Consider the following 98,409-nt stretch of genomic DNA (forward strand, 5'->3'; position numbering starts at 1 on the left):
GCAGCAGCGGCGCGAGCCGTTCCCATTCCACATCGGACAGATCACAGGCCACGCCACACAGTACCCGTTTCAAGATCCGTCAGATAGGCCCTAGCCGCACCCGGCCGGGTACGCTGGGGACTGCCGTCGGACGGACTTCCCGCCGTACTGCCTGCGGCACGGGCGGACCGGTACGACCCCGCGGTGTTCGACGCGCTGATTGCGGCGCTACCTCGTGTCAGTTGACCGGTGAACTCGCCGTCTGGCCATGCTGTCGTCGACGCATCCGGGGGGCTATGTCCCTGCATCTCGGCCATGACAGTGCACGTGATCATGCCGCTGGAGGCGGCGTCGCCGCAGCCGCCGCTGTCGCGCGCGATCCGGCAGCTGGAGCACCGCGTGGGTGTCGCGCTGTTGGAGCGCACGAGCCGCGGCAACCGGCTCACCGCGGCGGGTGAGGTGCTGCTCGGCGACGCGCGCGTGGCGCTGGATGCGGTGTCGGCGGCGGTACGCCGAGCGCGGCGGAGGCCTGCTGCCATGGATCCTGGCCGCGTACGAGTCGGAGCCGGACGCGCTGCCGGTGCAGTTCGCGTTCTCGCTGGGGGAGCGGGCAGCGGATGGTGCAGCAGGGCCACGTCGGCTCGCCCGCTGCGCAGCATCAAGCGCTTGACCCGATCCACTCGACGCCTCACGCAACGGTGTTGATACAGCTGTCCAGGGGTTTGTGGGGGCGGCGCGCTCGATCCGCCGGTTCTCGCTGGATCAGGGCCGGCACTTCTACGCGATAGCATGCCGATCATGGTTCGGACGGTGGTCTTCGACCTGTTCCACACCCTCGTGCACGGGGCCGATGAGGCGCGGGAGCGGGTGGTGGAGGAGATGGCGGTCATGGTCGGGGTGGCGCCCCGGGCGTTCGTGGCCGCCTACCGCGACAGCTGGCCCGAGCGGCTCGTGCGCTGGGACGTCGAGGAGACCGTGCGGATTCTCGCCGGGCGGCTGGGCACGACGCCGAGCGACGAGCAGGTGGCGCGGGCCGCGGAGCACCGGCGGGCGCTCGCGCGGCGCGTCGTCGGGGCCGTCTCGCCCGGCACGCTCGAGGCGCTCGACGCGCTGCGGGCCGACGGGTACCGCCTCGGCCTCGTCAGCAACGCCACCTCGGACAGCGCGCAGGCGTGGCGGGACGGGCCGCTCGCCGCCCGCTTCGACGCCGCCGTGTTCTCGTGCGAGGCCGGGCTGGCCAAGCCCGACCCGGCGATCTACCTGGCCGCGGCCGAGCGCCTGGGCACCGAACCGGCCGGCTGCGTGTTCGTCGGCGACGGCGCCGACGGTGAGCTGGCCGGGGCCGCCGCGGTCGGCATGACCGTGATCCGGACCCGGGAGCACCGCGACACCGACCCCGGCTGGCCGGGGCCGGTGCTGGACAAGCTCGCCGAGCTCCGGGACCGCCTACCGGCCTGAGCGGGTAGCGCCCGGGCCGAGCGCCGCCGCCCAGGCCCCGGCCATCTTCGCGTAGCCGGCGGCGCTCGGGTGCACGCCGTCGTCCAGGTCGGCCACGGTCAGGGCCGCGCGCATGTCGACGAGGTGGACCCGCGGGCCCTTCGCCGCCACCAGGTCCGGCAGGGCGGCGTTGAAGGCGTCGGCCCGGGCCTGCCACGCCGGGTCGGCCAGCGGGACGAGCGAGGCCACGTAGATGTCGGCGTCCGGCGCGGTGGCGGCGATGTGGTCGATCAGCCGGCCCAGCCGCTGCGGCGCTTCGGCCAGCCGCGCGTCCTGCACCACGTCGTTGGTGCCGAGGTGGACCAGCACGATCCGGGGGTCGGTGGCGTTGACCCACTTCGTGACGTCGGCGTCGATCTCGTCGATGCGCAGGCCGGGGTGGCCCTCGTGGTCGCGGTCGGGCAGGTCCCGCGGGCCGCCGCGGCGGGAGCCGACGAAGTCGACGCGCATCCCGGCGGCGGTGAGGCGGCGGTACAGCTCGGTGCGGTACGCCCCCGGCACGCCGAACCCGTCGGTGATCGAGTCGCCGAGCGGCAGGATCCGGATCGTGCCCGGATCGGGGTCGGCGCCGCAGCCGGCCAGCAGCGCGGCGGCCAGCAGGGCAGTGAGGGCACGCACGCCCCCGATTGTGCCGTAGGCGCGTTCCCAGGTCGCCCTGCCACAACGTCGTCGGCGACGACTCGGCGGCCGCCGCCGGGGGCCCCCCAGGCGGCCGGTAGGACCGGTTAGAACGGGCCCGGGTCCAGCACGCGGTGCAGCAGCCGGCCCTCCTGCAGCGCCCGGACCGCCGGGTGCTCCGGGCCCAGCGCGGCGGTCAGGTCGGCGAGCACTTCCGGGTCGGCGGCGCCCCGCTCGCTGCGCATGAGCCGGGCGTTGGCCAGCGCCCGCAGCGCGTCCGGGTGCTTGGCCCCGAGCACCTCGACGAGCGCGGCGGCCACCTCGTCGGCCAGCTGCCGGGCCTCGTCGGCGCGGTCCGCCTCGAAGAGGTACAGGGCCTGGTTGGCCCGCGCGGCGAGCAGGACCGGGTGGTCCGGGCGCAGGGCCAGGGCGAGCCCGTCGACGGCCCGCTCGGCCATCGCCAGGGCCGCCGGGACGTTGCCGAGGGCCCGCTCGATGGCGGAGAGGTTGTTCTCGCACACGAGGGTGTGGGGGTGCGCCGCGGTCAGGTTGCGCCGGTAGGCGTCGAGGACCCGGATCATCTCGTTCTTCGCCTCGGTCAGCCGGCCCACGGAGAGCAGGTTGGTGGCCCGGCTCAGCTGGCAGGCGAGGGTGTCCGGGTAGTCGGCGCCGTACTGCAGCAGCGCGGTGTAGCAGTCGTCGAGCTTCGTCTGGGCCAGCTCGGCCCGGCCCTGGCTGCGCAGCGACACGGCGAGGTGGGCGTGCGTCGAGAGGGTCTGGGCGGCGTCGGGCCCCGGGTCCTCGCTGTAGCCGTTGAAGGCGTCGGTGAGCATGGCGACCGAGCGCTCGTAGTCGCCCAGCTCGCGCAGGTCGCGGCCGAGCTGGGCCTGCGACCACAGGGTGTAGAAGGCGCGGCGGCCCAGGACCACCTCCCGCCGCTGCAGCGCGAACTCGTCCTGGGCGCGGGCCTCGGCGTAGTACCCGGCCAGGCGCAGCGACGTGGCGAGGTTGTTCAGCGCGGCCAGGGTGCGGCGGTAGGTGTCGCCGTACTCCGTCGACAGCGTCGCGTGGGTGGCCCGGTCGCGCTTGAGGGCCTCGTCGTACCGGCCGAGCGCGCGCAGGTCGCCGGCGAGGCCGCCGGCCGTCATGAGCGTGTCGAGGTGGGTCTCCCCGAGCAGCTTGCTCTGCTCGGCGTGGGTGGCGGTGTCCAGGTCGAAGGCCTCCTGGAAGCGGCCCAGCTGGCGCAGCGCGTTGGCGTGGTTGAACTGGGCCCGCAGCAGCGACACGCGCAGGGTGTCGCGCAGGACCGCGTCCCTGGTCGTCGCCAGGCGCTCCCGCCACGCGTCCTCGATCCGGGTGGCGAGGTGGTCGCACTGGTCGGCCGGGCCGCGCACCCACACGTAGCGGATGCGGTCGACCAGCAGCTCGAGCACGGCCGGCTGGTCGGAGGCGAGCGCCATGACGAACAGCGACCGGGTCCCGGCGGCGACCTCGGCCTGCTCGTACCCGATCTCCAGGTGCGGCCACAGCACGCGGTAGCCGTCCCAGGCGTCGCGGTCGTCGACGTCCTTCTCAGGCTTGGCCGCGGTGAGCACCGCGAGCACCGCCCGCTGGGTCGCCTCCCGGTGCTCGGCCCCCATCCGCAGGCGCATCGCGGCCTGGAGCATGCGGTGGACCTGGATGCGCCCGGTGGCGTGGTCGAGCTTGAGCAGGGCCAGGCGGCTGAGCTTCTGCACGGTCCGGGTCGCGCTGGGGCGGCGCCGGGCGGGGTCGCTCGCGCGGAGCAGGTCGACCATCGCGTTGTGGTGGACGAGGTCGAGCGCGATGTCCGGGGCGAGGACCGACATGACCTCCAGCAGCCGGTAGGCGACCGCATCGTTGTGCTGCAGCTCGTCCAGCGACAGGTCGTACACGGCCTGGACGGGGATCTCGGTCTCGCCGGCGGCGAGCTGTTCGAGGTACTGCGCCACCGGCGTCCCGCGCTCGGCCAGCGCCGCGCCGCCGGTGGCGATCGCGATCGGGAGGTCGCCGAGGGCGTGCGCGAGGTCGTTGGCGTCCGGGGCCGAGATGTCGGGCACCCGCTGGCGCAGGTGCTGCACGCTCTCGGCCCGGGCGAAGGTGTCGACCTCGATGGTCGTGGCCGCGTCGGTCAGGCTCTTGTCGCGGGTGGTCACCAGGACGTGGCCGTGGCCGCCCGGCAGGAACCGCTCGATGTCGCCGTACTGCCCGACGTTGTCGAACACGAGCAGCCAGCGGGCGTAGGGCACGCCGCGGCGCAGGGCCTCGCGCACGGCCCGGGTGCCCAGCGTCACGTTGGCGGGGCGCGGCAGCTCCAGCAGGTCGCCGAGGTCGGTGACGGCGGTGTCGATGAGGATCCGCGGCTCGGCGCTGATCCACCAGATGAGCTCGTAGGCGGCCCCGAAGCGGTGCACGTACTCCAGTGCCACCTGGGTCTTGCCGATGCCGGGGGAGCCGTGCAGCGCCACCAGCGCCGGCGGGCCGGAGCTGGGGCCGGTCAGCGCCGAGCGCACCGCGCGCAGGGTCTCGTCGCGGCCGGTGAAGAGGTGGTTGCGGATCGGGGCCTGCTGGATGGCCGGGGCCTCGCCGGGGTAGCGGGCGCCCGGCGCCCTGTCGATGTCGGCCGGCCCGCCGATCATGGCGATGACCCGCCGGGCCGCCTCGGCCGGCCCCATGCCCTTGAGGTAGACGGCGGAACGGAACTCGGGCTGTGGCGTCGAGTCGTCGACGAAGACCGCGAGCGACCCCATCGGCCGGGGCAGGCCGGCCGCGAGGTAGGAGGCCGAGACGATGGCCAGCGGCCGGCCGGTCTGCGCCGTCTTGTCGATCCGCGTGCCGTCCACGACGGTGACGTTGATCGCGCCGAAGAGCCGCTCGATCCACTCGTACCAGAGCTGGTCCTTCGCGGCGTAGTAGACCACCACCTCGGTGGTGAGCGGGACCCGCTTGCGCAGGAACCGGTCGCGCCACATGCTGCGCACCCCCGGGTCGATGCGTGGCATCTCGGTCACCTCGCCCTCGGTGACCGCGGCGGCGATCTTCTCGTACGCCGTCAGCAGCGAGTTCTTGGCGCCCTGCTCGTCGCCGAAGGTGGCCAGCGTCTCCTCGTAGGCGTAGTAGGCGAGGTAGGGCACCTCGACGTCCAGCCAGTACCGGCTCCGCTCGGCCGGGGTGAGCCCGGCCGGCAGTCCCTCCATCTTGGACATCGCGTGGTGGCGCCCGGCGTCGGCCTTGTCCTTCTCGGCCGGGTCGACCCGCATCGGCACCGGCAGCACCCGGATGCCGCGCTGCTTGTACTTCTGCCCGACGCTGCGGGCGACGTCGGCGGCGCCGTCGATGCCCTGCTCGCTGAGGGTGAAGCAGTCGACGAGGACGTCCGGCAGGTGGATGGTGCAGATGTCGGCGACGTCGCTCAGGCCCGTGCGGCTGTCGATGAACGTGTAGTCGAAGCGGCGCTTCATGTCGGCCCGCAGCGCGTCGAGGAACTCCTGGCCGCCGAGCCGGTTGTAGAACGTGTCCCAGTCCAGGCCGGTCACGCCGGCCTTGTAGTCCTGGTTCTGCATGCCGGCGGTGAGGAAGCTGATGCTGCCGCCGCCGGCGAACGGGTAGGCGATCGGGAACGCGAAGCGCTGGGTGCTGGCGTAGTACGCCTCCCAGCCGGGCTCGCGGGGCGTGCCGGGCGGGTTGATGGCCGCGTCCTCGAACTCGCGGATCATGTTGATGACCCCGCGCTGCTGCTGGACCTCGGCGGCGCCGATGAACGGGCTGAAGAACCGGTGCAGGCCCGGCGACTCCAGGTCCCAGTCGGCGACCAGCACGTGCTTGCCCTGCTCGGCGAGGATCCAGGCGACGTTGGCCAGCGCCATGGTCCGGCCGGTCCCACCCTTGAACGAGTAGAACGTGATCACCCGGCCGTTGCTGTCTTCGGTCATCGGCGCGCTCTCATCTGCTCGGTCCTGGAGCGTGGGCGGTGCCCAGGAGGACGGGGCGGTGCTCAGAAGGTCGGTTCCGGCGGCCGGTCCTCGGCCATGAGCCGCAGCCGGGGCGACGGGGCCCGGCCGGAGGGAATGCCGGGGGCGTCCTTGAAATAGCGCCGGCGGGCCTCGCTGATCAAGTCCCGCACGCCCGACCGGAACTCCTGCAGGCCGTGCAGCTGCTTCGGCCGGGGCCGATCCATTGCCTGCAGCATAGCCTCGACGCGCTCGGCCAGGGCGACGGCCCGCGCGTCGTCCTGGCCGAGCGCGTCCACGACGATGACCGGGATCGCCCAGCTGGGCAGCCGCCGCAGCGCGCCGCTCAGCGCATCCTCGCCCCCGCCGGCGGCGAGGACCCACGGATCGATCAGCACGATCGCCGGGCGGGTGTCGAGCAGGTCGTTCACCCCGTCGAGATCGGTCACGTAGGTGGCCAGGCGCAGCTGCTCCGCGATGCTGGCGGCGTAGTCCGCAGCCGGCAGCGGACCCTCCGCGCCGAAGGGCCGCCAGTGCGCGGCGTCCCACCCGTATGCGGCGTCCTCCCGCCCGGGCGGTGGTGCGTCGCGGGTCGGCGCGGCCACCACGACCACGAACTGGGCGACGTCGGGCGGGATCGGCTCCGGCGTGAGCGGCGGGGCCGGCGACGGGGGCAGCCGGTGGCCGTGTGCGACGCGGTTGATCGCCGTCGCGATGCGGCCGAGGACGTCGTCGTACTCCTTCTCGTACATCGGGAAGACCGACAGCACGCGCATGCCGTCCTCGCGGTAGGCGGCCGAGTCCGGCGCGATGGCGAGCGCGTCCTCGGTGCGCGGCGGGCTGTCCGGGCGCGGCGGCAGCGGATCCCACAGCACGGGCAGGACGTGCGGCCGGGCCTCCTCGGGCGGCAGGACCGCGAGCCGGTCGCGGAACCAGCGCAGCTCGCCCAGCGTGCCGGGGCTGTTGAAGTACGTCGGGGAGTACAGCGGCACGAACACCTGCGCGACGCTCAGCGCCCGCCCGCGGGCCCGGTCCCAGTCGGCGCCCGGGTCGAGCTCGGCGTCGAGGAACCCGACCCGCTGCCCCTCGCGCAGCGCGGCCACCGCCCGCAGCCGGCGGGAGAGGTCGGTGAAGAACTTCAGCACCTCGGCGTCGGGCTGCATCTCGAACCCGCGCAGCGGGGACGGGTGGGCGTAGCTGAGGAAGAAGTACATCCCCTCGTCGGTCGGCATGGTCCCTCCTGTCCCTACTTGATCGTGGTCGGCAGCGACTCGGGGTCGGTCACGATGCCCGGCTCGACGTGGTTGGCGAAGTGCAGCTCGGCGATGCGCTGGGCCAGCCGGAAGATGACCAGCTCGATCTCGTCCTGGTTGGCGCCCAGCAGCAGCCCGTACAGCCCGTCCTCCAGGTAGCGCTGGGTCAGCCGGGGCCGGTGCAGCCGTTCGGGCACGAACAGCTGGATGGCCTGGATGGACTCCGGCACCCGGTAGGAGCGCGTCGAGGTCCACAGCACGGGCACGATCGAGGTCGTGTGGGCGCTGCCCGGGCGGGGTCGCACCGTGCGGGCGGCGAAGGCGTTCCACTCGCGCGCGCACCAGGGCCGCTGCAGGTAGGTCGGCGACAGCAGGGCCACGAACACCTGGCAGGTGCCGACCGCCTCCATGAGCACCGGGCTCCACCGCTCGCCGCCGGCCATGGTGACGTCCATGAAGCCGGGGTCGGTGCCGGTCTCGCGGTACACCAGGTTGTTCAGGTGCATCGAGAGCCGGCCGAACAGCATCCGGACGTTGCGGTTGGGGTCGGGAAGCGACTCGACCGGCCGGTTCAGCGGCCGCATCCGCGCGTAGCTGAGGAAGAACAGCGGGGCACTGGGGTCCTCGGCCGAGCCCGACTCCGGCTCTTCGTCCGGCTTCGGCTCGGGCTGCGGCACTGCTCCTCCTGTTCGTCGCGGACGAGACGGTACGGTCCAGACCAGCACGATCCGGACCTGGAATACATTGACCGTCCGGGTGATCCTCACGGCCCTGCCGCGGCCCAGCCGTCCACCGTCGCCAGCACGCCGGCGACGAAGCGCTGCCCCTCGCCGTTCAACGCCCGGGTCCCGGTCACCGCGTCGATGGCCTCCAGGACCCAGCGCCGGGAGTCCTCGAAGCTCGCCCGGGCCGGCGCACCGGGCCGGCGGCGCCACAGGTCGGCCACGGCGAGGTGGGCGTAGATGCCCTGCAGGGCCGCCTCGACCGGCCGCGGGTCGGGCCGCCAGCCGACGGGCACCGTGCCGAGGTACGCCGGGTCGGCGAGGTCGCACAGGTCCAGCAGCGCGCCCAGCTTGACGTGCTGCAGCTCGTGGACGAGCAGGATCGCGGTCGCCGGGGCGTCGGTCGCGGCCACCCCGATGGCGGCGAAGGCGTCGCGGTGGGTGGCGCTGCGCCGGGCGCCGCCGGGGTTGACGGCCAGCGGGGCGACGGTGTGCACGCCCCAGCGCAGGGCCGGGCGGTACTCCGGCGCCTCCCGCCCCAGCACCGCCCACGCGTCGCGCAGCCGGGCGTCCCAGGCCAGCGCGGCGGCGGGGGTGAGCCGGTCGGCGGCGGGCCACTCGTGGCAGTCGCGCTGCTCGTCGAGGTCGTCGAGCAGGACCGGCCACTGCTCGGGGCCGGCCCGCAGGACCGGTCGCCAGCCGGGCCCGGCGCCGTCGCGCACCTCGACCGGGTCCGCGCCGGGCGCGCGCAGGGTGCAGCGGCCCGCCTCGACGGTCAGGGTGGCCAGCGCGGCCGTGGTGGCGAGGGTCGCGATGCCGAGGCCGGGCAGGTGGATCCGGCCGTCGCGGACGGGCAGCGGCAGCTCGGCCTCGACGCCGGCCCGCACCGCGGCCGCGCCGGCGAGCCGCGCGAGATAGTCGGGGCCGCTCTTGTCGACGCCGTCGAGGTAGCGCATCGTCCACACCCGCAGCCAGGGGTGGCGCCACACCGGCACGGCCGCCTCGGGCGCGGTCGCGTCGATGCGCCGCAGCAGCGCCCAGGCGCGGGCGGCCGGCTCGGGCAGGTCGGCCTCGGCCAGGGTGTCGATCAGCAGCGTGCGGTCGACCGCGGCGCGCGCGTCGAGCAGGGTGCGTACCGCCTCCGCCGAGCCGGCGCCGGTGGCGAGGTCGTCCAGGAGCGCGTCGAGCGCCGGTGCGGGGGCCACGATCGGTGCGGGCCGGCCGGTGTCCGGTTCGCGGCGCATCGACAGGATCAGCTCCTTCAGGTCGGCGCAGTAGACGGACGGGTTGTCGAAGCCGCCGCCGGTGCGGTAGCGGTGCGCCCGCAGCCCGCCGCCGCACTGGGCGAGCACCTCGCAGTCGCGGCACGTCGCGCTCAGCGCGGCCGCGCCCTGCCGCTGGACGGCGACGCCGGGGTGGGCGGCGACCTCGTCGAGGGAGTGCGTGCGCACGTGGAAGCCGGTGGCCGCGGCGCCGTGGAAGGCGGTCTTGAGCGAGTCGGCCTGCTCCCAGGCGCCGTCGGTCTCGATCGTGGCCAGGCCGATCGCGTCGAGCCCGACCGCCTCGGTCTGGCTGGGGCCGCCGGCGGCCGCCGAGCGCAGCGAGTCGAAGAGCCGGATCGGCACGGGCCGGCCGTCGGCGACCCAGCGCCGGTAGACGGCCAGCAGCCAGGCCGCGTACGGCGCGGCCGCGCCGCCGGGCCGGGGCGGCGGGTCGTCCCAGGTCGCGTGGGGCAGCAACAGGTCGATGCGCGGCGGCCGCTGCTCCAGCAGCGCCTCGTAGACCGCGATCGGGTCGTTGGCCAGGTCGATGGTGCACAGCAGCCCGCCGTAGGCGGGCCGGAACTCGGGTCGGCGCAGCAGCTCCAGGGCGCGCAGCACCTCGGCGTGGCTGCTCGCGCCGTTGCGGAAGCGGCGGTGCCGGTCGTTGGCGGCGGCGTCACCGTCCAGCGAGATGCCGACCAGGACGCCGTGCTCGACGAAGAGCCGGCACAGCTCCTCGTCGAGCAGGATCCCGTTGGACTGCAGGACGAGGTCGATCTCGGCGGCCGGCCGCACGGTGGCGCGCAGGTCGCTCAGCAGCGCCCGCAGCCGCTCGGCGCCGAGCAGCAGCGGCTCGCCGCCGTGCAGGATGACCCGGACCCGGTGCAGGCCGTGGTCGCGGGCGTGCTCGGCGATGCGCTGGGCGGCGAGGTGGGCGATGCCGGGGCTGATCGCCCGCGGCCGGTCCTTCCAGGTGCGGTCCCGGTGGACGTAGATGTAGCAGTGGTCGCAGCGCAGGTCGCACCGGCTGTGCACCTTGAGCACGAACTCGGTGATGGCGGCGGCCTGCGCGGACACGCGACGGGGCGGGATCGGGGTGGGGCTACGCGCCGGCAGAGTTGAACTTGCTGACGTCCAGCCGCCGGCGGCGCTTGGCCAGCAGTGACTCGGCAATCGGGCGGGTCTGGGCCGGGGTCAGTTGGTCGATCGGGGTGTTGCCGATCTCGGCGAGGGCGGCGAAAGTGTGGGCAGCGTTGGTCATGCGGTCCTCTCCCCCCGGAGGCGGCGCGCACCAGACTCGATGTTTGCGGGTTGGATGGCGGCGCCTTTTGGTCGTCGTAGCATAAGCACTACGTGCCGTCATGTCACCTTACATCACATTGACGCTGGTCAGAGCGTGCCGATCACGGCACCGGCACGGGGTCGGTCAGCCAGCTCAGAATGTCGGGCAGCACCTCGACCGCGGTGAAATGGCCGACGCCCGCTGCGATGTGCGCCTCGGCGCCGGGGATTCTCGTGGCCAGCCAGCGCGAGTGGGACGTGGGGGAGAAGCCGTCCTGGTCGCCGTGCCAGATCTTCACCGGCACCTTGATCGAGGCCGGGTCGAAGCCCCATTCCTTGTGGAAGGCCAGGCCGTCGTCGATCCAGCCGTGCGGGCTGGTCCGCACCGCCTCGGCGTAGCTCTCCCGCAGCAGGTTGCCCAGCACGATGTCGCTCACGACCGTGTGGTCCGTGCCGGTGAGCTCCGGCTCCAGCTGGTCGAGGATGCTCTGCGGGTTGGTCCGGGCCCGCTCGGCCCGGGCGGTGAGCAGGGCGACGAGCATCTGCTCGCTGGCCGAGTGGGCCCGGCGGTTCTGCACGTTCATGCCGCCGTGCCAGTCGAGGTCGGGCGCGTCCGGCGGCGCGAGCGTGACCAGCACCGCGATCCGGGTGACCAGGTCCCGGAGCAGGTCGGACGCCCCGCAGGCCAGGGCGTGCGGGCCCCCGCCGGAGCGGCCGACCACGGCCAGCCGCTCCAGGCGCAGGTGCCGGGCGATCGCGTGCACGTCGACGGCGGCGTCGGCCACCGAGCGGCCCTCGTGCCGGTCCGACTCGCCGTAGCCGGGCCGGTCGTAGGTGATCAGCTGCACGCCCATGCGGTAGAGCACGATCGGCCGGGGCTTCGGCCCGCGGCGGCTGCCCGGGGTGCCGTGCATCAAGATGATCGGAAAGCCGTCGCTGTCCCCGGCGATCTCGACCGCGAGTTTCCGGCCGTTCAGGTGGACGTGTTCGGGGCGCGATGCCACCAGTGCCAACGTAACCCCCCTGAGCCCGGATGTGCTCACTGTCCGCCCCGGGCGGACAGGGCTTCACATTAGTGCCAGGCCGCCTGGAGTTCACCTTCGACGTGCAAAACGTTGTAAATCAAGTAAGGGTTGATCGGGAATACCCCGGTGGTGATGAATTGTCGGGAAGCGGTCAGGCAACGAGCGCCGGCACCGCGGCCCGGCCGAGCACCCGGCGCCCGGCGAAGGCCACCGCCGCCAGCATCGGCAGGGTGCCCACGGCCGGCAGGACCGGGGTGTCGTACGGCATGAACAGCAGCCCCGCATACCCCAGCACCACGGCCGGCACCGTCCACCAGCCGACCACCCCGGCCCGGGCCAGCCCGACGAAGGTGAGCACCAGCGCGAGCGAGACCAGCGGCCCCGGGGTGAACGCCAGCTGCTGCGCCGGGTGGGCGAGCACCTGGTCGGAGATCGCCACGGCCTGCTCGACCGGGAGGTTGCGGCCCAGCTCCATGTGGAACCAGTCGGACAGCAGCGCGCCGGACATCTCCAGCAGCCCGAGCGCGCCCAGCAGCGCGCCGGCCGCGGTCAGCACCGCGCCCCGCCGGCCGCGGACCAGCAGCGGCACGGCCAGCAGGCCCGCCCCCATGAGCAGGTTGCCGTAGTGCAGCAACAGCGCGGACAGCTGGGTGGTGAACGGGTCGTCGGCGAGCGAGCGAAGGTAGGTGGCCTTGCTCTCGTCCGCCTGCGGCGGCGAGGTGGCGAGGCCCGCGAAGAAGGACACGGCGCCCACGACGAGGGCGACACCGGCGGCGATATACATGACCCGCTTGGCGGGGGAATTGGTGTTCGTCATGCCAGGAACGCTATGGCCGGGGAGGGGCGCGGCACTGCCCGCGCGCGTCTCGACTCCCGTCCGCCGCGCGGCGGACGCGGACCGGTCACGCTGTCCGTCGCGTGGGTGACCCGGGCGGCACCCGGGGCACTCTACGATCGCCGCCATGCCCCGCGCCGCACTCACCGTCCCTGCCAGCGCCGCGGCCGTCCTGGCCGTGGTCGGCGCCGCCGAGATCCTGCTCGACGCGCAGTTCTCCGCCGCCCCGGCCGCGCCCGCCGCGGCGCTGGCCGCCGTGGTCGGCGGGATGCTGCTCGCCGCCTGGCGGCCGGTCGCCGGGGCGGCGGTGGTGGGGCTCGCGTTCCCGGTCGCGGTCCTCGGCGGGCTGCACGGGCCGACCGGTGCGGCGGTGCTCGGGTTCTTCGCCGCGCCCGGCTGGGCCGGCTACCGGATCGCGCGGGCCCGCACGTCCCTGCTCGCCCCGCTCGCCGTGCAGGTGCTGGCCAGCCTCGGCACCTGGGTGGCCGGGCGGGCGTCCGGCTCGACCGTGTCCGGGCTGGGCAGCCAGGCCTGGGAGAACCTGTTCTTCGGGCTGATGGCCTGGGGCGCGTGGGGCGTCGGACGGCTGGCCCGCCGGCTGCGCGAGCGCGCCGAGCTGCTCGCCCGGCTCAACACCGCGCTGGACGCCGAGCGGGAGGCCCGCGAGCACGCCGCCGTCGCCCGGGAGCGCCAGCGCATCGCCCGCGACATGCACGACGCCGTCGCGCACTCGATCAGCGTGATGGTGCTGCAGGTCGGGGCCGTGCGCAGCACCCTGCCGGCGGGCACGGCGCAGGCCGAGATGATGGCCGGCATCGAGCGGCTCGGCCGTGAGTCGGTGCAGGAGCTGCGGGGGCTGGTCGGGCTGCTGCGGGAGGCGGCCGCGGGGGCGCCGGCGCCGCCACCGTCGCTGGCCCGGGCGGGGGACCTGGTGGCCGAGGTCCGGGCCGCGGGGCTGCCGGTCGAGCTGCTCGTCGACGGCGACCTCGAGGGCATTGCGCGGGCGCAGGACATCTCGGCGTACCGCGTGCTGCAGGAGGCCCTCACGAACGTCCTGCGCCACGCCGGGCCCGCCCGCACGACGGTGCGGGTGCGCCGCGACCCCGGGGCCGTGACGCTGACGGTCGACAACGATGCCGGCACCGGTACGGCGGGAGAGGCCCCCGGCGGATTCGGGCTGATCGGCATGCGGGAACGGGTGGCCGCCTGCTCCGGCACGCTCTCGGCGGGACCCCGGCCGGGCGGGTACACGGTGGAGGCGATCTTCCCGCTCGCGGCGGTGGCCGCATGACCGCCGCGGCGCGGCGGAGGCGGGCCTGCCGCGTTCGTGTCCTGGTGCTTGTTCCCGAAGGAAGGTCAGCATGATCCGGGTCGTGGTCGTCGACGACGAGGCGATGATCCGGGCCGGCCTGCGGATGCTGCTGGACCACCAGCCCGACATCGAGGTCGTCGGCGAGGCCGGCGACGGCGAGCGGGCCGTCGCCGAGGTCCGCCGCACCGCGCCCGACGTGGTCCTGCTCGACGTGCGGATGCCGCGCACCGACGGCATCGCCGCGGCCCGGCAGATCCTGGCGTCCTCGGCCACCCGGGTGATCATCCTGACCACGTTCGACGAGGACGAGGCGGTCCGCCAGGCGCTGCGGGCCGGGGTGAGCGGCTTCCTGCTCAAGGTCGCCCCGCCGGAGCAGCTCGTGCACGCCGTGCGCACGGTCGCGGCCGGCCAGGCGCTGCTCGACCCGGCGGTGACGCTGCGGGTCATCGAGTCCTACGCGAGCGCCGCGCTGGCCGACCCGCGGGCCGCGGCCCGGCTGGCCGACCTCACCGAGCGGGAGGCCGACGTGCTGCGGCTGGTCGCCCGCGGCCGGTCCAACGCCGAGATCGCCGCGGAGCTCTACCTCGGCGAGGCGACGGTGAAGACCTACGTGTCGCGGATGCTCACCAAGCTCGGGTTGCGCGACAGGGTCCAGGCGGTTGCCTTCGCGTACGAGAGCGGCCTGATCCGCCCCGGGTCGTGAGTCCGGGCCCGCCGGGCTTCAACGACCTGATGCGGCGCTGGCCATTTCGGCTGCTTCGGGGCGTTGCGGTCGGGTCGCCGCGGCGATCAGGACGGCGACGGCCTGCAGGGCGGCGACGACGAGCAGGGCCCGCAGCACCGTGACCCGGTCGCCGATCATCCCGATCAGCGGCGGCCCGGCGAAGGAGGCCAGCTTGCCCAGCGTGGAGATGACGGTGACCCGGGCGGCGGCATGGCGGGGGTCGTCGGCGCCGGCGCTCATGCCGACCGGGTACCCGAAGGCCGTGCCGACGCCCCACAGCAGCGCCCCGGTCAGGGCCACCGCCAGGTTGGGGCCGAAGACGAACAGCAGCAGCCCGGCGATGGTGACCAGGCCCAGCGCGCGCAGCACGGCGACCCGGCCGAACCGGTCGAGCAGGCCGCCGCCGAACCAGCGCAGGGCGGTCGTGGCGGCGAGGTAGAGGGCGTACCCGAGGCTGCCGACCGCCGCCGCCGCGCCGTGGCCGTCGATGAGCGCGACCCCGATCCAGTCACCGGCGGCGCCCTCGCCGAACGCGAACGTGAGCACGAACAGCCCGATGAGGATGGTCCGCGGCTCCCGCCAGGCCCGCAGCGCGGCCGGCGGTAGCGCGGCGCCCGGGGTGGCAGCCGCATCGGCGTCGGGCAGGTAGCCGCGGGCACCGAGGTACACGGCCGCCGCGACCAGCACCGCGGCCACGCACAGGTGGACCGGCACCGGCACCCGCAGCGAGACCAGGCCGGCGGCGAGCCCGGCGCCGGCGACCGTCCCGGCGGCGAACGCGGCGTGGAACCGCGGCATGATCGACCGCCCGAGGCGCCGCTCGACCTCGGCCCCCTGGACGTTCATGGCCACGTCCCACACCGAGGAGGCGAACCCGATGACCAGCAGCCCGGCGACCAGCACCCACAGCCCGCCCGCCCCGCCCAGCCCGGTGACGAACAGCCCGGCGCCGGCGACGACCCCGGCGATGCGGACCGTGCGGCGCTGCCCGAGCCGGGCGAGCACCGGCCCGGAGAACGGCCGGGACACCAGCGAGCCGGCGGCCGCCCCGAGCAGCACCCAGCCGAGCCGGGCCGGTTCGAGGTGGAGGTGGTCGCGCAGCTGCGGGATGCGGGCGACCCAGCTGGCGAGCATGAAGCCACAGGCGGCGAACACGACGTACGTGGCCCGGGTGGCGGCGCGGAGCGGCTCGGACATGGCCCGGGACGCTAGGCCCGAGAGCGCTCTCAGGTAAAGCGCCGCCGCGGCCGGTCGTGCGGCGTCCGTTGCCCGCCGGTTGCGGCGTCTGTTGCCCGCCGCGGCCAGGGCGTCAGGCGGCGGTGCTCTGCCGCAGCACCGGCGCGACCGGGAACAGCTCGCGGTGGCCGGCCGCGACGTCGCCGTCCAGCAGGAGCCGGGTGGCGGCGGCCGCCATGTCCTCCACCGGCACGCGCATGGTGCTCAGCGGCGGGTTGGCGCAGACCGCGGCCAGGCTGTCGTCGAAGCCCATGATGCTGACGTCCCCGGGCACGCCGCGCCCGGCGGCGGTGAGCGCCTGCACGGCCCCGGCGGCCATGAGGTCGCACGACACGAAGAGCGCGTCCAGGTCGGGGTACTCCCGCAGCAGCCGGGCGGCGGTGTCGCGGCCGTGCTCGCGCAGGAAGTCGCCGCCGGGGGTGCCGAGGTCGCGCAGGCCCAGGTCGCGCACGGCCCGCTCGTAGCCGGCCCGGCGGTCGGCGGCGCAGGTGCTGGCCTCGGGCCCGTGGATGGCGGCGATGCGCCGGCGGCCGAGGCGGTGCAGGTGCTCGACCGCCGCGTACGCCCCGGCGGCGTTGTCCACCTCGACCGACGGTACCGACGCGGCGGTGGCCACCACCGAGACCGCCCGCCGGCACCGGCGGTGGAACCGGGCGGCCTGCGCCGGCTCGAGATTGGTCAGCACCGCCCCGACGGTGGCCTGCGCCGCGATCGCGTCGAGCGCCTCAGCGGCGCCGGCGACCCCGACGGCGTGCAGCCGCAGGTGTACGTCGGTCCCCTCCAGCACCGACATGACCCCCGCGAGCACGCGGCTGTAGTAGGGGTGCACGCCCAGCCAGCCGAGCCCGGGCGTGTACGTCACGGCCACCACGTCCACCGCCCGCGGCCGCCCCGAGGCCAGCGCCCGGGCCGTCTGATTCGGCAGGTACCCCAGCTTGACCACCGCCGCCCGCACCCGGGCCCGCAGCAGCTCGGACGCGCCCGGCTCGTTGTTGATCACCCGGGACACGGTCGCGCGCGACACGCCGGCGGCCCGGGCGACGTCGTCGATGGTCGGCCTGGAGGTACTCATCCCCACATCACACCATGCCCGCCCGCTTCGCCCGGCCGCCCGTCGAGCCGCCGGCCGAGGTCGTGCCGGCACCGCTGGTCGGCCGGCCAGGTGGCGGCCGAGGTCGCGCCGGGCAGGGGGCGAGGCCTCGGTCGGCTGTCGAGCCGTCGGCCAGGGCGCCGCCGCGGTGGCCGGGGAGATCCGGGCCGAGGCTCGACGCATATCAGCCCATGCGGGGCGTCGGTAACCTGTGCATCGGCGCGCAGCGCGATACTCGCTACGACGCCCGCCGGCCTGCGTCGCCCGACCTGCGACAGGAGCCCGAACTGAACAGGAGGACGTCCATGCGCATCGCCGCGCGGTTCAACGGCCCGCCCGGGTCCGGCAACGGGGGGTACGCCTGCGGCCTGCTCGCCGCCGACCTCCGCCTCGCCCCGGCCGAGGTCACGCTGCGCCGCCCGCCGCCGCTGGAGACCGACCTGACCGTCGTGCGCGCCGAGACCGGCGGCCGCGCCCTGTCCGGCGACGAGCTGATCGCGGAGGCCCGGCAGGTCGCTGCGGACAACCCCGCAGTGGTACCGCCCGTGTCGCTCGACGCCGCCGCGGCGATCTCGAAGGAGTACCCCGGCCTGCGCGAGCACCCGTTCCCGACGTGTTACGTGTGCGGCCCCGACCGGGCCGACGGCCTCGCGCTGTTCCCGGGCATCCTGCCCGACGGCCGCACCGCCACCCCCTGGCACGTGCCCGGGGACGTCTCCGCGGTGACGATGTGGGCCGCGCTGGACTGCCCCGGCGGCTGGTCGGTCATCGGGCCGAACGGCGGCCGCCCGTACGTCCTCGGCCGCCTCGCCGCCTGGATCGAGGCCCTGCCGGAGCCCGGCGACACGTGCGTGGTGATGGGCGCACACCTCGGTGGCGCAGGGCGCAAGGCCGACGTGCTGTCCACTGTCTACAGTCCGAAGGGGACAGTGCTGGCGACGGCCAGGGCCACCTGGATCGCGCTACCGTAGCCGGCCGGCGAACGGCCGCAGCCACGCCCCGTGCAGCGCGGCGTAGGCCAGCGGCCGCTCGTCGAGCATCAGCGCGTAGGACACGGCGTCGGACGGCGGTGCCTCGGGCAGGCGCGGGGCGAGTTCGGGGAAGACCGAGGGCGGCTCCTGCCCGTCGAGCAGGCCCAGGATCTCCTCGTCCCCGGCCACACCCCGGGCCAGCCGTTCGTACAGCGGCGAGCTGCCCCGGGCCATCGAGTCGGCGAAGAACAGGTACTCCGCGGCAGTCGACATGCCGCCGAGTCTATGGCGGCCGGCTCGTTGGAGAATGGGCGCCATGGCATACGTGGCGATCGCCGCGCTGCTCGGGGCGCTGGTCGGGATCGCGGAGTTCTTCGGGACGTACGACCACCACGGGCTCGTGGCCCTCGGGGTGTCCGGGGTCGTGGCGGTGGCCGGGGTGGTGGTCGTGGTCGCGCGGGCGCGGCGCGAAGAGACAGGCCGGCGGGTCGTATCGGGGCTGCTCATGGCGGTGCTGCTGGTCGGGGGCGGGCTGAGCGGGCACGTCGCGGCCGGGTTCGCGGCGCGGCCCGGGCGGGCGGCCCCGCAGGCCGCGCCGCCCCTGGCCCCGGCCGGCCCGGTGGCCGAGCCGGCGCGGACGCCGACCGCCCCGGTGGCCACCGCGACCGCGCCGCTCGGGGACCCGCCGTCGCCGCGGCGGGCCGACGTGTACGAGCCGGGGCACGGCAACCTCGTGCTCGACGACCCGCTGACCAGCGACCGGGGGGTGTGGACCAACCCGGATGCGGACGGCGGGACCTGCCGGATCGCGGGGGACGGGCTGCACGTGACCGGGGCCCCGTTCCACGAGTGCTTCGGCGGGGTGCCCGTCGCGGACTTCACGTTCGAGGTGACGTTCCGCTACGCCACGGGCACGGCGGCCGCGGTGTGTTTCCGGCAGGGCGATGCCACGTCGCCGTACTGCGCCCAGTTCACCCGCGACGGCGCCGCCGTGATCGCCGGGCCGGGCGGGGTGATCGCCACCGGGAGCGGGCCGCCGTCCGGGATCGACGGCGTGCACACGCTCGCCGTGGTGGCGGCCGGGACCTCGCTGCGGTTCTACGTCGACCGCACGCTCGTCGCGTCCGGCGGCGACGGGCAGTTCACGTCGGGGCGCCTCGGCGTGATGGCGGTCGGCGGCGAGATCGTCTTCCGCGACGCGCGGGTCTGGCAGGCCGCCTGAGCCCTACCAGGCCAGGTCGCCGCGGAACTGCGAGCGGCCGCCGAGCTCCTCCTCGATCCTGATGAGCCGGTTGTACTTCGCGGTGCGGTCCGACCGCGACACCGAGCCGGTCTTGATCTGCCCGCAGCCGGTCGCCACCGCCAGGTCGGCGATCGTCGTGTCCTCGGTCTCGCCCGAGCGGTGCGACATCACCACCCGGTAGCCGGCCCGGCGGGCGGTGTCCACCGTGGACAGTGTTTCGGTGAGCGTGCCGACCTGGTTCACCTTGACGAGCACGGCGTTGGCGTACCCGTCGTCGATGCCCTTCGCGAGGCGGGCCGCGTCGGTGCAGAAGACGTCGTCGCCGACGAGCTGGGTGGAGGCGCCCGCGCGGGCGGTCAGGGCGCGCCAGCCGTCGAGGTCGTCCTGGGCCATGCCGTCCTCGATGGAGACGATGGGGTACCGCTGCAGCAGCCCGGCCAGGTAGTCCACGTGTTCGGCGGGGCGGCGCAGCACTGCCTCGCCGGCGTAGGCGTACGCGCCGTCGCGGTAGAACTCCGAGGCGGCCGGGTCGAGGCAGATGGCCACGTCGGTGCCGGGCGTGTAGCCGGTGGCCGCGATCGCGTCGGTGATAAACCGCAGGGCCTCGTCGGCGGTGGTGAACGCCGGGGCGAAGCCGCCCTCGTCGCCGACGTTGGTGTTGTGGCCCGCCTTGGCCAGGCTCCGCTTCAGCGTGTGGAAGACCTCGGAGCCCATGCGGACGGCGTCGAAGAAGGTCGTTGCCCGGATCGGCGCGATCATGAACTCCTGGAAGTCCAGCGGGTTGTCGGCGTGCGCGCCGCCGTTCACGATATTGATCATCGGCAGGGGCAGCCGGGTCGCGTCGGCGTTCAGGTAACGGTAGAGGGGCTTGCCGGCGGCGGCCGCGGCGGCCTTGGCCGTGGCCAGGGACACCCCGAGGATCGCGTTGGCGCCGAGGCGGCGCTTGTCCGCGGTACCGTCGGCGGCAATGAGGGCGGCGTCGACCGCCGCCTGATCCTCGGCGTCCAGGCCGCGCACGGCGTCGGCGAGCGGCCCGGCGACGTTGGCCACCGCCGTCGCCACCCCCTTGCCGTGGAAGCGCGCCGGGTCGCCGTCGCGCAGCTCCACCGCCTCGGCGTCGCCGGTCGACGCCCCGGACGGCACCGCCGCCCGTCCCCGTGCGTCGTTCGCGAGCCGCACGTCGACCTCGACGGTCGGGTTGCCGCGGCTGTCGAGGATCTGCCGGGCGCGCACCGCTTCGATTGCTGTCATGGCGCCGATCCTGGCAGCTCAGCGGCCATTTTTCGACGCGTCGACGGTCACCTTGACCCGCACCCTGGGGTGCGGGTTTAGGGTGTTCGTCATGCGTGTGGGCGAGCTGGCCCGGCGCTCGGGGAGCACTCTACGGGCGCTGCGGTACTACGAGGAGGTCGGCCTGGTCGTGCCGTGCCGCCGGTCGGGCAACGGCTACCGCGAGTACGACCCGATCGCCGTGCGGCTGGTCGTGCAGATCCGCGAGCTGACCGCGCTGGGCCTGAGCGTGGAGGAGACCCGCCCCTTCGTGGAGAGCCTGGCGGCGGGCGGCGACGAGGCCGAGGTCTGCGCCGCCGCGTTGGCCACGTACCGCAGCGCGATCGGCGGCCTGGAGTCGCGGATCGACCAGCTGACGGCGCAGCGCGACGCCCTGGAGGCCCGCCTTGCCGCGGTGGATGTCGCCGCGTCCTCGCCCCCGGTGGCCGTCGCCCCGTCCGCCCTGGTGGGCCTGGCCCTGCCGGCGCTGGAGGTGTTCGCGACCGACGGCGAGATGGTGTCCTTGCGCAATCTCGGGCCCGGGCGGACCGTGCTGTTCGTCTACCCGCTGACCGGGCGGCCGGGCGTGGACCTGCCGGACGGGCTGCTGGAGATCCCGGGGGCGCGCGGCGGCACCGAGCAGGCCCGCTGGTTCCGCGACCACCACGGCGAACTGCTGGGCGCCGGGGCCTCGCGGGTGTACGGGCTGTCGGCGCAGTCCGCGAGCTACCAGCGGGAGCTGGCGCATCGGCTGCGGTTGCCGTACCCGCTGATCCCGGACCCGCGGCTGGCGCTGGCGGGCGCCTTGGGCCTGCCGACGTTCACGGCCGGCGGCATGACCCTCTACGACCGCCTGACCCTGATCATCTCCGACGGCCGGATCGAGCACGTCTTCCACCCGATCCCGGCCCCGTCGACCCACGCCCACGACGTGCTGCGCTGGCTCAACCGGGCGCGAGCGCCCCGTTAGCCCGCGGCTGCAGGGTAACTGCGTCCTGTTCGGCCCGATGCTCCCAGCGTTGCTGCCCGCCGCCCGGCCGGCCGTGCCACCACGCCATCCGCCGCGGCCACACCGTCGAGCCCGGCGCCGACCCCCACCCGGCCGCTGCTGTCTGTCACCCCGGCCGAGGTCCTGCCCGCCGCCGTACGAACCTGAACCCGGCGCTCGTTTGGGTCGCCCTGGAACGGGCAGGCGGAATTGTGAGTCACGGGATCAATGTAGGGGGCCGTCATGTTCATCCTCGGCGTCATCCTGCTCCTGCTCGGCCTGTTCCTGAACATCACGATCCTGACGACCATCGGGATCATCCTGCTCGTGATCGGGGCGGTGCTGTTCCTGCTCGGCTCCCTCGGACGACCCGTTGCCGGGAGACGCCACTACTGGTAACGGTGCGAAGTTGCCAGGGCGACGACAGGTCGTGGACGTTAGCCGCCCAAGCCAGCGGGCACCATCTGCATGACAGCGGTATCGAGGAGGTTTGCTCATGAGTACCGTCACCGACACCATCGAAGTCCACGTCCCGGTACGCACAGCGTACGACCAGTGGACGCAGTTCGAGTCGTTCCCGCAGTTCATGAGCGGCGTCGAGTCGATCAGACAGCTCGACGACCGGCACACACACTGGGTGACCAAGATCGGTGGGGTCCGCCGCGAGTTCGACGCCGAGATCACCGAACAGCGCCCCGACCAGCGCATCGCGTGGCGCAGCACCGGCGGCGACTCCAAGCATGCCGGCGTCGTCAGCTTCCAGCCCCTCGACGAACAGAACACCCGCGTCACCGTCGAGCTGGACTGGCAGCCGGAGGGCATCGTCGAGAAGGCCGGCAGCGCCGTTGGCATCGACGAACGGCAGGTGAAGGCCGACACCAGGCGGTTCAAGGAATTCATCGAACAGCGCGGCGGCGCCACCGGCGAGTGGCGCGGCGAGGCCCCGGGCACGCCAGGCGCGACAGGTACCCCGGGCGCCACAGGTACTCCAGGCACTCCACGTCCTCCGGGTGCTCCGCGCACTCCGGACGTGGGCAGGTAGGCCCGCTCTCCCGCCGGCACGATCGACGACTGGCGGGGGCCTGCGCACGGAGGGGCCGGCGGATGCCACCGGCCCCTCCGTCGTCGTAAGTCCTGCTTGCCCGCGACAACGCGAGTCTGGAGCCGGAACTGCTCGTGCTGCGTCACGAGCATGCGATCCTGCGGCGGGCGAACCCGAGACCGAAGCTCAGTCTGCGTCCTGCGCACGGTCTTGAAGCGTTGCAGCAGCGGGGCGCCCAACGCCCGCCGGCGCCTTCAACCGCGGTCGGTGAGGGCGTTGGACAGCGCCGCGAGGATGGCGGGGGCGTGCAGCCGGTTGGCGGGGTCGGCTGCCTTGGCCATCGCGGTCCTGGCGGTGACCGCGCTGGTGGCGGGTGGCACGACGAGCAGGTTGACCTGATCGCCGGGCTCAGTGATGGCGACGAGGAGGCTCGGTTCGGCGGTGCTGAACCACCGGACCTGCACCGTGCCGGAGCCGACCACGAGGCGATCGAAGCCGGCGTCCCAGGCGTGGCTGTTGAGGATCAGCCGGCGGATCGGTCCGTAATGGTCGGTCATGGCGGCGAGCAACCCGGGCAGCTCCGCCGCGGGATCCCGGGAGCGTGGCCACCATCCACCGTTGAGGACCGCTCGGGACACCCGGTCCGAAGAGAGGGAGAGTCGAGGCTGTACGGAGGAGCCAGCGGGAATAAAGGTGGTGTGTCGAGCCGCGGCAGGCATGGCGGACCTTTCTGTCGACGTGCGTCGAAGGCGTCGGTGTCGGGCGCGTCATCACGTCGCAAAGGTTTGTGGAGACCCGGAACCGGAATGGCGGTCCTCTTGGGGGCTGTGCACGCAGCCGACGTACCAGTGGTCACTTGATGATACGCCTGGTCGTCGCCCGACAGGGATGAGCTGCGCTCGGGCGACCGGAGGGCCGCGCCGCTGACGACTTCCGAACGGCGCTAACCTCCGTAGCGCGACCAGCTGTGCCAGCACCGCTGGATCCTGATCACCCTCACTCCGGTGACCATCGCACCGATCACCTACGACCATGCGTGCTGCTCCACGAGGAGCCGGCCCTTGCAGCGGACCAACCGTGGCGGCCTCCCCACACAATGGCCGTGAGGGCCGGCGCCAAGTTCGTTCGGCTCTGGACGCAGTGACGGACGGAGGGGCCGCCGATGTCGGGTCGGCGTCAGCTGTGGATGGCAGTGACCTCGAGAATGAGGTTGAGGTAGCGGGCGGTGATGGCTTTGGATCTGGTGACGCCGAAGGCGTAACGGTCGATGAGAGCGGTGGCCTGCGCACGCAGCTCGTCGTCTCTGGTTTGGAGGTGCTCGATGGTGAGTTCGACCGGGCGGGTGGTGGCGCGGACGGTGAGGTCGCCGTACACCAGCCACTGGTTGCCGTAGCGGCGCGCGCCGTGCGATGTGAAGGTGATGTCAGGGTGATGGGCGGTGTCGAGGAACTTCGCCGAACGCACGGCCGCGTCGCGTCGACGGTTGCGGGTAGTGAAGCTCGCCGCGTCGATGGACACGGTCGCGGTCGACGCGGTTATCGGTGTGGCGATGACGATGTGGCCGGAGCGGACGGCGAACGTGCCGGCGACGTTCGTCAGGCCGAAGAGGTGGTTGGTCTGGAACCTGACGGCGGAGCGGGCAGCCATGATGTGGTACGTGCCCGTTGCGGGGGTGGTCGGCGTTGGCTGGGTCACGGTCGTCTCCGGATGAGGCCGGGGACTTCATGGAGTTGCCCGGGACCGAAATCGATCGTGGCTTGCCGTTCGACGTGGGTCACGGTAGGAGTGGGTGGGCGGGGACTCTGCCGACGGTGTCGAGGTGGCGTAGCGCTTGGGCGTAGGACGACAGCAGTCCCGTCTCGACGTAGCGCACGTGCTGGTCGCGGCAGAACGCTCTGACGATGTGCTGGGCGTGGCGCAGGTTCCCTCGGGGCATCGACGGGAACAGGTGGTGCTCGATCTGGTAGTTCAGGCCACCGAGCGCGAAATCGATGAGCCAGTGCCCGCGGACGTTCCGCGACGTCAGGACCTGGCGCCGCAGATAGTCGGCGGCGTCGGAGTCACTCAGGAGCGGCATGCCCTTGTGGTTCGGTGCGAATGCACAGCCCAGGTGCAACCCGAACAGGCCTTGGTGCACGGCGATGAAGACCAGCGCTTTCACCGGTGAGAGCGCCACGAACACGGCCGTCAAGTATGCGGCACCGTGCACACTCATCAGCAGGGCCTCGCGTATCCGTGGCCGGGTGCGGTTGACGAGGAGGTACCGCACGCTGGCGACCCGCAGGTTGACCGCCTCCAGCAATAGCAGCGGAAAGAACGTCCACGCCTGGTAGCGGTGGAAACGACGGGCGGCCGGGCCCCTGTTCCGTGCCTGTCCGGTGGTGAAGACCAGCGCGCCGGCGCCGATGTCGGGATCCCGGTCCTCGTCGTTCGGGTGGGCGTGGTGGCGGCTGTGTTTGTCGACCCACCAGTCGTAGCTGAATCCCACGCCGACGTTGGCGAGGAGCACGCCGAGGACGTAGTTGGCCCGGCCGGTCCGGAAGACCTGCCGGTGCCCGGCATCGTGACCGAGGAAGCCCAGCTGGGTGGAGACCACCGCAGCGTATGCTGCCACGGCCAGCTGCCACCAGGACTCGCCGACCACCACGAACGCTGCAATGCCGGCGGCGCACAACGCCGATGTGACGGCGATCTGCCCGGCGTAGTAGCCGGGCCGCCGGTCCAGTAGACCAGCTCGCTTGACCCGCCGGGAGAGCTCTGCGTACGCGCTTCCCCGGACACCCGTGCCCAACCATTTCCCGCTCTCAGGTCCTGTTATGGCTACCATTCTTGGCCGCATCACTGCTCCAGCCGCAGGTCGGTGACGATAAGCCGCCGGGATCCGGGGCGAACCAGGCCTGCATACCCCTGGCCGAACGGGCCAACCCGCCGCGGCGGCACGGCGGCCCCGGCCGCGGAATGAGGTGACGTGTCAACACGAATGCGCCAGAGATCGGTACTGTCCCCACTGCAGGGCTGCCCTGACCGAGCGCGGCGACCTGCGGACCCCGATCCTCGCCCTCGCCTCCATCCCGATCACCGCGCCGCCGGTCATGACCGCCACCGTCATGCGCCGCCTCGCCCAGCTGCTCCACGACGTCTGGTACACCCTGGAGCCGACCGGCGCCGGCAGCATCCGGGTGGCCGCCCACGCCGTGGCGATCCTGGCCCGTGACGCCGTGTGCGCCGCTGCGCCTCGAGCAGCGACGCAACAGGGCCAGGCAAGATCGAGCTGTACCTCACCTGTGCCGCGTGCGCCGCTGCGCCGCAACCCCTGGGGACAATATCCGTCGATGTGACACCGCCGGTGGTCCCAGCATCAGCAGCCTTGCCTGGGGGCCGGGTCCGGCATTCGCATGTCGTGCAGGGTGGACGCGCGGCGACCGTCGGGGTACTCGATGCCGTCCGAGCTATCGCGGCGGCTGGTCTTACGCAGCGCGGCGGGTACGGGTGGCCCAACATCAGGTCATCGGACAAGGATGTCCCAGTGAGCGACACACCACATCTCGGTCCCGCGCCCGAGCGCATTGCCGTCGACGCGGAACAGGCGCGCCGGCTCGTCGCCGGTCAGTTCCCTCAGTGGACCGGCCTCCCGGTCGAGCCGGTAGCCAGCGGTGGCTGGGACAACTGGACCTTCCACCTCGGCTCCCAGAAGTCGGTGCGATTGCCGAGCGCATCCGAGTACGCCGAGGCGGTCGACAAGGAACACCAGTGGCTTCCGGTGCTCGCGCCCCAACTCCCGCTGCCCATCCCCAGGCCGCTGGCGAAAGGCGAACCTGACGCGGGCTACCCCTACTCGTGGTCGATCTACCAGTGGCTCGACGGCGAGCCTGCGAGCCTGGACCGTATCGCCGACCCCGTCCGATTCGCGCTCGACCTGGCCGAGTTCCTGGCGGCCTTGCAGAGCGTCGACACCGCTGACGGTCCCCGCCCCGGACTGCACAACTGGTACCGGGGCGGCACGCTGCGCACCTACGACGGGTTAGCCCAGCGCGCGCTCGCGGCGCTCGGCGGCCACGTCAACGTCGACCTGGCTCGCGAGATCTGGAACAACGCACTGGACGCGCGCTGGGACGGTGTGGAGACCTGGTTGCACGGCGACATCGCGCAGGGGAATCTCCTGCTCAACGACGGCGAGCTGGCGGCCGTCATCGACTTCGGGACATGCGGCGTCGGCGATCCCTCCTGCGATCTGGCAGTCGCGTGGACATTGCTGAGCGCCGACGGCCGGCAGGCGTTTCGGGAGCGGCTGTCCCTCGATGATGCGACGTGGGCGCGTGGGCGCGGCTGGGCCCTGTGGAAGACGCTCGTCACCTGCTCCTCCACCCTGGGCGACGCCGACGAGCCGGCCGCGAACGCGCTGCGCGTCCTCGGCGAGATCTTCTCCGAGTACACGGCCGGCGCCGTCACCAGCCCCCAGCCATGAACAGCCACCACGCCCGGCGCCCGCTTCGCAGGATCAGGATCGTCTTGCGGCGAGCGCGGCGACGAGGTCGGCCACCTCGGGCACGCCGGCCAGGCCGGTTGGCGTGTGGTAGATCCGGCAGGCCAGGGTGCCCGCGGGCCGGCCCTCGCCGAACAGGTCGACGCCGTCGACCGTGAACGATGGGGAGCCGGCGAAGCCGACCGCGCCGGCCTCCTCCTCCGTCTCCACCGCCATCAATCGCACCTCGGCGTCGGTGTTCCCGGTCTCGTCCAGCGCCCGGCGCAACCGGTCGTCGGCGACACGCCAGTTCGGGCAGTCCGCGAAGTACCACAACGTCACCTGCATGCCGTCAATACTGCTCCTCCGCGCGGCGGCGGGTCGTCCCGGCCGAGCCTGAGCCCCGGCACAGCTGGGCTCAGGCTGGTCACAGTGCGTGCGCCGAGCACGGATCGGGTGCGAGCAGCGATCTTCACCGGGTACGGCCCGCCCGAGGTGTTGCAGGTCCGGCAGGTCCCCCGCCCCGAGCCGGGACCGGGGCAGGTGCTGGTCAGGGTGTACGCCACCACCGTCACCACCGCGGAGTGCCTGATGCGGCGCGGGCGGCCGATCTGGGGGCGGCCGGTCATCGGGGTGCTGCGGCCGCGGCGGCGGACCCGGGTGCTCGGGATGGAACTGGCCGGGGAGATCGCCGCCGTCGGCCGGGGTGTGACCACGTTCCGGCCGGGCGAGCAGGTCTACGGCTTCACCGCGTTCCGGCTGGGCGGGTACGCCGAGTACGCGTGCCTGCCGGCCGACGCCTCCCTGGTCTGAGCGGGCCGTCGCTGCCGTCGACGGGGGCAGCACCGCGCTGTACTTCCTGCGTGACCTCGCCGGCGTGCGGCCCGGCCAGCGGGTCCTGGTCAACGGGGCGGCCGGCAGCGTCGGCGGCTATGCGGTACAGCTGGCCAAACACCTCGGCGCCCACGTCACCGGCGTGTGCGGCGCGCGCAATGTGGAGCTGGTCGCGTCGCTCGGCGCCGACCGGGTCGTCGACTACGGTGCCGAGGACTTCACCGCGGGGTCGCGACGCTACGACGTGGTGTTCGACGCGGTCGGCAAGAGCTCGTTCCGCAAGGCCCGGCGGGTGCTCACCCCGACCGGCTGTTACCTGTCGACCACCGGGCTGTGGAACGTCGTGCTGGCCATCCTGACCAGACTTCGCCCCGGGCCGCGGGTTCGCGCCGGCATGTCGGTGCGCAAGCACGAGGCGCTGCGGTACCTGCGGGAGCTGCTCGAGCGGGACGGGCTGCGCATCGTGGTCGATCGCCAGTACAGCCTGGACGAGATCGTGGAGGCGCACCGATACGTCGAGACGGGACACAAGCGGGGCAACGTCGTCGTGACGGTGTGAGGGGGCCGGGCGAGCATCGATCCATAGCCGACGACGGCAAGGCCGGGCCCGCGGTTATGACCCTCGGCCGAACCGGCGGTGCGCCCGGGCGAAAAATGATCTCGCCGCGGCCCGGGACACGGGCAGAATGAGCGCGTGCTCGCCGCCACCCGTGAACTGCTGACGTCGCTGGATCCACTGTCGTACCGCCTGCGGATGCGCCGCATCGCCGAGTGGGCGCGGACCGCCACGGACCGGGCCGAGGTCTGCGCCGACCTGCGGGAGCACGGCCCGTACGAGCGGCACCTCGCCCTGGTCGCGGCCATGGTGGCCCAGGATGCCGAGGGCATCGCGGCCGGCGCGCGCGACCCGCAGCCCTCGATCCGTTTCGCCGCGCTGCGCGCCGGACAGGTGGTGGACGGTGTGGCTGACCGCCCGGCGGTGGAGCGCCGCCGCGTGTACCGCAGCCTGCGCCGCCGTCGCGTGCCGGGGGTCGCCGACGCGCTGGTCGCCGAGGTCCGGGCCGAGTTCGGCGACGAGGAGGCGGCCGAGCTGCTGCCCGCCTGCGCCGATGCCACGGTGCGCGCGCTGCTGCCCGAGCTGGAGCACGCGGCCGACCTCGGGCGCCTGGTGCGCCGCCACCCCGGCCCGCTGCTGGACCGCGTGCGGGAGCGGCTGGCCGCGACCCCGCCAGAGCGGTGGGCCGGCATCTGGGACGAGGCCGCCCGCGCCGTGCTGCACTGCGACCCGCCGCGGGCGCTCGAACTGCTGGAACAGTACGCGCCCGAGGACCGGCTGCCCGGGTGGATCGGCGCGTACGGGCCGCTCGCCAGGCACGATGCCGGGCGCGTCCTGCGGCTGCTGCTGGCGCCGGGCCGGGCCGTCTGGTTGCAGCGCACGAGGCTGGGCCCGGGCCTGCTGCGCCGCCTCGCCGGTCTGCCGGCGCGGGAGCTGGCGCCGCTCGCCGCCCGGTACCGTGAGCGCGAACAGGCCCTCGCGGACCTGCTCGGTGAGCTCGCCCCGGGCCGGCGGGCGGAGCTGTACGACCTGGCCTACGCGGAGTCCGACACCGCGACGCTGGTCCCGTCGGCCGAGATCATGGAGGTACTGCCGACCGCGATCCGCGTCCGCGAGGCCACCCGGGTGCTGGGCCTGGCGCGGACCCGCGAGCGGGAGTCCGACGTGCGCGTCTGGAGCTCCTACCTGGCGTGGCCGGACGCCGTCGCGGCGCTGGACGGGGCGCTGCGCTCCGGCGACGCCGACGAGCGGGCGCACGGCTACGCGCTGCTGGTCCTCGCCGCACACCGGTCCCGCGATCCGCGGGCGGTGGCCGAGGTCGTCGGTCGGCTCGGGCGGCTGCGCAACGAGCAGGACCCGGTGCGGGCGGCCGCGCTCACCCGGCTGGCCAAGGTGGCGCCGCTGCTGAGCGCCGAGACGGCGGACGGGCTCACCCGGCTGACCACCGACGCCGTCGAGGCCCGCGATGCCTCGGCCGCCACCACGGCCGCGCTCGGGGCGCTCGCCGCCGACGTGCTGCGCCACCACGTCGCCGTGCCGCCGCTACGCGCATGGGCGCTGCTCACGATCGACCTGGTGAGCACCGGGGCGAAGACGCCGGTGCTGCGCCGCTTTGACACGGTGCTGCGCCGCGGGCAGGAGACGGTGGTCTTCGAGCGGCTGCGGGACTGGGTGGAGGCGGGCATGGACCGGGGATGGTACGGCCCGTTGTTCGCGCTCACCCAAGCGCTCGGCCGCCGGGCGTGGGGGCTTCCCGGCCTGCAGGACCTGCTGCGCCGGGCGATCGGGCCGCAGACCCTGTCCTCGGTCGCGGCCGTGGCGATCGACCAGTGGCTCGCCGACCCGCGGACCCGCGCGGACCGGGTCGGCGAAGTACTCGCGATCGACGCGTCGGCGGCGGCGCTCCACCCGGTGTGGGCCACCCTGTGCGGCTCCCGCACCGACCTGCTCGACCGGGTGCTGGACCGTGCGCCGCAGGGCCGGTTCGTGCAGCCGGGGATCCGCTGGGTGCCGGGCTGGGCGCCGCACGTCGAGCGCTGGCTGCCGCGCCAGCAGGCCCGCTTCGTGCAGCTGCAGGCGGCGCTCGCCGGCGACGCGCAGTTGCCCGTGTGGGGGCGGGCGGCGGCGATCCGGGCCGCCGCGGTCGTTCCCGGCCTCGGGCGCTAGCTGGTACTGCGCCACCTCGACGACGCCGAGGTGCCGATCGCCGAGGCGGCGCTGGGCGCGCTGATCTGGACCGACCGGCCGGACGAGGCGCTGCCGGTGCTGCTGCGCTACGCCGGCGGGGACCGGGCCCGGGTCGCCCTCTACGCCGCCGCTCGGGCCTGTGCGCACGTCCGCCCGTCGCGGCTGGCAGGGGCGCTGGCCGAGACGCTCACGAGTCCGGGGAAGGTCACCAGCCGCAAGGAGGCGGCCCGGCTGCTGGCCCACTACGGCCCGCCGCGGGCGATGGAGACGCTGCTCGAGGTCTACTCGGGGCAGGACACGCACCGGGACGTGCGCGCGGCGATCGTCTCCGCCGCCCGCCAGCGGCTGCACACCGAGGCGAGCTGGGCCATTCTGCGGGCCGCGGCCGGCGGCAGCCGCGAAGAGCGCCGGGCGGTCCTGGCCGCCTACCCGCACACGGTGCCGCAGCGGTACCGCCCGCGCTACGGCGCGTTCGTGCTCGAGGCCTGCCGGGCCGCCGACCGGGAGATCCGCCAGTCCGCCTTCGCCCGGCTCGGGCAGTGGGGGCCGTGGCTCACCGGGGCCGCCGACGTGGTCGTGGAACGGCTCGCCGACCTCGGCGAGACGCTGCACAACGTCGAGGTCGCCGGGCTGCTGGAGGCCGGCGGCGACGGGGTGTTCGGCGCCGCGCTGGCCCGGCTGCTGGACCGGGACGCGGGCGACGACCGGCTGGACGACCCGGCCGCGGACCGCCCGGCCCGCCGCCGCATCGGCCTGCTCGCCCTCGGCGCCGCCGCGGGGTCCGACCGTCGCCCGGCCGGCGCCGACCGGTCCGCGCTGCTCGAGCCGGCGCGGCGGCTCGCCGGGCATCCGTCGTTCACCGCCACGGCCACGGGCCTGCTGGTCGGCCTCGGCCGGCTGGACAACCTGGACGAGATCGCCGGGCTGTGCGCGGGGCGGCCGATCCTCGCGGTCCGCGCTGCCGAGCACGTCGGCGCCCGCCTGCGCGGCCTCGGCGACTGGCCCGGCCTGGGCGCCCTGCCCGCCACCGTCGCTCGCCTGGCCCGCCGCGGCGACCTCGCGGGCGGGCTGTTCGCGGTGGCGCTGGTCCGCCACGGCGCTGGCTACGGGTGGCGCTCGCCGTGGCGGGATCTGGTGGCGCAGCTGCGCCGCCATCCGGACGTCGACGTGCGCGAGGAGGCGTACACGATATCGATGAGCCGCTGAGGCCGGCGCCGCGGGACGGCCGCGGTGTTCGCCGGGATCGCCACCCGGCGGTAGGTTGCCGGAGTGGGGTTTGCCGGGGTGATGGAGCGGGTCGCGCAGGGCTTCGACGCGCGGCGCTGCTAACGCGTGGCGAAGGGCGACGCCGCGGGTACCGGCGGCGAGACCAGCGCGGTATCGACACCGGGAAGCTGCCGCAGCCGATCGGCGGCGGCATCCGCCCGCGCCGGGCACGGTCAGGCCGGGCGGAGCTTGCCGGTCAGGCGGGGGGCGGGGGGTGCCGTCAACGGCCGTGCAGATGCCGAAGACGCGCTGCGGGGTGGTCCAGCCGTTGATCCGGCCGTGGTTGTTGCTGATCTGGATGCGGCCCGCGGCCAAGGCCGAGACCAGGTGCAGGTAGGTCGTGCCGGCCACCCGGGCCAGGACGATGTCGCCGACCTCGAGCCTCGCGGGGTCGACCGGGGCCACCGTGACGAGCTGGCGGCTGCGGATGAGGGGCACCATCGAGCCGCCGGTGGGACGGAAGTCGACCGTCGCACCGGCGGCCACGCGGGCGGCGAGCATATCGAGCATGCCCATGGACCCAGCCTAATGTTCTTGCCCCGCGGAGCCGGGAGGGCCCGGCCCGGTTCGCCCGGTCTGGCTCGACAAGGCTTCGCGCTGATCGACCCGGACCAGGCGCCGGTGGGAGCAGCGGTCCGTTACTGACGCGGACCTGAGCCAATGAGCTCTCGTGGTTCCGGCGACGGCGCATCGGCCACGTCGGACAGTGCGCTGGGCCACCACATGCGCCGGCCGACGTCCAGGTACAGCGCCGTCACCATGAGGTTGCGGTCGCGGGCAGCGGTGCGGGCGGTCGCGGCCCCGCGCCGGCACCGCTGGCCGCACCCGCCGCTGCGGCTACGGGCGGCGCTGCACCGCTGACTCGAGGACGGCGCGCATCTCCTCGATGCCGACCGAGACCCGTGCCCGCACGGCCGGGGCGACGGCGTGGGGCAGGACGTCGGTCACCCACACCAGCCGGCTGCGGCCGCCGTCGTGGTCGAACACCTGGAACGCCGCGTGGTGGTGCGCGAGGGCCATCCGGCCGGGGCCCTGGACCGAGTAGGCGAGGCGGCGCTCCGTGTGGTCGATCGCGACGATGAGCTCGCGCACCTCGGTGCCGTCCGGCATGGTCAGGATCCGGGTGTCGCCCTCGACGCGGGCATCGGCGACGCGGTTCGGCAGGAGCTTCCGGTGCACCGCACCCACGTCCGCGATCGCCGCCCAGACCTCGTCCGGCGGCGCCGCGACGACCGTCTCCACCCGTATCGAGGCCATCGACAACGAGGCTACGCCGCGCGAGCGCGCGGCGCAGCCCCGTCATCAAGCAGTTCGGTAATCAGGCAGTTCCGCCTTGCAGCCCGGATGGTGCCGGGAGCATCAGCCGCCCGTGAAGGACGGGGTGGTGCCGCACTTGGCCTTGGCGTCGAGGCAGATCTTCACCAGCGGGCCGAGGTTGTCGGGGTTCCAGGCGTTCATGAAGTCGCCGTGCATCGACGAGGCCATGCCCGAGGACAGCGACAGGCCGTTGCCGCCGAGGGAGTCGTAGTTGACCATGAACGACAGGTTGGGGATGGCGACCGGGTACTTGCCGGTGCACTGGCCGTTCTGCATCGGGCCCATGTGCGACTTGTGGTCCGGCGAGTCGATGTGCTGGCCGTCCCAGCAGTCCTGGAAGACCAGCTGGAAGATGAGGTTGCCACCCGGGGCGCAGACGGGCCAGTTGCCGTCGCTGCTGCGACCGGTCTCCGCGCTGCCGGCGCACCAGAACTGGCCGGTGGCCCCCTTCGGCGTGTCCACCTGCCGCTTGGCGTCGCCGTGCACCATGACCAGGCCGGGCGGGAACGGGACCGTGACCGACGGGTCGGCGAGGCGCGAACCGTAGTACACCCGGAAGCTCTTCATCTTGACCGGCTGGCCGTTCAGCAGCAGCTGCGGCACCCAGTAGGCGCTGTTGTCGCCCTTGGCGTTGCAGGTCGTGCTGCGGGCGAACAGGTCGGCCGTCTTCGTGGCCGCGTCCACGGTCGGGCCGAAGAAGGTGTGCATGTGCGAGGCCCCCGGCAGGCCCGGCAGGACGATCGGGTCGTCCTTGGCCTCGTTGGACACCGAGCAGTCGGTGTGGAACTCGGCCACCCGCGTGGTGCCGGCCGGCACCGGCAGCTGCTTGACCGCGTTGAAGGCGGCCAGCTCCTGCTGCCACTTGACCTTGTCGACGTCGACCCAACCCGCCGCAGGTGTACCGGCGGAAGCCGACGGCGCCGCGGTGGACGGTGCCCCAGTGGTCGGTGCCGCGGTGGACGGCGGCGCGACGGTCGCCGTGGCCGAGCTGTGCGACCCGTTGGCGCCGAGCGTGAAGTAGTTGATGTTCACGAAGTCCCACTGCTGGGCGCTCTTCATGACCGCGACGAGGCTCTGCGGCCCCGACGGCACCCGGCTCGCCTTCGCCGTCACGGTCGTCCACTTCTGCCAGCCGCCCGTGTACGCGACCGGGAACGTGGCCAGGAGTTCGCCCGCGGGGGAGCCGAGGTGCAGCTCGATCGATCCGCCGGCCTTGTTCTGCGCGGCGATGCGGGCGGTGAGGTCCGTGCCGCCGAGGCTGACGTTGTCGTACCGCATCCAGTCGCCGTTGGCGAGCCAGCCCACGTTCTTGCCGCCTCCGGCGTCGGCGGTGTTCTCGGTCTGCGCACCGGACTGGGCCGACCACGCCTCGGCCTCGAGCTTGGTGCCCGCCCCGATCTCGTCCGCGCTGGCGGTGGCGAGGTAGATCCCGCTGGCCGCCGCGACGGCCGCGACGACCGCGGCCCCGATGATCACACGCTTTGCTGTTCGCATTTCGATCCTTTGTCGGGTCGTCTTGCTTCCGTATTCGCGAAGCAAGCATGCGCAGCTCAGAGGCTTTGTTCAAGAGGAAAAGGAAGAATTAGGAGAGCACTCCGGCGGATGCGCAGGCAGGGTGGCGAGGCCCTCTCGATTACCGTTTTTGGCTTAAATTCTGCTTAGTTTTGCGCCCACCTGTGCGAGGGGAGCGCGGACTGGACCATCGTGCCCGCCCGCCCGCCGATCGTCGAGCACGGCCGCGGCGAACCCGTGCTGCCCTCGAACCGATCGCGGCCGAGGACTTCTGGCGGGCTGTGCCGGCGGGCCCGGGCGCGCGGGTGTGGGCGATGATGTCCAGTGTGGAGATCGAGCTGGTCACGGGCGACATCACCGCCGAGCGGGTCGACGCGATCGTCAACGCGGCGAACTCGTCGCTGCTGGGCGGGGGCGGGGTGGACGGCGCGATCCACCGCAAGGGCGGCCCCGCGATCCTGGAGGAGTGCCGGGCGCTGCGGGCCAGCCGGTACGGCCGGGGCCTGCCGGTCGGCCAGGCGGTGGCGACCACCGCCGGGCGCCTCCCGGCCCGCTGGGTCATCCACACCGTCGGCCCGGTGTGGAGCGCCGCCGAGGACCGCTCGCCGCTGCTGCGCCAGTGCTACGAGCGGTCGCTCACCGTCGCGGCCGGCCTCGGCGCGGCGTCGGTCGCCTTCCCGCTGATCTCCTCCGGGGTGTACCGCTGGCCGAAGGAGGATGCCGCGCTCCAGGCGCTGACCGTGCTGCGGGACCCGCCGGCGGGCATCGAGCTCGTCCGCCTCGTTCTCTTCGACGACGCCACCCGCCAGGTCGCCGAAGCGGCCCGGGCGGGTTTCGGCCGCGCCTGACGGATCGGTCCGAGGCGGTATCGCCCTCCGTAACGCCGCCATCGGCGCGCTCGGCCCCGCTGGCGCCAACCGCCCGGCGAGCCGCTTCCACGCCACCGCTCGGCGGCCAAGCCGCCGAGAGGGTTGCGGGTTGCAGGACTGGTTGGGGGATGCGACGATCGCGTGGTCAGCCTTTGGCGAGAGGAGGTGCGGTTGAGATGTTCACTGATGAATCCCCGCGCCCCACCGCCGGCACCGCTGACCTGCTGCGACTTCGGGGCGCACGCATCCACTTTGGAGAGTGCGATGGTCGCAAGCATTCGCAACATCACCTTCGATACGACTGGTGATCCGTACGAGTTGGCACGGTTCTGGTCGATGGCGGTCGGCCGCCCGATGCGCGTCGAGGACGAGCCCGGCGACCCCGAGGTGGTGCTGATCGCCGAGGGGCAGCCAACGATGCTGTTCATCCGAGTGCCTGAGGGCAAGCTGGTGAAGAACCGTGTACACCTCGATCTGCAACCTCAGGATCGCACCCGAGATGAAGAGGTCGATCGGCTGATCGGGGTCGGCGCGAAGCTCTTCGAGGACCACCGCCGGCCGGACGGCACCGGCTGGGTCACGCTCGTGGACCCGGCAGGCAACGAGTTCTGCGTGGAGCGCAGCGTCGCCGAGCGGGCCGCCACGTAGCACCAGTTGGGGGCGGTCCGCGCCGGACCGCCCCCATACCTGGGAAGTTGCCGCACCCGGCCCATCCTTGTGCGGACCGCCGACCGGTACCGCCGCGAGCGGGCTGCGCTCCTGCGGACGCAACGCGCGACGCCGGGATCTGCGCGCCCGCGGGCACGGTGACGCAGATGGCGACCAGGTAGCCGCCGCCGACCGTTGCCTCGAATGGCACCTGCTCGGCGGCGTCGCATAGAGCTGCTGCGAAAGTGAGCCAAGAAGAAGCGAATTGGCACGCCTGGTTGTTACTGCGGGCGCGGCCATCGGGAAGAATCGGCGAAATTGCCACCTGGCGTTATGTCACCTATCGGTGGGTGCTCGGCGCTGGCGGCGGGCCAATTGACATGGCAAAAGCCCCGCGGCCTCGTTCTGGCGCGCAGGGCTAGCAGTCTTTGGTGAACGGAAAAATAGGCGTTTCTGACCGATGGCGACTATCGGCCGTACAGACGAGTGAAGTTCGAGCGGGGGCGCCAATAGGATCATCGGGCCCCAATCAGATCGTGGGGTCACCCCCCATTCGCAGGAGGCCAGGATTTGAACTCCCGGTTGCCCAGGTATGCCTTATTCGCCGCGACAGCGGCGACGACCGTCGTGGCGGGCGCAGCACTCGCGCCATTGCCCGCGATGGCCGAAACGACCGGCCCCAATCTCAGTTACGTCGTCAACGCGGTGAGCAAGGAGCGCACGGCGGACGCCGCCGCTGCTGTCACCGCGGCCGGCGGCACGGTGACGGTGTCGTACGCCCAGATCGGCGTCGTCATCGCTCGCTCCACGAACCCGTCGTTCGTCCAGGCGGTGAAGGGTTCCGCCAAGGGCGACGCCGTTCACTCGGTGGGCGCGACCCGGACCGCGGCCCTGCCCGCCATGGCCGAGGACACCGAGGCCGTCGAGGCCTACGTGCCGGACGCGATGGAGAACGCGACGCGGCAGAGCGACATGGTCCTCATCGGCGCGCGTGCGGCGCACGAGGTCAGCCTCGGTAGCTCCACCGTCACGGTCGGTGTGCTCGACGACGGCATCGACGCCAACCACCAGGACCTCGCGCCGGTCGTCGACCAGTCGAAGTCCGTGAACTGCGTGGGTACCGGCGCCCCCGACACCACGCCGGGCGCGTGGCGGCCCACCAGCCTGACCGCCGACTACCACGGCACGCACGTGGCCGGGACCATCGCCTCGGCCAAGAACGGCGTCGGCATCGTCGGCGTCGCGCCCGGCGTGAAGCTGGCCGCCATCAAGGTGGTCAACTCCGACGGCTTCATCTACCCCGAGTACGCGATCTGCGGCTTCGTCTGGGCGGCGGAGCACGGCATTCAGGTCACGAACAACAGCTACTACATCGACCCCTGGCTGTACTGGTGCGAGAGCCAGGCCGACCAGGCGCCGGTCGTCGAGGCGGTCCGCCGGGCAGTGGGTTACACCACCGAGCACGGCATCCTCAACGTGGCGGCGGCGGGCAACGAGAACCACGACCTCGCCAACAAGACGGTGGACACGACGAGCCCCGACGACACCAACCCGGTGCGCCGCACGCTCGACCCGAGCTGCCTCGACCTGCCGGGCGAACTGCCCGGCGTGGTGACGGTCTCCTCCACGACCCAGCCGACCGTCCCCGCGACGGCCGTCGGGCCGTGGTCGCCGAGCCTGACCGCACAGCCGACGCGGTCGTCGTTCTCGAGCTTCGGCCTCGGGGCCGTGGACGTGGCCGCACCGGGCTCGAGCATCTACTCCACCTCCCCGTCGACCGGGGTCAGCAGCTACCGCACGCTCTCCGGCACCTCGATGGCGTCGCCGCACGTGGCGGGCGTCGCCGCGCTGCTGGTGTCCAAGCACCCGGGCGCAACCCCGGACTACATCGCGGAACTGCTGCGCAAGCAGGCGATCCCGCTTGCCTGCCCCACCTCCGGCACCGACTTCACCCAGGGCCGGTGCAAGGTGGACCCCGCGAACCCGAAGGTCAACGGCTTCTTCGGCTACGGCATGGTCAACGCCTACAAGGCTGTCACCGAGGCCGAGGACGTGACCGCGCCGACCGTGGCGGTCACCGGCGTTACCCAGGGCCAGCAGGTCAAGCTCGGCGTGCCGGTCACGCCTGGCTGCACGACGACCGACGCCGGCAGTGGCGTGGCGAAGGCCGCGACCCTGTCCCTCACCGGTGGTCCGACGGTCGGCTACTTCACCGCCACCTGCTCCGGTGGCCGTGACCGCGCCGGCAACACGGCCGCCCCGGTCAGCGTCACCTACCAGGTGGTGTTCGGCTGGCGCGACTTCGGCTCGCCGATCAACGTCGGCAAGCTCAACGTCGTGAAGGCCGGCAGCGCGGTTCCGGTGAAGTTCGGTCTCTCCGGCAACCAGGGCCTGGACATCTTCTCCGGCGGTGTCCCGGCGGTGCGGACGGTCGCGTGCGACACGTCGGCCCCGCAGGACCTGGTGGAGACGACGGTCACGGCCGGGTCGAGCTCGCTGACCTACGACGCGGCGGCCGACCAGTACGTCTATGTCTGGAAGACGCAGAAGAACCAGGCGAAGACGTGCGGGCAGCTCATTGTCACGCTGATCGACGGCACCACCCACACCGCGGATTTCCTGTTCAACTGATAACCGCGGTCGTCATGAAACTGTCATATTCTGTCGTTTCCTGACGGCGGTACGACAATCGCACAAAAGGAGGGCCCCCGATGCGTCGGGGGCCCTCCCGGTTTTTTGCGGGTGGTGTAGGGGCACCGGGGCAGGGTAGTGCGCGGCGATGGCTGTGGTGCGCTGGTTGCGCAAAGACAGGCTGGCCGCAGAACTCTCCGTGGAGTTCGCCGGGACGATGATTCTCGTCCTGTTCGGGTGTGGCTCTGTCGCGCAGGTCCTCGCCGGTGGGCTCGGCGGGCACGACAGCATCGCGTGGGCGTGGGGACTCGGGGTGACGTTCGGCGTGTACGTCGCCGGGCGGATCAGCGGCGGCCACCTCAACCCGGCCGTGAGCGTGGCGTTCGCCGTCTTCAGCGGCTTCGAGTGGCGCAAGGTGCTGCCGTACTCCCTGGCGCAGACCCTCGGCGCGTTCGTCGCGGCCCTGCTCGTGCGCTGGAACTACGGGTCGATGCTGCACGCCGTCGACCCGCGGCACACCGTCAAGACCCAGATCGTGTTCTCCACCCTGCCGGGCAACGGCACCCTGCCGGTCGACGTGCGCAACGCGTTCCTCGACCAGATCATCGGCACGGCGATCCTGCTGTTTCTCATCCTGGCCGTCACCGACGTCCTCAACGTCGCGCCGCAGGCCAACCTGGTGGCGCTGATCGTGGGCCTCATCGTCGTCGCGATCGGCATGGCGTGGGGCTCCGCCGCCGGGTACGCGATCAACCCGGCGCGCGACCTCGGGCCGCGGGTGGCGTCGTTCTTCACCGGCTACGGCGGCGCGTTCGTGGACCAGACCGGCTACCCGTACTTCTGGGTGCCGATCGTCGCGCCGATCATCGGCGGCGTCATCGGCGCCGGGGGGTATCGCCTCGCCGTCGCGCGGTACCTGCCGACCGAACAACGTGAGCCAGGAAGGGTGGACCAGAGCAGTGGCTGACTACATCGGGGCGATCGACCAGGGCACCACCAGCACCCGCGCGATGGTGTTCGACCACGACGGCAGCGTCGTGGCCAAGCGTCAGGTCGAGCACCGCCAGATCCTGCCGCGGGCCGGCTGGGTGGAGCACGACCCGGGCGAGATCCTGCGCAACGCGCTCCTGGTCGCCGGCGAGGCCTTCCAGGGGTACCAGATCCGCGCTCTCGGCATCACCAACCAGCGCGAGACCACCGTGGTGTGGGACCGGCGCACCGGCACACCGTTCGGCAACGCGATCGTGTGGCAGGACACCCGCACCGACCGGATCGCCGAGGCCCTCAACCGCGACGGGCGCGGCGAGCTCATCCGGCGCAAGAGCGGCCTGCGCCCGGCCACGTACTTCTCCGGCGGCAAGCTGCAGTGGATCCTCGAGCACGTCGACGGCGCCCGGGACGCGGCCGAGCGCGGCGACGCGCTCTTCGGCACCATCGACACCTGGCTGCTGTGGAACCTCACCGACGGCCGGGTCCACGCGACCGACGTGACCAACGCCAGCCGGACCATGCTCATGGACCTGGACACCCTGGACTGGGACGACGAGCTGCTGGCGTGCTTCGGCGTGCCGCGCGCGATGCTGCCGCGGATCCGCCCGTCGTGCGATCCCAGCGGCTACGGCCACACCGCGGAGGGGATCGCGCTCACCGCCGCGCTCGGCGACCAGCACGCCGCCACCGTCGGGCAGGTCTGCTTCGCGCCCGGCGAGGCCAAGAACACGTACGGCACCGGCAACTTCCTGCTGCTCAACACCGGCACCGAGCCGGTCCGCTCCGAGCACGGGCTGCTCACCACGGTCGCCTACCAGCTCGGCTCCGCGCCGCCGGTCTACGCCCTGGAGGGCTCGATCGCCATCACCGGCGCGGCCGTGCAGTGGCTGCGCGACCGCCTGCACATCATCGCCACCGCGGCCGAGAGCGAAACCCTCGCGGCCCGGGTGCCGGACAACGGCGGCATGTACTTCGTGCCCGCCTTCGCCGGCCTGTTCGCCCCCTACTGGCGGGCGGACGCGCGTGGCGCGATCGTGGGGCTGTCGCAGTACGACACCGACGCGCACCTCGCCCGCGCCACCCTGGAGGCGATCTGCTACCAGTCCCGCGACGTCGTCGAGGCGATGCAGCAGGACTCCGGCGTGCCCCTCGACGTGCTCAAGGTCGACGGCGGCGTCACCGCCAACGACCTGTGCATGCAGCTGCAGGCCGACATCCTCGGCGTGCCGGTGAGCCGGCCCGCGGTCATCGAGACCACCGCGCTCGGCGCCGCCTATGCCGCCGGGCTCGCGGCCGGCTACTGGAACGACACGGAGGAGCTGCGCGCCAACTGGCACGAGTCGCACCGCTGGAAGCCCACCTGGACCCCGCAGCAGCGCGCCGAGGGCTACCAGCGCTGGCACGACGCCGTGCGCCGAAGCCTGGACTGGATCGAGATCGGGGCCTGACCGTGGAGCACACCGGCACCATGTCACCGACCGCCCGGGACGAGGCCCTCGCGGCCCTCACCGGCACCGAGCTCGACGTCGTCGTCATCGGCGGCGGCGTGGTCGGGGCCGGCTGCGCCCTCGACGCCACCACCCGCGGCCTGTCCACCGGCCTGCTGGAGATGCGCGACTTCGCCAGCGGGACCTCGAGCCGCTCGAGCAAACTCATCCACGGCGGGCTGCGCTACCTCGAGATGCTCGACTTCCGGCTGGTCCGCGAGGCGTTGCACGAGCGCAACCTCCTCCTGCGCCGGCTGGCCCCGCACCTGGTCCGGCCGGTGCGCTTCCTGTACCCGCTCACCCGCCGCGTGTGGGAGCGCGGCTACGTCGGCGCCGGCGTCACGCTGTACGACATCATGGCCGGCCGCGGCCAAGGCGCCCTGCCGCGCCACCGCCAACTGACCCGGCGCGCCGCGCTGCGGGTCTGCCCGGCGCTGCGCCCGGACAGCTTCGTCGGCGCCATCCAGTACTGGGACGCGCAGGTCGACGACGCCCGCCACACGATGTTCGTCGCCCGCACCGCCGCCGCCTACGGCGCGCACGTGCTGACCCGCGCGCAGGTCATCGGGTTCCTGCGCGAGGGCGGCCGGATCACCGGCGTGCGGGTCCGCGATCTGGAGGACGGCCGGGAGTTCGAGGTCCGCGCCCGGCAGGTGGTCAACGCGACCGGCGTCTGGACCGACGACACCCAGGCGATGATCGGCGAACGCGGCCAGTTCCGCGTCCGCGCCTCCAAGGGCATCCACCTGGTCGTGCCCCGCGACCGCATCCGGTCCGCCACCGGCATGATCCTGCGCACCGCGACCAGCGTGCTGTTCGTCATCCCGTGGGGCCGGCACTGGATCGTCGGTACCACCGACACCGACTGGACCCTGGACAAGGCGCACCCGGCCGCGACGAGCGCCGACATCGACTACCTGCTGCGCGAGGTCAACAAGGTCCTCGCCACGCCGCTGCGCCGCGACGACGTCGAGGGCATCTACGCCGGCCTGCGCCCGCTGCTGGCCGGCGAGTCGGAGCTCACGTCGAAGCTGTCCCGCGAGCACCTCGTCGCCACGCCGGTGCCCGGGGTCGTCGCGGTCGCGGGCGGCAAGTACACCACGTACCGGGTGATGGCCGCCGACGCCGTCGACGCCGCGGTGCACAACCTGGGCGGGGCGCGACCCCCGTCGTGCACCGACCAGATCCCGCTCGTCGGCGCCGACGGGTACGCGGCCCTGTGGAATCGGCGCGCCACGCTCGCCGCCGAGAGCGGCCTGCACATCGCCCGGGTCGAGCACCTCCTCGGCCGGTACGGCAGCCTCGTCCCCGAGGTGCTGGACCTGATCCGCGCCGACCCGGGCCTGGCCGAGCCGGTGCCAGGCGCCGACGACTACCTGCGGGCGGAGGTGCGCTACGCCGTCGAGGCCGAGGGTGCCCGCCACGTCGAGGACGTGCTGACCCGCCGGACCCGCATCTCGATCGAGACGTTCGACCGGGGCATGACCGCGGTACGCCCCGTCGCCGGCCTGATGGCCGACGTCCTCGGCTGGACCGCCGAGCAGGTCGACCGCGAGGTGGACAGCTACCGGCTGCGCGTGGAGGCGGAGCGCTCCTCCCAGGACCAGCCGGACGACCGCACCGCGGAGCTGATCCGCCGCGAGGCCCCCGACGTGGTCCCGGTGGTGCACGCCGCCTGAGCTGCGCGCGCTAACTTGTGGCCATGGAACTGCTCCGGACGGCACGGATTCGGCTGCGGCGCTGGGAAGACGGCGACCTGGCCGCGTACTTCGAGATCTACTCGCGCTGGGAGGTCATGCGCTGGCTCGGCGCACCGCCGCGGCGCGCCGTCCGGGACCTGGCGGAGGCGCGGGAACGGCTCGCCCGGTGGCACGAGCGGGAGGCGGGCCTCGAGCCCCCCTTGGGGCTCTGGGCGCTCGCGCCGCTCGAGGGTGCGGCGCTGGAGCCGGTGGGGACGGTGCTGCTCCTGCCGCTGCACGACGCCGGCGGTCCGACCGATCAGATCGAGATCGGCTGGCACCTGCACCCCGACCACCAGAAGCGCGGCCTGGTCACCGAGGCCGCGCGGGCCCTGCTCGATGCCGCCGCCGCGGCCGGTGTCCACCGGGTGCTCGCCCTGACCGATCCCGGCAACGCCGCGTCGCAGGCGGTGGCGGGCCGGCTCGGCATGGCCGACGAGGGCCTGACCGATCGCTGGTTCGGCATCACGGCCCGCCAGTTCGCCTGGACGGCGGGGCCGGCGCGGCCGGCGGGGTAGCGTACGGCGGGCCGCTCGTGGCCCGGGGGCGGTCCCAGCCCTCGTCGGGGAGGGCGGGCAGGGGCCAGGACGGGTCCGGGCGGAAGTCGCACCACGCGCCATCGAAGGGGAAGACTCCGGCCTCGACGTCGGCGATGACCCGCTCGCCCTCGGCGCGGATCCCGGCGGCCTGCCCGGCGGTCCAGTAGTCCGGGTGGCCGGTGCGCTCCTCGAACTCGTCCTCGTCCTTCCAGCGCCAGGTGCGGTCCGGGGCGACGACCACGTCCAGGGCGTGGTCGGACGTGTCGATGCCGCCGCTCCAGCGCGCGGGCGGGGCTTCCAGGTTGACGTACCAGCGGTCCAGCCGGAAGTCCTCGTCGAACATCCACCACACCGAGTGGGCGCGGCCCGGGCGGAACAGGTGCAGCACGTGCCGGGTGGACCAGGCCACCGGGGTGAGCCGCCACTGCACCGTGTGGCGCTGCGCGAACGGCAGCGCCCGGCGGTCGCGGCCGTCCACGGTGCGCAGGAAGAGGTGGGGGGTGCCGATCGGGCGCCAGGTCAGCACGCCGCGGTCGTCGTCCGCGAGGAGGCGCTGCGGCATGACCAGCGTCAGCTCGCCGTTGGGCCGGAAGTTGCGGTACAACAGGTCCATCACCGCATTATCGGGCGGAAGACGCCCAGGCGGTGGGTCGCGCGGGTCAGGGCGACGTACAGGTCGCCCGCGCCGGCCATGCCGTCCGGGTCGACCACGATCGTCGTGTCGAACTCGAGCCCCTTGGCCTGCGTGGGCGTCAGCAGGACCGCCGGATCGTCCAGGTCCGGCGTGGCCGGGAGATCCAGCACGCGCGACAGGCCGGCGATCAGGGAATCCGGCGCGATGACCGCCAGCCGCCCCTCGTCGAGACACGCACGTTCCGCGGCGACCAGCCGGGCCAACTCGGCCGGGGGACCGGACGACTCCCACGGGACGACGCCGCTGTGGCGCACCGGGCGGGGCGGCACGACGCCCGGCAGGAGACGGGCCGCAACCGCCATGACCTCCGCGGGCGTACGGTAGCTGACGGTCAGCTCGGCCAGGCGCCAGCGGTCGGCCACGTACGGCGCGAAGACCTCCGCCCACGACGCCGGACCGCCGGGGGAGCCGCTCTGGGCCAGGTCGCCCACCACGGTCATCGAGCGGGACGGGCAGCGGCGCATCAGCAGCCGCCAGGCCATCGGGGACAGCTCCTGAGCCTCGTCGACGATGACGTGGCCGAACGCCCAGCGGCGGTCGGCGGCGGCCTTGGCCGCGGTGCTCGGGCGCTCCTGGCCGTCGTGCCGATCGGCCAGGGCCGCGGCGGGCAGGACCGACGCCACGTTCGGGATCCCGGCCTCCGGGTCGTCCTCCAGCTCGTAGGACATCGAGCCGGCCGACACGTCGAGCACGCCCTGCGCGTACTGCAGCGCGGCGGCCCGCCGCGCCGTGGCCCGGGCCCGCGCGGGGCGGTCGTCCTCGCCGAGAAGCTCGGCCGCCTCGTCCAGCAGTGCTACGTCCGAGGCCGCCCACCCGCCGCCCGCTTCCCGCCGCAGCAGCGCCCGCTCGGCCGGCTCCAGGTCCGGCGCCGCCGAGGCCAGCAGCTCGTCGGAGGCGAACAGGTCGGTCAGCAGCCGCTGCGGGGTGAGCGCCGGCCACAGCCGGTCCAGCGCGGCCCGCACGGCCGGGTCCTCGGCCAGCCCGGCCCGGATGTCCGCCCGGTCGCCCGCGTCGAGCAGGTCCGGGCTCGCGAGGGCGTCGCCGCCGCCGAGCGGGTCGTCCCAGAACGGGTCCCGGCCGATCCGCGTGGCGACCTGCTCGGTGAGCGCGTCCAGCACGGCCGCCTGGAACACCGGCCGGGCCAGGTTGTGCGGCCGCCCGGTGGCCCGCGCCTTCGCCCGGGCGGCCTCCACAATGGACGGTTCGAGGCCGAGGTCGTCCGGATCGGCACGTTGCCGGTCCCGGACCGCCGCGGCCACGATGGAGGCCATGCACGCGCGGCCCTTCAGTTCCGCCACGGCGGGCGGTTCGGCGGCGCGTGCCGTCACGCCGGGGAAGAGGTCGCCGGGGGTGGCCAGCAGTACACCCGTCTCGGCCAGGGACGGCAGCACCTGCGAGATATAGCGCAGGAACGTCGCATTCGGGCCGACGACGAGCACGCCGCGCGGGCCGAGGCGCTCGCGGTGCGTGTAGAGCAGGAACGCCGCGCGGTGCAGCGCCACGGCGGTCTTGCCGGTGCCGGGGCCGCCCTGCACCACCAGGACTCCGCCCAGGTCGGCCCGGATCACCCGGTCCTGCTCGGCCTGGATCGTCGCCACGATGTCGCGCATCCGGCCGGTGCGGCGGGCGTTCAGCGCGGCGAGCAGGGCCCCGTCGCTCGAACGGGTCGCGTCCGCGCGGTCGAGGTCGAGCACGTCGTCGTCGAGCGCCTGCACGGCGCGGCCGCGGGTGCGGATGTGGCGGCGGCGGACCACGCCGTGCGGGCTGGCCGCGGTGGCCACGTAGAAGGGCCGGGCGGCCGGGGCCCGCCAGTCCACCAGCAGCGGCTCGTAGTCGCCGCCGTCGTCGTCGAAGATGCCGGTCCGGCCGACGTAGCGACGGGTGCCGTCGCGCAGGTCGAGGCGGCCGAAGCACAGGCCGGCCTCGACGGCGTCGTAGCGGGCCACCCGGCCGGCGTGCAGCGCGGCCGCCGCGTCGCGCTGGGAGCGGGCCTGCGGGCTCGGGGCCGGCTCGCGCAGCGTGGCCTCGAGGCGGGCGGCGGCGTGCGCCCGCAGGTCGTCGAGGTGGTCGTACAGCATCGTCACGTATCCCTGCTCGGCGAGTAGCTCGCGGGCTCTTGACAACGCGCCTCCAGGTGCTATCATGTATTTGTGGGATTGTGCGCTTAAGTCCATAGCGCATCCCCGGCTCGCGAGATTAGCGCATTCGCGGGCCCGGCCGCTATCCCGGCGCGCCGTCGCCGGAGGTTCTCAGGCGCCGGAGGTTCTCATCAGCCTCTGCGGATCTCGAAGTCCACCAGGCCCTCGGCCGCCTCGTCGTGCACGAGCACGTCGGTCACCTCGGCCGTCTCCGGCCCCCGCCCGGCCCACGCGACGAGGTCCCCGACCGGCTCCTCGCCGCCCTCGAACACGGCCTCGACCCGCCCGTCCGGCAGGTTGCGCACCCACCCGGCCACGCCGCGCGCCTGGGCCACCCGGCGGCAGGTGTCGCGGAAGTACACCCCTTGCACCCGCCCGGTCACGAGCACCCTTTTGCGGATCATGCCTCGACGGTACCGCCCGCAACGCCCGCCGTTGCCTCAGACCGGCAGCGGGCCGGCGCGCAAACCCTTGACCGACTTGGTCAGCACGTCCTTGCCGGCGGCCTCCACCACGACGCAGCCGACCCGGCCGCCGTCGCGCGGGGTCTTCAGCCAGTGCGACTCCAGGTCGTGCCGGCCCGTGAACTCGTCCGCGCTCAGCCCGAGGTACGCCGCGGCCGCCTGGCGGCAGCTCCCGTCGTGGTCGCCGCCGTCCACAGTGGACCCGACGTACTCCGCCGCGTGCGGCTCGGTGCAGGCCACGTACGTCAGCACGCCGTCGGTGTACCGCCCGCAGGTGACGGCCATCGGGCGCTCGCCGCTCATGGTGCCCTGCAGGCTGCCGCTGTGTGACGCCCTGGTGCCCGCGGAGTCGCTGACCACGAAGAGTGCGCACGCCTGCGACGTGTAGTCCTCCCGCACGTAGTCGAGCAGATCCAGCTCGACCTGGGAGTCGGCGAGCGGCCCGCCCAGGAACTCCTCGGCCGACCGGTGACAGCCCTCCCGCGCCCCGTCCGGGTAGAAGAAGTCGACGAGCTCGGCCTGGTGCGAGTCGGCGCACCGACCGGGCCGCAGCTGGCCCGCCTTGGCCGCGTCCACCACACACCCCTTGTCGCCGGACGCGTGATGATTCGGGACGAAGTGGCGGTACAGCGCAAAACCGCAACAACCCGCCACCAGCGCCGCGGCCACACCGGCCGCAATCTTGCCGTTCACGCGCGGCAAGCTACACGCCCGCGCCGCCCGCCGCTGCCCCGTCTCGGGTGACCGGAGTGCCGGGCCGCACAGCGGCGTAGGGCGTTCGGAGGCTCGGTCGGCCCGTTGGTACGCCCGAATCCGCTTCGCCCCTGCCGATAATTGAGCGCCATGGCGTACCCGGCCCCGCGCGACGTGCCAGTGCTGTACCCGGTCTACTTCATGGAACTGCTCACGACCGGCGGCGTCCCGCCCACCGCCGAGAACGTGGCCCGCCTGGTCGGCCGCACCGCCTTCATGATCGGCACCCAGGGCGCGGCCTACTGCGCCCAGCTGCGCGACGCGGCGGCGTTCGAGATCTTCCTGGTCAACTTCGCCCGCGGCGGCATGCCGGCCCGCCGCCTGCACCTCGCCGACGACATGGTCGACTGGCTGTGGGCCTGGAGCGCCCGGTGCCACGACGACCTGCGCGGGCGGTTCGTGACCTGGCGCGCGGACCTGCTCGGCCCGGGCAGCCTCCTGCAGCGGGGCCGGGACATCCCGCCGTCCGACGCCGGCGAGCCGGACCGCGAAGAGGCATGGCGCTCGGTCTTCGCCGAGCACTCACGGTGACGCCGACGCCGGGCGGGCGCGGCCGTGCCCGCCCTGGCCGTCTGGGGCAGCATGCCGGGCAGTGGCGTAGCTACCGGTAGGTGTCCTCGTAGAGCTCGACGTAGCGCTCGTTGAGCACCGGCGCGTGCGGGCCGAGGCGGTGGGCCGAGATGATGTCGTGGGCCAGGCCCAGGCCGGCCGGCAGGGTGTCCAGCCGCAGGGTCGCGCCGGCCGACCGGGCCAGCCGGGCCGGCAGGTCGAAGGCCGCCCGCGGGTCGACCGTGGTGTCGCCGGGGGAGAGGACCGCGGCCACGTGCCGCACGCCGTCCGCCGGGAAGACGGAGGGGTAGCTGGCCACGATCCGCAGGTACTGGGCGACGGCCCGGTAGGAGTAGCCGCGGGCGTTGCGGCGGTCCGGCAGCGCCCGCAGCCCGTAGAGCACCTGCAGCGGCACGCGGACCGCGGCCGGCACCTGGCCCGGGTGCGGGGCGAAGAGCGGGGCGAGGACGAGCAGGCGGCGCACGACGCCGGGGCGCAACGCCGCCAGCCAGGTGGCCAGCACCGCGCCCGCGGAGACGCCCACGACGCCGGTCTCCTCGCCCAGCTCGGCGATGCGGTCCAGCGCCGCGGTGGCGTAGCCGAGCAGGGCGGGCGCGGTCACGGTGGCGTGCGCGTCCGGGTCGGTCAGGCCGTGGCCGGGGGCGCGGGGGACCAGCACGTTGTAGCCGCGGGCGAAGAAGCGCTCGGCCAGGCCGTCGAGCTGGGCCGGGGAGTGGGTGTAGCCGTGCAGCAGCAGGACCGAGCGGGGGCGGCGGGCGCCGTGGGACAGCAGCCGGGTGTCGTGGCCGGCGGCCACCGCGTGTGCGTCGGGCGGCGGCGGGCCGGGATCGCGCCGTAGGCGGGCGCTGCGAAGCATGCGGGGAGCCTAACGAAGACGATCAGCAAGGCCGGGCTTCGGCGGCGCCGTGTGACGGAGGACTCCAACCGGCGCCAAGAACGCGTCAAGAAATCGAGGCTCCGCGTAGGGATTTCGTCAACGTGCCTGGGCGGCCGAATCCACGCGGCCTTGACTTGCCCTTGGTCGCGGTGAACGCCGTGCGTCCCAGTGCACGACGAAGGAGGCACCCCCGGTGGCTGATGTGGTGTTCGTACTGCTGACGATCGCGGCCTTCGTGGTCCTCGGCCTGGCGGTGCGGGCGGTGGAGCGGCTGTGAACGCCGAGAACCTCGCCGGCCTCGTCCTCGCGGTCGCGATGACCGTCTTCCTGATCGCCGCGCTCCTCTTCCCGGAACGGTTCTGATGAGTCAGACAACGGCCGGCGTGCTGTTCATCCTCTCCCTGATCGCGGCCCTGGTCCTGGTGCACCGGCCCTTCGGCGACCTCATGTACCGGGCCGTCACCTCGGCCCGGCACCTGCGCGCGGAGAAGGTGCTCTACCGCGCGACCGGGGTGAACCCGGACGGCGAGCAGTCCTGGGGCGTCTACGCCCGCAGCGTGCTGGCCTTCTCGGCGGTGTCGATCCTGTTCCTGTACCTCTTCCAGCGCGTCCAGAACCATTTGTGGCTCAGCCTCGGGTTCGACCCGGTGAAGCCGGACCAGGCGTGGAACACGGCCGTGAGCTTCGTGACGAACACGAACTGGCAGTCGTACTCGGGCGAGGCCACGATGGGTCACCTGGTCCAGATGGCCGGCCTGGCGGTGCAGAACTTCACCTCGGCCGCGGTCGGCGTCGCGGTGGCGCTCGCGCTGGTGCGGGGGTTCGCGCGGTCGAGGACGGACCAGCTCGGCAACTTCTGGGTCGACCTGGTCCGCGTCAGCGTGCGGATTCTGCTGCCGGTCGCCGTCGTCGGCGCGGTCGTGCTCATCGCCGGGGGCGTGGTGCAGAACCTGTCCGGCGGCACCGGCGCGACCACCCTGGCCGGTGCCGCCCAGCACGTGACCGGCGGGCCGGTCGCCTCGCAGGAGGTCATCAAGGAACTCGGCACCAACGGCGGCGGCTTCTACAACGTCAACAGCGCCCATCCGTTCGAGAACCCGACGGGCTGGACCAACTGGTTCGAGATCTTCCTGATCCTGCTGATCCCGTTCAGCCTGCCCCGCGTCTTCGGCCGCATGGTCGGCGACAAGCGGCAGGGCCTGGCCATCGCCGGCATCATGGCGATCCTCGCGATCGGCAGCGTGATCGCGCTCAACGCGCTGCAGCTGCACCACGGCGGCACCGTGCCGGCCGCGGCGGGCGCGGCCACGGAGGGGGTGGAGACCCGCTTCGGCGTGCCCCAGTCGGCGACGTTCGCGGCGGCCACGACGCTCACGTCCACGGGCGCGGTCAACTCGTTCCACGACTCGTACACCGCGCTCGGCGGCATGGTGACGATGCTGAACATGATGCTCGGCGAGGTCGCTCCCGGCGGCGTGGGCTCCGGGCTGTACGGCATGCTGATCCTGGCCGTCATCACGGTCTTCGTGGCCGGGCTCATGGTCGGTCGCACGCCCGAGTACCTGGGCAAGAAGATCGGCGCGCGGGAGATCAAGTTCGCGTCGCTGTACCTGCTGACGACCCCGGCGCTGGTGCTGGTCGGCACGGCGATCGCGATGGGGTCCGCCGCGGCCCGCTCGTCGATGGCCAACCCGGGCGCCCACGGCCTGTCCGAGGTGCTCTACGCCTTCACCTCGGCGTCGAACAACAACGGCTCGGCGTTCGCGGGCATCAGCGCGAACACCGCGTTCTACAACACCGCGCTGGGCCTGTGCATGCTGCTGGGCCGGTTCCTGCCGATCGTCCTCGTCCTCGGCCTGGCCGGCTCGCTCGCCCGGCAGCAGCCGGTGCCGGCGTCGGCGGGGACGCTCAAGACGTACCAACCCCTCTTCATCGGCATGGTGGTGGCCGTCACGGTCATCGTCGTGCTGCTCACCTACCTGCCGGCCGTCGCGCTCGGCCCGCTCGCGGAAGGCATCCGATGACCACCCCGACGCCGCGCAGGATCGCCGGGGGTCTGCTGGACCCGGCACAGATGTGGCGGTCCGCTCCGGACGCGCTGCGCAAGCTCAATCCGGCGACGCTGTGGCGCAACCCGGTCATGTTCCTGGTGGAGGTCGGCTCGGTCTTCACCACCGTCCTGGCGGTGGCCCACCCGAGCGTGTTCGCCTGGGTCATCACCGTGTGGCTGTGGCTGACCGTGCTCTTCGCCAACATGGCCGAGGCGGTCGCCGAGGGGCGGGGCAAGGCCCAGGCGGCCACGCTGCGCAAGGCCAAGCAGGACACCGTGGCGTACCGCCCGGACGGCACCACCGTCAAGGCGAGCGAGCTCAGGCTGGGCGACGTCGTGGTCGTCGAGGCGGGCCAGGTCATCCCGGGCGACGGCGACGTCATCGAGGGCATCGCCTCCGTCGACGAGTCGGCCATCACCGGCGAGTCGGCGCCGGTCATCCGCGAGTCCGGCGGCGACCGGTCCGCGGTCACCGGCGGCACCAAGGTGCTCTCCGACCGGATCGTCGTGCGGATCACCCAGAAGCCGGGGGAGTCCTTCATCGACCGGATGATCTCCCTGGTCGAGGGGGCGAACCGGCAGAAGACGCCGAACGAGATCGCGCTGAACATCCTGCTGGCGTCGCTGACGATCATCTTCCTGCTGGCCGTCGCGACGCTGCAGCCCCTGGCCATCTACAGCAAGGCGGTGCAGGCATTCGCGCCCGATAGCGCCGCGCTCAACGCCGACGGCGTGACTGGCATCGTGCTGGTCTCGCTGCTGGTCTGCCTCATCCCGACCACGATCGGGGCGCTGCTGTCCGCGATCGGCATCGCCGGCATGGACCGGCTCGTGCAGCGCAACGTCCTGGCCACGTCCGGCCGCGCGGTCGAGGCGGCCGGCGACGTCAACACGCTGCTACTGGACAAGACGGGCACGATCACGCTGGGCAACCGGCAGGCGGGCGACCTGCTGCCGGTCGAGGGCGTCGGCATCGAGGAGCTGGCGGAGGCGGCGCAGCTCTCGTCGCTCGCCGACGAGACCCCCGAGGGCCGTTCCATCGTGGTGTACGCCAAGGAGCACCACGGGCTGCGTGAGCGCGACGTCACCGGCGCCACGTGGGTGCCGTTCACCGCCCAGACCCGCATGTCCGGCGTGGACATCGACGGCCGCGAGGTCCGCAAGGGCGCCGCGACCGCGGTGATGAAATGGGTGCGCGAGCACGGCGGCCACCCGACCAACGAGGTCGGGTCCATTGTGGACGCGGTGTCGACGATGGGCGGCACGCCGCTGGTGGTGGCCGAGCGCGTCGAGGGCCGCCCGGCCCGCACCCTCGGCGTGATCCACCTCAAGGACGTGGTGAAGCGGGGCATGCGGGAGCGGTTCGACGAGATGCGCCGGATGGGCATCCGCACGGTGATGATCACCGGTGACAACCCGCTCACGGCCAGGGCCATCGCGGAGGAGGCCGGGGTCGACGACTTCCTGGCGGAGGCCACGCCTGAGGACAAGATGGCGCTCATCAAGCAGGAGCAGACCGGTGGCAAGCTCGTCGCGATGACCGGCGACGGCACGAACGACGCTCCCGCCCTGGCGCAGGCCGACGTCGGCGTGGCGATGAACACCGGCACGTCGGCGGCGAAAGAGGCCGGCAACATGGTCGACCTGGACTCCGACCCGACGAAGCTCATCGAGATCGTCGAGATCGGCAAGCAGCTGCTCATCACCCGCGGCGCGCTGACCACGTTCTCCATCGCCAACGACATCGCCAAATACTTCGCGATCATCCCGGCGATGTTCGCCGCGATCTACCCCGGACTGGACGCGCTCAACATCATGCGGCTGCACTCGCCGACCTCGGCGATCCTGTCCGCGGTCGTCTTCAACGCCCTGGTCATCGTCGCCCTGGTGCCCCTCGCCCTGCGCGGCGTGCGCTACCGGCCGTCCAGCGCGGCGGCGATGCTGCGCCGCAACCTGCTGGTCTACGGCCTGGGCGGGATCATCGTGCCGTTCATCGGCATCAAAATCATCGACCTCATCATCATGAACATCCCGGGGATCTCCTGATGCGCCTGCCAGCCTGGCTCGCCCAGCACCTCGCCGCCCTGCGCGCCCTGGTCGTGCTGACCATCGTGCTCGGCCTCGCCTACCCGCTGCTCATGGTCGCCGTCGCCCGCATCCCGGGCCTGGCCGGCCACGCCGACGGCTCCCTCGCCACCAGGGACGGCAAACCCGTCGGCAGCGCCCTCATCGGCCAGTCCTTCACCGACGCGCAGGGCAACCCGCTGCGGCAGTACTTCCAGTCCCGCCCCTCCGCCGCCGGCAACGGCTACAACCCGACGTCGACCTCGGCGAGCAACCTCGGTCCCGAGAACGTCGTGGACAGCCCCGGCAAGCCAAGTCTGCTCACGCAGGTCTGCGGCCGTAGCAAGAGCGTCGGGGAGCTCGAGGGCGTCGACGGATCCCGGCCCTTCTGCACCCCGGGCGGCGTCGGCGCGGTCCTCGCCGTCTACCACCGCAACGGCGCCACCGGTCCCGTGACCCGCGCCGTGAGCGTCAACGAGGCCTGCCCGGCGACGCCGTTCGTCACCACCTGGAAAGGGGTCACCGTCGAGTGCGCCAAGCCCGGCGAGGACTACAGCGGCGGCGTCGTCACCCCCGCGCGCGGCGGCGCGCCCGGCAAGCCGGTGGTGCCCGCCGACGCGGTGACGGCCAGTGGCAGCGGCCTCGACCCGCACATCAGCGTCGCCTACGCCGAGCTGCAGGTGCCGCGGGTGGCGGCGGCCCGCCACCTGCCGCAGGAGCGGGTGCGCAGGCTCGTGGCAGAGCACACCGACGGCCGTACGCTCGGATTCATGGGAGAGCCCGGGGTCAACGTCCTGCGGCTCAACCTCGCGCTGGACGGGAGCTGACGATGGCGACGCGCGGGACGCTGCGGGTGTACCTCGGCGCCGCGCCCGGGGTCGGCAAGACCTACAAGATGCTGGAGGAGGGGCGGCGCCGGCTGGAGCGTGGTACCGATGTGGTCGTGGGCCTGGTCGAGACCTACGACCGCCCCTTCACCGAGGCGATGCTCGACGGGCTGGAGGTCGTGGCGCGCAAGCCGGTGCAGTACCGCGGCAGCCAGTTCACCGAGATGGACCTCGACGCCGTGCTGGCCCGCCACCCCGAGGTCGCCCTCGTCGACGAGCTCGCCCACACCAACATCCCGGGCGGCCGGCACGCCAAACGCTGGCAGGACGTCGACACCCTGCTCGCCGCCGGCATCGACGTGCTCACCACCGTCAACGTCCAGCACCTCGAGTCCCTCAACGACGTCGTCGAGTCCATCACCGGCGTCCCCCAGCGCGAGACCGTCCCCGACGTCGTCGTGCGCCGCGCCGAGCAGATCGAGCTCGTCGACATGACGCCGGAGGCCCTGCGCCGCCGCATGGCCCACGGCAACATCTACCGGCCCGAGAAGATCGACGCGGCGCTCGGCAACTACTTCCGGGTCGGCAACCTCACCGCCCTGCGCGAGCTGGCCCTGCTCTGGCTGGCCGACAAGGTCGACGAGCAACTGGAGCGCTACCGGGCCGAGCACGCCATCGACAAGACGTGGGAGGCCCGGGAGCGGGTGGTGGTGGCGCTCACCGGCGGCCCCGAGGGCGACACGCTGATCCGCCGGGCGGCCCGGGTGGCGGCCCGCAGCAAGGCGGCCGACCTGCTGGCCGTGCACGTGGTCCGCGGCGACGGGCTGGCCGGCGCCGACCCGGCCAACCTGACCCGCCAGCGGCTGCTGGTCGAGTCGCTCGGCGGCACCTACCACCAGGTGCTCGGCGCCGACGTGCCGCGGGCCCTGCTCGACTTCGCCCGCGGCGTCAACGCCACCCAGCTCGTCCTCGGCGCCAGCCGCCGCGGCCGCCTCGCCCAGATCTTCTCGCCCGGCGTCGGCGTCACCACCACCGCCGCGTCCGGCTCGATCGACGTGCACCTCGTCAGTCACGAGGAGGCCCGCCGGTTCGCCTGGCGAGCCGGCCGCGGCGGCCTGGACCTGCGCCGCCGCATCGCCGGCCTGGTCCTCGGGCTGGCCGGCCTGCCGCTGCTCACCGTCGTGCTCGACGCCACACGCACAGACATGTCGCTGCCCAGCGACATCCTGGCCTACCTGGTCCTGGCCGTGGGCGCCGGGCTGCTCGGCGGCCTGCTGCCCGCCCTGCTCTGCGCCATCGGCGGATTTCTTGTGCTCAACTGGTACTTCACGCCACCGCTGTACCGGCTCACGATCGCCGAGCGGGAGAACGTCTTCGCCCTCGTCGCCTTCGTGTTCGTCGCCGTCGCCGTGGCGACCGTCGTCGACGGGGCGGCCCGCCGGGCCCGCGACGCCGCCCGCGCCTCGGCCGAGGCGCAGACCCTGGCCACCCTCGCCGGCAGCGTGCTGCACGGCGACAACCCCCTCGAGGCGCTGCTCGAACGGGTCCGGGAGTCCTTCGGCCTCACCGCCGTCACGCTCCTGGAGCGCGAGGGGGAACACGCCCCGTGGCGCACGGCCGCGTCGGTCGGCGGGCATCCGAGCGCCAGCCCGTCCGACGGCGAGACCGAGGTCCCGGTCGACGATGACGTCGCCCTGGTGCTGCGCGGGCACCCGCTGCCGGCCGAGGCCCGCCGGCTGGTCGAGGCGTTCGCCGCGCACGCCGCGATCGCGCTGCGCCAGCGGCGGCTGGCCGAGCGGGCCGCTCAGGCCGGCACCCTGGCCGAGGTCGACCGGCTGCGCACCGCGCTGCTGTCCGCGGTCAGCCACGACCTGCGCACCCCGCTCGCCTCGGCCAAGGCCGCGGTCGGCAGCCTGCGCAGCCCCGACGTGCAGTTCTCGGTCGAGGACGAGGCCGAACTGCTGGCCACCGCCGAGGAGTCCCTGGACCGGCTCGCCCGGCTGGTGGAGAACCTGCTCGACATGTCCCGGCTGCAGGCCGGCGCCCTGGCCCTCGTCGTGCGGCCGGTCGATCTGGCCGACGCGCTGCCCCGGGCCGCCGACGACCTCGACGCCGCCATCGCGATCAACCTGCCGGAGACGCTGCCGGAGGTGAGCGCCGACCCGGGCCTGCTGGAGCGGATCCTGGTCAACGTGCTTGCCAACGCGCTGCGCTACAGCCCGCCGGGCAGCCCGCCCACGGTGAGCGCGAGCGAGCACGCCGGCCAGGTCGAGGTCCGGGTCGTCGACCACGGCCCCGGCCTGCCGGCCACCGACCACGACCGGGTCTTCCAGCCCTTCCAGCGCCTCGGCGACCGCGACAACGCCACCGGGGTCGGCCTCGGCCTGGCCCTGTCCCGGGGCCTGGCCGAGGCCATGGGCGGCAGCCTGGTCCCGGAGCCCACCCCGGGCGGCGGCCTGACGATGACCCTGACCCTGCCCCGCGCGTGAGCGATGCGGCCGCCTCGGGCTCGGCCGGGCCCGAGGCCGGGCGGGTCAGCAGGGCCGGGCGTGTGAGCTACGCGGCCGCCTCGGGCTCGGCCGGGCCCGAGGCCGGGCGGGCCAGCAGGGCCAGGCGCGTGAGCTACGCGGCCGCCTCGGGCTCGGCCGGACCCGCGGCCGGGCGGGTCAGCAGGGCCAGGACCACGGCCACGGCCGCGAGGAGCAGCCCGCCGGCGGCGAGCAGGACCGGGACCGCGGAGTCCACATAGGCCGTGTACGCACCCAGCAGCGGCCGCCCGCCGAGCCCGTGCGGCCCGGACCCGGTCACGGCGGTGACCGCCCACCCGGTGATGAACCAGGAGCGCAGCGTCAGCGGCGCGAGCAGCAGCCCGGCGACGAGCGCCACACCGGCGATCGAGAACCGCTGCCACGGCTCCGCGCGGCGCAGCCGGTAGCCGACCCGGGCGGTGAGCAGCCAGCCGGCGATCAGGCCGGCCACGGCGCCGAGGATGGTGAGCGGCAGCACCGGCGCGGGTTCGGCCGGCTCGATCGACAGGATCGCGTTGTTCCCGCGGCCCGGGGACTGGGTGACGCTCACGTCCAGCACCAGGCCGTCGCGTTGCGCGACGAGGTCGACCGACTCCCCGGTCCAGCGGGTGACACCACCCGCGTCCGAGTACGAGATCTCGGCCGGCATGAGCCGGGCCGGCCGCACCGTCCAACCGGCGGCCCGCAGCCGGTCCGTGGCCTGCTCGGCCGACCACGACCCGGCCCCTTGCCGCGCGGTGCCGATCAGGATCTGGTAGGTCAGCCCGTGCTCCTCCGGCTGCCGCGAGACGTCGGGGCGCACCGGCTCGCCCAGCGCCAGCCCGGCGATCTCGGCGATGGCCGCGTCGGTGGGCGGGCGCTGGGCGGCGGTCCAGCCCAGCGCCGATCCGGCGCCCGCGCCGAGGGCGCCCACGGTGAGCGCGGCGAGCACCGCGGCCACGACGATCAGCCGGCCGACCGGCAGCCGGAAGCGCTGCCGCAGGCCGCCGAGCAGCAGGTCGCGGGCCTCGGTGGCGGTGGGCCGGGAGCGATCGGGGCCGGCGGCGTCCATGAGCGTGGTGAGGATCTCGGCGCCGTGCGTGCGCCGGTACGCGCGTGGGTAGGCCAGCATCAGCCGCCCGTAGCGGCGGTGCAGCGGGCTCATGACGCCACCTCTGCTGCGCTCCGGTGGCGTCGTGCGACTCTGTGTCCCTGGTTTGCGGCCCCTCCGCTGCGCTCCGGACCGCTCACGCCCACCTCCGCGACACCGTGTCCCTGGTTCGCGGCCGTCTCCGGACGGCTCACGTGCTCGCCCCGCCGAAGGCGAGGCCGGAGCGGCCGCGGAGACGGTCGACGGCGGCCGCGGCGTGCCGGCGCAGCCGCTCGGCCTCGGTGGCCAGGGCCGCGGCGCCCTCGTCGGTCAGGCGGTAGTACCGGCGCAGGCGGCCGTCGACGGCCTCGTCGCGGTCGACGGCGATGAGGCCCTGCTCGGCGAGGCGGTCCAGCGCCCCGTAGAGCGTCCCCGCGCCGAGCACGACCTCGCCCCGCGACAGCTCGCTGACCTCCTGGATCAGCCCATATCCGTGCAGTGTCCCGGCCGCGAGCGCGGTCAGGATGAGAAACGTCGGTTCCCGCATGGCGGTCATGCGGGCAGCCTACGGTCACCGACACATATCGGCAACCGTAACCTGGCGCGGGTCAGGGCTCGAGGCGGTAGCCGATGCCGGGCTCGGTCCGGATGTGGCGGGGCCGGGCCGGGTCGGGCTCCAGCTTGCGCCGCAGGTTGGCGAAGTGGACCCGCAGGTAGTTGGTCTCCTGCTCGTACTTCGGCCCCCACACCTCCCGCAGCAGCGTGCGGTGCTCGACCAGCTGCCCGGCGTGCCGCGCCAGGACCTCCAGCAGGTGCCACTCGGTCGGGGTGAGCCGCACCGGCCGGCCGTCCGGTCCGGTGGCCTGCTTCGCCGACAGGTCCAGGCGGAACGACGAGGTCTGCAGCACCGGGGTGGCCGGGGCCGGCGCGGCCCGCCGCAGCGCCGCGCGGATCCGGGCCAGCAGCTCGTCCATGCCGAACGGCTTGGTGACGTAGTCGTCGGCGCCGGCGTCCAGGGCGGCTACCGTGGTCGGGCCGCCGTGGCGGGCCGACAGCACGATGATGGGCACGGTGCTGTACCCCCGGATGCCCGTCACCACGTCGAGCCCGTCGCCGTCGGGCAGGCCGAGGTCGACCACGACGAGGTCGGGCGGGTGACTCGCGGCGGCGGCCAGCCCGGCGGCGGCGCTGGTGGCGGTCTGCACCTGGTAGCCGCGGGCGGCGAAGTTGAGCCGCAGCGTGCGCAGCAGCGGCTCGTCGTCGTCGACGACGAGGACCTCGCTCACGCGTCGTCCCACGCGACGGCGAGCAGCTCCACGGTCATGGTCAGTCCTCCTCCGGGGGTGTCAGAGGCGGTCACCGTGCCGCCCATCGCCTCGGTGAAGCCGCGCACGATGGCCAGGCCCAGCCCGAGGCCCTGGCCATGCCCGCGGTCGCCGCGGCGCTGGAACGGCTCGAACATGGTGGCCCGGTCGGCGGCCGAGATGCCGGGGCCGTCGTCGGCGACCAGGAGCCGCACGCGGTCGCCCGAAGGTTCCCCGGTGATGCGCACGTGCGGGGCGGCGGCCAGGGCGTTGGCGACCAGGTTGGCCACCACGCGCTCCAGCAGGCCCGGGTCGGCCACGGCGAGCGGCAGGTCGTCGGGGACGTCGACGGCGACCCGGGCGTGGTCGGGCAGCTGCAGCACAGCCCCGGCGGCGACGGCGTCCAGCGCGGTCGGCTCCGGCGTGGCGGACAGCACCCCGGCCCGCAGCCGGCTCAGCGACAGCAGGTTCTCGACGAGGGCGGTCATCCGGTCGGTGGCGTCCTCGATGGTCTCCAGCAGGTCGTCGTGGTCCTGCGGGCTCCACCGCACGTCGTGCTGGCGCAGGCTGGACGCGGCCGCCTTGATCCCGGCCAGCGGCGTGCGCAGGTCGTGGCTGACCGCGTCGAGCAGGGCGGTGCGCAGCCGGTCGACCTCGGCCAGCTCGCGGGCGCGGGCCGCCTCGTCGGCGAGGTGCTGCCGCTCGCGCAGCCGGGCGGCCGCCGCGGCCAGCCGGCCGAGGGTCTGCCGGTCCTCGGCGAGGAGGGCCGGCCCCCAGGCGTCCAGCCGCATCCCCGGCCCGGCGGCGATGCTGAGAGCCGGGGCACCGTCCGGGAGTTCGCCGACGGCCGCGACCGGGGTGCTGTCCTCGACCAGGGCGACGGCGTCCATCCCGTAGGCGTCGCGCACCTGGGCCAGGATGCCGGCGAGCGCGTCGCCGGCCGCCGGGGCGGCGCCGAGCTGGGCGAGCAGCCGCGACTCGACCTCCCGGCGGGCGACCGCGGCCCGCTGCCGGGCCACCACGTCCATGGCCACCGCGACCGCGGCGGCGACGAGGACGTACACCACCAGCACGATCGCGTTGTCCGTGCTGGCGACGCGCAGCGTGTGGTACGGCGGCACGAAGAAGAAGTTGACCAGCGCGTCGGCGGCCACCGCGGCCCCGATCGCCGGCCACGGCCCGCCGGTCATCGCGGCCGCGGCGACGGGCACCAGGAACAGCAGCGCCACCGAGGCGAGCGACAGGTGCCCGCGCAGCGGCTCCAGCACGCACGTGGCCAGGCCGAGGCCGGCCACGGCCACCACGAGGCCGGTCGAGGCACGTCTCACCCGGTCATTGTCGCAGCGGGCCGGGTGAGGCCCGGCCGGCCGTGCAGGTGCCGCTGGGCCAACCCGGACCCGGCCCGGGTGGCCGTGGCCAACGTCCTCGCCGACGCGATTCCCTGATTTTCCTCGGGGGTCCCGCCGGGGTGCCGATGAGCCGATCATGGAGGTACTCCGGCGTACGCGGGTCACGACGCGGCTGGTCATCGGGTTCCTGGTCCTGTCGTTGTGCGTGGTGGCGATGTGGCTCGCGGCCATCTCGGCCTCCCGCGGCACCCGCGACACCGCCGCGCACCTGTCGGCCACCCAGGCCCAGCTCGACGCGGCCGAGCAGCTGAAGTTCCGGATCACCGACGTGTCCGGCTGGCAGGCCGGCTACGCCCTGGACATCACCCGCGGCGTGGCCGGGGCGGCCGAGGACAGCGCCGAGACGCGCAAGGCGTTCCTGGAGTCGATGCAGGACTTCGACGGCGAGCTCGACGCCATGGCCGCGCTGCCGCTGGAGGCCGGCGAGCAGTCCTCGGTCCGGGCCATCCGCACCGCGTTCGCCGACTACCGGGCCCTCGACGACCGGATCATCGCGGCCTTCCGGGCCGGCACGCCCGCGGCGGCCAACGACCTGGTCGCCGGCGAGGGGCTGGAGGTGTACTCGCGCATCGCCGACCCCGTCGACCAGCTGCTGCGCGACGCCCAGGCGCAGGCCGTCGACGCGCAGCGCTCGGCCCGCTCGACCGCCTCCGGCACCAGCCGTACCGCCAACATCGTCGGCACCGTCGCGCTGCTGCTGTCGATCGTGCTCGCCTCGGCGCTGACCCTGTCGGTGGTGCGGCCGCTGCGGGCCCTCGGCGACCGGCTGGCCGACATCGCCGAGGGCGAGGGCGACCTGACCCGCCGCCTCGCGGTCGCCGGCCACGACGAGTTCACCGCGGTCAGCCGCTCGTTCAACCAGTTCGTGGACAAGATCGCCGGGACGGTCCGGGCGATCAGCGGCTCGGCCTCGACCGTGGCGGTGGCCAGCGACCGGCTCACCGAGACGTCCAGCCGGATCATGTCCAGCGCCCAGCAGACCTCGGCGCAGTCCGGCCGGATCGTCGCCTCGGCCGGCGAGGTCTCCGGCAACGTGCAGACGGTCGCCGCGGGGGCGGAGGAGATGAGCGCCTCGATCCAGAAGATCTCCGGCACCGCGGCCGAGGCGGCCCGGATCGGCGGCCAGACGGCCGAGCTGACCCAGTCGGCGATCGACGTCATCGGCCGGCTGTCGGGCTCGAGCCGGCAGATCGGCGACGTGGTCAAGGTGATCACCGACATCGCCGAGCAGACCAACCTCCTGGCGCTCAACGCGACCATCGAGGCGGCCCGGGCCGGGGAGGCCGGCAAGGGCTTCGCGGTGGTGGCCAACGAGGTCAAGGAGCTGGCCCAGGAGACGGGCCGGGCGACCGGGGACATCGCCGGCAAGGTGCAGAGCATCCAGGCCGACACGTCGGCGGCGACCGAGGCGATCAACCGGATCGTGGAGATCACCGGGCGGCTGGGCGACTACCAGACCACGATCGCGGCGGCGGTGCGGGAGCAGACCGCCACCACCGACCAGATGAGCCGCAACATCTCCGGGGCCGCGGCCGGCTCGGCCGACATCGCGGCCGACATCTCCACCATCTCCGAGGCGGCCCGGGTCACCACCGGCGGGGTCGAGGACACCCGCGCGGCGGCCGAGGAGCTCTCGGCGATGAGCCGCGAGCTGCGCGTCCTGGTCGACCAGTTCCGGGTGTAGTCGGTCCTTTACGAGGCGACGGTGTGCAGGGCCGCGCCGACGGCGAAGTCCTCCATCTCCTGCAGCATCGCGCGCAGGTCCACAAGGGACAGATGGCGGGTGTCGACGGCGGCGATGAGGCGTACCACGTCCGCGACGTCCTCGACGATCACCAACAGCTTGGGGCCCAGGAACCGCAGCGGCTCCTCCGACAGCTCGGCCGTCTCGCCCAGTGCCGCGCGGATCGAGTCCGGGCCGGGCACCGTGGCCGTGCGGGCGGCCGTGCGGCGGTCGTTGTAGATGCAGGTGAGGTCCAGGTGCTCGCCCCGCTCGCGGATGAGCCGCTCGGTGAGCGCGGCCCGGGCCTGGGGGTCGTAGTAGGCGTACTTGGACGCGCTCATCGACGCCGTCCGCGCCCGCGCGACCGCCTCGGCCGGCTCCGCCCCGGCCACGTCGAGCACGCACAGGCCGTCCTGGGTGACCGGGTTGACCACGTCGCGCAGCCCGGGCCGGAAGCGGTTGCCGACGATGGTGATCGCCACCAGCGGCCCGCTGCCCGGCTGCACCCGGTCGAAGGCGGCGGCGAACGCGGCCAGCAGCACCCACGCCGGGTCGGCCCCGAGCCGGTCCACCAGCGCGCCGGAGGCCAGGTGCAGGGCGCGGGACTGCCAGCGCAGCTGCCGGAAGCGAGGCTCGCCGCGGTCGACCGGCCCGCGGAACATGCTGGCGGGGATGGCCCGCAGGTGCCCCTCCCAGTAGCGCATCGCCGCCGCGGTCTGCCGGGCCAGCGCCGGCTCCCGCTGCTGGCGGGCCAGGTCCAGCGGCTGCGGCGCCTCGTACGGGCCGGCCGGCGCGCCGGTGCGCGGGTCGCGCTCGGCCAGCTCGCGCATCATCACCGTCATGCCGCCGAGGTCGGAGGCGATGTGGCAGACGAGCGCGACGACGTGCGTGACGGCGCCGTCCTGGCGGACCACGGCCATCCGCAGCGGCCACTCGGTCTCGTAGTCGAACTTGCGCTCGCGCCACCGGGCGGCGAGGGTCTCGGCGGCGGCCGACGGGTCCTCCCCGCCGCCGACGTCCAGAACATGCAGGAAGGCCTCGCCGGTGCCGAAGACCTCCTGAGTCACCTCGCCGTCGGCGTCGAAGCGCAACAGGGTGCGCATCGCGGCGTAGCGGCCCATGAAGAACCGCATCTCCGCGGCGATGTCCTCGGTGGTGCGCCCGTCGCCGACGGCGATCGCGCCACCCATGCTCATCGACGAGTCGGTCTCCACCATCGCCGCCCACACCTGGAGCTGCCCCCAGGTCAGCGGTCCGGCCCCGGCTCCTGGCCCCTCGAACGACACGGCGATCGTCTCCACGGGTGGATGCTCGCACAGAGATCGACCGCTGTGATCCGCCGTTCGGCCTTGTTCCACGGCTTTGCATGCCACTTACACCAAATCCCGAAAAAAGCCTCACGGCCCGCCGGGCGCGGCGAGCCAGCCGCTGAACACGTCGCTGGCGGTGGCCGGTGGGCGGCCGAGGAGCCGCCGCACCGTGTCCGTCTCCCGGTCGTAGCGGCCCTCGGCGTGCAGGCGCGCCATCGTGGCGACGTGCTGCTCGACGTGCTGGGGCAGGCCCAGCGGCTCGAGGTCGTGCCGCACCCACTCGTCGTAGTCGACGTCCACGTACCGCACCGGCCGGCCGAGGGCCGTCGTCAGGTCGGCGGCCAACTCGTCGATGCGCTGCGCCCGCGGCCCGGTCAGCTCGTAGACGTCGGGCTTGCGGTCCTCGGTGAGCAGCGCCGCCACGACGGCCGCCACGTCGGCGGCGGCGACGGGCGAGGTTCGTTCGCTGCCGAACGGAAGCCGGATCGTGCCGTCGCGCCGGATGGTGCCGAGGGCGAGGATGCGAAACAGCGGGTTCTCGAGGAACACGGTCGGCCGGACGTGGGCGACCGGCAGCCCGGACCAGTCCAGGACCTGCTCCCCGAGCCAGTGCAGGTGCTGCTGCGCCGACTCGCCGGTGCTGGTGAGCGACATCTGCGACACGGTCATCTGCGACATGTTGACCAGCAGCTCGAGGTCGCCGCCCGCCCGGGCGGCGGCCCCGACCACGGCGGTCGCCTGCAGGTAGGACGGCGAGACGCTCATGCCGAAGTACACCCGGCGGCAGCCGTCCATCGCCCGGGCCACGTCGGCGCCGCTGGTGAGATCGCCGACGACGACCTCGGCCCCGGCGGACCGCAGCGGGCCGGCCCGCCCGTCGTCGTGGTGCAGGAACGCCCGGACGGGGAGGTCCCGCCCGCGCAGCAGCTCCACGACGGTCCGCCCGACGCCGCCGGTCCCGCCCCCGGCCCCGGTCACCAGCGTCATCCCCGTGCTCGACATCCCGGCTCGATGCCCCCGGGCGGCCCCTTCAACCGCGGGCGTCCGTGCTACCTCAGCGCCGCCCGCGCCCGGTGGGCCGCCACGTTGATGCGGTTCGCGCAGGTGGTGGTGCAGAAGCGGCGGCGTCCGTTGCGGGACGTGTCGACGTACACCACGCCGCACCCCGGCCGCCCGCAGCGGCCCAGCCGCGAGCCTCCGGCGCCGCAGACGGCCACGGCCAGGCCCCCGGCGATCGCCGAGCGGATCCGCTCGACCGGGTCGTCGATGGCCGCCGTGTAGTGCAGGTGCGGCGCCTTGCCGTCGTGGTTGGACACCCGCACCGAGGTGGTGGCCTCGGCCAGCAGGCCGTTGACCAGGGCGATCTGCCGGTGCTCGTCCGGCTCGCCGAAGACCGGCCGGGCTCGCTCGATCCAGGCGGCCAGCGCCGCCGCGTGGGACTCGTCCACGTCGTGCGTGGTCATCTCCAGGCCGGACAGCGCACGGACCAGCGCCGGGGCCGTCAGCGCGGGCGCGTTCAGCAGCTCGGCGGCCAGGAAGGCGCCCGTGCCGCCGTAAGGGTTGAATTGCACAAGGCCATTACAGCACGCTTGACGCATGGAGAACTGCACTGCTTGCGGGCGGGCGGCGGCGGGGGCCGCCGTCGAGTCGGTCCACCCGACGTCGGAGGGGCTGGTGCGCTACCGCCGCTGCGCCTGCGGCGGCCGCTGGGTCGAGGTCGCCACGCTCGTCCTGGACCGCCGCTCGGTGGCGGCCCCGCGCGACGTTTAGGCTTATCCGTGGTGCGCCGGGAAGTCTGGTCGGCAGGGGATGTCGGCTGGCCGGAGGGCGTTGCGTGGAGCGTGTCGGGACCGTTCTGGCGCTGATCGTGCTCGCCACCGTCGTGGCCGTCTCGGCGCGGCGGCTCAGCGTGCCGGCGCCTTCGCTGCTCGTGGCCGCCGGGGTCGCCGCCGGGATGCTGCCGTTCGTGCCGCGGATCAGCATCGACCCGCAGCTCGTCTCGCTCATCGTGCTGCCCCCGCTGCTCTACGCCGCCGGGGAGGACCTGTCCTGGCGGGAGCTGCGGCGGGTCTGGCGGCCCGTGACGATCCTCGCCTTCGGGCTCGTGCTCGCCTCGGCCGCCGCCGTCGGCGTCGTGGCCGCCGCGGTCACCGGCCTGCCCGCCGCCATGGCCTTCGTCCTCGGCGCGATCCTGGCCAGCACCGACCCGGTCGCCGTGACCGCGCTCGGCCGGCGGCTGCCGCTGCCGGCGAAGGTGCACACCCTGCTGCAGGGCGAGAGCCTCTTCAACGACGCGACCAGCCTCGTGCTCTTCCGGGTCGCGGTCGCCGGGGCGGTGGCCGGGGGCGCCCTGTCGTGGCAGCGGGCGGTCGGCCAGTTCGTCCTGCTGGCCGGCGGCGGCGCGGCCGTCGGCGCGGTGGTCGCGGCCTGCGTCGCGGTGATCCGGCGGCGCACCGAGGACCCGGTCCTGGAGACGGTGATCGCGCTGCTCACCCCGTACGTGGCCTACGTCGCCGCCGAGGCCGCGCACGTCTCCGGCGTCACCGCCGTCGTGGTGGCCAGCGTCATCCTGGGCGGCCTGTCGGCCAGCCTCACCAACCCGGGCACCCGGCTGCAGCTGCACGCCGTCTACGGCACGGTCGTCTTCCTGCTCGAGTCGGTCGTCTTCGCCGTCATCGGGCTGACCCTGCCCGGGCTCGTCGCCGGCGTCGCCGCCGACCCCGCACGGCTGCTCTGGCAGGTGGTCGCGGTCGCCGCGACGCTGCTCGCCGTGCGGTTCCTGTGGGTCCTGCCGCTGGCCGCGTTCCTGCCCGCGCCGGCCGGGCGGCGGCCGGGCTTCCGTACCGCCGCCGTGGTGTCCTGGGCCGGCGCCCGAGGGGTGCTGCCGCTGACCGCCGCCCTCTCCCTGCCGCTGCTCACCAGCGCCGGCGGCGCACTGCCCGGGCGGGCGCTGGTCATCACCATCACCGTCGCCGTCATCGTGCTGACCCTCACCGTGCAGGGCTTCACCCTCAGCCCGCTGGTGCGCCGGTCCGGGATCGCGGCCAGCCCGTCCGCCCTCAGCGCCGAGGACACGCTCGCCGACGTGCGCACCGCCCGCGCCGCCCTGGCCCGGCTCGACGAGCTCGAGGACCTGCGGTCGGTGCCCCCGGCCGTCGGTGCCGCCCTGCGCCGCGCCCTCAACCACCGCATCGAGGAGCACCCGGAGCGCGCCGGCGAGCACGACCTCTCCGCGCACGCCGTGCACCGCGAGCTCATCGCCGTCGAGCTGCGCGAGCTCGACCGGCTCCACAACGCCGGCGAGATCGGCGACGCCACCCGCCGCCGCCGGCAACGCGCCCTGGACCTCAAGGACTCCGCGCTGGGCGAGCCGTGACCGTGCCCCCGGGGGCTGGGTCCTCTCTGGTGCCTGGTGTCAACGGTGACTCAGTGGACGGTCCACTTCTGGGCGTTGGTGCCGTTGCATTCCCAGATCTGCAGGCGGGTGCCGTTGGCCGTGGTGGAGTTCGGCACGTCCAGGCACTTGCCGGACTGCGGGTTGATCAGCGTGAAGTTCGGGCCGATCGTCCACTGCTGGTTGCCGCCGTGGTTGCACGGCCACAGCTCGACCAGGGTGCCGCTGGCCGTGGCGTTGCCGGTGACGTCGAGGCAGAAGCCGGCCATCTGGATCTGCCCGTCGCCGAGCACGAGCCACGTCTGCGAGTTGTACCCGAAGTTGCAGTCCCACAGCTGGATCGGGTTGCCATTGACCATGCTGCCGGTGTTGTTGTCGAGGCACTTGCCGGCGAACGCCGAGCGGATCGGGCCGAGGTCGCCCGCGGTGAACGTCCAGGACTGCTGCGGCGTGCCGGTGCAGTCCTCGATCCGCAGGGCCGAGCCGTTGCCCGCCGGCATCGCCATGTCGAGGCAGCGGTTGGAGTTGGGGTTGATGAGCGAGTTGTTCGCCCCCGGCCTCCACTGCTGCGCGACACCGCCGTTGCAGTCCCACAGCCAGGTCAGTGTGCCGTTGGCGGTTCCGCTGCTCGTCACGTCCAGGCACTTGCCGGCGATGCGGATCGTGCCGTCGCCCGGCATCGTCCAGAACTGCGACAGCTGGCCGCCGTTGCAGGTCCAGCCCCACGTGGTGTTGCCGGTCGTGTTGGCACCGTGGGAGTTGTCGGCGCAGAACCCGGCGACCCCCGACTTGAGCAGCCCCTGGTTGCCCAGCGGGTTGCCGACCGCGGCGCCGAGCGTGTTGCTGCCGGTGTTGATCCGGGCGTTGAGCGCGGTGCCGTGGGTGTCGGCCCACAGGTCGGGCTTGCCGTCGGCGTTGATGTCGGTGCCGGTGAGCACCGGGTTCGCGGCCGCGTCGAAGCCGCTGGTGGCGTAGACGACCGAGGGTGTGGTGCCCGCCGGCGTGCCGGCCGCCGTGTTGCCGGTGTAGAGCTCCAGCTTGCCGGTCGCATCGGTCCGGGCGAACAACGCCGGGTTGGTGCCGTTGACCGCCGCCGCGATCGTCCGGCCGGTCCAGCCGCTGGAGATCAGGATCGGCGCCTCGAAGTTGCCGGGCGGGAAGCCCGGCGGGTACAGGTACAGGTTGTCGCCGACCACGACGTAGAGGTCCGGCAGCGGCGAGCCGGTCACACTGGGCAGCGGCGAGGCCACCACCTGGTCGACCGTCTGGTTGCCGGCGCTGCCGTCGACCTTCGGCAGCATGACGCGGATGCGTCGCAGCGCGTCGAACGGCGCGCCGTCACCGGTTCCCGGCAGCACCGTCACGTTGCCGTCGGAGTCGCTGGCCGGAAGCTTGACCAGCAGGTCCTGCACGCCGTCGCCGGTGAACTCGGTGGCGCTGCCGATCGCGCCGATCCAGTCGGTGGCGCTGGACGTGCTGCCGGCACCGCCGGTGCCGCCGGCGCCGATCTGCACGGGTGCGCCGAGATGGCCGGCCTTGTCGGTGCCCGGGTAGAGCCACGCGCCGGGCCGGAAGGCGGTGCCGACGGCGATCTGGTCGGCCAGACCGTCGCCGTTGACGTCACCCCACGCGGCCGGCTGGGCCGGGGCGCCGGTGGTGAAGCGGTACGCGCTGACCGGTCCGGCGTTGCCGGCGCCGTTGATGCCGTACACGTAGAGGATGTTCGGCCCGAAATGCCGAGGCGTGATCGAGACGCTGGTGGCGCCGGTGGTCGCCGCCTGGACCAGCGTGCCGCCCGCGAACGGGCCGTACTGGCCGGGGATGGCGACCGGCGGCACGGTGTTCAGGCTGTAGACGAAGCTGATCGGCTGGTCGCTCCCGGCCGGCGGCGTGAACGTGAACGTCGCGGCCGTGCCGATCGGCGGCCCGGTGGCGTCCGCCGGGTACGTGGCGGAGGTGACGCCCGGTGATGCCGGCTGCTGCTTGTTCACCTTGAACTGGCAGGTCGGCGTGGCCGGGCCGGTGTCGCGGCCGTCGCTCGCCCTGACGTTCCAGCCGTACGTGTGGCCGTCGGCGAATTGGCTCGCGGCCAGGGTCACCGTGGCGAGTTGGTTGTTGCTGACCGTCACGGTCGGCGCGGCCAGGGTGGTGCCGGCGGTCACGTCCTGGATCGTGAACTGCGCGTCCAGCAGCGTCTGCGTGCCGTCCGGATCGCTGACGTTCGCCGAGAACGTGATGGCGGTGTTGCCGATCTGGCCGAGCGTCCCGGTGCCGGTGTAGCACGGGACCGCCGGGCTGGTGGCCGCCTGGCCCGGTGTGTTGGGCACCGAGTTGTAGGTGACCGCGACCGTCGGGTTGTTCTGGAACTTGCGCCAGCCGTACTTGTCGGTCTCGGTGTCGTTGAACAGGCCGATGGTGTCGGTCGACCAGCGTCCGGCAGCGGCGGCGGCGATCTCGCCGGTGACGTCGAAGTCGTGCTCCATCGGGTTGTAGCTGCCGTCGCTGCGCCAGTTGCCAGACAATTGTCGGTGATCAATGCGTGCACCGGTGCACGGCTGGCTGTTCCAGGTGGTGCCGCTGCTGATCCCGCAGGTGTGGTAGACGCCGAACCAATAGGCGCTGCTGTTGGCCGACCAAACCGAATGCGTCTGCAAGGTGGCCGTGATGATGCTGGCGCCCCACAGGTTCGTCGGAACCGGGAACTGGAACCACGAGCGGGCCTTGTAGTACGGCGATTCGAAGGCCGTGTAGCCGGCGCGAGCGTAGTCGCTGCTGTTGAAGTACGACTGCGTCGCGTAGTAGCTGTTGGCGTAGGTCCAGGCGTTGCGGGTGCTCGACGTCGAGTTCGGGTTCCACGAGGGGTCGACGTAGACCGGGTAGTGCACGCCGCTGCCGCGCAGGACCTCCGGTGCCGGGGTCAGCGTGATGGCGTCGGACGAGACCTGCACGCCGACGCTGCCGCGCCTGGCCGCGTAGCCCGCCTCGTGCGTGCTGGACGCCGCCGGATCGCCGGCCGCGTCGCGGGCCGCGGGTGCCGTGGCGGCCAGCGTGAGCGGGGCGGTGGAGTCCCACAGCTGTGGCGCCGGTGCGGTGTAGACCGTCCGGCCGTGGCTGTCGACCACGCTGATCCCGCCGCCGTCCGGCCGCACCGTCGCCCGGCGCGTGGTCACCGGCATGCGCAGCCTGGCCAGCGCCGGGTCGGCCGCCGCGGCCGCGTCGCGCACGACCAGGGTGTGCGAGAAGCCGCCCTGTTCGGTCGCCGTCACCACCAGGTCCACGCCGTGCAGCACGTCGCGGTAGGTGGCGGTCGCGCCGGAGACCTCCGGTGCGGGCAGCGCGTTCGGCCAGGACAGCGCGACCTGGCTGTCGCCGCTGGTCATGCTGGCCAGTGCGGCGGAGCCGCCGCCGGAGATGGCCAGCGGGTTCGCCGCGGCGGCCGGGCTGTAGGTGCCGTCGGCGTTGCGCTGCAGGGTGGCGTCGAGCGGCACCCAGGCGCCGCCCCGCCGGGTGCGGACCGGCTGGGCGTTCAGTGCGGTGGTCAGCGTGCCGTCGGGGTTGACGACGGTCCGCTCGGTCGGCGTCGTGCCGGACGTGAGTTCCACCGGCTGCCTGCTGAGCCGGGCCTTCGCCGCGGCGGCGGCCCGCTCGTCGATCCGCGCCGACGCCGGTGCCTGAGGTGCTTTCGCCGGCGCCGGTGCGGCCGAGGCGTTCGTGGGTGCCACCGTGAGGCCGGCCACCACGAGCAGCGAAATGACTCCTCGCCGAATAGTCGACGCTAAGGAATGGCGAAAAAAGGCCATAACATTGGCCATCATGATCCCCCGTAGTCTCATGTTGTGGCGGACGATACGACCACTGCCCGCGTTTGTCGAGACTTCCGCATTGATGACCGTCGGCGTAGCGTGCGGACGGCCATATTGCGCTCACGGGGGTTTGCAGCATGATCGGCAGAAGAAAATCCGGGCATATTCGTGTTCGCCCGATTTGGGGCGGAATCGCGGGACTCCTGGCGGCCCTGATCGGCGTGCCGCTGGTCGTGCTGGTCCACTCCCGGCCGGCACCGATCCGTCCACCGGCCCAGCAGCAGTGGTCCAGCGTGCACGGCTCGGCCGCCGCGCCGGTCACCGTGCACCAGGCGGATCCGGGACCGCGGTGGCAGCCGGCGCCGGTGCACTGGCCGGCCGCCGCAACGGCGACGGTCGACCTGTCCCGGGCGCTGGAGGCGCAGGATCCCAAGCACGCCTCGACGGCGGTGCGGGCCGGGACGATGCCGGTCACGGTGGCCGCGGAGCCCGGTTCGCCATCGCGCGTGCAGATCGCCCTCGCCGATCGCGACGCCGCCCGCGACGCCGGCGTCGACGGCCTGCTGCTGCAGGCGAAGGCGCCCGACGCGCAGGCCGGCGAGGGACCGGTCCGCGTCTGGGTCGATCCCTCGGGCATCGCCGGGCTCTACGGCGGTGACTGGGCCCAGCGGCTGCGGCTGGTGAGCCTGCCCGCGTGTGCGGCGACCAGCCCCAAGGACTCGTCCTGCCAGGCCCAGACGCCGCTGGCCACCAGCCGGGACAAGGCCTCCGGCGCATTGTCGGCGACGCTCGGCGTCGGCGCGGGCGCCGCCACGATGTTCGCGCTCGCGGCGGCGCCGGCGGGCACGACGGGCGACTACACCGCCACGGCGCTGAAGCCGTCCGGCACCTGGACCGCGGGCGGCAGCAACGGCGACTTCGGCTACACGTACCCCATCGATGTCCCGCCGGTCGCGGGTGACCTGACGCCGGGCGTCGCCCTGTCGTACTCCTCGCAGTCGGTCGACGGCGAGCAGGTCGCCACCAACAACCAGTCCTCCGGGTTCGGCGACGGCTGGAGCTACGCGCCGGGTTCGGTCGAGCGCTCGTACCGCTCGTGCACCGACGACCCGGCCGGCACCGCGCCCAAGGTGCCGGACATGTGCTGGTCGGGGCCGATCGTGCGGGTGGCGTTCGGCGCCGGCTCCGGTGAGCTGGTCTACGACGCGAGCCTGCCCACCAAGTGGAAGATGGCCAACGACAACGGCGCCAAGGTGGAGCTGCTCTCCGGCGCCGACAACGGCGCGCACGGCGGTGAGTACTGGAAGATCACCACCCAGGACGGCGTGCAGTACTTCTTCGGGTTGAACAAGCTGCCCGGCTACGCGGCAGGCAACCCGGCCACGAACTCGACGTACACCGAGCGGGTCTACAGCGCGCACTCCGGCGAACCCTGCTTCAGCAGCGCGGGGTTCGCCTCCTCCGGCTGCGACATGGGCTGGAAGTGGGACCTCGACTACGTCGTGGATCCGCGGCACAACGCCGTGGCCTACTACTACCAGCAGGAGATCAACTACTACGGCGCCAACAAGGGCACGACCGGCGTGAAGTACGTGCGGGGCGGCTACCTCGACCACGCCGACTACGGCCTGCGCGACCCGAGCCCGTACGCGAGCCCGGCCCCGGCGCGGGTGCGTTTCACGCAGGCCGAGCGGTGCACCGAGTCGGCCACGGCGTGCGCGCCCGGCAACATCGCCAGCGCGCCGACCAAGTGGCCGGACACGCCCTACGACCTCAACTGCAACGCCGGCGCGACGTGCAACAACCACGCGCCGACGTTCTGGACCCGCCTGCGCACCAACGCCATCACGACCCAGATCTACGACGGCGTGGGCTACACCGACGTCGACTCCTACGCGCTGACCCAGTCGTTCCCCGACCCCGGTGACGGCACGACGCCCGCGATGTGGCTGTCGTCGATCCAGCACACCGCCGGCACCGGCGCCGCCGCGATCACCCTGCCCGCGGTCAGCTTCGACCTGACCAAGCTGCCCAACCGGGCCGACGGCATCGACGCGGCGCCGGCCATGAACCACCCGCGCATCTCGGCCATCACCACCGAGACCGGCGAGACCATCGGCGTCGGCTACCGCACCGAGTGCACCGCGCCGGTCAGCCAGGACGTCACCACCAACACGAGCCTGTGCTATCCGGTCTACTGGACCCGCGACGGGTACAAGGACCCGCAGCTGGACTGGTTCCACAAGTACGTCGTCACCCAGGTCACCGACCAGGACCCGACCGGCAAGAGCCCGCCGTCGCTCACCAGCTACGAGTATCTCGGCGGCGCCGCCTGGCACTACGACGACGGCGAACTGGTCAAGGACAAGAACCGCACGTACGGGCAGTGGCGCGGATTCGGCCGCGTCCTGACCCGCAAGGGCGGCGGCACCGATCCGGTGACGCTCGGCGAGGAGATCTACTTCCGCGGCATGGACGGCGACAAGCTGCCCAACAACGGCCGGCGCAGCGCGACCGTGTCGCTGTCCGCGGCGGTGCCCGTGCCGGGAGCGGCCGCCAGCGTGCCGGACACGAACGAACTGGCCGGCTCCATCCGGCAGTCCCTGACCTACACGGCCGACGGCGGGACCGTCGACCACAGCACGGTGACCGACTACTGGGTGAGCCCCGCGCGCGCGACCCGGACCCGACCGGCCTCGGTCGGCGACCTCACCGCCAAGATGTCCCGCGCGGTCTCGGTCAAGAACACCGCGGCCATCACGTCGTCGGCGACGCCGGCCTGGCGGACCACCCGGACCGACACGACCTACGACACGGGCACCGGCCTGGAAACGGTCGAGTACGACTACGGCGACGTCACCGACCCCGGCCAGGCCAGCTGTGCGGTCACCACGTACGCGCCGACGAACAATGCCGCCTACCTGGTCAGCTTCGTGGCGCAGAAGGAGGAGTTCGCCCTGCCGTGCGGCGGCAGCGGCGTCAACGGGCTGACCGCGCCCGCCTCGGTGAGCCGCCCGGCCGACGTGGTGTCCAGCGTGCGCACCTTCTACGACACGGACGACTTCAACACCACCTGGCCGGCGCCCGCGCCGAGCGTCGGCAACGTGAGCGTGAACCAGGTCGGGACCGAGACCGACGGCGTGTTCGCCTACGTCACCACCAAGAAGTCCCTCTACGACGGCTACGGCCGGATCACCAAGTCGTACGACGCTCGCGGCTACAGCTCGACCTCGACGTACACGATGACGAACGGGCACACGTCGCAGACCGCGGTCGTCGACGCGGCCGGGCACACCGCGACGACCACACTCGAGCCCACGCACGGCGACGAGATCGCCCAGACCGACACGAACCAGCAGACCACGACCAAGACCTACGACGCGCTCGGCCGGCTGACCGGGGTGTGGCTACCGGGTCGTGCGCTGAACCAGGGCGCGAACATCAAGTTCGCCTACACGGTGTCGCAGACGGTGCCGTCCACCGCCAGCACCTCGACCATCAACGACGACGGCTCCTACCGCACCGAGGTGGAGCTCTTCGACGCCCTGGCCCGCAGCCGGCAGAAACAGTCGCCGAGCCCGTCGGGCGGCCGGCTGGTGACGGACACGTTCTACGACAGCCACGGCTGGACGGTGAAGTCCAACAACAGCTACTACGACGCCTCGTCCGCGCCCAGCACCACGATGCTGGACATGGTCGGCCACGACAACCAGATCCCCAACCAGGACGTGTTCACCTATGACGGCATGGGCCGCCGGACGCTGGCCGTCTCGCAGTCCAAGGGCGCCGTGAAGTGGCAGACCCAAACCATCTACGGCGGTGACCGCACCACGACCATCCCGCCGCAGGGGGGCACCCCGACCACGAGCATCGTCGACGCGCTGGGCCGGCGGGTACAGCTGCTGAGCTACACCAGCCAGCCGTCGGTCAGCGGCTCGGTCGTCAGCGGCGGCAGCCCGGTCCACATCGGCTACCACTACGACCGGCGCGGCAACGCCGACACCACCACAGACGAGCGGGGCAGTGTCTGGACGAGCACGTTCGACCTGCAGGGCCGGGTGATCTCGAAGGCCGACCCGGACACCGGGACGTCGACAATGAAGTACGACGCCACCGGCAACCTCACCGCGTCGACCGACCAGCTCGGGCACACGCTGAGCTTCACCTACGACGCGCTGGGCCGCCGGACGGGGGAGTACGACGGCACCGGCACCGGCTCGCCGCGCTCCACGTGGTCCTACGACTCGACGACGATCAGCAACGGCATCGGCCAGCTGTCCTCGGCGACCCGCTATGACGGCGGCTGGGCATACGTCACCACCATCTCCGGCTACGACGCCTGGGGCAAGCAGCTCGGCCAGACGGTGACGATCCCGGCCGCGCCGGGCAACGGCGGCCTGGCCGGGACATACACCTTCAGCAGCGAGTACAGCCAGACGGCCGGCCTGCTGCTCAAGACGAACTACCCGCTGGCCGGCGGCCTGCCGAAGGAGACGGTCAACACGACGTACACCGCGCTGGACTCGATGTCCGGCGTGGGCAGCTCGTTCGGCGACTACATCGACTCCACGGTCTATTCGCCGTACGGCCAGGTGTCGCAGACGAAGCTCGGCTTCGGCACCACGAACACCGCGTGGACCACGAACATCTACGACGAGCACAGCGGCCGGCTGCTCAACACGTACGTCGACCGCAGCGGGACCGGCACCTCCCGGATCAACGACGTGACGTACACCTACAACGCGGCCGGCAAGGTCCTCAAGGCGGTCGATGCGCGCAACTCGGCCACGTCGAGCGAGACGCAGTGCTTCCGGTACGACCTGCTGGGCCGGCTCACCACGGCGTGGACGGCGAACGACAACTGCGCCAGCGACCTGTCGACCGGTGGCAGCAACGCGACCGTCGGCGGGATCAGCCCGTACTGGAGCAGCTGGACGTACAACAGCGTGGGCGACCGCACGGCCGAGGTGCAGCACGCCCTGGCCGGGCAGAGCGCGGACACCAGGACCACGTACGTCTACCCGACCGGCACCAGCCAGCCGCACACCCTGCAGTCGGCGACGACCACGGGTCCGGCCGGCACGTCCACCCGGTCCTTCCAGTACGACGTGCTGGGCAACAGCACCACCCGCACCACCCCGCAGCTGGGCAACCAGACGTTCAGCTGGGACCCGGAGGGCAAGCTCAGCGCGGTGCGCACCGGCTCGACGGTGAACGCCAGCTACGTGTACGACGCGAACGGCAACGTGCTGCTCCAGCGCGACGTCAGCGCCAAGACGGCCACGCTGTTCCTGCCGGGCGAGGAGCTGACGCTCAACACCGACACGACGGCCGTGAGCGGCAAGCGCTACTACACCGGGCCCGACGGGACCCAGGCCGTCCGCACCGGCACGACCGCGGCCCAGTACACCTACCTCGTCAACGACAAGGTCGGCACGGCGACCATGTCGCTGGACCACAACGGGCAGAACCCGCAGTGGCGACTGTTCACCCCGTTCGGCGCGCCGCGCGGCACCGCGCCGGCACAGTGGCCGGACGCGCACGGGTTCCTCGGCAAGCAGACCGACGCCTCGACCGGGCTGACCATCCTCAGCGCACGACATTACGACCCGGTCGACGGCCGGTTCGTCAGCGCCGACCCGGTGCTCGACACCGCCGACCCGAACCAGCTCGGCGGCTACACGTACGCCGGCGACGACCCGATCAACCGGGCCGACCCGAACGGCACGGACGCATACGACGAGCAGACCCCGTGCGCGCACTTCGACTGCGGCCCCGGCAACTACGACCGCTCCGACGAGGCGACGCCGAACGCCACCAACAAGCCGGAGAACGGCTGGCAGGCGCCGCCGAAGCCGCCCAAGGAGCCGAAGAGCACCACCGAGAAGCCCAAGAAGAAGACCAAGTGCGGCACCTTCGACATGATCTGCCGCACCAAGCAGGCCTACGATGCGAGCCTCGCGTTCGCGCAGCGGCACAGCGAGGCGGTCGGGCTGATCGCCGGCATCGTGGTGGGCGTCGGCTGTGCGGCACTGACCGGCGGCGGCGGTGCGGTCCTCTGCGGCGCGCTGGGCGGCTTCGTCGAGAGCGCGGTCTCGGGCGCTCTGGAGATGAGCAAGGGCGAAGGCTACGGCTGGGGCTCCTTCGCCAGGGACTTGGTGGTCGGCACCGCCTTGGGCGCGCTCGCCGGTGCGGCCGGCCCCGTCGCCAGGGGCATGGTCGGGGGGATCGCCAAGGCGGAAATCAGGAACGCCATCGCCGGGCCGCTGGCGAAGGGTGCGGCGAAGGGCGGCCGCGCGGCGTTCGGCGAACTGTGGCAAGGCACGAAAGACGCGGTCAAGCTCAAGGAGGCCACGAACATCGGCCAGTTCGTGCGAGGCAGCGCCTACGGATTCAAGGCGGACTATACTAAGGCCGTGATGGGGGCCGCTGAGGGGTCGGCGGGCAAGGCGGTCTGGTCTGTGACGAAATCCGTCGCCCGCAATGTCGGCGTAGGCATGGGCTCGAAGGATATGGCCTATGCGTTGGTCACCGGTGCCGTCATACCCGGCGGGATTTCGGAGATCAAGGAAGGCTACGAGCACGGCTGGGCATTCCCGCAGCGGCTGTTGTTCCCAGCGGTGACCGGCGTATTCGAATGACCGATCGGCCTGCACAGCCGAACGAGGGCGCGGCCGGCGACGGCCCGCCCTCGTGGGCTGCCGAGCTCCGGCTGCGGGTCCGCGCCGCATTGACCGGGCTGGTGTACCTGACCGCCGTGGTCGTCGTCTGGCTGGCCTTCGCCACGGTGCTCAACCTGTACAAGGGCAATGCGGCGTGGCGGTCGAGCACGCCGCAGACGAAGGCGACCGGGACGGTGCAGAGCTGCAACCGCGCCGGCCCGGTCAGCGGCGACGGGTTCGGCTACTGGTGGCAGTGCCGGGTGACCGTGACCACGCAAGACGGCCGGGTCCTCGACATCCTGCTGGGCCACTCGGTGGTCAGCCCCGCCGACGCCGGCCAGCCGGTCGATCTGCGCGAGGTGTGCTCGCTGCCGGACCACAACGGCTGCTCGTACGGGCGGCCGACGGGCGGCTGGTGGCCGGGGCTGCACAAGATCGTGCGGGTGCTCTCGTACTTCCCGGAGTTCGCCCTGCTGCTGTGCTCCCTGTGGGCATTCCTCGCCGCGGCACTCGGCCGGGAGCGCGTGATGCAGCTCGGCGCCCGCCTCGTCGCCTCCGCCGCCAAGGACTGAGCGAAAGGCCACGCCTGGGCGTTGGCGCCGTCAGATGTGGAGCCTGGCGCTCAGCCGGTCCCGCAGGCGCAGCCGCCCGCCACCGGTCGTGGTGCAGTGCATGTCGTCGCCCAGCTCGGCGTGCGGGGTGCTGAGGCCGTCGCGGAGCATGGGCAGCAGGCTGGCCCGGTTGCGTACCAGCGCCACCACCGCGAGCGCCAGATAGACCATGGACAGCCCGATCAGCTCGCGATCGTGCCAGCCGTCAGGGACCACCGCGCCCAGCGCGAACTGCACCACGAAGAGCCCGGCCAGCAGCAGCGCCGAGCGCAGGCTCAGCGACAGCGACAGCAGCAACGCGATCGCCAGCAGCGACTGGGCCGCGGTCAGCAGCAGCTCCCCGCGCTGGGCCATGGCGATCGGCAGGCCGGACCAGCCCCGGCTCGACGCGGCGAAGACCACCGGCAGCGTGCCGACCAGCAGCGTCCACTGGTTCACCTTCGACGACACCAGCGCGCCCAGCGCCTCCGTGGTGTGCAGCCGCCACGCGTAGAGGCCGGCCACGAGCAGCTCCGGCGCCTCCGAGGCCAGCGGCGCCACCCACTGCACCAGCAGGAACCGGCTGACGCCGAGCTGCCCGCCGGTGTCCACCAGGCCCTGCGCGAACGGTTCGGCGGCCAGCACGATCACCGCGGCCGCCGCCAGGAACAGCCCGATCACCGAGAGCCGCCGCGGGACCTTCGCCAGCGCGCCGACCCACGCGGACGGGCCGATGAGATCGGGCTCGCCGGCCGGGGCCCGCGACACCCGCCAGCTGTAGGCGACGAACACCGCGACCAGCACGGCCGTGTCCCACAGCGTCAGGGTCCGCTTGAACGGCAGCAGCAGGCAGTAGAGCGACGCGATGGTCAGGAACGCCAGCGGTACGGCATCCGCCCGCCCCAGCCGGATCCCGCGCTGCTTCGAGCGCCGCCACGCGATGAGCACGACGAGGACCCAGCCGACGCCGACCAGGATGCGGTTCGCCCCCGTCATGTTGGCCAGCGCCAGCGAGCAGGCCGGGACGGTGTCGCCCGGCGCCGCGCAGGCCGAGCCGTACTGCTGCGCGGCCGCCCCGCCCCGCCAGGTGAACACGAAGTCCACCGAGTACTCCGGCAGCACCGCGATCAGCGCCAGCACCGCGACCGCCAGTCCCGCCGACACGTCCACCTGCGCCGCCTCGGCCGCCCAGGCGAGCAGGAACGCGGCCCCCACGATCGCCGTGCCGAACAGCAGCGCGGCCGCCACGGGCGCGACCCCGGCCCCGGTCAGGGCGACGGCCGAGCCCGGCACGGTTGCCGCGAGCGCCAGAAGCCCAGACATCGGCGGACGTCGCATGTGGCCCGACTCTACCGGCCCACTCGCCCGCGAGGGGCGATGGCGGGTGGTGGACCGGGACCACACGCTGGATGCGTCGGGGTCACCCGGCCCCGCGCCGGTGCCACTCGCGGTGGCGTTAGTCGGGAGGCAGACAATGGACTTCTCGTTCGGTGACGTCGTGCTGTCGACGCTGTGGTTCATGGTCGTGTTCGCCTGGATCTGGCTGATGGTCAGCATCCTCACGGACGTGTTCCGGGACCACTCGCTCAACGGCTGGGCCAAGGCGGGGTGGACCGTCTTCCTCATCGTGTTCCCATGGCTCGGCGCGCTGGTGTACCTCGTCGCGCGGGGCAAGTCGATGAACGCCCGCTCGGTCGAGTACGCCCAGCGGCGCGAGGCCCAGTTCCGTGACTACGTGCGCGAGCAGGCCCGCGACACCGCGCCGGCGTCCAGCACGGCCGACGAGGTCGCCAAGCTCGCCGACCTCAAGCAGCGTGGCGTGCTGACCGAGGCCGAGTACACGCGGGCGAAGGCCGCCCTGCTGGGAAGCGCATCCCAGGTGGGCTCGAACGGCAGCGCGGCCGCCGGTCGGGCACGTGCCTGACGGTAGCCGCCTCCTGGGGCGGCTGGGGCGGCTGGGCTGGTCGGCCGCTGGCGCAGTCATCGGCGCGGCCGCGCTGGTGATCGCCGTGGGCGTACTGCTCCCGCTCTTCCTGCCCCTGCTGGTGATGGCCGTCGTCGGTGCGACCCTGCAACCCGCCGTCGACCGCCTTCGCCGCCGCGGGGTCCCGGCCGGGGTGGCGGCCCTGGCCGGGGCCCTTGCCGTGCCGCTCGGCCTGCTGGCGCTCGGGCTGCTGTTCGCGGCCGCGGTCGCCGCCGAGGCGCCGCACTGGCTGCCCGCCGCCGAGCGCGCCGGGCACCGGCTGCACCAGGCGCTGGGCGCCGACCCGGTGCAGGCCCTGCGCCAGTGGCCGCCCTGGCACGCGGTGCTCACGGGCATCGGCTCGGCCGTCGCCACCGGCGCCGTCGTCGTCGCGCAGGTCGCCGTCGGCGTGCTCATCGGCGGCTATCTGCTCTTCTACGCCTTCCGCGACGGCCCCCGCTGCTTCGACGCGCTCGAGGCGTGGGTGCCGTGGCCGCCGGGCCGGCTGCGGCGGCTGGCCGGTACGGCGGCGTTTCAGTTCCGCCGCTACATGCTCGGCACCACGCTCATCGCGCTGATGGACGCGGCCATCATCACGGTCGGCGCGCTGCTGCTCGGGCTGTCGATGGCCGGCACCATCTTCGTGCTGACCTTCGTGGCCGCCTACGTGCCGTACCTCGGCGCGTGGCTCTCGGCGGCGTTCGCGGTCGTGGTCGCCCTCGGCTCCGGCGGGGTGCCCACCGCCGTGTGGATGCTGATCATCGTCCTGATCACCCAGAACGTCCTCGAGGGCATCCTGCGCCCGGCGGTCTTCGGCCGCGCGCTGGGCCTGCACCCCGTCGTCGTGCTCGGCGTGACGGTGCTCGGTGCCGCGCTCGGCGGCCTGATCGGCGTGTTCCTGGCCCCGCCGGTGGCGGCGGTCATCAAGAACTGGCGAAAGGTATCGGCAACGTGAAGAACGATCAGAGCGCCCCCTTTTGGCAGCTGTTCACCATGGGCGCGGTGACCCTCGCCTTCGGCATCGCCGTGACCATTCAGCCCGACGCCACCCTGCTCCTGCTCGGCGTGCTGGCCGGCGGCTGGCTCCTGGTCATCGGCCTGATGCGTCTGGTCGGCGCGCTGGATCGCAAGCAAGGCATGACGCAACGCGTCCTCGACGGCGCGCTCGGCGTGATCCTGATCGTGGTCGGCGTGACGTGCCTGCGCGACAGCGCCAAGGGGATCATCGCGCTGTCGGTCCTCATCGGCCTGGCCTGGCTGATCAGCGGGTTCGCCGGGCTGCTGGTGGGCCTGCTGGCACGGGGCCGGGCGAGGATCGCGCTCTTCGCCCTGGCCGCCGCGTCCATGGCGATGGGCCTGGTGTTCCTGTTGTGGCCCGAGCCCTCGGTGCAGGCCCTCGTGCTGCTGACCGGCATCACCGCGCTGGTCATTGGCACGGCCGAGATGGTGGTCGCGCTGCAGTGGCGCCGCGCGGACCGGCACCTGATCGCCCAGTAGGCCACCGCTGCGCGTCAGGCCACGGCGGCGGCCGCGGCCCGGCCGGCGGTGCGGCCCGAGAAGAGGCAGCCGCCGAGGAAGGTGCCCTCGAGGGAGTTGTACCCGTGCATGCCGCCGCCGCCGAAGCCGGCCACCTCGCCGGCCGCGTAGACGCCGGGCAGCGGGCTGCCGTCGGCCCGCAGCACCCGGCCCGACAGGTCCGTCTCCAGGCCGCCGAGGGTCTTGCGGGTGAGGATGTTCAGCCGGACCGCGATCAGCGGGCCCGCCTTCGGGTCGAGCAGGCGGTGCGGGGTGGCGACGCGGATGAGCTTGTCGCCGCGGTACGACCGCGCGCCCCGGACCGCCGTGACCTGTGCGTCCTTGGCGAACGCGTTGGTCAGCTCGCGGTCGCGGGCCTCGACGGTGCCCCGGATCGCGGCGAGGTCCAGCGCCACGCCGGGCTCCAGCCGCTGCATCCCGGCCACCAGCTCGTCCAGCGTGGACGCGACCACGAAGTCCTCGCCGTGCTGCTTGAACGCCTCGACCGGCCCGGGCGCACCCTTCTTCACCCGCTGCAGCACCTGCCGGACGCTCTTGTTGGTCAGGTCCGGGTTCTGCTCGGAGCCCGACAGCGCGAACTCCTTCTCGATGATCTTCTGGGTGAGGATGAACCAGCTGTAGTCGTACCCGGTCGCCATGATGTGCCGCAGGGTGCTCAGCGTGTCGAAGCCCGGGAAGCACGGCGCGGGCAGCCGCTTGCCGGTCGCGTCCAGCCACAGCGACGACGGGCCGGGCAGGATCCGGATGCCGTGGTTGGGCCAGACCGGGTCCCAGTTGCGCAGCCCCTCGGTGTAGTGCCACATCCGGTCCGGGTTGATGATCCGGCCGCCGGCCGCCTCGGTGATGCCGAGCATCCGCCCGTCCACGTGGGCGGGCACGCCGGCCACCATGCGCCGCGGGGGCGCGCCGAGCCGGGCCGGCCACGCCTTGCGCACCAGGTCGTGGTCGCCGCCGATGCCGCCCGACGTGACGATGACCGCCTGGGCCGACAGCTCGAACTCGCCGGCCGCGGTCCGGGAGCTGTTCTGTCCGCGCGGGACGGAGCTGGGCTCCAGGATCGTGCCGCGGACCACGCCGCCGGGCAGCAGCTCGTCCACGCGATGGCGCGAGCGCAGCTGGACGCGGTCGGTGGCGCGCACCCGCCGTACGAACGGCTCGACCACGCCCGGACCGGTGCCCCACGTGATGTGGAAGCGCGGCACCGAGTTGCCGTGGCCGTCGGCCGGTCCGCCGCCCCGCTCGGCCCACCCGACCACCGGGAACAGCCGGTGCCCCATGGCCCGCAGCCAGGCCCGCTTCTCGCCCGCGGCGAAGTGCACGTAGGCCTCGGCCCAGCGGCGCGGCCACAGGTCCTCGTCCCGGTCGAACTGCGCGCTGCCCAGCCAGTCCTGCCAGGCCAGCTCGACCGAGTCGCGGATGCCCATCCGGCGCTGCTCGGGCGAGTCGACCAGGAACAGCCCGCCGAACGACCAGAACGCCTGCCCGCCGAGGCTCTGCTCGGGCTCCTGGTCCAGCAGGATCACCCGCTTGCCCGCGTCGGCCACCTCGGCCGCGGCCACCAGCCCGGCCAGGCCGGCCCCGACGACGATCACATCCGCATCCACCCGACCAGGCTAGGCACCCGCATGCCAAAATCGTTGGTGCCTTCGCCACAACCTGCGCCGGATTTTGTCACGACGGTGACAAGAACCCACCTCCAGGCCCTGCATCCGGTACTGCTGGAGCGCGTCCTCGCCACCGTCCGCGACGCGATGCGCACCCAGGGTCGGTCGCTGTCCGGCGGCCAGGGGCACGGCCTGACCCTCGGCGTGGAGACCGCCGTGGCGACCTTCACGTCCGGCGCCGAGCTGGACCCCACGCTCGCCGTCTTCGCCGGCCTGGGCCGCACGGAGTACCGCGAGGGCCACCGCGTCGACGCCCTCCGCTCGATCCTGATGCTGGGCGCCCAGACGCTGTGGTCGGCGCTGGTCGAGCACCCGGGCCCGGCCGAGCCGCCGGAGCTGTACGTCATCGCCGCCGGCCTCTTCGGCTACGTCGACGCCCTGGCCGGCGCCGCGGCCGAGGGCTACCTGGACGAGCAGCGCGACGCCGCCCAGGACTGGGCCCGCCTGCGCCGCCGGCTCATCACCCTGCTGATCCAGCCCGACCCGCCGTCCGACGCCGCCCTGCTGGCCGCCGCCGAGGCCGCCCGCTGGCCGCTGCCGCCCAGCCTGTGCGCGGTGAGCGTCGAGGGCACCGACGCCGAGCACCTGGCCCGCGCGGCCGGCGGCGGCGCGATCGCCACCGTCATCGACGGCGCCACCCGCCTGCTGGCCCCCAGCGGCCTCAACGTGTCCCGTGCCCTGTCCGGCCGCCGCGCCGCGAGAGGCCCCACGGTGCCGCTTGCCGGGGCCCGCCAGTCGTACCGCATCTCCCGCAAGGCCCTGGAGCTGCAGCAGTCCGCCCGCCTCCCGGACGGCGTCATCGACTGCGACGAGCACCTGCTGGCGCTGCTCCTGGCCTGGGAACCCGGCGTCGTCGACCGCCTGGCCGACCGGGTCCTGGCACCGCTGGCCGGCCAGCGCGGCCCCCTGGCCGACACCCTGCTGGCCTGGCTGCGCGCCCAGGGCCAGGTCATCCCGGCCGCCGAGGCCCTGCACACCCACCCGCAGACGGTCCGCTACCGCCTGCGCCGCCTGCGCGACCTCTTCGGCGCCGCGCTCGACGACCCGGACGCCCGCCTGGCCCTGCAGCTGGCCCTCACGTCCCGCACACCGGCCGCGCGCTAACCGGCGTTGAGACGCACCCGAGCGCGTGCGGGTACGGCCGCGGATCGGGTCAGCATGGTCAGGAGGAGGGCAGCCGTGGTGGCCACGGCGGCGACGATCGCGCAGGTGATGAACCCGTCGGTGAAGTTGTGCGTGGCGCCGAGGAGCGGGCCGAAGGTGGCCACCCCGATGGCGGCACCGACCTGGCGGCAGGTGTTGAACGCCGCGGACGCGGCCCCGTGCAGGGCGGGTTCGGCGGCGGCGATGGCTTGCGAGGTCATGGTGGTGACCAGCAGTCCCGAGCTGAACCCGGCGGGGAGAAGGGCAAGCGCCAGGGGCCAGAGCGCGGATGCGGTGCTGGCCCACGCCACCGCGAGCAGCGTGGTGGCCAGCACCGCCTGACCGATACCCAGGACAGCGGGGCGGCCGAGGCGTTGCGCGAGCGGGGCGGCACAGACGGCGCCGATCGAGATGAGGCCGGTCAGGGGCAGGAACAGGAGCCCGCTGACCAGCGCGCTGAGCCCACGGCCCTGCTGGAGCATCAGGCCCATCGCGAACAGCAGCCCGTAGAACGCGAAGTTGAACAACACGCCCTGTGCGGCCGTGGCGACGAACCGGCGGTCGGCGTAGACGCCGGGCGGCAGCAGCGGCGCCGGGGTGGACCGTTCGGCCCAGACGAAGGCGACGAGCCCGGCGAGGGCCAGCGCGGTGGCGGCGATGACCGCGGGGCTCAGCCAGCCCTGCGCGGGGGCCTCGATGAGCGCGAAGACCAGCCCGCCGATCAAGACGGCCGCGGCGGCCATGCCGGCGTTGTCGAGGCGCCGGGGGCGTGGCGCGATGGCGGGCATCGAGCGCAGGCTCCAGACGACGGCGGGGATACCGATGACCACGTTGACGGCGAACACGGCCCGCCAGTTCGCGAGCGCGACGAGCGCCCCGCCCAGCAGCGGTCCGGCCGCCATGCCGATGCCTCCCGCGGCGGCCCACCAGCCGACGAGCCGGTGCCGCATCCGCTCGTCGGTCGCGGACGCCGTGGCCAGGACGAGCGCGCTGGGCAGCAGAAGCGCCGACCCCGCGCCCTGCACCAGCCTGGCGATGTTGAGCATCAGCATCGAGTTGGCGGCCGCGCAGACCGCGGAGGACGCGGTGAAGACCAGCAGGCCCGCCACGAAGGCCCGCTTCGCGCCGAGCGTGTCCGTGATCGCCCCGGCGCCGAGCATCACCGCGGCGAAGGAGAGCGTGTAGGCGTTGACGGCCCATTCCAGATCGGATCGGGAGGCGTGCAGGTGTGAGGTGAGCTGGGCGAGGGCGAGGTTCACGATCGTGCCGTCGACGAAGACCATGAAGGCGGCGACCAGCGCGAGCGCCACGACCCCCCGACGGTGTTCGATACTCATAGAACTACCCTAGAGCCTGTTCGACGATCATGGAACAGGTGGGTACTGTGAAGGCGAGGAGGAATCATGGCGTCGAACACACAGGCTCCAGCCGCCCTGGATGTCATTGCTGTCCTGCATGCCCTTGCCGACCCGGTGCGCCTGGACATCGTCCGGCAGCTGCGCGAGTCGGACACGGCGATCGCGTGCGGCCGGTTCGACACCAGGGTGGCCAAAAGCACCCTCAGCCACCACTTCAAAACCCTCCGGGAAGCGGGCATCATCGCCACCCACCGAGATGGCGGTCAGGCCCTCAACACGCTGCGCACCGCAGAGCTGGAAGCCTCGTTTCCCGGCCTGCTCGGCGCCATCTTCCGTCAGGCTCAGCCGTAGCGCAGCAGTGCTCTTGCGCCGCCCGCCCGCTGATACCGCACCCGCTCGTCCGGGGCCTTGCCCGACCAGTTCGGCGCGCTCGAACGGGGGTGCTGTGACCTTCAGCCGGTCGGGTAGCCCGTCGAGCGCGCCGTCCAGGTGCTAATTAGGAGAGGGCGTTCAGCAGCGGGACCAGGCGGCGTTCCTCGTACGTGAAGTGGGACTCCATCACGGCTTGCAGGGTGGCCACCTCCGTCTGCGTCGGGTTGGCGGCCACGCGGCGGATCAGGTCGGCCAGCTGCTCGTGGTCGCGGCGCAGCTCGGCCACCAGGGGACGCAGGTCCGGGTAGTGGGTCTCCAGGTACGGGAACAGGGACTGTTCCTCGCCGTCGTGGTGGCGCTGCAAGGCGGAGCAGAAGGCCAGGCAGTGCACCGCCAAGTCGCCGCTCATGCCGCTGAAATCGGACAAGGCCTGGCGGAGTCGCTGGTGGAGGTCGATCAGTTGGTTGCCCAGGGCCATGAGGCGTGGGGTCGGGTCTGACAAGGGGATTCCCTCGGATACCGCGCCTCCATGCCCTCGGCGGACGAAATGCCGGGTACACCGCGACGCTGCACCCGATATTACTAGAGGCATGGACGCCTACGATGCCCCGCTCAACGCCGCCGTGGTCCACGCCCGGGAGTGGCTCTCGTCGCTCGGCGAGCGGTCCGTGCCCCCGCGCGCCGATGCCGAGCAGATCGGCCGGGCGGTCGGCGGGCCGCTCAACGAGGACGGGGAGGATGCGGCGGCCGTGGTCGAGCGGCTCGCCCGGGAGGCCGAGCCGGGGCTCATGGCCATGCCGTCGGGTCGGTTCTACGGGTGGGTGATCGGCGGGACGCTGCCGGCCGCGCTCGGGGCCGACTGGCTGGTGAGCGCGTGGGACCAGAACGCGGCCATGCGGTTCCCGACGCCGGCGGTGGCGGCGCTCGAGGAGGCGGCCGGGCGGTGGGTCGTCGAGCTGCTCGGGCTGCCGCAGGGGTCGGACGTCGGGTTCGTCACCGGGGCCACAATGGCGAACTTCACCGGGCTGGCGGCGGCGCGCCGGCACGTGCTGGCGAAGCACGGCTGGGACTTCGACCGGGACGGGCTCGCCGGGGCGCCCCGGATTCGGGTGCTGGTCGGGCAGGAGCGGCACGACACGCTCGATCTGGCGCTTCGGTACCTCGGGCTGGGCGCCCCGACGCCCGTGGCCGCCGATGCGCAGGGCCGCATCCGCCTCGACGCGCTGGAGGAGGCGCTCCGGCAAGGCGATGGTCCGGTCATCGTGTGCCTGCAGGCGGGCAACGTCCACAGTGGAGCCTTTGACCCCGTCGGGGCGGCCGCGCGGCTGGCGCACCGGCACGGGGCCTGGGTGCACGTCGACGGGGCGTTCGGGCTCTGGGCGGCCGCGTCGCCGAGGACCCGGCACCATCTGGACGGCCTCGCGGCTGCCGACTCCTGGGCCACCGATGCGCACAAGACGCTGAATGTGCCGTACGACTGCGGGATCGTCATCGTGCGGGATCCGAGTGCGTTGCGGGCGGCGATGGGGGTGCGGGCGAGCTATCTCATCGAGCCGGCCGGGCCCGGCGGGGCGGCGGATCCGCTGGAGAAGGTGCCGGAGCTCTCCCGCCGGGCGCGCGGGGTGCCGGTCTGGGCGGCGCTGCGCTCGCTCGGGCGCAACGGCGTGGCGGATCTGGTCGACCGGCTGGCGGGGCATGCCCGGGCGCTGGCGGAGGGGATCGCGGCGATCGACGGGGCCGAGGTGCTCAACGACGTCGTGTTCACCCAGGTGTGCGCGACCTTCGGGGACGACGCGCGCACGGCGGCGGTGACCGAGGCGCTGCTGCGCGACGGCACCGCGTGGATGTCGGGCTCGCGCTGGCGCGGGCGCAGCGTACTGCGGGTGTCGGTCAGCAACTGGTCCACGTCGGACGGTGACGTGGCGGCGTCGCTCGAGGCGCTGCGCCGGGCGGCGCGTGCGGCGGCGTAGGCGGCCATCGGGTCGAGGGTCCTATCGACCCGACGGCCGCCGCCGTCGCTCAGCGGATCGGCACGTCCACGTAGGAGCCGCCGGCGACGGTCACCGAGCCGCCGAGGGTGTTCTCGTCGTAGTACAGCGGATCCGTGGTGTCCACGACCAGGGTGAGCGAGTGCCCGGCCGGCACGTCGTACGCGGTCGCCGACAGCGCCACGTCCACGCCGCGGCTGCCGGGGGAGGGGCCCAGCCACGTCACCGGGGCGTGGGTGATGAGCCTGGCGTTGCCGAGCGGGTCGAGGTCGTACAGGTACGCGACCACGGTGCCCTGCGCGGCCGTGCCGGTCAGGTCGAGGTGCACCTTCGGGATGCCGCGGATGCGCAGGGCGGTGCCGGGCCGGTCCGAGACCCACACCCCGGCCCGCAGGCGGTCCACGGTGGGCAGCCAGATCCGCGGCTGCTGGCCGGTGAACGCGGACACGCCGTTGGTCAGCAGCACCACGCCGCCGTCGGCCGTGGTGTCCAGGCCGGATGGGAGGGTCTTGCGCCAGCCGGTGCCAGGCGGGCCACCCAGCAGCCCGGTGCCGTCGATCCAGCGGATCGCGCCGAGGCCGTAGCGCTTCGTCGACGTGCTCAGCGCGGCCCACGAGGGGTACTGCTCGTAGCCGGCGTCGAGCGGCTGGAGGACGACGGGCGGCTCGGCCCCGATGCCGGTGTCCACGCCCGCGAGGTACTGGTCGAACCAGCGGTACAGGCTGGTCCAGGCGTCGTTGGGCAGCCCGGCGAGCCCGGTGAGCTCCGCGATCGCGTGGTCGCCCGGGCGCAGCTCGAGGCGCTTGGGCGGGCTCAGCCGGCCGAACAGGTCGACGAGCTGGTCGGGCGGGAAGACCGAGTCGCCCCACGCGTTGGCGATGAGCACGGCCGGATGGTTGGCGTTGATGGCGTCGAGGTACGTGGCCGGCGAGCGCACCCGGGCCCACGCCTTGACCGCATCGACGTTGCGGTCGGCGTTGAAGTCGGCGAGCTTGCCGCTGAGGTCCGCGCCCGGGTGCCCGACCAGGCTCGCGGCCAGGCTCAGCAGCCCCGAGGACTGCAGGTGCCGGGTGTTGTCGCCGTAGAGGGAGTAGACGAGGTCGCTCCAGCCGCTCATCATGACCACGGCCCGGATCCGCGGGTCGAAGGCCGAGCCGAGCAGGCTGATCCCGGCCCCGTAGGAGACCCCGGCGGCGCCGATGCGGGCCGGGTCGGCGGCGGTGTTGGCGATCGTCCAGTCGATCACCCTGGACAGGTCGGCCATGTCCTGCGGCCCGGCGGTGTCGATCTCGCCGCCGGAGGCCCACCAGCCGCGCGGGGTGTAGGACACGACGACGTAGCCGCGGCCGGCGAGCGCGTTGGCCTGGGCGAGGTACTCGAGGTCGTTCAGGCCCCAGCTGGACGGGAACACGATCGCGGGGTGCGGCTCGCCGTCGGCGGGCGCGACCACGTTGGCCTTGAGCGTGACCCCGGCGCCCGGGATGTCGACGAAGCGCACCCCGGTCGTGGCGGCCCGGGCCGGCGCCGGGCACGCGGCGACCGTGAGGACCAAGGTGAGCAGGAACAGCAGGGAACGGCGCATGCGCACTCCTCCTGGCGGGGATGGGGGTGCCCGTTGGTGGCGGCAGCGTAGGAGCCCGTTGCGGTAATGAGAAGCTCGTGACTTTCTCATTACCGATGGGTAACATCGGTCGATGTGCTGTACGGTGTCCCGACGCCGCGGCGCCGCGACGCCCAGCGCAACCGCTCGGCCATCCTGCGCGCCGCGAGCGAGCTGCTGCTGACCGGCGGCGCGTTCGCCGGCATGCCGGAGGTGGCCCGGCGGGCGGGCGTCGGCCAGGCCACGCTGTACCGCCATTTCCCCGACCGGGGCGCGCTCATCGCCGCCGTGGTGGCCGATCGGCTGGCACTTCTGGAGTCCCGCGGCGCCCTGCCGTTCCGTGCGTTGCTCGCCGAGGGGTTGCACACCCAGGCCGCCATGCGCCGCCTGGACCCCGAGTCCCGCCGCCGCCTCACCGCTCGCGTGGTGAGGACGCTGGGCGCGCTATTGCGCCGGGCGCAGTCCGCCGGTGAGGTCCGCCCGGACCGTACGACCGCGGACCTGACGCTGCTGTTCATGATGCTGTCGGCATCGGGCGAGCAGTCCGCGCAACGGTCGATCGAGCTGCTGCTGGACGCGTTCTGCGCCCGTCCGGAACAACTCGTCCGGAACATCGGCCCTGAGCTCGATGCGGTGGACAGGTCGAACCGCGTCGAGAACCCGGAATGAGGCGACCCTTCGTCGATGGGATGCCGGGACTGCCCGTGGACACAATGGCGGCGTGCCCGATCCCGAACTCGCCGCGCTGCGCGACTCCATCCACCACCGGGGCGTGGCGGACGTCGAGGGCGCCGCGAAGGCCGTCACGGAGTACCTGGAAGGCGTCCTGGGCAAGGCGGGCGCCCCGGGCGATCCGGCGGCCATGCGCTGGGCCCGCGACCGCCTCCGCCTGTTCATGGTGGTGAGCCTCGGCAACTGGTTCGGCGTCCTGGAGCGCCTGCCGGCCGAGTACCCGGTGCTGCGTGAGGAGTGGCGCGCCCTGCTCGCCGCCCCCGCCCGCTACGGCCCGGAGGACCTGGTCGCCTGGTGGTGGCACCTGCAGCCGGCGATGTTCGAGCCGCTCATCGCCGCCCAGCTGCGGGACATGAGCGCTCCCTTGCGCGACGGCGTGGCCGCCATCCTCAAGGAGGGCGCCGACTTCGACGAGCGCCTGGTCGACTGGAACGCCTTCGGCGCCTTGTAGCGCACCCGCGTCAGAGCGAAGGTGACGCAGCCCACACGGCAGCCCGGCGGGGCGAGCGGCTCCAGAATGCGCGAATCGGTGCCGATCCGGACCATTCAGCACCGTTGGGCCACCCCCCGGTTGCCGCGGCGCCATGCGACTCGGGTACAAACCCGGATCATGCTTGCCGTCGTCCTCGCCGTCATCGCCGCGGCCATGTTCACCACCTCGGCGGCGATGCAGCAGCGCGCCGCGCAGCGGGCCGCGCCGGACGTCGCCCACCGGGCGCTGCCCGTGCGGGTCGTGCTGCTGGTCCGGCGGCTGGTGAAGGACAAGTGGTGGCTGTCCGGCTGGGTGCTCAACGCCGCCGCGTTCGCCGCCCACGCCGTCGCGCTGCACGTGGGGTCGCTGACCGTCGTGCAGGCGCTGCTGGTGTCGCAGCTGCTGTTCGCGATGCTCACCGTGCGCCGGCCGCCGGTGCGGGCCTGGCTGGGCACCGTGGCCGTCTGCGCGGGGCTGGCGCTGCTGGTGGTGGCGCGGCCCGCGGTACCGCAGCACCTCGACCGCCACGCCGTGCCCCCGGCAGTCGCCGTCGCGGCCGGCGTCATGGTCCTGTTCGTGGCGCTCGCGCACCTGCTGCCCAAGCGCACCGAGGCCCGGCTGCGCGGCGCCCTGGCCGGCGTGGCGGCCGGCGTGTGCACGTGCCTGACCGCGGTCTTCGTGGTGCTGGCCACCGACACCCTGGCCCGCGACGGGGTGTCCGGCCTGGCCCACGACTGGTCGATCCTGGGGCTGATCGCCTCGACGACGGCGAGCGGCCTGCTGACTCAGGACGCGTTCGCGGCCGGCTCGCTGCCGACCGCGCTCACCGCGATCAGCATCGCCGACCCGCTCAGCAGCGCGATCTTCGACGCCAGCGTCTTCCATGTGGGCTGGCGCGGTGCCACCTGGTGGCCGTGGAGCGCCGTGGGCGTGGTGGCCCTGCTGATCCTGGGAGTGGCCCTGCTGGCGGCGGCCCGTGTCGCCCAGCGGGCGGCCCAGACCGCTCCGGCCGCCCAGCTGACAGTCTCCCAGGCGCCGTAGCCGTGGTGCACCGGGTTGACCCGCGGGCGGCCCGCACCGCTGACAGTCTCCGAGGCGCCGTGGCGCACAACGCTCAGGTGCCGTGGTGCACCGGGTTGCCCCGCCGCGTGGTCGCCTGCTCGAAGACCTCCAGCAGGCCGGAGATCGTGGCCGACCACGGGAACTGCTCGGCGACCGCGCGGGCGTCGGCCTGGCGGCGCTCGCGCGGCACGCTCAGCAGCGACTCCACCCCGTCGGCCAGGCCGGCCGGCGTGCCGTCGGTGACCCGGCCCGACTCGGGGCGCAGCAGCAGCTCGCCGGCGGCGCCCTTGGCCGGCACCACCACGGGCACGCCGCAGGCCATCGACTCGAGCGTGGCCAGCCCGAACGTCTCGGCCGGCGACGGGGACAGCGACACGTCGGCCCCGGCGACGAGGTCGGCCAGGCGCTGCCGCTCGGCCACGTGGCCGACGAACCGGACCGGCAGCCCCGCGGCGAGCTTCTCCAGGCGGCGCAGGTTGGGGCCGGTGCCGATGACGTCGAGGGTGGCCGGCACGCCCCGGCGGCGCAGCTCGCGCAGGGCCTCGACGGACAGGTCGGGGTGCTTCTCCGTGGACAGGCGGGTCACGGTGACGAGGCGGACCTGGTCGCCGCCGGTGCGCGGGGCGGGCCGGAAGGTCTCGAAGTCGACGCCGAGCGGCACGCGGTGGGTCTTCACCGGCTCGAAGGCGCTGAACTCGTCGACCGAGAAGGCGGAGGCGCCCACGATGTCGTCGACGAGGCGGTGCAGGCGGCGGTTGATGGCGACGGCGGCCGAGTCCAGCGGGAACCAGCGCGGCACCCGGGTGCGCAGGATGGCGTTGATGCGCTCGTGCGAGACCAGGACCAGCGGCACCTTGCGGCTGCGGGCCCACGGCGACAGCCAGCCGATGCTGAGCTTGTCGTTGGCCTCCAGCACGTCGGGCTCGACCTTGTCGAGCAGCTCGCACACCTTGGTGCGGGCGGTGAGCACCCGGTAGCCGCCGGTGCCGGGCAGCAGCGGGCTGCGGACCGTGAGGTGCCGGCCGTCGGGCAGCCTGATGTCGCGGTCCTCGGTGCCGGGCACCAGCGTGACCCGCTCGTGGCCCGCGGCGACGTAGCCGCGGCCGGTCTGCTCCACGCAGGTGCGCAGGCCGCCCGACACCGGCGTGTAGAAGTTGGCGAGCTGGACGATCCTCACGATGCCGCCGCGTCGACGAGGGCGCCGTAGGTGGTGGCCCGCGCGCCGGCCTTCAGCGCCCCCTCGATGGCCCGCAGCGTGTCGTCGCGCAGGCCGGGGCGGTGCAGGTCGTCGGGGTGCAGCGCCACGCGGACCAGCCCGCGGCGGCGGGCCGCCCAGGCCGCGCCGGCCTGCAGGATGCGCGAGCCGAGCCGCTCGCCGGTGCCGCCGGGCCGGTGTGACAGGGCAAAGCCGCGGCGGGCCCGCCCGGATCGAAGGTCCTTCACCCCAAAATGATCCGTGGTGTACCGGAATCCCGCATCCGCCAGGGCCCGCACCGCGGCCGGCGAGGCGAGCCAGCCGGGCGGGGTGAAGCCGGTGGTGCGCAGCCCGAGGCGGTCCAGCACGGCCTTGGCCTGGTCGAGGCGCCCGGCCGCCTGCTGCTCGTCGAGCGCCGCGAACTCGGCGGCGCCGCGGGCCACGGCCCGTCCGACCGCCCGGCGCACCGCGGTGCCCTCCGGGCCGGCCGCGTGGCACCAGCCGTGCAGCACCAGCTCGTCGCCGCCGGCCGCGCGCTCGCGCAGCACCTCCGCGTACCCCTCGTGGCCGGCGAGGTCCATGCCGCGCCAGGGACCGGGGATCACCAGCAGCGACACCGGGATGCCGAGCGCGTCGGCGTCGGCGCACCAGCGGGCGGTCTCATCGGCGGTCGCGGGCGCCACGTCGTGAACGCTCACCACCATCAACGGCTCGCGTGCCGGTCCGGGGTCCTCCGCGGAATGTTCCACACCCATCACCAACGCCCATCACACCAGGTCAAGGCGGCACAGTGCTGCCGAGTCGGGGTACCTGTCGCCGGACGGTAGCACGACCCGCACAACCACCCGGGACCTCGGGCACCCCACGCCGGGCAATGCGGCGTACGTCACGGTCCGGTCGATGAACGAGCTGTGAATCCGGTGTGAATCGGGACCGGGTTTTGCAAATACTTGACAGTCTCTATGCATACCAGTGGACATTATCGATGATTTTGCCCCCCGTCCGCCAGTGGGGCGAGCGCCTACGAGCTGGGGATGGACGGCGCCTGAGCCAGTTCCTGCCGCGCCCGGGCGCCCCTGCCCGGCCGCGAGCAACCCTATGGAACGGGATAGAACGGCGTAGCTGAGAGGGCGACCCGTGGGCACGAGATGCGGGGGATTTCGGGCGATCCGATCGGTTTTGGCCGGATTTGCGGGACAATACCCGGGTGGAGCGAACCGAACAGCGGCCGGGCGGCAGCACGACGGCGCACGTGGGGCGGCAGCCGATCTACGACCGGGACGGCGCGGTGGTCGGCTACGAGCTGCTGTTCCGGGCCGGGACCGAGGACTCCAGCGCCACCCGGGTGGACGACCACGCCACCGCGCGGGTGCTCGTCGCCGCGTTCACCGAGCTCGGCCTCGACGAGCTGACCGGCGGCCGGGTCTGCTTCCTCAACGTCACGCGCTCGTTCCTGACCGGGCGGCTGCCGCTGCCCTTCGACTACAGCCAGGCCGTGCTCGAGGTGCCGAGCCTGCCCGAGATCGACGACGAGCTGGTGGCCGGGCTCAGCGTGCTGGCCGAGCGCGGGTTCACCATCGCCCTGGACCACTTCCGGGCCGGCGGGCCGCGGGAGGCGCTGCTGCCGCTGGTGAGCTACGCGAAGGTCGACATGCTCGAGGCCACCGAGGCCGAGGTGCGCGCCTGCGTGGAGATCTGCCGGCTGTACCAGCACGTGCAGCTCGTCGCCGTGCGGCTGGAGAGCGCCGAGGCCCTGCGGCTGGCCTTCGAGCTCGGCTTCGACCTCTTCCAGGGGCACATCCTGGGCCGGCCGCACGTCGACTCCGCGGTGGCGCTGACCCCCGGGCGGCTGGCCCGGCTGCGGGTGCTGGCCGCGCTGTCGGCCGGCGACGTCGACCTCGACGAGGTGGTGGCCCAGGTCAGCCAGGACGCCGGGCTGAGCCTGCGGATGCTGCGGGCGACCAACGCGGCCACGTTCGGCCTGACCCGCACCGTCTCCTCGGTCCGCGAGGCGATCGTCGCCATGGGGCTCAACCGGCTGCGCCAGTGGGTCACGCTCATGCTGGTCTCCGACCTGACCACGGCCGACCACGAGCAGCTGGTGCGGATCCTGGTCCGGGCCCGGCTGTGCCAGCTGCTGGCCGGCTGCGCCGACTACCCGGACGCCGCGGGGCAGACCGACGCGGCGTACCTCGGCGGCCTGCTCGGCGCGGTCGCCGACCACTTCGCCGTGCCGATCGACCGGATCGTGGCCGGCCTGCCGATCGGCCCGCAGCTGCTGGGCGCGCTGCGCGGCGACGACAGCCCGCTCGGCGCGGTGCTGGCCGCGGCCCGCGCCTACACCGACCCGCAGGCGCCCACCTTCCCCGAGGCGGGCGCCATCGTCGCCGCCTACCTCTCGGCGCTGGGCTGGACCAGCGGGGTGCTCGGCGAGCTCGGGCCGGAGGTGCCGGACCGGGCCGAGGAGCGGCTGCACGAGCTGGCGGCCGCGCGCGCCTAGTCTTCGCCGTCCAGCCAGCGCTCGTCGCGCTCCTTGTCGGCGTAGGCGACGTGGCCCGGGCGCTGCTTGGCCCGGTACATCGCCTCGTCGGCCAGCCGCACCAGGCGCTCGGGCTCGACGGCGGCGTCCTCGGGGGTCTCCACCACCACGACGCCGATGCTGGTCGTGACCTGCACCATGTCCCCGGTGGAGAGGGCGACGGGCTCGGCGACGGCGTCGAGGATGCGGCGCAGCACGGCGGGGATGCGCTCGGTGGCGCCGATCTGCTCCAGCAGTACCACGAACTCGTCGCCGCCGACGCGGGCCACGAAGTCGCTGCCCCGCACCGTGCTCACCAGCCGCCCGGCCACCCCGACCAGCAGCTCGTCGCCGGCCGCGTGCCCGTAGCGGTCGTTGACCGGCTTGAAGCCGTTGAGGTCCAGGAACAGCACCGCCATCGGGCCGCCGCCGCGGTGCAGGCGCCCCGCCGCGTCGTGGATCCGGTTGACCACGCGCCGGCGGTTGGCCAGCCCGGTCAGCGGGTCGTGGGAGGCGGCGTGCTCCTGGCGGCGCTGCTCGGTCACGTCGCGGTTGACGTAGACGAGGCCGGCCCGGCTGCCGTCCGGCGCGACCAGCGTGGACACCGAGGACAGCACGGTCAGCGGGGCGCCGTCGAAGCGGCGCTCACGCAGCTCCCCGCTCCACCGCCCGGTGTCCTCGAGGTCGTCGAGCACCTGGCGCACGCCGATCTCCTCGCCCTCGTCGGCGCAGCACGTGGTGGCCAGCAGCGCGAAGAGGTCGCAGCCGACCGCCTCGCCGGCCGGGTAGCCGTAGAGGCGCTCGGCCCCGGCGTTCCAGGAGTCGATCACGTTGTCCGCGCTGCACGAGATCAGCGCGTCGGAGATCGCGTCGAGCAGGTCGGACTGCCGCCGCGCGTCGTCGAGCAGGGCCAGCGTGGCCTTCAGCGCCCGGCCGTGCTCCAGGGTGGCGGCCGCCAGCGCCGCGAACGCCTCGACGAAGTCGGCGTCCGGCGCCGGGATCGGGCCGTTGCCCGGCGCCTGTACCCCGAGCGAGCCCACGGTCCGCCCGCGCACCACGATCGGCGCGACCACCACGCCGGCCTCTTTCGCGTCGCTGCGCCGGGCCTGGTCGTCCAGCGCCGCGACGGTGGCCCGGCGCAGCGCCATGCTCGTGGGCGACCCGCAGTCGCCGCCGGCGCGCACCAGCGGCGCGGTGGCGTCCTCGGGCATCAGCGCGGCCACGACGCACCGGTTCGCCACCTGCGCACCGAGCTGGGTCGCGAGGTACTCCACCAGCCGATCCTCGTGGTACGCCGACCCGAGCAGCCGCGCGCCGACGGCCGCGAGGGCAGCGAAACGGGACACGAACGCCTATCGGCCGGGCAACGCCCGAGCTGAGAGGGGCCGGCGACCCCTTCGTCCGCAACGACGTGGTGGACGAGATCCTGACGTGACCCGCGGAGGCCCCGAACCGGCCGGGTGACGGATCGATCGGGACGTTCGGGCATTCAGGTCCGGGTCCGCGAAAACTACGGTGGCCGGGTGTCCTGCAGGGCGAGCGGGACGGCAGTCACACATCCGGTGGGGGAGGCCGCCATGGCGTGGGTGAGGCCCAGGTGGTCGCGGGTGAGCCTCGCCTCCGTCCGGTCCGAGGCAGGGGTGGACCACAGAGCGGGGGCGGTTCACCTGATGGCCACCTTAGGAGCCCGCCCGCAGGGGGAATACCACTGCGCAGGCGTGCCCGGTTGCACGCGGATAGCACTATGGGCGGCGTGAGCAGCGGTGGTTGACCCGTTACGACGCGACGATCCGCGCCACCTCGGGCCGTACCGCATCCTCGCGCGTCTGGGGATGGGCGGGATGGGACAGGTCTTCCTCGGCCGCGACGACCGGGGCACGGTGGCCGCGGTCAAGACGCTGCACCTGGCCACGGGTGCTGGCGCCGGCTACGACGACGAGACCCTGGCCCGGTTCGGCCGCGAGGTGGAGCTGGTCGCCAAGCTCGACTCGGTCTACACCGCCCGCCTGCTCGGCGCCGACGCCGCTGGCTCGCCGCCGTGGCTGGCCACCGAGTACCTGCCCGGGGTGACCCTGGCCGAGCTGGAGGAGCTCGCCGGGGCGCTGCCCGAGGAGCTGGTCCGGCGGCTCGGGCAGGGGCTGGCCGCGGGGCTGGCCGACATCCACGCCGCCGAGATCGTGCACCGCGACCTCAAGCCGAGCAACGTGATGCTGCTGCCCGGCGGGCTGAAGATCATCGACTTCGGCATCTCCCGGCCCCACGACGGGGCCCGGCTCACCGCGTCGTACCACTTCCACGGCACGGTCGGCTACGTCGCGCCGGAGCGCTTCGCCGGGCTGCCCGGCACCGGGGCGTCGGACGTGTTCGCGCTGGCCGCGATCCTGGTCCGGGCGGCCACCGGGCGGCTGCCCTTCGAGGGCCGGTCCATGGAGCAGTACAACTACTCGGTCAAGTACAGCGCGCCCGACCTCACCGGCGTGCCCGTCGGCATGACCTGGACGCTGCGCAAGTGCCTGGAGGCGGCCCCGGAGGACCGCCCGACGGCCCGGTTCGTGCGCGATCGGCTCGCCGCCGGGCTGCCCGAGGCCGCCGGGCCGTGGCTGCCCGCGCCGGTCCTGCACGAGATCGCCGAGCGGGCCCGCACGGTGCGCCGCCTGCTGCAGGGCGCCGGCGCGCCCCGGCCCTGGCGGTTGGAGCGCCCGGCGATGGCCCGCAGCGAGATCGTGGTGGCCGGCGACGCGCTGCTGGTCGGGGCCGACGACGGGGTGCACGCGCTGGAGGCCGCCGCCGGGCGGCCCCGCTGGCGGCACCCGGCCGTCGTCGCCCCCGGCTACCGGCCGGTCGTCGCAGACGACGTCGTGCTCAGCCCGACCCGCACCGGCGTCACCGCGCTCGACCTGCGCACCGGGGCAACCCGCTGGGAGCTGCCGGTCGCACCGCACGGCGAGCCGCTCTTCGCGCACGGCCTGGTCCACGTGCTCGGGCCGGGGCAGCGCAACCTGCACGCGGTCGACGCCGCCAGCGGCGCGCCCGAGTGGCGCACCACCTCGGCCGGGCTGCGGCCGGTGCCGGTGCCCGCCGGGGTGGCGCTCGTGCACGGGCTGGTGGTCCGCCAGCGGCTGCGCGAGGGCGGCGACGGCTGGCGCCACGGCGACCTGCCCGCCCCGGCCGGCGCGCTGTCCGCGGCCGGCGACCTGGTGCTGGTCCGGGCCGGCGACGAGCTGC

At 73.4% G+C, this 98,409-nt stretch carries 81 protein-coding genes and 3 pseudogenes; 45 read left to right on the forward strand and 39 right to left on the reverse strand.

Features of this window, described 5'->3' with window-relative positions; all coding sequences use genetic code 11:
• Nucleotides 1-336: 336 nt before the first annotated feature.
• Nucleotides 337-459, forward strand: a pseudogene (locus tag AB0M46_RS17220) (LysR family transcriptional regulator); the annotation flags it as partial.
• 318 nt (nt 460-777) lie between these two features.
• Nucleotides 778-1,437, forward strand: a complete 660-nt coding sequence (locus AB0M46_RS17225) for an HAD family hydrolase (protein ID WP_363336963.1) — start codon at nt 778-780, stop codon at nt 1,435-1,437.
• Here the strand turns inward: AB0M46_RS17225 and AB0M46_RS17230 are convergent.
• The 8 genes from AB0M46_RS17230 to AB0M46_RS17265 all read right to left on the reverse strand — a co-directional run bounded on the left by AB0M46_RS17230 (nt 1,426) and on the right by AB0M46_RS17265 (nt 12,422).
• Nucleotides 1,426-2,094: an SGNH/GDSL hydrolase family protein gene (locus tag AB0M46_RS17230; RefSeq protein ID WP_363336965.1), complete on the reverse strand. Its 669-nt coding sequence runs from the start codon at nt 2,092-2,094 to the stop codon at nt 1,426-1,428. The two genes, AB0M46_RS17225 and AB0M46_RS17230, sit on opposite strands and share 12 nt — an antisense overlap.
• A gap of 107 nt (nt 2,095-2,201) precedes the next feature.
• Nucleotides 2,202-6,044, reverse strand: coding sequence for an FxSxx-COOH system tetratricopeptide repeat protein (gene fxsT, locus AB0M46_RS17235; RefSeq protein ID WP_363336967.1), 3,843 nt, complete (start codon nt 6,042-6,044; stop codon nt 2,202-2,204).
• Nucleotides 6,045-6,106: 62 nt separating this feature from the next.
• Nucleotides 6,107-7,294 carry a TIR-like protein FxsC gene (locus tag AB0M46_RS17240; protein ID WP_363336968.1) on the reverse strand — a complete coding sequence of 396 codons (1,188 nt, stop codon included), beginning with the start codon at nt 7,292-7,294 and terminating at the stop codon, nt 6,107-6,109.
• 14 nt (nt 7,295-7,308) lie between these two features.
• Nucleotides 7,309-7,992 carry a TIR-like protein FxsC gene (locus AB0M46_RS17245; RefSeq protein WP_363336969.1) on the reverse strand — a complete coding sequence of 228 codons (684 nt, stop codon included), beginning with the start codon at nt 7,990-7,992 and terminating at the stop codon, nt 7,309-7,311.
• A gap of 86 nt (nt 7,993-8,078) precedes the next feature.
• The gene (locus AB0M46_RS17250) at nt 8,079-10,376 is read right to left on the reverse strand and encodes an FxsB family cyclophane-forming radical SAM/SPASM peptide maturase (protein ID WP_363336970.1); all 2,298 of its coding nucleotides are present in this window, start codon (nt 10,374-10,376) and stop codon (nt 8,079-8,081) included.
• Nucleotides 10,377-10,401: 25 nt separating this feature from the next.
• Nucleotides 10,402-10,560 carry a hypothetical protein gene (locus tag AB0M46_RS17255; RefSeq protein ID WP_344615843.1) on the reverse strand — a complete coding sequence of 53 codons (159 nt, stop codon included), beginning with the start codon at nt 10,558-10,560 and terminating at the stop codon, nt 10,402-10,404.
• Nucleotides 10,561-10,702: 142 nt separating this feature from the next.
• Complete coding sequence (locus AB0M46_RS17260) at nt 10,703-11,584, reverse strand: alpha/beta hydrolase (RefSeq protein ID WP_363336972.1); 882 nt, start codon at nt 11,582-11,584, stop codon at nt 10,703-10,705.
• A gap of 172 nt (nt 11,585-11,756) precedes the next feature.
• The gene (locus AB0M46_RS17265) at nt 11,757-12,422 is read right to left on the reverse strand and encodes a hypothetical protein (protein ID WP_363336974.1); all 666 of its coding nucleotides are present in this window, start codon (nt 12,420-12,422) and stop codon (nt 11,757-11,759) included.
• A gap of 145 nt (nt 12,423-12,567) precedes the next feature.
• Between AB0M46_RS17265 and AB0M46_RS17270 the strand changes: the two genes are divergently transcribed.
• Both AB0M46_RS17270 and AB0M46_RS17275 read left to right on the forward strand, forming a co-directional pair.
• A complete protein-coding gene (locus AB0M46_RS17270; RefSeq protein WP_363336976.1) occupies nt 12,568-13,731 on the forward strand; it encodes a histidine kinase in 1,164 nt (387 codons plus the stop codon).
• Between the two features lie 70 nt (nt 13,732-13,801).
• Nucleotides 13,802-14,455 carry a response regulator transcription factor gene (locus AB0M46_RS17275; RefSeq protein ID WP_363336978.1) on the forward strand — a complete coding sequence of 218 codons (654 nt, stop codon included), beginning with the start codon at nt 13,802-13,804 and terminating at the stop codon, nt 14,453-14,455.
• 18 nt (nt 14,456-14,473) lie between these two features.
• Here AB0M46_RS17275 and AB0M46_RS17280 read toward each other — a convergent pair whose 3' ends face one another.
• Nucleotides 14,474-15,673: an MFS transporter gene (locus tag AB0M46_RS17280; protein ID WP_363336980.1), complete on the reverse strand. Its 1,200-nt coding sequence runs from the start codon at nt 15,671-15,673 to the stop codon at nt 14,474-14,476.
• 112 nt (nt 15,674-15,785) lie between these two features.
• Nucleotides 15,786-16,784: a LacI family DNA-binding transcriptional regulator gene (locus AB0M46_RS17285; protein WP_363336982.1), complete on the reverse strand. Its 999-nt coding sequence runs from the start codon at nt 16,782-16,784 to the stop codon at nt 15,786-15,788.
• Between the two features lie 157 nt (nt 16,785-16,941).
• Between AB0M46_RS17285 and AB0M46_RS17290 the strand changes: the two are divergent.
• Together AB0M46_RS17290 and AB0M46_RS17295 are read left to right on the forward strand one after the other, a co-directional pair.
• A pseudogene (locus AB0M46_RS17290) lies at nt 16,942-17,056 on the forward strand (TetR family transcriptional regulator); the annotation flags it as partial.
• A 51-nt stretch (nt 17,057-17,107) separates the two neighbouring features.
• Nucleotides 17,108-17,773, forward strand: a complete 666-nt coding sequence (locus tag AB0M46_RS17295; protein ID WP_363337097.1) for a hypothetical protein — start codon at nt 17,108-17,110, stop codon at nt 17,771-17,773.
• Here the strand turns inward: AB0M46_RS17295 and AB0M46_RS17300 are convergent.
• A complete protein-coding gene (locus tag AB0M46_RS17300; protein ID WP_363336984.1) occupies nt 17,765-18,046 on the reverse strand; it encodes a hypothetical protein in 282 nt (93 codons plus the stop codon). The two genes, AB0M46_RS17295 and AB0M46_RS17300, sit on opposite strands and share 9 nt — an antisense overlap.
• A 43-nt stretch (nt 18,047-18,089) precedes the next feature.
• On the opposite strand from AB0M46_RS17300, the gene AB0M46_RS17305 reads away from it, so the two are divergent.
• Nucleotides 18,090-18,995 carry a hypothetical protein gene (locus AB0M46_RS17305; protein WP_363336986.1) on the forward strand — a complete coding sequence of 302 codons (906 nt, stop codon included), beginning with the start codon at nt 18,090-18,092 and terminating at the stop codon, nt 18,993-18,995.
• Nucleotides 18,996-18,998: 3 nt separating this feature from the next.
• Here AB0M46_RS17305 and eno read toward each other — a convergent pair whose 3' ends face one another.
• Entirely contained in the window at nt 18,999-20,267 is a 1,269-nt protein-coding gene (eno, locus tag AB0M46_RS17310) for a phosphopyruvate hydratase (protein WP_363336988.1), read from the reverse strand.
• Nucleotides 20,268-20,358: 91 nt separating this feature from the next.
• Here eno and AB0M46_RS17315 point away from each other — a divergent pair, with 91 nt between their 5' ends.
• From AB0M46_RS17315 to AB0M46_RS17325, 3 genes and pseudogenes are all read left to right on the forward strand, one after another.
• Nucleotides 20,359-21,255 carry a MerR family transcriptional regulator gene (locus AB0M46_RS17315; protein ID WP_363336990.1) on the forward strand — a complete coding sequence of 299 codons (897 nt, stop codon included), beginning with the start codon at nt 20,359-20,361 and terminating at the stop codon, nt 21,253-21,255.
• A gap of 261 nt (nt 21,256-21,516) precedes the next feature.
• Nucleotides 21,517-21,672, forward strand: coding sequence for a DUF6131 family protein (locus tag AB0M46_RS17320; RefSeq protein ID WP_363336992.1), 156 nt, complete (start codon nt 21,517-21,519; stop codon nt 21,670-21,672).
• 97 nt (nt 21,673-21,769) lie between these two features.
• A pseudogene (locus AB0M46_RS17325) lies at nt 21,770-22,213 on the forward strand (SRPBCC family protein); the annotation flags it as partial.
• A gap of 356 nt (nt 22,214-22,569) precedes the next feature.
• Here the strand turns inward: AB0M46_RS17325 and AB0M46_RS17330 are convergent.
• The 3 genes from AB0M46_RS17330 to AB0M46_RS17340 form a co-directional block, all read right to left on the reverse strand.
• Nucleotides 22,570-23,034, reverse strand: a complete 465-nt coding sequence (locus tag AB0M46_RS17330; protein WP_363336994.1) for a DUF5994 family protein — start codon at nt 23,032-23,034, stop codon at nt 22,570-22,572.
• 457 nt (nt 23,035-23,491) lie between these two features.
• The gene (locus AB0M46_RS17335) at nt 23,492-24,010 is read right to left on the reverse strand and encodes a YceI family protein (RefSeq protein WP_363336995.1); all 519 of its coding nucleotides are present in this window, start codon (nt 24,008-24,010) and stop codon (nt 23,492-23,494) included.
• A 79-nt stretch (nt 24,011-24,089) separates the two neighbouring features.
• Nucleotides 24,090-25,106: an acyl-CoA desaturase gene (locus AB0M46_RS17340; protein ID WP_363336997.1), complete on the reverse strand. Its 1,017-nt coding sequence runs from the start codon at nt 25,104-25,106 to the stop codon at nt 24,090-24,092.
• A gap of 301 nt (nt 25,107-25,407) precedes the next feature.
• Here AB0M46_RS17340 and AB0M46_RS17345 point away from each other — a divergent pair, with 301 nt between their 5' ends.
• Both AB0M46_RS17345 and AB0M46_RS17350 read left to right on the forward strand, forming a co-directional pair.
• On the forward strand, nt 25,408-25,653 hold the full coding sequence (locus tag AB0M46_RS17345; RefSeq protein ID WP_363336999.1) for a hypothetical protein: 246 nt from the start codon (nt 25,408-25,410) through the stop codon (nt 25,651-25,653).
• 188 nt (nt 25,654-25,841) lie between these two features.
• The gene (locus tag AB0M46_RS17350; RefSeq protein WP_363337000.1) at nt 25,842-26,780 is read left to right on the forward strand and encodes an aminoglycoside phosphotransferase family protein; all 939 of its coding nucleotides are present in this window, start codon (nt 25,842-25,844) and stop codon (nt 26,778-26,780) included.
• A gap of 33 nt (nt 26,781-26,813) precedes the next feature.
• Here AB0M46_RS17350 and AB0M46_RS17355 read toward each other — a convergent pair whose 3' ends face one another.
• Nucleotides 26,814-27,125 (reverse strand): thioredoxin family protein, encoded by a 312-nt coding sequence (locus AB0M46_RS17355; protein ID WP_363337002.1) that lies wholly within the window; start codon nt 27,123-27,125, stop codon nt 26,814-26,816.
• Nucleotides 27,126-27,233: 108 nt separating this feature from the next.
• Here AB0M46_RS17355 and AB0M46_RS17360 point away from each other — a divergent pair, with 108 nt between their 5' ends.
• The 4 genes from AB0M46_RS17360 (at nt 27,234) to AB0M46_RS17375 (ending at nt 31,560) form a co-directional block, all read left to right on the forward strand.
• Nucleotides 27,234-27,590, forward strand: coding sequence for an alcohol dehydrogenase catalytic domain-containing protein (locus AB0M46_RS17360; protein ID WP_363337004.1), 357 nt, complete (start codon nt 27,234-27,236; stop codon nt 27,588-27,590).
• A gap of 64 nt (nt 27,591-27,654) precedes the next feature.
• Entirely contained in the window at nt 27,655-28,170 is a 516-nt protein-coding gene (locus AB0M46_RS17365) for an NAD(P)-dependent alcohol dehydrogenase (RefSeq protein ID WP_363337006.1), read from the forward strand.
• Nucleotides 28,171-28,305: 135 nt separating this feature from the next.
• Complete coding sequence (locus AB0M46_RS17370; RefSeq protein ID WP_363337008.1) at nt 28,306-30,333, forward strand: hypothetical protein; 2,028 nt, start codon at nt 28,306-28,308, stop codon at nt 30,331-30,333.
• Between the two features lie 30 nt (nt 30,334-30,363).
• A complete protein-coding gene (locus AB0M46_RS17375) occupies nt 30,364-31,560 on the forward strand; it encodes a hypothetical protein (RefSeq protein ID WP_363337010.1) in 1,197 nt (398 codons plus the stop codon).
• A gap of 897 nt (nt 31,561-32,457) precedes the next feature.
• Here AB0M46_RS17375 and AB0M46_RS17380 read toward each other — a convergent pair.
• Entirely contained in the window at nt 32,458-32,877 is a 420-nt protein-coding gene (locus AB0M46_RS17380; RefSeq protein WP_363337012.1) for an SRPBCC family protein, read from the reverse strand.
• A gap of 102 nt (nt 32,878-32,979) precedes the next feature.
• The gene (locus AB0M46_RS17385) at nt 32,980-34,431 is read right to left on the reverse strand and encodes a DUF1996 domain-containing protein (RefSeq protein WP_363337014.1); all 1,452 of its coding nucleotides are present in this window, start codon (nt 34,429-34,431) and stop codon (nt 32,980-32,982) included.
• A gap of 344 nt (nt 34,432-34,775) precedes the next feature.
• Here AB0M46_RS17385 and AB0M46_RS17390 point away from each other — a divergent pair, with 344 nt between their 5' ends.
• The 7 genes from AB0M46_RS17390 to AB0M46_RS17420 all read left to right on the forward strand — a co-directional run bounded on the left by AB0M46_RS17390 (nt 34,776) and on the right by AB0M46_RS17420 (nt 43,331).
• Entirely contained in the window at nt 34,776-35,297 is a 522-nt protein-coding gene (locus AB0M46_RS17390) for an O-acetyl-ADP-ribose deacetylase (protein ID WP_363337099.1), read from the forward strand.
• Between the two features lie 285 nt (nt 35,298-35,582).
• Complete coding sequence (locus AB0M46_RS17395) at nt 35,583-35,966, forward strand: VOC family protein (protein WP_363337100.1); 384 nt, start codon at nt 35,583-35,585, stop codon at nt 35,964-35,966.
• A 660-nt stretch (nt 35,967-36,626) separates the two neighbouring features.
• On the forward strand, nt 36,627-38,597 hold the full coding sequence (locus AB0M46_RS17400) for a S8 family serine peptidase (RefSeq protein WP_363337016.1): 1,971 nt from the start codon (nt 36,627-36,629) through the stop codon (nt 38,595-38,597).
• Nucleotides 38,598-38,763: 166 nt separating this feature from the next.
• Nucleotides 38,764-39,564: an MIP/aquaporin family protein gene (locus tag AB0M46_RS17405; protein WP_363337018.1), complete on the forward strand. Its 801-nt coding sequence runs from the start codon at nt 38,764-38,766 to the stop codon at nt 39,562-39,564.
• Nucleotides 39,557-41,035 carry a glycerol kinase GlpK gene (glpK, locus tag AB0M46_RS17410; protein WP_363337020.1) on the forward strand — a complete coding sequence of 493 codons (1,479 nt, stop codon included), beginning with the start codon at nt 39,557-39,559 and terminating at the stop codon, nt 41,033-41,035. Before AB0M46_RS17405 ends, glpK begins: the two co-directional genes overlap by 8 nt.
• A gap of 20 nt (nt 41,036-41,055) precedes the next feature.
• On the forward strand, nt 41,056-42,753 hold the full coding sequence (locus tag AB0M46_RS17415) for a glycerol-3-phosphate dehydrogenase/oxidase (protein WP_363337021.1): 1,698 nt from the start codon (nt 41,056-41,058) through the stop codon (nt 42,751-42,753).
• 23 nt (nt 42,754-42,776) lie between these two features.
• Nucleotides 42,777-43,331 (forward strand): GNAT family N-acetyltransferase, encoded by a 555-nt coding sequence (locus AB0M46_RS17420; RefSeq protein WP_363337023.1) that lies wholly within the window; start codon nt 42,777-42,779, stop codon nt 43,329-43,331.
• Here AB0M46_RS17420 and AB0M46_RS17425 read toward each other — a convergent pair.
• The 4 genes from AB0M46_RS17425 to AB0M46_RS17440 form a co-directional block, all read right to left on the reverse strand.
• Complete coding sequence (locus AB0M46_RS17425) at nt 43,279-43,965, reverse strand: DUF402 domain-containing protein (RefSeq protein ID WP_363337025.1); 687 nt, start codon at nt 43,963-43,965, stop codon at nt 43,279-43,281. The genes AB0M46_RS17420 and AB0M46_RS17425 overlap by 53 nt on opposite strands.
• Nucleotides 43,965-46,124: an ATP-binding domain-containing protein gene (locus AB0M46_RS17430; RefSeq protein ID WP_363337102.1), complete on the reverse strand. Its 2,160-nt coding sequence runs from the start codon at nt 46,122-46,124 to the stop codon at nt 43,965-43,967. The genes AB0M46_RS17425 and AB0M46_RS17430 overlap by 1 nt, the downstream gene beginning before the upstream one ends.
• Before the next feature lie 191 nt (nt 46,125-46,315).
• On the reverse strand, nt 46,316-46,588 hold the full coding sequence (locus AB0M46_RS17435; RefSeq protein ID WP_363337026.1) for an acylphosphatase: 273 nt from the start codon (nt 46,586-46,588) through the stop codon (nt 46,316-46,318).
• A gap of 36 nt (nt 46,589-46,624) precedes the next feature.
• The gene (locus AB0M46_RS17440; RefSeq protein WP_363337028.1) at nt 46,625-47,341 is read right to left on the reverse strand and encodes a hypothetical protein; all 717 of its coding nucleotides are present in this window, start codon (nt 47,339-47,341) and stop codon (nt 46,625-46,627) included.
• 150 nt (nt 47,342-47,491) lie between these two features.
• Between AB0M46_RS17440 and AB0M46_RS17445 the strand changes: the two genes are divergently transcribed.
• Nucleotides 47,492-47,932 (forward strand): hypothetical protein, encoded by a 441-nt coding sequence (locus AB0M46_RS17445; protein WP_363337030.1) that lies wholly within the window; start codon nt 47,492-47,494, stop codon nt 47,930-47,932.
• Nucleotides 47,933-48,002: 70 nt separating this feature from the next.
• Here the strand turns inward: AB0M46_RS17445 and AB0M46_RS17450 are convergent, their stop codons facing one another.
• On the reverse strand, nt 48,003-48,827 hold the full coding sequence (locus AB0M46_RS17450) for an alpha/beta fold hydrolase (RefSeq protein WP_363337032.1): 825 nt from the start codon (nt 48,825-48,827) through the stop codon (nt 48,003-48,005).
• A 294-nt stretch (nt 48,828-49,121) separates the two neighbouring features.
• Here AB0M46_RS17450 and kdpF point away from each other — a divergent pair, with 294 nt between their 5' ends.
• Genes kdpF through AB0M46_RS17475 form a run of 5 tightly spaced genes read left to right on the forward strand, consistent with a single transcriptional unit; the run spans nt 49,122 to nt 56,278 of the window.
• Complete coding sequence (gene kdpF / locus AB0M46_RS17455; protein WP_344620702.1) at nt 49,122-49,211, forward strand: K(+)-transporting ATPase subunit F; 90 nt, start codon at nt 49,122-49,124, stop codon at nt 49,209-49,211.
• Nucleotides 49,211-50,872, forward strand: coding sequence for a potassium-transporting ATPase subunit KdpA (kdpA, locus tag AB0M46_RS17460; protein WP_363337034.1), 1,662 nt, complete (start codon nt 49,211-49,213; stop codon nt 50,870-50,872). Before kdpF ends, kdpA begins: the two co-directional genes overlap by 1 nt.
• Nucleotides 50,869-52,944: a potassium-transporting ATPase subunit KdpB gene (gene kdpB, locus AB0M46_RS17465; RefSeq protein ID WP_363337036.1), complete on the forward strand. Its 2,076-nt coding sequence runs from the start codon at nt 50,869-50,871 to the stop codon at nt 52,942-52,944. The genes kdpA and kdpB overlap by 4 nt, the downstream gene beginning before the upstream one ends.
• Nucleotides 52,944-53,789: a potassium-transporting ATPase subunit C gene (locus AB0M46_RS17470; RefSeq protein ID WP_363337038.1), complete on the forward strand. Its 846-nt coding sequence runs from the start codon at nt 52,944-52,946 to the stop codon at nt 53,787-53,789. The genes kdpB and AB0M46_RS17470 overlap by 1 nt, the downstream gene beginning before the upstream one ends.
• Nucleotides 53,790-53,791: 2 nt before the next feature.
• Entirely contained in the window at nt 53,792-56,278 is a 2,487-nt protein-coding gene (locus AB0M46_RS17475; protein WP_363337040.1) for an ATP-binding protein, read from the forward strand.
• Nucleotides 56,279-56,411: 133 nt separating this feature from the next.
• Here the strand turns inward: AB0M46_RS17475 and AB0M46_RS17480 are convergent, their stop codons facing one another.
• The 4 genes from AB0M46_RS17480 to AB0M46_RS17495 all read right to left on the reverse strand — a co-directional run bounded on the left by AB0M46_RS17480 (nt 56,412) and on the right by AB0M46_RS17495 (nt 60,018).
• On the reverse strand, nt 56,412-57,461 hold the full coding sequence (locus AB0M46_RS17480) for a hypothetical protein (protein WP_363337042.1): 1,050 nt from the start codon (nt 57,459-57,461) through the stop codon (nt 56,412-56,414).
• 136 nt (nt 57,462-57,597) lie between these two features.
• Nucleotides 57,598-57,933, reverse strand: a complete 336-nt coding sequence (locus AB0M46_RS17485) for a PadR family transcriptional regulator (protein WP_363337104.1) — start codon at nt 57,931-57,933, stop codon at nt 57,598-57,600.
• Between the two features lie 61 nt (nt 57,934-57,994).
• Entirely contained in the window at nt 57,995-58,672 is a 678-nt protein-coding gene (locus AB0M46_RS17490) for a response regulator (RefSeq protein WP_363337043.1), read from the reverse strand.
• The gene (locus tag AB0M46_RS17495) at nt 58,669-60,018 is read right to left on the reverse strand and encodes an ATP-binding protein (protein WP_363337045.1); all 1,350 of its coding nucleotides are present in this window, start codon (nt 60,016-60,018) and stop codon (nt 58,669-58,671) included. The genes AB0M46_RS17490 and AB0M46_RS17495 overlap by 4 nt, the downstream gene beginning before the upstream one ends.
• Before the next feature lie 157 nt (nt 60,019-60,175).
• Here AB0M46_RS17495 and AB0M46_RS17500 point away from each other — a divergent pair, with 157 nt between their 5' ends.
• Entirely contained in the window at nt 60,176-61,783 is a 1,608-nt protein-coding gene (locus tag AB0M46_RS17500; RefSeq protein WP_363337047.1) for a methyl-accepting chemotaxis protein, read from the forward strand.
• Nucleotides 61,784-61,791: 8 nt separating this feature from the next.
• Here AB0M46_RS17500 and AB0M46_RS17505 read toward each other — a convergent pair whose 3' ends face one another.
• From AB0M46_RS17505 to AB0M46_RS17515, 3 genes are all read right to left on the reverse strand, one after another.
• A complete protein-coding gene (locus AB0M46_RS17505) occupies nt 61,792-63,123 on the reverse strand; it encodes a condensation domain-containing protein (RefSeq protein WP_363337049.1) in 1,332 nt (443 codons plus the stop codon).
• A 96-nt stretch (nt 63,124-63,219) separates the two neighbouring features.
• Complete coding sequence (locus AB0M46_RS17510; RefSeq protein ID WP_363337051.1) at nt 63,220-64,134, reverse strand: NAD(P)H-binding protein; 915 nt, start codon at nt 64,132-64,134, stop codon at nt 63,220-63,222.
• A 47-nt stretch (nt 64,135-64,181) separates the two neighbouring features.
• A complete protein-coding gene (locus AB0M46_RS17515) occupies nt 64,182-64,703 on the reverse strand; it encodes a CGNR zinc finger domain-containing protein (RefSeq protein WP_363337052.1) in 522 nt (173 codons plus the stop codon).
• Between the two features lie 25 nt (nt 64,704-64,728).
• Between AB0M46_RS17515 and AB0M46_RS17520 the strand changes: the two genes are divergently transcribed.
• Nucleotides 64,729-64,902: a hypothetical protein gene (locus AB0M46_RS17520; protein WP_363337054.1), complete on the forward strand. Its 174-nt coding sequence runs from the start codon at nt 64,729-64,731 to the stop codon at nt 64,900-64,902.
• A gap of 64 nt (nt 64,903-64,966) precedes the next feature.
• Nucleotides 64,967-66,508 carry a Na+/H+ antiporter gene (locus AB0M46_RS17525; protein WP_363337056.1) on the forward strand — a complete coding sequence of 514 codons (1,542 nt, stop codon included), beginning with the start codon at nt 64,967-64,969 and terminating at the stop codon, nt 66,506-66,508.
• A 50-nt stretch (nt 66,509-66,558) separates the two neighbouring features.
• On the opposite strand, the gene AB0M46_RS17530 is transcribed toward AB0M46_RS17525, so the two are convergent.
• Nucleotides 66,559-70,263, reverse strand: coding sequence for a ricin-type beta-trefoil lectin domain protein (locus AB0M46_RS17530; RefSeq protein ID WP_363337058.1), 3,705 nt, complete (start codon nt 70,261-70,263; stop codon nt 66,559-66,561).
• 287 nt (nt 70,264-70,550) lie between these two features.
• Between AB0M46_RS17530 and AB0M46_RS17535 the strand changes: the two genes are divergently transcribed.
• On the forward strand, nt 70,551-76,970 hold the full coding sequence (locus AB0M46_RS17535; protein WP_363337060.1) for an RHS repeat-associated core domain-containing protein: 6,420 nt from the start codon (nt 70,551-70,553) through the stop codon (nt 76,968-76,970).
• The gene (locus AB0M46_RS17540) at nt 76,967-77,563 is read left to right on the forward strand and encodes a DUF6346 domain-containing protein (RefSeq protein WP_363337061.1); all 597 of its coding nucleotides are present in this window, start codon (nt 76,967-76,969) and stop codon (nt 77,561-77,563) included. The genes AB0M46_RS17535 and AB0M46_RS17540 overlap by 4 nt, the downstream gene beginning before the upstream one ends.
• 30 nt (nt 77,564-77,593) lie before the next feature.
• Here the strand turns inward: AB0M46_RS17540 and AB0M46_RS17545 are convergent, their stop codons facing one another.
• Nucleotides 77,594-78,904 carry a sodium:proton exchanger gene (locus tag AB0M46_RS17545; protein WP_363337063.1) on the reverse strand — a complete coding sequence of 437 codons (1,311 nt, stop codon included), beginning with the start codon at nt 78,902-78,904 and terminating at the stop codon, nt 77,594-77,596.
• A 151-nt stretch (nt 78,905-79,055) separates the two neighbouring features.
• Between AB0M46_RS17545 and AB0M46_RS17550 the strand changes: the two genes are divergently transcribed.
• Genes AB0M46_RS17550 through AB0M46_RS17560 form a run of 3 tightly spaced genes read left to right on the forward strand, consistent with a single transcriptional unit; the run spans nt 79,056 to nt 81,041 of the window.
• Nucleotides 79,056-79,505 carry an SHOCT domain-containing protein gene (locus tag AB0M46_RS17550; RefSeq protein WP_363337065.1) on the forward strand — a complete coding sequence of 150 codons (450 nt, stop codon included), beginning with the start codon at nt 79,056-79,058 and terminating at the stop codon, nt 79,503-79,505.
• On the forward strand, nt 79,498-80,499 hold the full coding sequence (locus tag AB0M46_RS17555; protein WP_363337066.1) for an AI-2E family transporter: 1,002 nt from the start codon (nt 79,498-79,500) through the stop codon (nt 80,497-80,499). Before AB0M46_RS17550 ends, AB0M46_RS17555 begins: the two co-directional genes overlap by 8 nt.
• The gene (locus AB0M46_RS17560; RefSeq protein ID WP_363337068.1) at nt 80,496-81,041 is read left to right on the forward strand and encodes a DUF308 domain-containing protein; all 546 of its coding nucleotides are present in this window, start codon (nt 80,496-80,498) and stop codon (nt 81,039-81,041) included. The genes AB0M46_RS17555 and AB0M46_RS17560 overlap by 4 nt, the downstream gene beginning before the upstream one ends.
• A 14-nt stretch (nt 81,042-81,055) precedes the next feature.
• Here AB0M46_RS17560 and AB0M46_RS17565 read toward each other — a convergent pair whose 3' ends face one another.
• Nucleotides 81,056-82,684: an FAD-binding dehydrogenase gene (locus AB0M46_RS17565; protein ID WP_363337070.1), complete on the reverse strand. Its 1,629-nt coding sequence runs from the start codon at nt 82,682-82,684 to the stop codon at nt 81,056-81,058.
• A 75-nt stretch (nt 82,685-82,759) separates the two neighbouring features.
• Here AB0M46_RS17565 and AB0M46_RS17570 point away from each other — a divergent pair, with 75 nt between their 5' ends.
• Nucleotides 82,760-83,848, forward strand: coding sequence for a helix-turn-helix domain-containing protein (locus tag AB0M46_RS17570; protein WP_363337072.1), 1,089 nt, complete (start codon nt 82,760-82,762; stop codon nt 83,846-83,848).
• On the opposite strand, the gene AB0M46_RS17575 is transcribed toward AB0M46_RS17570, so the two are convergent.
• Nucleotides 83,845-85,224 (reverse strand): MFS transporter, encoded by a 1,380-nt coding sequence (locus AB0M46_RS17575; RefSeq protein WP_363337074.1) that lies wholly within the window; start codon nt 85,222-85,224, stop codon nt 83,845-83,847. The two genes, AB0M46_RS17570 and AB0M46_RS17575, sit on opposite strands and share 4 nt — an antisense overlap.
• 66 nt (nt 85,225-85,290) lie before the next feature.
• On the opposite strand from AB0M46_RS17575, the gene AB0M46_RS17580 reads away from it, so the two are divergent.
• On the forward strand, nt 85,291-85,596 hold the full coding sequence (locus tag AB0M46_RS17580; protein ID WP_363337076.1) for a helix-turn-helix domain-containing protein: 306 nt from the start codon (nt 85,291-85,293) through the stop codon (nt 85,594-85,596).
• A 145-nt stretch (nt 85,597-85,741) separates the two neighbouring features.
• On the opposite strand, the gene AB0M46_RS17585 is transcribed toward AB0M46_RS17580, so the two are convergent.
• Nucleotides 85,742-86,119, reverse strand: a complete 378-nt coding sequence (locus AB0M46_RS17585; protein WP_363337078.1) for a hemerythrin domain-containing protein — start codon at nt 86,117-86,119, stop codon at nt 85,742-85,744.
• 88 nt (nt 86,120-86,207) lie between these two features.
• Between AB0M46_RS17585 and AB0M46_RS17590 the strand changes: the two genes are divergently transcribed.
• Nucleotides 86,208-87,587 (forward strand): aminotransferase class V-fold PLP-dependent enzyme, encoded by a 1,380-nt coding sequence (locus AB0M46_RS17590; protein ID WP_363337080.1) that lies wholly within the window; start codon nt 86,208-86,210, stop codon nt 87,585-87,587.
• Between the two features lie 49 nt (nt 87,588-87,636).
• Here the strand turns inward: AB0M46_RS17590 and AB0M46_RS17595 are convergent, their stop codons facing one another.
• Nucleotides 87,637-89,187 carry a CocE/NonD family hydrolase gene (locus AB0M46_RS17595; protein ID WP_363337082.1) on the reverse strand — a complete coding sequence of 517 codons (1,551 nt, stop codon included), beginning with the start codon at nt 89,185-89,187 and terminating at the stop codon, nt 87,637-87,639.
• 114 nt (nt 89,188-89,301) lie between these two features.
• Between AB0M46_RS17595 and AB0M46_RS17600 the strand changes: the two genes are divergently transcribed.
• The 3 genes from AB0M46_RS17600 (at nt 89,302) to AB0M46_RS17610 (ending at nt 91,450) form a co-directional block, all read left to right on the forward strand.
• Entirely contained in the window at nt 89,302-89,874 is a 573-nt protein-coding gene (locus tag AB0M46_RS17600; RefSeq protein ID WP_363337083.1) for a TetR/AcrR family transcriptional regulator, read from the forward strand.
• Between the two features lie 52 nt (nt 89,875-89,926).
• The gene (locus tag AB0M46_RS17605; protein WP_363337084.1) at nt 89,927-90,388 is read left to right on the forward strand and encodes a hypothetical protein; all 462 of its coding nucleotides are present in this window, start codon (nt 89,927-89,929) and stop codon (nt 90,386-90,388) included.
• Nucleotides 90,389-90,547: 159 nt separating this feature from the next.
• Nucleotides 90,548-91,450, forward strand: coding sequence for a DMT family transporter (locus tag AB0M46_RS17610; RefSeq protein ID WP_363337086.1), 903 nt, complete (start codon nt 90,548-90,550; stop codon nt 91,448-91,450).
• A gap of 73 nt (nt 91,451-91,523) precedes the next feature.
• Here AB0M46_RS17610 and AB0M46_RS17615 read toward each other — a convergent pair whose 3' ends face one another.
• Complete coding sequence (locus AB0M46_RS17615) at nt 91,524-92,648, reverse strand: glycosyltransferase (RefSeq protein WP_363337088.1); 1,125 nt, start codon at nt 92,646-92,648, stop codon at nt 91,524-91,526.
• Nucleotides 92,645-93,415: a polysaccharide deacetylase family protein gene (locus AB0M46_RS17620; RefSeq protein WP_363337089.1), complete on the reverse strand. Its 771-nt coding sequence runs from the start codon at nt 93,413-93,415 to the stop codon at nt 92,645-92,647. The genes AB0M46_RS17615 and AB0M46_RS17620 overlap by 4 nt, the downstream gene beginning before the upstream one ends.
• A 458-nt stretch (nt 93,416-93,873) precedes the next feature.
• Here AB0M46_RS17620 and AB0M46_RS17625 point away from each other — a divergent pair, with 458 nt between their 5' ends.
• Nucleotides 93,874-95,166: an HDOD domain-containing protein gene (locus AB0M46_RS17625; protein ID WP_363337091.1), complete on the forward strand. Its 1,293-nt coding sequence runs from the start codon at nt 93,874-93,876 to the stop codon at nt 95,164-95,166.
• Here AB0M46_RS17625 and AB0M46_RS17630 read toward each other — a convergent pair.
• Nucleotides 95,163-96,530 (reverse strand): sensor domain-containing diguanylate cyclase, encoded by a 1,368-nt coding sequence (locus tag AB0M46_RS17630; RefSeq protein WP_363337093.1) that lies wholly within the window; start codon nt 96,528-96,530, stop codon nt 95,163-95,165. The two genes, AB0M46_RS17625 and AB0M46_RS17630, sit on opposite strands and share 4 nt — an antisense overlap.
• Before the next feature lie 495 nt (nt 96,531-97,025).
• Here AB0M46_RS17630 and AB0M46_RS17635 point away from each other — a divergent pair.
• On the forward strand, nt 97,026-98,409 hold a 1,384-nt coding region (locus AB0M46_RS17635; RefSeq protein WP_363337095.1), incomplete at its 3' end, for a serine/threonine-protein kinase.

It is taken from the genome of Dactylosporangium sp. NPDC051485, assembly GCF_040682015.1.
Lineage (GTDB): Bacteria > Actinomycetota > Actinomycetes > Mycobacteriales > Micromonosporaceae > Dactylosporangium.

Bases quoted from the DNA above. Each gene is read 5' to 3' on its own strand.
- AB0M46_RS17225 (WP_363336963.1), top strand. From the start codon at position 778: ATGGTTCGGACGGTGGTCTTCGACCTGTTCCACACCCTCGTGCACGGG.
- fxsT (WP_363336967.1), bottom strand. From the start codon at position 6,044: ATGACCGAAGACAGCAACGGCCGGGTGATCACGTTCTACTCGTTCAAG.
- AB0M46_RS17240 (WP_363336968.1), bottom strand. From the start codon at position 7,294: ATGCCGACCGACGAGGGGATGTACTTCTTCCTCAGCTACGCCCACCCG.
- AB0M46_RS17255 (WP_344615843.1), bottom strand. From the start codon at position 10,560: ATGACCAACGCTGCCCACACTTTCGCCGCCCTCGCCGAGATCGGCAAC.
- AB0M46_RS17265 (WP_363336974.1), bottom strand. From the start codon at position 12,422: ATGACGAACACCAATTCCCCCGCCAAGCGGGTCATGTATATCGCCGCC.
- AB0M46_RS17270 (WP_363336976.1), top strand. From the start codon at position 12,568: ATGCCCCGCGCCGCACTCACCGTCCCTGCCAGCGCCGCGGCCGTCCTG.
- AB0M46_RS17275 (WP_363336978.1), top strand. From the start codon at position 13,802: ATGATCCGGGTCGTGGTCGTCGACGACGAGGCGATGATCCGGGCCGGC.
- AB0M46_RS17280 (WP_363336980.1), bottom strand. From the start codon at position 15,673: ATGTCCGAGCCGCTCCGCGCCGCCACCCGGGCCACGTACGTCGTGTTC.
- AB0M46_RS17285 (WP_363336982.1), bottom strand. From the start codon at position 16,784: ATGAGTACCTCCAGGCCGACCATCGACGACGTCGCCCGGGCCGCCGGC.
- AB0M46_RS17295 (WP_363337097.1), top strand. From the start codon at position 17,108: ATGCGCATCGCCGCGCGGTTCAACGGCCCGCCCGGGTCCGGCAACGGG.
- AB0M46_RS17300 (WP_363336984.1), bottom strand. From the start codon at position 18,046: ATGTCGACTGCCGCGGAGTACCTGTTCTTCGCCGACTCGATGGCCCGG.
- AB0M46_RS17305 (WP_363336986.1), top strand. From the start codon at position 18,090: ATGGCATACGTGGCGATCGCCGCGCTGCTCGGGGCGCTGGTCGGGATC.
- eno (WP_363336988.1), bottom strand. From the start codon at position 20,267: ATGACAGCAATCGAAGCGGTGCGCGCCCGGCAGATCCTCGACAGCCGC.
- AB0M46_RS17315 (WP_363336990.1), top strand. From the start codon at position 20,359: ATGCGTGTGGGCGAGCTGGCCCGGCGCTCGGGGAGCACTCTACGGGCG.
- AB0M46_RS17320 (WP_363336992.1), top strand. From the start codon at position 21,517: ATGTTCATCCTCGGCGTCATCCTGCTCCTGCTCGGCCTGTTCCTGAAC.
- AB0M46_RS17330 (WP_363336994.1), bottom strand. From the start codon at position 23,034: ATGCCTGCCGCGGCTCGACACACCACCTTTATTCCCGCTGGCTCCTCC.
- AB0M46_RS17345 (WP_363336999.1), top strand. From the start codon at position 25,408: ATGACCGCCACCGTCATGCGCCGCCTCGCCCAGCTGCTCCACGACGTC.
- AB0M46_RS17355 (WP_363337002.1), bottom strand. From the start codon at position 27,125: ATGCAGGTGACGTTGTGGTACTTCGCGGACTGCCCGAACTGGCGTGTC.
- AB0M46_RS17380 (WP_363337012.1), bottom strand. From the start codon at position 32,877: ATGGCCTCGATACGGGTGGAGACGGTCGTCGCGGCGCCGCCGGACGAG.
- AB0M46_RS17385 (WP_363337014.1), bottom strand. From the start codon at position 34,431: ATGCGAACAGCAAAGCGTGTGATCATCGGGGCCGCGGTCGTCGCGGCC.
- AB0M46_RS17395 (WP_363337100.1), top strand. From the start codon at position 35,583: ATGGTCGCAAGCATTCGCAACATCACCTTCGATACGACTGGTGATCCG.
- AB0M46_RS17400 (WP_363337016.1), top strand. From the start codon at position 36,627: ATGGCCGAAACGACCGGCCCCAATCTCAGTTACGTCGTCAACGCGGTG.
- AB0M46_RS17415 (WP_363337021.1), top strand. From the start codon at position 41,056: ATGTCACCGACCGCCCGGGACGAGGCCCTCGCGGCCCTCACCGGCACC.
- AB0M46_RS17420 (WP_363337023.1), top strand. From the start codon at position 42,777: ATGGAACTGCTCCGGACGGCACGGATTCGGCTGCGGCGCTGGGAAGAC.
- AB0M46_RS17425 (WP_363337025.1), bottom strand. From the start codon at position 43,965: ATGGACCTGTTGTACCGCAACTTCCGGCCCAACGGCGAGCTGACGCTG.
- AB0M46_RS17430 (WP_363337102.1), bottom strand. From the start codon at position 46,124: ATGCTGTACGACCACCTCGACGACCTGCGGGCGCACGCCGCCGCCCGC.
- AB0M46_RS17435 (WP_363337026.1), bottom strand. From the start codon at position 46,588: ATGATCCGCAAAAGGGTGCTCGTGACCGGGCGGGTGCAAGGGGTGTAC.
- AB0M46_RS17445 (WP_363337030.1), top strand. From the start codon at position 47,492: ATGGCGTACCCGGCCCCGCGCGACGTGCCAGTGCTGTACCCGGTCTAC.
- AB0M46_RS17450 (WP_363337032.1), bottom strand. From the start codon at position 48,827: ATGCTTCGCAGCGCCCGCCTACGGCGCGATCCCGGCCCGCCGCCGCCC.
- kdpA (WP_363337034.1), top strand. From the start codon at position 49,211: ATGAGTCAGACAACGGCCGGCGTGCTGTTCATCCTCTCCCTGATCGCG.
- kdpB (WP_363337036.1), top strand. From the start codon at position 50,869: ATGACCACCCCGACGCCGCGCAGGATCGCCGGGGGTCTGCTGGACCCG.
- AB0M46_RS17470 (WP_363337038.1), top strand. From the start codon at position 52,944: ATGCGCCTGCCAGCCTGGCTCGCCCAGCACCTCGCCGCCCTGCGCGCC.
- AB0M46_RS17475 (WP_363337040.1), top strand. From the start codon at position 53,792: ATGGCGACGCGCGGGACGCTGCGGGTGTACCTCGGCGCCGCGCCCGGG.
- AB0M46_RS17480 (WP_363337042.1), bottom strand. From the start codon at position 57,461: ATGAGCCCGCTGCACCGCCGCTACGGGCGGCTGATGCTGGCCTACCCA.
- AB0M46_RS17485 (WP_363337104.1), bottom strand. From the start codon at position 57,933: ATGCGGGAACCGACGTTTCTCATCCTGACCGCGCTCGCGGCCGGGACA.
- AB0M46_RS17500 (WP_363337047.1), top strand. From the start codon at position 60,176: ATGGAGGTACTCCGGCGTACGCGGGTCACGACGCGGCTGGTCATCGGG.
- AB0M46_RS17510 (WP_363337051.1), bottom strand. From the start codon at position 64,134: ATGTCGAGCACGGGGATGACGCTGGTGACCGGGGCCGGGGGCGGGACC.
- AB0M46_RS17520 (WP_363337054.1), top strand. From the start codon at position 64,729: ATGGAGAACTGCACTGCTTGCGGGCGGGCGGCGGCGGGGGCCGCCGTC.
- AB0M46_RS17540 (WP_363337061.1), top strand. From the start codon at position 76,967: ATGACCGATCGGCCTGCACAGCCGAACGAGGGCGCGGCCGGCGACGGC.
- AB0M46_RS17545 (WP_363337063.1), bottom strand. From the start codon at position 78,904: ATGTCTGGGCTTCTGGCGCTCGCGGCAACCGTGCCGGGCTCGGCCGTC.
- AB0M46_RS17550 (WP_363337065.1), top strand. From the start codon at position 79,056: ATGGACTTCTCGTTCGGTGACGTCGTGCTGTCGACGCTGTGGTTCATG.
- AB0M46_RS17575 (WP_363337074.1), bottom strand. From the start codon at position 85,224: ATGAGTATCGAACACCGTCGGGGGGTCGTGGCGCTCGCGCTGGTCGCC.
- AB0M46_RS17580 (WP_363337076.1), top strand. From the start codon at position 85,291: ATGGCGTCGAACACACAGGCTCCAGCCGCCCTGGATGTCATTGCTGTC.
- AB0M46_RS17590 (WP_363337080.1), top strand. From the start codon at position 86,208: ATGGACGCCTACGATGCCCCGCTCAACGCCGCCGTGGTCCACGCCCGG.
- AB0M46_RS17595 (WP_363337082.1), bottom strand. From the start codon at position 89,187: ATGCGCCGTTCCCTGCTGTTCCTGCTCACCTTGGTCCTCACGGTCGCC.
- AB0M46_RS17610 (WP_363337086.1), top strand. From the start codon at position 90,548: ATGCTTGCCGTCGTCCTCGCCGTCATCGCCGCGGCCATGTTCACCACC.